Genomic DNA, 82,934 nt, shown 5'->3' with positions numbered 1-82,934 from the left:
GCGGCGGCAAAGAAAAGTAGGTGCCGCCCCGCACAGGGGCAACGCGTGAAGCACGAAGGCATAACGCGGATGCCAGCGCAAAGGCCAGAAAGCAAAACGCGGATGCCAGCGAACGAACCAGAATCACCCGCTTACGGGTCGAGAAAAGACCACTTCATACTCCGGCACCCAACTCACGCCAAGAATCTCAGCAACCTGATCGCTAATAGCAGACCTGGGATCATGCCGCGCATCGAGATAAACAGGCGCATCTGCCCGCATAGGCAGCACAGTCAACACCAACGATTGCTGCGGATCGATCGTCACATTGCGCACACCAATCTGCCACGGCAAGCCATTGTAAAAATGATCATCGATCAAATCGGCACCTGAGAACAACCGCCCGACATCGCCCGCATATTGGATCGACAGATAGGCGTTGCTCAAACCTGGCGCGTTCAACGCCTCTTCGGGAACATCGATACTCCACGCGGCTGCCTTGCCAAAACTCTCTGGGGCAGGTTCAACGGCAGCCCGCGCTGCACCGCCTGAAGCAATAGAAGGCACCATCTGCGCGAAACGCAAAGGCGTAACACCGACATCGAACGCGACTGGCGGCACAGATACCGCGAAGCGCTGAAAAATGCCGTCCAGCGGCGCCTCTACGAACGCTCGTGTCGAAATAGGGGCGTGCTGCAACGGCGGATAGACATATAAATCAAACGAAGCGGCACCCGTAGAACGCAATACGAGTTCGCCATCGCGTTCGAACGCCAACGCATCGGTAAGAACCAGTCGACGCTGTCCATCGAATGGCAACACACTGAGCCGTTCGATATCCTCGCTCGCGAGTGTGATGATCGTGATACGCGTGTCGTCGCTGCACGTCGCGATGAATACTGAGCCGGGCGTAGGACGTGCGACCAACACACCATTCACTTCATCTGTCGTCAATAAAGAACGAGAGTCCGCGGGCGCGATCCGCGTCACGTACCCTGGCTCGAACGCAAACTCAGCAGCGATCCCATCCGTTGTGGAGAACACGTACGTTTCGCCGTCAGGCGTCGAAAGCCGTGTAACGGGCTGCGCAGTCGCATAACGCAAGCGCGCACCGCCGAGCGCAAGTCCAATGGGCCACACGAACCACGTTCCCGGCGTAATATCGATCGGCGCCGCAGGCAACATGACCGTGCGAGTCGCCAGCTTGACCGCGAACTGCACGCCTTGCCGCTCAGGCATCCGATGCTGCCGCACATGATTGTTGAAAAACAGAAAGCCACGATCGCCGTCCGCACGCACGGAAAATCGCGGCGTTTCAAGATCGTCCGCACCGCGCGGCAGAAGCTCCGGCGCATACACATCGCATGTCGCCAGTTCGCTACCCCATTGCTGAAGAAACAGATGCAACGGCCGCAGCTTGCCAAGCACGGGATGCGCTTCGCCATTCGCGCCGAACGGCGCCTGAAAATCGTAATTGACGATAGGCAGATCGTTATAACCGCCCGTCGCCGTAGATTCTTGTCCGTCCACATCGCCAGGCGGATTACGGCCACCATGCAGCATGTAATAGCCGTACAGGTTCACACCTGAACCAAGCTGCACGGGCAGCATCGCTGCAATGTCGTCAGGATCGAGAACGGGACGGCGCCGATACATGGTCGGTACGCCCCCACCGAATTCCGCGCCTAGAAAAGGCGTTTCGCTCGCTACAGCATCCGCATCGCCAGGCTCACTGTTATGCGTCTGCGCACCAAGATCGCCGCCGACACGGCTCGTAAAGCGAAACCCATACACCTCGCTCGGCGCCGACATCGCCGTCGACGTCCCCCACGGCAAGTCGGCATATCCGCCAAAAACAGGCGCAACTTCGCGGCGCGGAAACACGGCGTTATCCCAGCCCGTTACCGTGTACAACGGCGTGTCCAGTCCCACTTCGCGCGCGAGGCGCTTTAGTGTCGCGATATGCGCGGGTCCTTGCTGCGGCCCCGTCAGGTTGTATTCGTTTTCGAGCTGGATGCCGATCACCGGGCCGCCATCCTTCCACAACAAGCCCTCTAGCTGCGCGGCGATCTCAGCAAAGAAGCGCTGCACGTACTGCAGATACAGCGGATCGTCGCTGCGCGTCGGCACCTGATCGACGACCCACGCGGGAATGCCGCCATAACGGACTTCCGCATGCACCCACGGGCCAATGCGAACGAACGCGTACAGCCCGCGTTTCGCACAGGCTTCGACGAACCGGCGCAGATCGAGCCGCGCATTCCAGTCGAACTGGCCGGAACGCGGTTCGTGATAACGCCAGATCACATACGACGACACGATATCGACGCCTGCCGCCTTGACCTTCGCAAGCGCGTCGTCCCAATGCGCTTCGGGCACGCGCGCGTAATGCAGCTCGCCCATCACGGGCAGCCACGGTTCGCCGTCGCGTGTCAGATAGCGGCTGTTGATGCCGATCGTCCTTCCATCGCGCGATGTATTCGCGCCCATCCGCAACGTATCCGCGAGCGGCGTAGTGGCGGGGCGGCTTGCATCGACGGTCAGCGTCGTCGTCGGCATATCGCGCGGGCGATTCATCACGCCGAGATCCACGCGCAGACATCGGCGGTGCCGAGCGTGCGCTGACCCAGCACGAAATGCGCGTTGTCAGGTGCAGGCGCTTCGGTAGCAGTCGCACCGAAGTTGAAGGCGAACGTGATCTCGCCGCGACGGCGCACACGCAACCCTTGCGCAAGATGTGTCACAGCGAGACCCGCATCGCGCGCCGCACCTTCGAGCAACGCGCGATGCAATGCCGCATCGAACCACGCGCTCGCATAGCGCACATGTCCGCGCGCGACGATAGCGGGCCAGTTGTCATCGAAACGCGCGAGCACGTCGAGACCGTCGCGCGTTTCGATATGCTCGCGCCAGTGCAAGGCGATGCCCGTCACACCATCGAATGTCGTCGTCGGCTGCAGCGTCGGACGCAACGAATCGACTTCGAGCACCTTGAACGGCAGGACCGTTTGCAGCGCGCCCGGCGGCAACTGCGCGGGGATCGCGAAGTCCGCGGTCTTCGAGCCTGTGCGCGGGCCGATCACCCATTGAGCCGAAGACTGTTCGACGCTCTTCGCAAAGCCCGCCGGCAGCGCCGCGAGACCCGGCACGACGATCAGCTTGTAACCCGAGAGATCGGCATGCGCCGACACGATATCGACGTCGAGCGCCATTTCGCGCAGCGTCCGGTAATACTCGAACGCGAGCGTCTGATAATCGAAACCCTTTGCATGCCGCTGGATTTCAAACATCCATTGCGTTTCGTAGTCGAACACGAGCGCGACTTCGGCGCGCGGAGCGGGGCCGCTTTGCGCGAGCTTCGTCAGTGCGTCGGACTGCGCAATCTCTTGCGCGGCGCGCGCCACTTCGCGTCCGCCTGGCGAGAGTGTGTTGTCGGGCAGATTCAAACCCGAATGCATCTGCTCCTGCGCGAACGGCGCCTGACGCCAGCGGAAGTACGACACCAGTTCCGCGCCATGCGCGAAGGCCTCATAGGCCCACAGACGCACCATGCCGGGCGCGGGCACGGGGTTCCACGGAGCCCAGTTCACAGGGCCCGCTTCCTGTTCCATCACCCAGAAACGGCCTTGGCCGATCGCGCGATAACGGTCGTGATCGAACGCCGACACGTCCGGGTGCCCCGTGCGTGCATAGCGTGCCTTGTCCTCTTCGCTCAACGCGATCACTTCCGTGCGCGCGATCGGATAGCTGTCCCACGTCGCGACGTCGATGCTCTTGTTCGCGGCGAAGCGATAGTGATCGAAGGTCGTGAAGAAGCCCATGAAGTTGTGCAGCATGTCCGCGTTCGGCGCATGGCGTCGCAACACATCGACCTGTTCGCGGTGGAAGCTCGTCACTTCGTCGGACATGAAGCGGCGGAAGTCGAGCAGGTGAATCGGGTTCGCGTCGGTCGGCGTAAGGTTCGGCAACTCGATTGCATCGAACGAAGCGTATTCCATGCTCCAGAACACCGTGCCCCAGCGCTGGTTCAGGTTGTCGACGGTTTCGTAACGGCGCGCGAGCCATGTCTGAAAACGCGTGCGGGCCGCCTTCGAGTAGCTCGGCACGGTTTCGTGACAGCCGAGTTCGTTATCCGTTTGCCATGCGATGACCGCGGGATGCGAACCATACCGTTGCGCCATCGCCTCGACGATCCGCAGACATTCGCGTCGATACGGCTCACTGCAAATATCGTAATGACGGCGCGAACCGGAATTCCACGTCGTGCCGTCGGCACGCACGGGCAGCATGTCCGGCATCGAATCGACGAGCCACTTCGGCGGCGATGCGGTGGGCGTGCCGAGCACGATTTTCAGGCCGGCATCGGCGAGCGTGGCCACGGCGCGGTCCAGCCACGTCCATTCGTAGACGCCCGCACGCGGCTCCATGCGGCTCCACGCGAATTCGGCGATCCGTACATGCGTGATGCCGAGTTCGACCATCCGGCGCGCGTCGTCGGCCCACAGCGTTTCTGGCCATTGTTCGGGGTAGTAGCAAACACCCAGTTGCATTGTCGATTTCTCCAGAGATCAGTAGTGTGCGGTCGGCCTTGCGCGTCAGCCTTTGCTTGCGCCGAATGTCAGTCCCGCCACGAAGTGCTTTTGCATCAGGAAGAACATCAGCACGGAAGGCAGCGCGGCCAGCACCGAACCGGCCGCGACGAGATTCCACGCGGTCGTCCATTGCCCCTTGAGCGCGGCGACGCCGACCGTGATAGGCGCGGCGTCGTCGCCTTGCGTGAGGCACAGCGCCCAGAAATAGTCGTTCCAGACGAACGTGAAGACGAGAATGCCGAGCGCCGCGAGTGCAGGGCGGATCAGCGGCAGAACGATGCGTGCGTAGATCGTCCATTCGCTCGCGCCTTCGACGCGCGCCGCCTCGATCAGCTCGAACGGCAACTGCTTGATGAAGTTGCGCAGAAAGAGCGTGCAGAAGCCCGTCTGAAACGCGATATGAAAAATGATCAACGCCCACACGGTATTGAACAGTCCGACCTTCAACGCCATGTCGCGCACGGGGATCATCAGGATCTGCACGGGCACGAAATTGCCGGCAACGAACGTAAACAGCACGACGATGTTGCCGCGAAAGCGATACGTCGCGAGCGCGAAGCCCGCCATCGACGCCAGCAGGATCGCACCAAGCACGGACGGCACCGTAATCAGCACGCTATTGGCGAAGTAATGCAGCATCGGCGTTTGCGTGAGCGCGGCGCCGTAGTTGTCGAGCAACGCAAAGTGCTTCGGGAACGTCCAGTAATCGCCTTGCGAAAGCTCGTCGGACGAGCGGATGGACGTGACGAGCACGGCGAGCATCGGCAGCAGCCACACGAGCAGCGCGAGCGGCAGCGACGCCTTGTAGATCGCGCGATTCCAGGGTTTCCAGCGTTCGACGGGAAGCGGATACATGAGAGTTCTCCTTGCGCGATACGTGAATCAGCGTTCTTCGCGCAGCATCCGGCGCAGATGGAACACGATGTAGACGAGCATGATCGCGAACAGCACGACGGCAATCGCCGCCGAATAGCCTTCGCGGTAATACTTGATGGCCTGGTCGTACATGTAATAGGCGAGCACGGTCGAGCTGTCGAACGGACCGCCGCCGCTCATCACCGCGATCAGGTCGAAGCTGCGCAATGCGCCGATCACCGTCAGCACGACGGCCATGAAGGTGGCCGGGCGCAGTTGCGGCAGGATCACGTGCCACAACAGACGCCAGCCCTTCGCGCCTTCCATGCGCGCGGCTTCCACCACTTCGGGGTTGATCGCCGTGAGGCCCGTCAGATACAGCACCATGCAGTAAGGCGTTTGCGGCCAGAGCGCGGCGAACACGATGCCGAACGTCACGGTGTGCGCATCGCCGAGCACGGGAATACCGTGACCGACAATCACCTTGAGCAGGCCGAAGGTCGGGTCATAGAACCAGCTGAACACGAGACCAACGACCACGCCCGACAACACGAACGGCGCAAAGAACAGCGACTTCACGACGCGCATGCCCTTCACCTGCTGGTTCAGGTACAGCGCAAACAGCAGGCCCAACGGCGGCGCAAGCAGGAAGAACACCAGCCAGATCAGGTTGTTCTTCAGCGCGACGTAGAACGTGTCCGCCTGAAACAGCTCGACGTAGTTCGCAAGGCCGATGAAGGTTTTTTCCGTCATGCCGTCCCAGTTGTAGAAACTGAGCGAGATGCTGCTGAAGATCGGATAGATCACGCACAACGCGAATAATGCGCAGCCCGGCAGCAGAAAGAAGAACGCCGCGCGATTGCGCGCGCGCCCGGACCTGGACGTGCGGCGGCTGCGCGCCGAAGGCAGGCGAGCGATAGACGTGGACATGACGAAAACCTCGTTCGATGCGGTTCGCCCGTTGCGGCGAGCGGCAGGTGATTCGTGGGCGCATCGATTGCGATGCGCCCGGCAGGCGGCCGCGTTTGACACGGCCGCCTTCAGGACATCACTTGTGATAGATGCGCTTGCGCGTCGCTTCGAGACGGGCGAGCAGCGAGTCGATCTGCGACGGATCGTTGTAGAACTGCTGCATGGCCTTCATGCCTTCGTCGGCCATTTCCTTCGTCATATCGCGGTCGTAGAACTGCGCAATGCCGCCCGTCGTGCTGGCGAGCGTCTGGAAGCCGACCTTCGAGATGGGATCTTCCGGTTCCGCAGCCTTGCTGTTGGACGGCAACTGGCCCCAGCCGTGCGCGAGATCCGCGTTGATTTCAGGCGTTTCCATGAACGCGAGCAGACGCCGTGCGTCGGTCTTGTTCTTCGCCTTGGCGGGAATCAGCAGCACGTTGACGGGACCGTCCTCCGCCATCGGCACCTTCGGATCGATCACCGGGAAACGCATGAAGCCGATCTGATCCTTGACGCTCGACGGAATGCCCGCCGAGAAGAACGTACCCATCAGCATCATCGCGGCCTTGCCGTTCGCGAGGAACGGGCCGATCGAATCGAGGTCGTAGGACAACGCGTTGTCGATGTAGTAGTGGTCGTCCATCAAGGTCTTCCACGTCGTGTAGACCTTCTTCACACGCGGATCGGTGTACGGCACTTCGCCTGCCATCAGCTTCTGGTGAAACGCGTTGCCGTTGATGCGCAGGTCGAGATAATCGAACCATGCGGCAAGCGTCCAGCTGTCACGCGCGGCGACGGCGATGGGGGCGACACCGCTTGCCTTGAGCTTCTTGCAGGCGTCGAGGAATTCTTCCCACGTCTTCGGCTCGCTCTTGATCCCTGCCTTCTCGAACAGATCCTTGCGATAGAAGAAACCGTATGCGTCATAGCCGAGGGGCGCCGCATACTGCTTGCCGTTATACGTCGAAGCTTCCTTCACCGATGCGTACTGCTGGCTCCAGCCGTTCTTCGACCAGTCGCCGGACAGGTCTTCGAGCAGGCCGCGCTTCGCGTAGTAGGCCATGCGCTCGCCGTCGTGCCACGACACGACATCGGGCGGATCGGTCGCGAGCCAGCCGCCCATCTGCACCTTGTACGCTTCTTCGGTGATGTAGGTGATCTTCAGATCGACATCGGGATTGGCCTTCTTGAACTTGTCGAACGCGTCCTGCCATGTCGAGCGCTGGTTGCCGCGCGCCGACACGTTCACGTTCAGCTGACCGGCGTCGGCATCCGCGACGAAGCCCGACAGCAGCGCCGCCGAGACGGCGAGTGCAGCCGTCACGGAGCGCGTGTTGAAAGAAGCGAGCCCGGCAATGCGGCTCAGGTGCTTGTTGATCATCGTGGTGTCTCCTGGAACTGCGTTGTTGGCCGGCCGCTCGACGCGGACAGCGGTCTTCTTGCCTACCGCGCCGGCTCTATGGCCGGCTGTTGAGATCGGCGAACCCGGCAGGCGCGGTTCGCGTCGTTGCCTGGCTGCTTTTACGACAGGTGCAGCGCGACGGCTTGCGCTTCTGTCTCGACCGTGCGCGCCAGTGCCATGCCTTCTTCATCGAACAAATGGCATGCGTCGGCGGGCACACGCAACGCCAGAGGCTCGCCGTTGCGAATCGACACATCGCCGGGCGCCTTCGCGATCAGCGTGCCGTCCGAGCATTCCACATGCACGTAGCTGTGCTCGCCAAGCTGTTCCGTGATCAGCGATTTGACCGCGAGCGTTTGCGCGTCGCCGTCGAGACGGATGTGCTCGGGACGAATGCCGACCGTGACAGGCTGGCCACGCGTGAGACGCGCGCCGTCGACCTGCACGCGCAGCGTCGTATCGCTCCGTTTGAGCCTGACGTGCACGCCGTTTTGCGCAATCGCATCCACTTCGCCGTCGAGGAAATTCATGCGCGGCGAGCCGATGAAACCCGCAACGAACCGCGAGCGCGGCCGATGATAAAGCTCGAGCGGCGCGCCGATCTGCGCGATGCTGCCGAAGCGCTGCGTATCCGCGCCCGCGTGCAGCAGCACGATCTTGTCGGCGAGTGTCATCGCTTCGATCTGATCGTGTGTCACGTAGACGACGCTCGCCTGCGCGAAGCGCTGATGCAGCCGCGCGATTTCGATGCGCGTCTGGCCGCGCAGCGCGGCGTCGAGATTGGACAGCGGCTCGTCGAACAGAAACACGCCAGGCTCGCGCACGATCGCGCGGCCAATCGCGACGCGCTGGCGCTGGCCGCCCGACAGTTCGCGCGGCTTGCGTTCGAGCAGCGTATCCAGTTGCAGCACGCGCGCCGCTTCGCGCACCTTCCGGTCGACTTCGGCCTTCGGCGTTTTTGCGAGCTTCAGGCCGAACGCCATGTTTTCGTAGACCGACATGTGCGGGAAGAGGGCGTAGCTCTGGAACACCATCGCCACGCCGCGCTCGGCGGCGGGGACGCCGTTCATCGACCGGCCGCCGATCGTCACGTCGCCGTCGGTCTGATCTTCCAGGCCGGCGACGATGCGCAGCAACGTCGACTTGCCGCAACCGGACGGTCCGAGGAACACACAGAACTCGTGCGCACCAATGTCGAGGTTGAGATCGCGGATGACGGGCGCATTCGCGCCAAACGTCTTCTGGATGTTGGTCAGGGAGATTGCTGACATGGTGTTTTCCCTGGATTTAAACGCTTAAATTTGCGTGGAAAAAAATCGCGCAGAGGCTTGCGCGGCGTGGATTTAAGCGTTTAAATTTGGGTGTGCTCGAAAGCGCGATCATGTTTGTTTGTCTCCTGTCGACCAGAGTTAGCGCTTTAGCGCTTACTCGGGTCCCATGCAACTGGTTGCAATATCCTTTCGAGCAAAGTTATCAAAGCCTGCGGTAGATGCGCAACATCTGATTCGCAGTCTCTAAATATGGGATCTTTCCTAATCTTTCTGGCATGGCGACATTAACCGACGTCGCGCGACGCGCGCAGGTCACGGCGGCGACCGTTTCGAACGTGTTGCGCAATCCGGACAAGGTACGACCCGAAACCGCTGAGCGCGTGAAGCGTGCTATCCGCGAACTGGGCTACCGGCCGAACCTGAACGCGCGCGCGTTGGCGGAAGGGCGCTCGCCGACGCTGGCGCTGATGCTGTCGAGCATCGCAAATCCGTTTTATCCCGAGTTCGTGCTGGCGGCCGAACGCGCGGCGCGGCGCGGCGGTTACTTCCTGATGGTCTGCAACACCGACGACGACGCGGAAATCGGCCGTGCGTATCTGACGCAGATTGCGGGCACGCTGGCGGAAGGCGTGCTGGTGCTCAACACGGATATCGCGATCAACGAACTGTGCGAGTCCGCAGCCGTTGGCGCGCCGATCGTGTTGAGCCTGTGGGAGCATCCCGAGCAGTTGCCCGCGCTGCCGTGCGTGGCCGTCGATTTCGCGCATGCGGGCGCGCTCGCGGCGCGGCATCTGCTGGAACTGGGGCATCGCGATATCGGCATGCTGGTCGGCGACGGTTGCGGCGGCCTGCAGGATGCGCGCGCGACGGGCTTTCGCGAGGTAATGCGCGAAGCCGGTCTCGAACCGGACGATGCCGCCGTGCTGCAGATTCCGGATACGATCGACGCGGGCTTTGCCGCGTGTGTGGAATTGATGGAGCGCGAGCCGCATCTCAGCGCGCTGTTTGCGACGAATGATCTGCTTGCGATCGGTGCATTGCAGGCGCTGGCGACGCTAGGCCGTAAAGTACCCGACGATGTGTCCGTGATCGGCATCACGGACATTCAGCTGGCGCATCAGGTGCGGCCGTCGCTGACGACGGTCGCGATCAATACGGAAGCGATTGCGCAGGCGTCGATTGAATTGCTGATACGGTTGATTCATGAGCCGCGTGGTGAGGGGCAGCCGCCTGCTGTGATTGCGCCTTTGCCGACGTTGGTGAGAAGGCAGTCAACGTAGAATGGCCGCATGGACCTCAAACAAATCCAGTACTTCATCGCACTCTTCGAAGACGGCTCGGTGACTCGCGCGGCCAAGCGCCTGAACATCGTCCAGCCGGCGCTCAGCATGCAGATTTCGAAGGTCGAGGCGGAACTGGGGCAGGCGCTCTTCGAACGCGGACCGCACGGCATGACGCCCACCGACGCCGCGCGGCAGATGTATCGCCTCTACACGCCGATCATGCGCGACATCGAGCACGCGCGCGTGCAGTTGAGCCGTCAGGATGTGATCGTCACGGGCCGCGTGTCGCTCGGCATGGTCGCCTCGGAAACGGAAAGCGTGCTCGCCGAATCGCTGGCGAAGTTCAATGCGCTGTTTCCTCAGGTCGAGGTGTCGGTGGCCGATGGGTTCAGCGCCCAGTTGATCGACGGCGTCGAAGCAGGGCGCCTCGATGCTGCGATCATCAACAAGCCGCGCGGCCGCCTCACGCTCGACATGCAGCCACTTCTCGTCGAAGAGATGGTGTACGTGACGGGCGTGAAGTGCGTTGCCACATTGCCGGAAACGATCGACCTGTCACAACCGCCCGCCGTCGAACTGGTGCTGCCGACACGCCGCAACGGCTTGCGCGGCGCGCTCGACGCCGCATTGATGGCCGCCAATATCGTCATCAAGCCCACCTTCGAAATCGATCTGCTGAGCACCATCGTGCAATTCGTCGAGCAGAGCAGCGTCGCCACGATCTTGCCGCGTGTGGTCGTGCAGCGCAAAGTGGACGAAGGCACGCTGCGCGCGCACCGCATTACGACGCCGTCAATCCTGCGGCACATCGTTCAGGTCTCGCATCCGAAGCGTCCGATCGGGCCCGCTGCGCAAGCACTCATCGACATCATCGCGGAAGAAATCCGCCGCGTCACGAAGAGCGCGGCGGACGAGTGAGACCGCTCAGTTCACGTTGCGCGAAGCTGGCTGATCGAGCCGGCCACGCGTCTCCGGCACGATGAACGCGCCAATCAGGAAGATCACGCTGATCGCGCCGACGAAGATCGCGAGCGTGACGGGCAACTGGCTCGTTTCCTTCGCGACCAGCGAGACGAAGGTCGGCATCATGCCGCCAATCGCAAAGCCGATGTTCCATGACAGACCCGTGCCCGTCGCGCGGATCGCCGTCGGGAAGCGCTCGTTGAGGAAGATCAGGATCGGCGCGTAACCGGCGCTGCCCAGCGCGCTGAGTACGACTGCGTATAGGCCGAGTGTCACGATGTCCGTGGCCGTTGGCAGCAGCAGAAAGATGCCCGGCAGCGCGACGAGGCGAATCAGCCCGATCCATATGAACGCCGTCTTGCGGCCGATGAATGTGCTCAGATGTCCCGCCGCCACCGATGCGATCACGACAGCGATGCTACAAATCATCAGGATCGCAGCGGCCGCACCGTTGGGCGCGTGGCTTACGATCTTGAGGAACGTCGGCAGATAACCCGAGGTCAGGTAGTAGCCGCTGCCGCCGCCGATGGTCAGCAGCAGGTTGACGAACAGGATCGACCGATAGTCGCGCGAGAACAGCGTTTTCAGCGGCGAACGCACGATCTCGACGGCTGCATCGCGCTTCTGCGCCGCGGCTTTCGCCGCTTTTTCCGCGGCCAGTTTGCGCCATAGCGGCGACTCTTCGAGGCTGTTGAACACGAAGAGGCCGAGCACCGAGCTGATGATCCCCGTGAAGAACATGCAGCGCCAGCCCCACACGTCGAACAGTTCGCCCGGAAACAGCGACGACATCAGCAGGAACGTCAGCGAAGCGAGCAGCGCGCCCATGCCCGCGCCGCCGCCGCCGATCAGCCCCGACACGGCGCCGCGATATTTCGGCGCGACGGATTCGGTGCCGATGGTATGCGTCGACGCGACCACGCCGCCGACGAACACGCCTTGCACGAGCCGAAGAATCAGAAACAGCACGGGCGCGACCAGTCCGACTGTATGCACGGTTGGCAGCAGGCCGAAAGCCGCCGTCGATATGCCGACGCCGACCACGGCAACGATCATCGCACCCTTGCGTCCGTGACGGTCGGCGTACGAGCCGAACAGCGCGGAGCCGAGCGGGCGCATCAGCAGCGTGACCGCGAACGACGCATAGACGCCTGCGAGCGACAGCATCGCATGATCGGAAGGGAAGAACAGACGCCCGACGACGGGCGCCACGTACAACAGCACGAACAGGTCGAACAGATCGAGAGCCCAGCCCAGACATGATGCGAACACTGCGCCCATGACCTGCCGCTGGTCGATAGCCGGCACGGCGGCGCCGTTTTGCGCTGCTACGGACATCATTCATCTCCTTGAATGGTCACCGTCCTGTCTCTGTATCAGTCCGGTGAAAGTGGCACCTGTCGATTGCGTGCTCTGATTGGCGTTAATGAAACCGTCGGTTGAATTCGCTAAGGCGTTGAAACGAGTGGCGCTGCGTGCGTCGCGCCCATTGCGTGTCGATGCTTGACCATGGCATCCGCGATCTTCTCGGCGATCATGATGGTCGGGATATTCGTGTTGGCCGACGGCAGTCGCGGCATCAGCGATGCGTCGACCACGCGCAGCCCTTGTGCGCCATGCACGCGGCCTTGCGTATCGGTCACGCTGTCGGGCTGGTTCGCGTCCCCCATTCGACATGTGCCGCTCGCATGCCACACACCGAACACATTCGCGCGAATGAAGTCCGCAAGCGCGTGTTCGTCGGCGAGTAAAGCGGACATGCGCTTGCCGCGCGTGAAGAAACGCTCGATCAACGCGCGCCGTAAAGGCGCAGGCGTATCGAGCAGCGTGCCGAGTATCGAAGTCAGCAGCGCATTGCCTTTCCCGACACGGCTCAACGCTTTCACGCGCGGCGAAAACGCGGCAGGAAAGAAGTCGCGTGCATCGTGACCGAGGCCCGAAGCATCGACCACGCGCGCAAGCATTCGCACGCCGGCAGCGAGCCGTTCGAGATCGCGTGCGTCTTCAAGCAGATTGAGTTCGACGCGAGGCGCAATGGACGCATCGGGAGAGACCAGTTGCACGCGGCCCCGCGAATAGGGCCGGTTGCACCACAGAAAGAACAGGCCGAGCCGGTTGCCGAGCGCGTGCCACGCGGCACGAGTAGCGCTCGACAGATAGAGGTCGGATGCTTCGCTGCCGTCCACGCCCGAAGTCACGCGCGCCGCCACCATGCTGGCGCGCCGCCGCGACAAAGGCATGCGAAAACCCGGCGCAAGAAAATGACAGAACGTGAGCGACGGATGATCCTGCAGATTGCGTCCCACGCCAGGCAGATCGACATGACACTTGATGTCGAGCGCGTCAAGGTCCTCCCGCGATCCAATGCCCGCACGCAACAGCATCGCGGGCGACTGCAACGCGCCCGCGCACAGAATGACTTCGTTTGCGTCGAACTGCACGCGTTCGCCGTTGTGTGCCATTGCGATGACGCCGCGCGCAACCGTGCCGTCCATCACGATGCGCTCGACGTGCAGTTCCGCGAAGATGCGCAGATTGCTACGCTTGCGCGTCGCGTCGTCGAGATAAGCAACTGCCGTCGACACGCGTTTGTCGTCGATGTTCGAAAACGCGCCGGGGAAAAACCCATCGCCGAACTCGGCATTCTGATCGCGCAGCATCACGAGGCCTTGAGCGCGCAGTCCGTTCGCAAACGCATGGCAGAACGGCGGCCAGTCCTCGGGCATGATGCGGCGAATCGGCACGGGGCCGTCGTGCCCGTGCATGTCGCCGCCGGGAAAATTCACATCGCGTTCGAGCTTGCGAAAGTAGGGCAACACGTCGCGCCAGGCCCAGCCCGTTGCGCCGTTCGCGGCCCAGTCGTCGTAATCGCGCGGCAGGCCGCGATTGGCCGACTGCACGTTGATGCTCGACCCGCCGCCCATCACCTTGCCCTGCTCGTAGACACGCGTCGCCGCGCCGCGCGTCGCCTGCGCCTTCAGATCGGGCCAGATGTACCGGTCGCCGCAGAAGACGGGCATCGGATAGCTGTCGAGAATCTCGCCGGGCACGGCGCCCGGCGGCGTGTCCACGCCCGCTTCGATCAACGCGACGCGCAGCGACGGCACGGCCGACAGCCGGTGCGCAAGCACGCACCCCGCCGACCCGCCACCGACGATCACGTAATCGAAGCGTTCCATGAACGTTCTCCCAAACCTTTGTCGTGCGCTTTGTTATCGCGCGCTTACTGTTTATTGCCCGCGAAACACGGGCTTGCGCTTCGCGTGAAATGCTTCGACGCCTTCGCGGAAATCGTCGGACGAACGCAGGCGGCTATAGCAGTGGCCTTCCAGTTCGATCGCAATCGACAGCGGCGCATCTTCCGTATCGTTGAGCAGCTTCTTCGCGGTGCGTTGCGCGAGCGGCGAGAACGCGCGCAACTCGTCGACGAGCGCATCCGTGGCAGCTTCGAGTTCGGCGTCGGCGACACATTCGACGGCGATGCCCCAGTCATACGCCTGCTTGCCGGGGATACGGCGCGAGCGCATCACGATGTCTTTCGTCCGGCCGATGCCGACCATCTGCTGCAAGCGCGCGGAACCGCCCGAGCCGGGAATCTGACCGAGCTTCTGTTCGGGCAGCGCGTAAAAGGTCGTGTCGGTGGCGATGCGGAAGTCGCATGCGAGCGACAGCTCGAAGCCCACGCCGAAGCAGAAGCCGCGATTCGCCGCGATCACCGGCTTCGAGCAGCGCGTGGGCGCCGCGACATTCCATGCGAGTTTCGACACACGTTCCGGCGATGCTTCGAGAAAGCCCTTGATGTCGCCGCCGCTGGAAAAATGCTCGCCCTTCGCGCGCACGACGATCACACGCACGCGGTCGTCTTCGTCGAGTGCTTCGAAGGTGGCGCGCAACTGGTCGCGCGCATGCATCGAAATCACGTTGAACGGCGGACGGTCCAGGATGATGTCGGCGCGCTCGCGTTGCGCGTCGATTTCGACGTCGAAGCCGTCGAGGTCCTGAAGCAGCGTCTGGCCGCGGTGGGTCAGGTCGGTCATGGGTGTCACTCCTTCGTGATTTCAATGTGTTGATGCAAAGCGCAGACTGATGCGGCCGGGCCGCGCTCGTCGCGCAGGTATTCGCCCGCCTGGAGCTTGCGGCGCAGTATCTTGCCGACCGGCGACTTCGGTATGTCGTCGACAAACACGTAGTCGCGCGGACGCTTGAAGTTGACGAGATCGGACGCGCGGCACCATGCGTCGAGCGTGTCGCCGTCCACGTAATCGCTTCGCTTGACGAACGCGACGACGCGCTGTCCCCAGCGTTCATCCTTCACGCCCGCCACGGCCACTTCGTCGACGCACGGATGCAGCGACAGCACCGATTCGATATCGACAGGCGAGATGTTCTCGCCGCCGCTGATGATCATGTCGTCGACGCGGCCGGAGACATAGAGATCGCCGTCTTCGTCGAAGAAGCCGGTGTCGCCCGTGAAGTACCAGCCGTTGCGCAGCGACTTCGCGTTCGCATCGGGCCGGTTCCAGTAGCCTTCGAAGGCTTCGTCGCCGAGCAGGTCCGCGATGATCTGGCCTTCTTCGCGCACGGCGGCGACATCGTCCGGCGACTGCGCGTCGAGCTTCACGACGCGCAGGCGGGTGTTGATGCCCGAGCGTCCGGCGCTGCCGGGCTTGAGCGTCGCGTGCTGGTCGATGCTGACCGTGTAGACCTCGGACGATCCGTAGTGGTTGACGAACAGTTCAGGCTCGAATGCAGCGGACAGACGCTTGAGCAAGCCATCGCTCATTGGCGCGCCTGCAAAACCGAGCTTCGTGACGGATGACGTATCGATATCGCCAAACGCGCGATCCGCGAGCAGATCGTGATAAAGCGTCGGTACGAGATAGAGGCACGAGAGCTTGTATTGCGCAATCGAATCGAGCGCGAGGCGCGCATTCCAGCGGCGCACGCAGACGAACAAGCCATCGACGAGCGCCATCGAAAGCAGCGAGCGCACGCCCATCGTGTGATAGAGCGGCATCACGCCGAGCGTGCGCTCGCCATGCCGATAGAGGTTCTGCGCCACATGCGCGAGCGCTGCAGCGCGCTCGTGCCGGTGTCGGCGCGGCACGCCTTTGGCCTTGCCCGTCGTGCCGGATGTGTAAAGGATCAGCGAGTAGTCGTCGGCAGAGGCGTGCGTCGGCGTCGTTTCGATGCTTTCGGGTGCGTGACCCGTTTGAACTGCGAGCAGCACGTCGATCGATGCGGTGCGTCCAGGCGCATCATCGAGGCCGATGCGCGGCACGTTCTGCGCGGCGGGGCTTTGCATCACGGCTTCAGCGCTGACGGGTTCGTAGACGATCGCCTTCACGCCCGCGTCGCTCACGCAATAGTCGAGTTCGTCGGGCTTCGCGCGCCAGTTGAGCGGCACGATGACGATGCCCGCAAACTGGCAGGCCCAGTGCAGCGTCGCCATTTCCCAGCGGTTTTGCAGCACGACGAGCAGACGGTCGCCATGCGCGAGACCCAGTTCGCGCAGACCGTGCGCCGCTTGCAGAATCAGCCCGTGCCATTGCGCGTAAGTGACGCGAAACTCGCCGTCGACGAGCGCAAGCGCATTCGGGCTGCGCTCCACGCTTTGCAGAAACGTGCGGCCGAGATCAAGCATGTTCGGCCTCCGTGTCCGCGCACTGCGCCCTGCGCCGCGCCGCGCAGTCGAGCACGGCGGCGACGATCGGCGTATAGCCCGTACAGCGGCAGATGTGGCCCGACAGCATCTCGCGCACCTGTTCTTCCGTCGGATCAGGCACGCGCTGCAAAAAGTCCGCGCACGACATCAGGATGCCCGCCGTGCAGAAGCCGCACTGCAACGCGTGATGCCGCGAGAACGCCTGTTGCAGATCGCCGAGCGTCTGCGCGGGGGCGAGCCCTTCGACGGTATCGACGTGCCGTCCGTCGGCTTGTACCGCGAGCATCAGGCACGAACGGGCCGCGACGCCATCGACATGCACGGTGCACGCACCGCACACGCCATGTTCGCAGCCGACGTGCGTGCCCGTCGCGCCGAGCTCATGACGCAGAAAATCGGACAACAACTCGCGGGTTTCGCAATGGCCGCTGCGCTCGCGGCCATTGAGCGTCAACGTGACGGCGTGCTGCTCGCCGTGCCGCATGACGTACGGTGTGGATTTGCTCACTTGGCCTCCTCGATCACGCGCCATCCGAGTTCGCGAACCAGATGACGGCGGTACTTCGCGCTGATATGTGCATCGTCCTGCGCGCCCAGTTTCCAGCTCAAATCGTTCAATGCGCCGCGCAGGTCATCGCCTTGCAGACGCGGCCAGCGCTCGACCTTCGGCCGGTCCGCGACGCCGCCCACGGCGATCCGTATCGCGTCGTCCGTGACGACGGCGGCGCACGCGACCATTGCGAAGTCGCCGTGACGTGCCGAGCACTCGGCGAACCCAAAGCGCTCGCCCGGTTCCTTCAGCGGGAAGCGCACCGCTTCGACAAGTTCGTCCGGCTCGCGGGCCGTCATCAACATGCCCTGAAAGAAGTCGTTTGCCGACACGGTGCGTTGCTTCTTTTTCGAGCGCAGCAGCACATCGCCGCCAAGGGCCGTCAGTACGAGCGGCAATTCCGCGCTCGGGTCCGCATGCGCGATCGAGCCGCACACAGTGCCGCGATTGCGGATCTGAAAGTGCGAGATGTGCGGGAAGGCCATCGCCAGCAACGGCACTTCGTCGCGCAGCGTCGCGCGCCATTCGACGCTGCCTTGCGTCGCAGCTGCGCTCACGACCAGACGGCGCGCATCGCGATCCACGCGCACGGCGTTCAGATCGTCAGTGCGCGAGATGTCGACGAGCACGCGCGGTTGCGCGAGCCGCATGTTCAGCACGGCCATCAGCGATTGACCGCCCGCCAGCACGCGCGCGTCTTCGCCGCTTTGGGCGAGCACATCGAGCGCTTCGTGCGTTGTCATGGCGCGTACGTAGTCGAATGCGGCGGGCTTCATGCGTGCCTCCTGAAGCGTGAGAAGAGACGCCGGAACAACCGCGCAATCGACGAACCGTCCGTCGCGAGCGGTTGGCCCGCAGCCTGCCGTCCGAGCGCTTCGAACAGTTGCCGCAGCACGACCTTCGCCGCGCCTTCGAGCATGCGTCCGCCGACGGCCGCGACCTTGCCCGACACCTGGGCTTCGTAGTCGTACGTGAGGCGCGTGCCGGTGCCCGTCGGCGTGAGTTCGACCAGGCCGTTGCCACGCGCGCTGCCGAGCGGCGAGATACCCGCGCCTGCAAGGCGCAGCCGATGCGGCGCATCGATCTCCGACAAGCCGATACGCGCCTCGAAACGCGCCTTGATCATGCCGACGCCGATCGTCACATCCGCGCGATACTGGTTCGGCCCTGTCGCTTCGAGCGCGTGGCAACCGGGAATGACCTTCGCGAGCGCAGCGGGATCGAGCAGCACGGCGAAGATCGCTTCGGGTGTGGCGGGCAGATCGACAGTGCCTTGCGCCGTGAGCGCGCGCCCGCCGCCGGGCGTTGCAGGCTTCGACGTGGGCGCTTCGCGATACTCGGGCCGCGAAGGCTCCGGATCGTCGATACCGATCAGCGCCATCACCTTCGAAGGCGTGAGCGGCAAGCGGATATCGTCGATGCCGAGTGCGTCCGCCACCGCGTTGGCGATGCATACGGGCGTGCTCATGTTGTTGCCTTCGCCCAAGCCTTTTGCGCCGAGCGGCGTGAACGGCGAGGGCGTTTCCAGATGCACGATCAGCGGGTCGGGGACTTCGCAGGTGGTCGGCATCAGATAGTCGGCGAGCGTGCCCGACTGGAAGCTGCCGTCCGCGCCATAGCGGAACTCTTCGAGCAATGCCGCGCCGAGACCCTGCGCGAACGCGCCACGAATCTGGCCATCGGCGAGCGCGGGGTTCAATAGCGTGCCTGCGTCGTGTGCCGTGACATACCGGTCGATGCGTACGTGGCCTGTCGCGCGGTCCAGTTCGATACCGCACATGTCGAATGCAAAGCCGTAGGCCGCCGACGTGTTGATGCGGTCGTTCTCATCCGGTGCGTCCATATGCGGCGGCGACCAGAACACGGTCTCGCGCAAGCCCGGCTCTTCGCGTTCGGGCAGCAGCGCGGGCGCCCAATGCGGTGCATTGCTCGCGGCCCGGCCGAACGGCAGTGCGCGCTCTTCAGCATCCTTCGGATAGATGCGCGCGCCTTCGAAGCGCACGTCGTCGGGCACGCAGCCGAATTGCTTCGCGAGGATGCGCGCAAGCTTGTCGCGCACGCGCATCGCTGCGAGATGCACGGTACCCGCTACCGCACCCGCAAAGCGGCTGGAGTAATTGCCCGATGCGACGGACCACGCGTCCTTGTGCGTATCGAACTCGACATTGACGACGATGTCCTTCGGATCGAGGCCGAGCACGTCGGCCACGACCTGCGCGCACACGGTCATATGTCCTTGCCCCGCGGGCGTCGATGCGATCGTCACGTTCACACCGCCCAGCAGATCGACGCTCACGGTCGCGCTCGCGATTGCGCCGTTTTTCGGTCCGGCTTTTTTGCGCGCTTCGGCAGGCATCACCGTCGTGATGTAGCCCATATTCGACACCGACGGCTCGACGATCGCCGCGAAGCCGATGCCATAAAGCCGGCCCTGCTTGCGTGCGGCATCGCGGCGCGCGACCAGTTCCGCATGGCCGCCATCCGACAGCGCGCGCCGCAGCGCTTCCTGATAGTTGCCTGAATCGAGCAATGCACCCGCTGCCGCGCGATACGGAAACGCATCGGAAGGCACGAAATTTCGGCGATAGACGTCGAGCACGTCGAGCTTCAACTCGATGGCAATGCGCTGAATCAGCCGTTCGAGCGCGAAATACACCTGCGGCCCGCCGAAGCCGCGCACGAGTCCCGTCGGCGTCTTGTTGGTCAGCACGACGCGGTTGCGTACCAGCAGATTCGGGATCGCGTAGGCGCCCGTCAGGCAGCCGTGCATCCGGTAGAAGGTGGCAGGCTCGGGCGCGCGCACGTAACCACCGCAATCTTCGAGCTGATCATAGGAGAGGGCGGTGATGCGCCCATCGCTTTCGACAGCGGCCTCGATGGTCGACAGCCGCGCAGTCGCAGACGTGGCCGCGCTCAGATGTTCGAGCCGGTCCTCGACCCATTTCACGGGTGCGCCCGCCTTGCGCGACGCGAGGCACATCAGCACGACATACGGAAATACCGCCTGCTTCACGCCGAAGCTGCCGCCCGAGTCGCGCGGGGCCTTGTGACGCAACCGGTTAGCGGGCACGTTCAACGCCATTGCCATCACGGCATGCAGCGAGAACGGACCCATGAAATTCGACGTGACGTCGTAGCCTTCATCGCCCGACAGATACTCGGCGATCACCACGCCACATTCGATCGGCGCGCACGAGTTGCGCGGATAGTGCGCGACCAGCTTCACACGATTCGGAGCCTGCTTGAATGCGGCCTCCGGCTCGCCGTAGCGAAAATGCCGGTCGCTGATCACGTTGGTGCCGACCCGCTCATGAAGAACGGGCGCGTCGTCGCGCATGGATTGCTCGATCGACGTGACGGGATCGAGCGGCGTGTATTCGACCTTGATGAGGTCGAGTGCGTCCTCGGCGAGCGCGCGCGATTCCGCCATCACGACGGCCACCGGCTCGCCGACGTAGCGCACGCGATCCATCGCGAGCGCCCATTGCTCCATCGGCGACTTCACGCCGACCACGAACGGACGTGACCATGGGCGCAGATCGTCGCGCGTCAGCACGGCGCGCACGCCGGGCAGGGTTTCTGCGCCGCTTGCATCGATCGAAACGAGTTCTGCGTGCGCATGCGGCGAGCGCAGAACGGCGGCGTGCAGCGTGCCCGGCTTCACGCCGATGTCGTCGCCATAGCGGCCGCGGCCCGTCAGGATCGCCGGGTCTTCGAGCCGCTGCATCGGGCGGCCGAGATGTTTCGCTGCGCGTGCCTGGGAGGCCTCTTGCGCGGGCGCTTCGGCAACGTTCATATCGCGCTGGTTCATCGGTCGGCTCCATCGTCGTCGCGGCGGCTCGCGAATTCATCTGCAAGACCGCTCCAGCGCTTTGCGATCTCACGATGCTCGATGGCGAACAGATCCAGAATGCGGCCGACCGTGTGATCGACCACGTCTTCGATTGTCTTCGGATGCGCGTAGAAAGCGGGCACGGGCGGCATCACGATGGCGCCCATTTCGGTTGCCAGCGTCATGTTGCGCAAGTGCGCGAGGTTGAGCGGCGTTTCGCGCGCAACCAGCACGAGGCGCCGGCGCTCCTTGAGCATCACGTCGGCAGCGCGCGTCAACAGGTTGTCCGCGAAGCCATTCGCGACGCCCGCGAGCGTTTTCATCGAGCAGGGCGCAATCACCATGCCTTCCGTGACGAACGAGCCGCTCGCGATGGTTGCGCCGATGTCGCGCACGTTGTGGGCGATATCCGCCAGTCCATCGAGATCGCTGCGTGTGAGGCCCAGTTCCTGCGCTACCGTGATGGCGCCTGACGCCGACACGATTAGATGCGTTTCGTGCGTGCCGAGCCGGCGCAGCGCGGCAAGCAGGCGCAGGCCGATCATCGCGCCGCTTGCGCCCGATATGCCGACGACGATGCGTGGCTTGCGGTTCGCGCGCTCAGTCATGATGGCGGGCCAGCCAGGCGTCGAACGCGGTGTTATCCGCGGCGACGAGGGTCTCGAGATCGACCGCGTCTTCGCCCGGAATCCGCACGCGCGTGAACACATACGCGGGATAGACGACGGGCCGCGTTGCGTCGAGCCCCATCTTCGCGCTAACGCCTTGCAGATGCGGCGGCGCATCGTCGGGCTGGCCGACGGTCGTCGACGGATCGAGGGGCGAGCCTTGCGCGCCTTCGATCACGACGAGATCGCGATCGGCCTGGAAGCGAGTCGCGACCGCCCATTCGATTTCGGCGGGATCATGCACGTCCACATCCGTATCGACGACGACCACCTGCTTGATGTCGTAGTGCGCGCCGAACGCGCAGAGAATCACGTTCTTCGCTTCGCCTTCGCGCTTCTTGTCGAACTGGATCCACAGGTGATAGCGGCACACGCCACCCACCGACAGATGCACGTCCTTCACGCCCGGATGGCTGCGTTGCAGATGCGCGAGCAGCGTCGCTTCACGCGGAATGCCGCCGAGCAGCAGGTGCTCCATTTCAGCGGGCACGATGGTATGAAAGATCGGGTCGCGCCGATGCGTGACGGCCGTGACCTCGATCACTTCACGTGCTTCCTTCGCGCTGTAGTATTTCGGAAACTCGCCGAACGGGCCTTCGGGTTCCCGCACGTCCGGCAGAATGCGTCCTTCGATCACGATCTCCGCGAACGCGGGGACGTGCACGCCGTTCGTTACGCACTGCGCGACTGGCAGCGGCGCGCCTTGCAATGCGCCGGCGATTTCCAGTTCATCGTGATCGATGGGCGTGATGGCTTGCGATGCGAGCATCGTCAGCGGATCGACGCCGATGGCGATGGCGACGTCGAGCGCATCGCCGTTTGCTTCGGCTGCTTTCTGGAAGGCATAAAGATGGCGCGGCAATAGCAGGATCGCCATGCGGTCGCGGCCATGCACCTGAATGCGATTGATCGACACGTTCTGCACACCGGTGCGCGGATTGCGCGCGATCACGAGTCCCGCCGTGATGTAGGGACCGTTATCGTGCTCGCTGTGTGTCGGGATCGGCAACAGCGCGTGCAGGTCGATTGCATCTGTATGAACCATCTGCTGGCAGGCCGCCTCGCCGCGCGCGACCAGTTGGGACGCGATCGGCGCGTCGGCGGCATCGCGAAAGCGCGTGAGCAAGGCGTGTTCCTCGACGCCCATCGCTTCCGCGATCCACGCGCGCTTCGACATGAAGCCGCTCACCACGGGCACGTCCAGTCCGCCTGGTTGCGTGAAGAACGCAGCCTGTGTGCCGTCGAGCCGCTTGGCGACAGCGGCCAGTTCGTGTTCGAGCGCGACGGGCCGGTCGATCGTCGCGAGACGTCCGGTGCGGGCAAGATGCGCGAGCCAGCCGCGCAGCGTGAGCGCGCCCGAAGGCTCGGCCCACGTGCGGGCTTGCGAAAACGGCGTAGCGGAAAAGGCGCCCTGGGTCGCGGCGTCACGAGTGTTCATCTGCGTCTCCATCATTGCCGCCTCTTCGATGCTTTCGATGCGAATCGGATCGAGAGGACATGGAGCCAAGCGTAGCGACAAGGCGGTATAAGTTCTAATACTGATTTTTGATGCTTTGGATCATCGTTGCTGATATCCGTGTTAGCCCCGATGACGTTCGCCTTACAGCACGATATCAATACACACGCCCGTGCGGCCTTGTGCGCCGGGGATCTGCCACGGCATGCCCAGCGGGGCTTTCGGCTGTGGCCTGATGAAACGGATGGCCGCCATTAGTCGTCGTGATAACCCGCTTCCGGGATCATCCCAGTCATGGACCTCAAGCAAATCCAGTATTTCATCGCGTTGTTCGAAGACGGCTCGGTCACGCGCGCGGCCAAGCGGCTGAACATCGTGCAGCCCGCGCTCAGCATGCAGATCGCGAAGCTGGAGGAGGAGTTGCACCAGCAACTTTTCGATCGGGGCGCGCACGGCATGGCGCCGACCGCCGCGGGGCGGCTGATGTACCGGCTCTTTCTGCCCATCATGCGCGACCTCGCGCACGCGCGACAGCAACTCGTGCAACGCGATGAAGTGGTGACGGGGCATGTGGGGATTGGGCTGATCGCGTCGGTCACGGAGAGCGTGCTCGCGGATTCTCTGTCGCGGTTTCATGCGCGTTATCCGCATGTTGAAGTGACGGTGGCCGACGGCTACAGCGCAACCTTCATCGATTGGGTCGCGGGTGGTCAGCTCGACGCCGCGCTGATCAACAAGCCGCGTGCGCGTCTGTCGCTCGATTCGCAGCCGCTGCTCGACGAGGAGATGGTGCTCGCGACCAGTGTCGCGCATGGGCCCGAGCTGCCGCATTCGATCGAACTCGCGCAACTGCACGACCTGGAACTCGTGTTGCCCACCAAACGCAACGGTCTGCGTGGCGTGCTCGATACGGCAGCGCAACATGAAGATGTGATGCTCGCGCCGCGCTTCGAAATCGATGTGCTGTCAACCATCGTCGCGCTCGTCGAGAAGACGCGCTTTGCGACGATTTTGCCGCGCATCGTGGTTGGACGCGCGGTGCGTGAGGGGACGCTGCGCGCTTACCCGATCCTCGCGCCGCGCATCGTGCGGCATATCGTTCGCGTGAGCCATCCGCGCCGGCCGCTCAGCGCGGCGGCGGAAGCGCTGATTGCAATCATCGCTGACGAGTTGCGGCAGGTGTCCAGCGCGATGGATGTGGGCGTGCCTGTGGAGTCGAAGGAAGCGGCTGGCTGAGCACGAACGTGGGATGGTGTGGATCGTCGCGACCTGCGAAGCATGTCATCATGTCGACGCCCAACGATCCAACGCAACGACTCGACCGATGAACCTCAGAGCGCTTCAATGTTTCGTGACGCTCGCTGAAGAGCTGAACTTCAGCCGCGCCGCAGAGCGTCTGCATATTGCGCAACCCGCGCTCAGCCAGCAGATCCGCGCGTTGGAAGAGCGCCTCGGCACGCAACTGATCGACCGCACGCGCAGGCCGCTGCGTCTTACGGAAGCAGGACAGTACCTGTGCACCGAGGCGAAACAGATACTCGGCTCGCTCGAACAGGCGACGCTCGGCGCGGCTGAAATCGGCATGGGCCGGCGCGGCTGGCTGAGTGTCGGCTTTACGCGCTCGGCGATGTACAGCATTCTGCCGCCTGCGCTGAAGGCCTTTCACCGCGAGTTTCCGCAGGTCGAGCTGAAGCTCTACGAAATGCTCACCGACGAACAGAGCGACGCACTGCGCGACATGCGCATTCACGTCGGCATCGGACGACAGCCGCTTTCGATGTCGGGCTACACGTCGCGCGTGCTCTTGCGCGAGCAGCTCGTCGTCGTGATGGCACTCGATCATCCGCTTGCAAAACGAAAGAAAGTGAAAGTCGCCGAACTGGCCGACACGCCGTTGATCCTCTATCCGAAGCATCAGAATGCCCAGTACAAGCGGTCGGTGCTGTCGCTGTATCGCGATGCGGGCGTGACGCCGTTCATCGCGCATCAGGCTTACGAAATACAGACTGCGATTGCGCTCGTCGCGGCGGGGCTGGGCGTGACGGTGGTCGGGGAATCGGTGGCGCGGCATGGGCGTACCGATGTCGTGTACCGCCACCTGGAAGGCCCGGGTTCCGCACAGCGTTCGACGCTCGCCGCCACCTATCGCGACGACGACACGTCGCCGCATCTGCTCGCATTCTTACGCTGCCTTCCGCCGCCGCTGGCCGACAGCGGCACACTATAAGACGATCGTTATACAAGAATAAGCATCTCGTCTTGGACTTCCTGGCTGCGCATTCCTACCATCGAACAGGTAACTGACGTTGTGATTTGAACCACATCGCTCAGTCCACTGGAATGAAGCGACCGCAGTGTCGCGCGCTCAGGAAGGAGACGGCATGACTCGTATCGACGAAGCAGCAACCATGCGAAAAGTGTACGGGCGCTTGATGCCCTTGCTCTTCGCAATGATGTTCTTCAACTATCTCGACCGCATCAACATCGGCTTCGCAGCCCTCGATATGAACAACGACATGGGCTTCAGTCCTGCCGTGTTCGGCTTCGCGGGGAGTATTTTCTTCGTCGGATACATGCTGCTCGAAGTGCCGAGCAATCTGCTGTTGCATCGTGTCGGCGCGCGCCGGTGGATTGCGCGCATTCTGCTCACGTGGGGCGCAGTGGCAGCCGCCACGGCGTTCGTGTTCAACGACACCAGCTTCTACGTGCTGCGCTTTCTGCTGGGCGTGATGGAAGCGGGCTTCCTGCCCGGCGTCGCCGTCTATCTGACCAAGTGGTTTCCCGAACGTTACCGGGCGCGCGCTGTTGGCGGGTACATCATTGCGGGCTCGTTTTCCGCTGTGCTCGGTGGCCCGATCTCGACGACGCTGATGACCTACGCGAACGGCGTGCTCGGACTGCATGGCTGGCAATGGATGTTCATCCTCGAAGGCGTCCCGGCGATGCTGCTCGGCCTCCTGACGCTGCGCATCATGACCGAGCGTCCCGCCGACGCTGCATGGCTCAGCGACGACGAGAAGCGCTGGCTCGAATCGACGCTCGCTGCGGAACGCGAAGCACTCGGCGGCCATACGCATGTTTCGTTTCTGCGCGTGGCGGGCGATATCCGTGTATGGAGTCTCGCGTGTCTTTTCGGCTGTGCGCTCGTGGGCATTTATGGGCTCTTTCTGTGGCTGCCGCAGATCGTCAAGAGCCTCGGCCATCTGAGCAATATCGAAGTCGGCTTTCTTTCTGCGGCGCCGCCGCTGCTAGGCGTGCTGGGCACGTTCCTGATCAGCCGCAGTTCCGACCGTTCCGGCGACCGCAAGAAGCACCTCGCATTCGTGTATGGCGCGAGCGCGATTGCCATCGCGGGCAGTGCTTATGCGCCGAATCCCGTGATCGCTTATGCGTTGCTGTGCGTAACGGGACTCTTTATTTACGCGGGCAATCCGCTGTTCTGGAGCCTCGCGTCGTCGTTCAGGACAGGCGCGGCGGGCGCCGCAACGATTGCGCTGATCAACACGATCGCGCAGTTCGGCGGACTCGTGGGGCCGTGGAGCATCGGACTGGTGCGCCGAGCGACGGGCAACTTCTCGCTCGCGTTGCTGACTATCGCGGCGTTCCTCGTGATCGCGACGATCATCGCGCTCGTCATGCGTGTCACGCCGCCGGAGGAGGGTGCGCCTTCGGCGCTGGCGGGTGGCGATGCCGCCACGGGCAGCTAATAGCGTTTATCGCAGGTTCATTGGAAAGACTCAAAGGGTTCGCTACATGATCATCGATTGCCACGGTCATTACACGACGTCGCCACGACCGCACGAGGCGTGGCGCGCGAAGCAGATTGCGGCGCTGAAGGACGGCACGCCCGTGCCGCCGCGTCCCGTCATCACGGATGACGAGATCCGCGAAAGCATCGAAACGGGGCAGCGCCGCATTCAACGCGAGCGTGGAACCGACCTCACGATTTTCTCGCCACGCGCTGCGGGCATGGGCCATCATCTCGCAGGCGCGGAGGCGAATGCCGTCTGGTCGAGCGAGTGCAATGACCTCGTGCATCGCGTTTGCTCGCTGTTTCCAAGGCATTTCGTCGGTGTGTGCCAGTTGCCGCAAGCGCCCGGTGTGTCGCCTGCGAACAGCATTGCCGAACTGCGGCGCTGCGTGCAGGAGCTTGGCTTTATCGGCTGCAATCTGAATCCCGATCCGTCGGGCGGGCACTGGTCCGGGCCGCCGCTTACCGATCGCTTCTGGTATCCGTTATACGAAGCAATGGTGGAACTCGATGTGCCCGCGATGATTCATGTGTCGTCATCGTGCAATCCGAATTTTCATGCGACGGGCGCGCATTACATCAACGGCGATACGTCCGTGTTCATGCAGTTGCTCACCGCTGATCTGTTCGCGGACTTTCCAGATTTGCGCTTCATCATTCCTCATGGCGGCGGTGCCGTGCCTTATCACTGGGGACGTTATCGCGGGCTCGCGCAGGACATGAAGCGGCCGTTGCTGCGCGACTATCTGCTGAACAACGTGTTCTTCGATACGTGCGTCTATCACCAGCCCGGTGCCGAGTTGCTTGCGAAAGTGATTCCTGTTGAGAACATTCTTTTCGCGTCGGAAACCATCGGCGCAGTGCAGGGCATCGATCCCGAGACGGGTCACTACTATGACGACACGCGGCGCTATATCGATGCAATCGAATGGCTTAGCGACGCGGACCGGCAGCGCATCTACGAAGACAACGCGCGGACAGTGTATTCACGCCTCACCGCGCAACTCGACAAACAACTGGCAACGGAAGGGGCGACGATATGAATCCGATCGGCTGGCGCGAATATGAATCGGCTCCGCAAGCGAGCCCTGCAACGCTGGCTGCGTTGCGCGAGCTTGCTGTGTCGCTGCTCAGCGACAACATGGCGCGCGCAAGTGGAATAGTGGGCTTGCAGGCGTATCACAGGCCGCATGCGATGGCGGGTACGGCTGTCACGGTGCGCACGCGTGGCGGCGACAATCTCGCGATCCATCGTGCGTTCGATTTTTGCAGGCCCGGCGATGTGCTCGTGATCGACGGCGGCGGCGAACTGACCCAGGCGCTGATGGGCGACATCATGGCGAGTTATGCGGAAAGCCTCGGCGTGCAGGGGCTCGTGATCGACGGTGCGATACGCGATGTCGGCGCGCTGCGTCAACGGGAGTTTCCTGTGTATGCGCGGGGCGTCACGCATCGCGGGCCTTACAAGAACGGGCCCGGGGAAATCAATGTGCCCGTGACGGTTGGACGGATGGTGGTCAATCCGGGCGACATCATCGTAGGCGATGAAGATGGACTGCTGGCGATCGCGCCTTCGGATGTGGAAAGTGTGATCGAAGGCGCACGCAAGCAGGGCGCGAAGGAAGCGGCTGCGTTGCGATCGATTGCGGAAGGCCGTTTCGACCGGACATGGGTGATGCCGCATCGCGATCGGATGATGAACGGGTGAGGTTTCGGTGAGCGGCGCGGCGTGGTTACGTGAGTTGAGGTATAAGGGACGCTCGCGCCGTCGGCATCGAATCAATCTGGAAACAGGCAATATTTCATGACACCCTATGTGGACGCAGCGGCGCTTGTCGCACTTGCTCAGCGCGCTGAGGAAAATGGTTGGGCGCCTTGCTCCTGCACGAAGACGCCGCTGGATGGATGGCAATCGCAACCGCTTTCGCTCGATGAAACGCGGCTTGTCGAGGTGGCTACGCTCATGCGCGAGGATGATCCCGAGCCGACGTTTGCTGAGTATCGGCCGGATAACGTTCAGTACTGGTCGCCGGATGCGCCGATCGCGCCGCGGTACTTTCCGTATAACCGGTGTGGTGTGTGGGAGTGTTCGGAGTGCGGGCGGTTGTACTTGCGTTATACGGAAGGTGGCGGGTATTTCGTTGATCGGCGCATTCGGGCGCTGAAGGCGGGGTTGGTGGAGGATGTGGGGGTTTGAGGTGGGTTTGTTGAGGCTTGGCTGGTGGTGGGTGCCAGTCAAGGTCGGGGTTGTTGGAGACGCCTGATTGGTGAGCTTCTTAATTTGACATAACATAAATTATCAACGGGCTGGTGTCAGAGCTTTTTAGTAATGTCCGGTTCTGGCTATTTACAGATGTCGTGTTTCTGAACGCTGGCAAGCTGGCACCGTGCTGCAACCTTGCAGGAGCCAGCCATGAAACCGGACACCACGCTGGTGAGTCTGAGCATGCGCGAACTGGACAGGCTGAAGGTCATTCAGGCCATCGTTGAGATGGGTCTCAAGCCGGGCCGTGCCGCCGAACGGCTGGGACTGAGCGTGCGGCAGGTCGAGCGACTGGTGAACCGGTATCGGCAGTCCGGGCCGTCTGGCGTGGCGTCCTGCAGGCGTGGCAGACCGGGCAACCGCAAGCTCGACGAAGGTCTGGCGTTGCGGGCCCTGACGCTCATTCGCGAGCGCTATGCCGATTTTGGGCCGACGCTGGCGCGCGAGAAGCTGTGGGAATGCCACGGCATCGGGCTGTGCAAGGAAACCGTCCGTCACCTGATGACGGATGCGGGTCTGTGGGTGCCGCGTGCACAGCGCCCGCCAAAGATCTACCAGCCGCGCGCGCGGCGCGCGTGCCTGGGCGAGCTGGTGCAGATCGACGGTAGCGATCACCACTGGTTCGAGGAACGGGCGCTCGCGTGCACGCTGCTGGTGTACGTGGACGATGCAACCAGCCGGCTGATGACGCTGCACTTCACGGCCACCGATCTAACTGCAAGGACAACGACACCATGAGCGAACACGAAGCACTCGCGACGAGGCCGTTTTGCGGCGCTTTTCCGAAGCCGGTTCACAGAGACCAAATCATCGGCGTATCTGAGCCGTTTCGAGGAATCCGTACGGGTGCCCTATCCGGAGCTGTTGTCGCACCACTGAATCGCCCAACGCTGCGCCGCTTCGATAGCATCCGCGTCAGAGGGATAGTCGCCAAGGTCGCCCGAATATTTCACTTCCACGGCATCTCCGGTCGCCGGGTCGCGCCGGTAGATCTTTGCTCGAGCATAGTAACGGCCGCCTTCATCAAGAGGCGACGCGTTGATGTGAAACTCCTTATAGTCGAAATGCATGACCGCCTCCGAAAAGGTGCCCTACTCGTCGTCGCGCTGGATAAGCTGCGGGCGCCCCGCCGCGTCTGGACCGACGTTCACCAGGTTGTTTCGGTAGTCACAGTCGCGACGGATGAAAGAAAATCCGCTTTCGTCGGTTTGAGCTTCGACCTGATCGAATGAGAAACGTGGATTGCAGTTTCGGCAAGTCCACATGGCTATCTTCGCCGCCGTTTGTGCCGCTTGGGCGGTTGCCTGCTCCGAGGGTCGGCGCGGCAATTCAGGACTCTTGTTCTTTAAGCAGCTTGTTAGCAAGGGCGCGCGCTCCAGCTCAATGTTGCCCTGCGTTCAGCAGCATCCAGACTTGTTTTCGCGGCTCGCCCTTGAGGATACGCGTGAATGCGGCGCTGCATCGCGTGCAGGTGTAGTGCTGCTCAACTTGAGCGTCTTTCACTGCGCCGGCTCCGACCAAGGTCAACGTATCGTGTGGATGTACCGTGGACGGCTGTCCGTAAAGGTCAGCGCATGGCGCGCAGGGTTGAATCCAAAGTTCCACGTCGGGACTCCTGCTCCTTCGACTGTTGTGAAAGCTCGCGGAGCTCGGTATTTGTCATTTACTCAACAGAGTAAACTAGGACTCTCGCGAGATATGCGGATTTACATCGAACTCGAAAAGAACCTGCGAGACGGCTGTTCCAGCGACGGCCCTTGCCTCGATGGTATCGGGTTCCAAACCATGTCCGCTCGCTGTCGCGCCGTTGCTTCCCTCCGGATAGAGAGACACACGCACACCCTTTTCATATCCACCGATGTTCGGCAATCGCTCATTCACTTCGGCAATAAACTCTTCCGGCGAAATCACGGGTTTCGACATGGCAGCGGTCTCCGGGATGTTCTGCGAGGAATCCTAGCATGAGTGCCGTCATCAGCCCTTGCGGCACATATCGCTATCTGGTCAAGAGACAAGCCGAATCAATGTCGCCGATGAAGTCGACCGCGCTGTTCGTCATGCTGAAGTTAACGGCTTAGTGGCAGTAAATGAATCAATTACTTTCAAATCGTCGGTCGCTGTTTTGACTCTCGGCTCCGGAGGAACGGTCACGCTGTCTTGCAAGGCATGCGCGGCTGCTCCGCTGCCCTTGACGGAATTCAACGGGCTTACGATTGACGTAACGACCACTTTCGCTGGCGCCATGCAGCGAATAGACTGAAAGGGAGCATGCAAACAAGGGGGTCTCATGCACACGTTCAGCAAGCGTCAAATTTCTGCAATTGCTGTGCTGCTCTTCTGGCAGGCTGCAGCAGTGGCGCAGCCCGTAGCCTATCCGGCCAAAGGTCAAAGTTCGCAGAAACAGCAGCAGGATCAGTCAGCATGCGCATCGTGGGCCAAATCGCAAACTGGCGTTGATCCTGCAGCGGTGGCTGCCACACCTCCGCCACCATCCGGGCCCGCCGTAGGCGGCGGGGAGCGAGTCGGCGGCGCTGCTCGCGGGGCCGCCGGGGGTGCAGTCATTGGGGCGATTGCTGGCGACGCCGGAAAGGGCGCTGCAGTTGGCGCGGTTGCCGGAACAATGGGTGGAGGAATGCGCGCGCGTCAGAACCAGCGAAATGCCCAAGCATCGGCCCAGGCGCAAAATCAGAATGCAATGGCGGCATTCAATCAGGCATATTCCGCCTGCATGAGTGGCCGTGGGTATACGATGCACTAGGCCCTAAATCTCTAGACCGAAAAGCCTCTTGTGGCAGTGATCCGCGATGCGATTCAGGCGGAATGTATTCGCGGACCACTGTTTCTGCTCATGAGCACATCGGCGAAAGTCAATTTACTTCTGCTCACGCCTTCGACGACGACGACATCGTGAAGACCGAATACCGGAACCGATGTCGTCGCGTCTGATGAACGCCGACTATTCTGGTCACAGGGCGATACAAATGACCGGGCGATCAAAAGTAACGGCCAATCTCCTCTACGCGAGTGTGAGCGGTTTCTTTCGCCTCGAAGATTTTGACACCCACCATGACTGAGTGCTGGGCGGCTCACGATGCTTTCTTCAAAACGATTGTGGCGTTCGCTCGGATACCCACTATGTTTGGTGTGGCTGGTGTTCGCATTAGCCACTTGTGCGCCGTGGCATGACCCAACGACGGATAACGACGCGCCGCTGCGCGCTCGCGCCGTGACGGAGGAGAGTCACAGCGTACGCGTGAGTGCCGCAGTACTCAGCGCAGAGGATAGCAAGCGCATGTTCGGCGCCGATCTATACGCTGTCAACGTGCAGCCTGTATGGCTTGAGGTAACGAATAGAACCGCTCAATCGTTATGGTTGTTTCGGACAGGCGCTGACGGCGGCCACTTTTTACCTTTCGACGTTGTTTGGGCCCTGCATCCGTTACGCGGTGGACCAACTAACGTGCAAGTCGATGACCCGTTCTACAAACTCGCCTTCAAGAATCCAATTCCACCGGGCACGGCCCGCGCGGGCATCCTTTTCACCAATCCGGATCGTGGCACGAAACTCTGCAATATCGAACTGTCCGCAAAAAGCGCGCTGATTCACTTCTCACTCTTCTTGCCGGTGCCGGACGACGGTGGCTTGGATGTCCCCCTCAACAACGCGCGGACGTCGGAAGAACGCGGTGAACTTGCAGTGCGATCTCTTTTGGCTGATTAATCTGGACGCTTGACCTATTCTGATAGAAAACAGGATGAGGGTCGGGCCATCCCTATCACACAATGTGTGACGAGCCTGCTTTTGCTGGTAGCGATGCTGGTTGCGGGCGCCACGGCGGAGGCAACAACAGCACGGCATCCATTGCGTCGGCCGGACTGACCGAATGCGACGCGTCGGTTGTCTTCGCGGAAGGTACCGAAATCATTCCGGAAACCGTCAGCAACAGCGGCGGGGCAATCACGCAATGCAGCGTTTCGCCATCGCTACCCGCGGGCCTTGTCCTGGATCCGCAGACCTGCGCGATCACTGGCACGCCCAAGGTCGTCTCCCCCGCCACCATTTACACGATCCCCAGCAGCAACGCAGCAGTTCCACATGAATCGAGATCGAAGTCAAGGCCGACGCCATTGCACCGACGACGCGACGCACATGATTGACGGCCAGTGGTCCACTATGTGAGCCGAACCGACCTTCGAACTTCGGCTTGAGACCACAGGCGAACGGCTGGAGCTGGCCGAACCCGGAAAATTAGTTCGGATGGTTGACCGCGATCCGTGGTTCAAAGCCAACTTCCGCACCCTTCTCGGACGCTCGACAACCGGTGGGCGTATTTCTCTTTTCGGAAGTGCAATGGTCATTCGAGGCGCTGGCGCCTGACTTTCGTCTCTTTGTACAGTGCGCCAGTTCCGGTGACTGGACTAAGGCAATATAAACGCGGAAGTCACGCGCGACTGGCGGCATCGCACCGCTTGCGTTGCGCCAATCGGACGCGTGGAGATGCGCTATGGAAAACCTCCCGAAAAACTGCTCGACGCTTGCAGTGTTGGCGCTCCTGCTGACTGGATGTGCCGCCGCCGGCGTGCCACAAAGTGGGCCACATCTGAGTCCAACAGAGTGCCGTGACCTTGCCGAGCTTAGACGCAACGCGCCTCCGACGAGGGCGCAACAACAAAGCGAGCTCTCGGCCCTGAGGAAAGCGGGCTACAACCCGTCACCATGGAACGACGACCCAAAGTTCCCAGAGGATCTACACGCCGCGCAGCGCCTGGTCGACCATTGGTTCGAAACAGAGTGCCGGCAGTTTCATCCCGGGTGAGAAGCTCCGGAGCCACCACGGACCTCCTCAGACTTAGCGCGCAGCAACCGTGCGTCGCATTGCAGCGCAGCGCAGCGGTGTGCCGCCAACGACCCGGGGCCACCTTCGCTTCGCTCATCATCGGGATGATCCGGTCTAACAGGGACCGCTGCGTTATATCAATGCGCGGTTTATAACGCTGCACCGGACTCAGGCAGCGCGGATGCTCACGTGCACAGAGCATGGCGAAGGTTCTGACCTGTAAAAAATCCCCGACGGTCGGAACTCGTGCTGGATAGGCCGAGATATCTATCGGTATTCCTGATTGCTTTTCAACCGCCGTCGGCTTGGCCGGAAAACCAACGTCTTTTTCGCGGAGCACCAGGTTCTGCAGGACGCAATCGAACGGAGCCTCGCATCGGACAACCTTTTTCGTCTTTCAGCGGCGGTTTACCGACGTGCCTCATTCGTCGGTTGATCAGATTGGAAGCAGCCAGCTTCTGGCTATGCCCATGAGGCTCAAAATAACTTCAAAGCAAATTAACCCTATTACGTACCATTCCAGTTTGTGGATATTCTTGTTCTCCACAATATCGGCCAAGGTTTGCACGGTGTCCGAGATCAGAGTGAGTTTGCGCTCTAGCGCCGCGTGACGTTCATGAAGTTCAAATTCGTCTTCGAGAGCTGCATACAGACCGCCAAGCGACGGAAATTCCCACAGGATTTCAGGTTTGTCACCGATCTCGGCACGCCCAACCATGCGATGCTCAATCAGTATTAGATTGCCAATTTTCGAAAGAAGTGATCTCGAGTTTGCCATCACCTTTCCGGAGTTAGCCAGTTCCAGCGCAACAGGGGCAATCCCGTCAAATTTACCCGCAACCTCTTTCTCATATAGTGATAAGACGAGGCTCTTCCCGAGTACGTCTGCGATTATCTGTATCTTCTCCAATGTGACCTTGTCCAACGACACGGCGTCGCTCTGTACACCCGGGTTGGATTTTCCGCTGTAAATGTCGAGTTCATCGACCTCGGGGTTGTCGTAAACGTTGGTTATTATGCTTTTGAGAGAACCAATGAAAGCTACTTCATCGTCGGCACGGACGCCGAAAAATACCACGACGCCATAACGAAATAGAACCGCTACGCCATCGTCAGAGCCGACCGTCAGTGTGAGCGGAGTGGTCCCCAAGGGATTGGCGATCTTATAGTTTTTCAGATCAAGCCGGTCTCCAATCAGGCGCGCGCGGGCTTTCACGTGTTGTCGCAAATCGAGAGCGAGCTGGTTCATGTTCTACCCGTCAATCTAACGATCTCCTGCACGACGCATTTTTCCGCACCTGCGCGCCAGCTGTCGTCGATAGCTTGCCTGTCGAACAGGTTATCTCCGGACCGATGGGTCTCTCTCCCTTCTACATGCTGGACCGCCACAATCTCGTTTCCCCACGCACGTTTCGGCTTCGGAGTCGGACCACGCGACATGAACGACTCAAAGCAATTCCTGAGCTAGATTGCGCTTCCGACGCGGCAACGTAGCATGTGAAACTGGCGATTCAATCTCGATGTGTACGCTCTCGACTGTCGTCGTCGCGCATCAGTAAGACAGCGCAATTCGAACACCGCAGGAAACGTTCTGCGACACTGCCGAGCATCAGACGTCTCACGCCCCTGCGCCCATGCGTGCCTAACACGACGAGATCGGCATGAACCTGTTCCGCGTACCGCTGGACAATAGAAGCGACATCGTCCGATAAGGTGGCAGGTTCAACCAGTTCAACGTGACACGTCACATCGGCCGCGGCACACGCCTGCTCTGCGTCAGCGAGCAATACTCTTCCGCTTTTCCGCATGGCGTCCACAAGTTCAACCGGATCAAGATCCGTATATGCAAACACGGGCGCGTGGTCCACGACGTGAATTGCATGCACGATGCCTTGTGTCGACGCAGCAAGCCGCACGGCTTCCCTGAGCGCCAGTCTTGATGAACTGCTTCCGTCAATGGCGACGAGGATCGTCCGGTACATGGCGTACCCTCCAGTGTTCGCTTCGTCTGCGATACGTCTTGCAACGTATCGGAAGTCTTGAGCCTGGCGAATCTCGGGGTTGGCGACTTTTATCCAGGCACGATTCGTGTCGAACGACTTCATCGCTCACTTCGCGCACACGCTTCCGGCATTAAGGACGAGCATGATCCGCCAATCACCTGAATGGCATATTCCAGTGTATGCACAGGGTCGCCCGAGCGTTATTGGACCTTGGTCCAATAACGCAGACGGCAGTGCCTCGTCGATGATCTGCACCACTTCACCCCATCGGATTTTCATACACGCGCTTAATCCACACGGCCTGCAAATTGATATCGGCGAAACGACATACTGTGGGAACTGGGTGTGAAGCCGGAGCGCCGCCCTCAAGGCGGAAGCGTGGGACCAGAGGGAGCGCAACACTGAGTGTGGCAAAACTGCGTTGCCGGATCCCAACGTGTTGCGTTCCCAGAAGAGCATCAACGCAACAAATGGCAATGCTGTGACCACGCAACAGTAAGTACATGAAACGTGGGTATCCTGTGGATAAGTCGGCCGCCTTTCTCGTTGAAATATAAGAAAATCTGAGAAACCAAAGCATCGCAACGTCAGACCATACCTGCCAAGAATCTAACGATTGTCTGTAGCGGCTTGGGATCACGAATCTGGTGTGCCGCGAATTCGCCGCATCATCCCGCTCGTATATGCCGCGGCCTACCGAACCCGGCCGGGAACTGCCGCGAAACGCCTGGTCTCGTTGATGACTCGGCTTGATCACAGCTCCGCGCTGACATAGCCGTAGTAGCGCGGCAGGAAGTCCTTCATCGCGAAATCGCCGAGGCCGCTCCACTTCCATGTATAGAGCTTCATCTTCACACGTCCGGTCGGCAAGTTGGTCGCGTCGGCTTCGATCCGCCGCACGAGAATCCAATGGAGATCGGAAAGCTTGGGCACATGCGCATCGCCTTGGATCACCGCGCTGCGTTTCGCATTCGTGGCCAGGGTCCCGTGCACCAGCATGATGACCACGCAGTCCGGCGCGCGCCTGAACAGACTCGAGCAGCTCGTCAGGTTGGTGCCGGCGGTGCTGAGCCGCGTGCCGTCGCGCGGCGACGTGTAATCGGTGAGCGCCTGGTTCTGTACGGTCCGGTAGCCTGCCTGCGTGAGCAGCGTCGCGATCTGCCCCGGCGTCGTCGCGTGGCTTTCTTTGCTCAGGAAGTCGAAAGCCTGACCGCCGCCCAACGGAGCGGCGACGAACGCTTCGATGTTGCAGCGCAGGCTCCCCAACGCGATAAAGTCGGCCGCCGGACCGCAGGCGGCCGTCCAGCCGTGCCGGAACGGGTTGGCCTGCTGGACATCGACGTCCGTTTCACCGAAGCGTGCAATCCCCTTGTCGAAGAGGTCCCCGACGAAGCCGACGTAGTCCAGAGGACAACCACGCACCACCGGCACCAGGATCGAAGCCGGACCGCAGAAGCCCTGGGGCCCCTGGTTCATCGAACTCGGGCGTCTCACTCGAAGCGCCACCTGCACGGCCACATGGAAGCGATTGACGTTGCTGAAGACGGGGCTCGTTGTCGAACCGCCGGCGACCCAGCTCTGAACCTGCTTCAACGCGGTGAGCCGCTCGGCGCGCAGTTCGGGCCGCGCCCCATAGGAAGCCTTCGTTTCGTTCGTCGTGAGCGTGATCAGTTTCGCAAGAATCGTTTGCGTCTGAGGCAGGTCGAGGACGACATCCGGGTCGAGTTCCGTGTCTTCGCCATAGGTCATCGGCTGGAAAATATCGGCGAGGAACGCCTTTTTCGACTTGCTATCGCCGGCCACCGAGATGGACTTGTCCAGGAGCTCGATCAGTTCATCAAAAGTGAGTGGCATCTGAGGCGGCTCCTTTTCCCGTTTCCGATTCCCGTTTACCTTTCCCGCCAGGCAACGAATCCGCGGGCTTACCGCGGCCCTCCCCTAGCTTAGGAAACGGGCAGGCGCATTCCAAAGTACTTTCGAATATCTTGTCGTGTCGGGTGGTGAACTTCTGGTTCTATCGCATTAAGGAATTTGCAACACGCCCAACTACCCTACGCTGGACGTTTTCGCCCCCGTCACGTCGTAGTGGCTTACAACAGCCGCAGCACGATTCTTTGGAGAAGGCCCAGCAGATCGCGTCGCGTGTCGACGACGAGATGAACGTAAATGGTGTCGTCCCGCACCTGATCGATGATCCGGTTCTTGCCAAAAAGGGCTTGTAGAAAACTGTCATCGACGAAGCCCTCAAGTTCAGCGGGGACGTGGCCGCTTTCGGGAAACTGGCCGATGGACAGGCCCGCCTTGCCCTCGTGGATGCCATAGCAGGAAAGGCGGAACAACACGCGCTACTGAATACAAAGTCACTACATACGTTCGTTAGCGCCCTTAATTTCGCATGGGTGGGCGCTATGGTTACCTGCGATCCGGTGGCACGCTCGCCATGAATTAACCCCGAGTCCTTGCCATCCGCCCAAAACCTGTATAAATTTACAGTACTGTGTTTGCATACAGTATCTCGGGAGGCGTAATGGAGCACCTGGTCAGGGTCTACAACGAGAAGGACCGGCAAACCCTCGAATGGCTTCGCAAGCACGTTGGCGATGCCGCGATCGCCAGCGCTGTCGCGCAGTGCGCCGGATCGGGCAAACCTTATCTCTCGACAGTTTGCAGATGCCTTGGCGTGAGAACTCCGGCGTTTTCCGCGCCGCTTCGACAAACCTCGAGTCTGGTCGCCGACCATTCCCTTGCGACCATCCGGAGCATTCTCGCAGCCAGAACGGCGACAGCAAAACTGGGCGCTGCCAGGCAGGGCACGCACTCCCCTTTGTGACTTCACAATCGGAGACGAATCTGGCGACTTTGTGTGCTGATCTGACTGGGCACTACGCCACTCGGGCATCTGGTGACGCGTGGCCTCCGCCCATTTCCGGAGGGCAACGGATAGGTTCCACGCGCGTCAAAACAGAGATAGTCCACAAATGGGACATTTACTCTGCAGAACTGCGTATCGAAGCCGGTTACAGCGGTTAAACCTCTGCCGCCCGCTTGCCTTGGCGCGGGAGAAACCTCTGCCCGGTACACAGGAAACCCCGTGGCCATGCCGATTGGCAGGTATCAATCCGGCGTGAGACAAAGTTGTCCGTCGCAGGCGGTCGCGCCATGCGGTACCGCATTCGCGAATACGAGTCTCGACGTCAACAGGCTCAAAAAATGGCAACTGGCACAGTGAAATGGCCGATCGTCACGCCGAAAGAGTTTGTCGATGAGATCAATCGCTGAACCACTAATGGCTTGTTATCAGGCTACCGAAAGGCGTGTCCCCTGCTCTTGGAGAGTAGATGGAACCGCACCGCTCTAGCCGTGATTTACAGTGAAGCGTCGGCGAAACTCACCGGGCGTGAGGCCCGTGACTCTGCTAAAAATCTTGCGAAACGCGCCCACGTCCCGGTAGCCCACGTCCCATGCAACCGTCTCGATCGAGGATGTCGTGAACTGCAGCATTTCGCGCGCTTTGCCAACACGCAACTGCTGACAGTAATCGATGGCGGTCATCCCCGTCGCCTGGAGCCAATGCTGGGTTTTCAGCACGGCGGCGTCGCCGTGGATCAGGTTCGGGGAGAAAGCGCTGTAATAGCGTTGCTCGCGCCCGGGCGGATCCACCAGCAGAAATCGGGCCGTCTCGGCCATGATGGTCGGCCCCAGAAAACGGTCGACCAGTTTCAGGCCCAAGTCGATCCACGCCATCAAACCGCCCGCGCAGATGATATCGCCGTCATCAATGATGAGCCTGTCGACATCGAGGCGCACATCAGGAAACCGCGTCCGGAAGATGTCGGCGTGAGCCCAGTGCGTGGTCGCCGTCCGTCCGTTGAGAAGCCCTGTTTCAGCCAGCAGGAAAGCGCCTCCGCACATGGAGCCGAGTGTCGTCCCCGCCCGATGATGCTCGACTAACCAGTCGACGAATGGCGCGGCGTCGTCGTGACTGATCTGTCCACCAAGGCTTGGCGGTAACAGAATGACTGCGGGTGACCTGTCTGCACTTTCGCCCTTGTCATGGTCTCTGACAGGTGCCTTGCCACGTGTACGGGCGTGCCACTGACTGACAAGCAGAAAGGCCGATCCCTCGCTCTGATGTTGTGCGACGAAGCGATTTGCGACTTCGAACAGGTCGCTCAAACCATGTATCGCTGCGAGTTGCGCGCCCGGATAGTGGACGATGCCAATTTCGATTGTCGGGTGAGAAGTCATGTGTCGGTATTGCCACGATGAATGTCGATTTCGACACTGGTGATGATCCTGCGTCAGCCTCATCATGTCCAGACTTTTCGTCAGGACCAGAGAGAGACGCGTAATGGCAGGTCTGATAGCTGAATCCGCTACGACGACTCCGCAGTGGCGGATCGCCGGTGAGTGGCTAGACGTGTGCTCGTGTAACACACCGTGTCCCTGCACCTTCGCGCAAGCGCCGACGGGCAATCACTGTGAAGTGTTATGGGCGTACAGGATCAATGAAGGCTACTACGGCGAGACGCCGATGGCGGGCCTGAAGGTGGTCCTCCTTTCCAGCTTTACCGGGAATCTCTGGGATGGCGCCAGGCTCGAGACAGGTGTCTTCTTCGATGGAGCCGCGAACGAGGATCAGCGGCGGGCGCTCGTGGCGATCTTCACGGGCCAGGCGGGAGGTTGGATGGCGCAGTTCGTGCCTGCCAAAGTAAGCGCGGTGCGGGGCATCGAGTTCGCCGACATTGCGGTGGAGATCGACGGCTCGCTCGAACGCTGGAGCGTGACAGTTGGCGACAAGGTGGATGCGAGCGGCGTCGCGCTGAGCGGGCCAACCTCGGACCCGACGAAGCGGCTGCAAAGCTTCAATCCGCCGGGCAGCGAAGTCGGTCCGACCGACGGAGCCGTGACGTGGGGTAAGAGCGCCAATGGCCGGTGGAGCGGATTCGGCTTTGACCAGAACATTCCGGCTGGTCAGGCGAGCAAGCATATACCGTTCGACTGGCATGGCCCGGACGCGCGATGAGAGCCATTCCTTCCTCATCGCGATCAGCGGTGCACGCGTTAGGCCGGGGGCAGCCCGTACTCGGCTGGACGGTGGTCGTGATGCTGGCAAGTCTCGCTGCCTGGCTCGGCGCGCTAGTGCTGATGAGTGGCATGGACGAGGGGCCGGGGACTCCGCTGCACAACTTGCCGGCCTTTCTCGTCGGCTGGGTCGTCATGCTGACCGCGATGATGCTGCCATCGGAACTCAATTACATCACGGCGTTCGCCGCCGTACTCAGGTCCCGTCATAGCGTATCGGTGGCGTCTGTGAGTCGCGTCTCCAGCTTCATTGCAGGCTACGGCGTCGCGTGGATCACCTACGGCCTGGCCGCCTATCTGCTCGATCTGGTGGTTCGAAGTATCGGCCCGGAATTGATCACGTGGAATCGCGGCGGTCCGTACGTGGCCGGATCGGTGCTGATCATCGCGGGTGTCTATCAGGTCTCGTCGCTGAAGCATGTGTGCCTGACGGGATGCCGCACGCCTCTGTCGTTTTTCGGACGTTACTGGCGGGAAGGTAACGCGGGCGCCGTTGCGATGGGTGTCCGGCACGGACTGGTTTGCGTGGGCTGCTGCTGGGCGTTGATGGCAGTGATGTTCGCCGTCGGCGTCATGAGCCTGACCTGGATGGCCTTGCTCACTCTCTTCATGTTCGCTGAGAAGGTTTTGCCTAAGGGCGAGAAGCTGGCCATTCCGATTGCCGGCTTTCTCTGGGCGATGGGAATCTGGATTGCGATGTCGCCCGCGACGGCACCGCTGCTCAAGGATCCCATGCTGTTCGCCAGTATGTGCCGCGCAAACTGATCGCATGCAAGTCCGGCGGCTAAACGAGTTCTAAAAGCGGCGGCGTTCCAGGTCACAGTGCTGGCGCCCTGCAGTGATACACATCATCGAGGAGCAGGAAAATGACGACGAAGTACAGCGAATTTGAGTTCCGGACGCAACCCTGGTTCGACCAGGATAATTTTCAAGGCTTCAACGCAGCCATACCGATGAAGACGATGGTCATCTGCTGTTTCGACCCACGCGCGTCGGAGGCTCCCCAGGTGGTCGCTGATCATTTCGGCGATGAAATTTATCCGGGCGAGAACGTTCTTGACGAACATGGCAACAAGATCGGGCACACGCGGACGCTGTTTGCTGTCTACTGCGCGGCAGGTCGAGCGGCGTCAGCTTTGCAGTCGGCCGCAACGATGGACTATCTGTTCAGCGTGGAGAACATCGTCGTCGTCCACCACTCATTCTGTGGCGCCACGGCCTTCAGGCCGGACCAGCTGATCGGGAAGTACCACGACTGCCATCACACCGACATCTCGACGATGTTCGATCACGGTAGTCTCGCGATCATGAACTTTGAGGAATCACTCAAGCACGACGTGAAGCTGCTGCGCGACAGCCCTGCAGTGCCAAAACATATCAAGCTCTACGGCTTTTTCTACGAGATGAACAGCGGCGAATTGATCGAGGTCGCGCGCGACATTCCGTCTTGAGCTTCACCCAGACTGCGTCAGTACTACGACAATCTCTTCAAGAACGGCAGACCGTGTGCGCGTGTTCCCGGCAACATGGCGGCTGCCGGCTGGCATGCTGCACGGCTTTGCGAAGCATTCCCCTGGCAACGATGCGCCACCCTGCTCGCCGGTCTACAATCAATGCCATGACCTGCCTGTGCGCGAGGTAGGAGGCATGTGCGGATAGGCCGTTCCGCCACGGGACCGGCAGTCGACCTTAAACAACGGTCGAATCGAAGCGGATCGCGAGTGACGTGCCGGCAAGGGAGGGACGATGCCGCCGCAAGTGATATCCCGCGTGCGCATCAGACGCACCGCGATCACCGTTGCAACTGGCATCGTCAGCCTGGTTGTTATCGGGCGCGTCACGCGTGTCCTGGTCGACTGGCTGTGGTTCTCTTCGGTTGGACATGTCGGCGTTTTCTGGACAATTCTTGACGCCAGGGTCCTCCTGTTCGTCGCCGTGTTCGCCGCCTCGGCAGTCACCATCGCGGTATCCGGGTTTCTTGCGCATCGTTATGCGAGACGCTTCGGTCCCATCCATGCGGGACCGGTTTCTTCGACGGCTGCACTTGAAGTTATCGACGAACTGGCCAGCGAGGTCGCGCCTCGTATTCCATGGCGCTACGCCATCACCGGCGCCGCCGTCCTGCTCGCGCTGTTGATCGCAGCCGGCGAAGTCTCGAACTGGGACATCGTGCTTCGCTTCCTTTATCAAGTGCCGTTTGGGGAACGCGATCCTATCTTTGGCAACGACATCGGCTTCTATCTTTTCTCACTGCCCGTCTACGTGGCGCTAAAGAATTGGCTGCTGCAGGTACTTTTTGGCAGCACAGTCGTCGCGGGAGCCGTCTACGGGCTGCGTGGCGACTTAGCGACCGGGAAGCCGCCGCACGTTCTCTCACGAGCCGCCGCCACGCACGGTTCAGCACTGCTCGGGCTGCTCTTCCTGGTTAAGGCCGGGTCCTACTGGCTCGACCGTTTTATGCTGCTCTACGGCGACAACGGTGTCGTGGTCGGTGCCAGCTATACCGACGTCCACGTCGAGTTGCCAGTATTGTGGCTGCTCATCGGCCTTGCCGCCGGCGCATCCGTCGTTTCGTTGGCCAACATGCGCTGGCGGAGCTATCGTATTCCCGCTGCCGCAGTGCTACTGGTGTTCGGCAGCTCGGTTGTGTTCGCCGTTATCTATCCGGCGATGTTCCAGCGGTTCTATGTCAAGCCGAGCGAACTGAGGCTGGAGACGCCTTACATCGAACACAATATCGCGCTGACCCGAAAGGCCTATGGCCTCGCGCAAATCGCGGTCAGGCCATTCGCTGCCCAGCAGGGACTGAATCTGGCCTCACTGCAGTCCAATCGCGCGACCATCGAAAACATCCGCCTATGGGATCTACAGCCGTTGATGGATACCTATGCGCAGCTGCAGGAAATCAGGACCTACTACCGATTTCTCTCCGTGGACATCGACCGCTACTGGCTCGACGCGGGTTACAGGCAGGTGATGCTCTCTGCGCGCGAACTCGACACGGCGATGCTTCCGGCCAATGCGCAGACCTGGGTGAACCTGCACCTCCTGTTCACGCACGGCAATGGTGTCGTCATGTCGCCAGTCACGGAGAAATCCGCGGAGGGTTTGCCGTCGCTCTACCTGCAGGACATTCCACCTGTCTCCAATGGCGGCCCGGCCATTCGCGAACCGCGCCTCTATTTTGGTCAAGGCGTTCAGGGATACGTCATCGTAAAGGGTAGCGTACCGGAATTCGACTACCCTCAGGGAAAGGAAAACGTCTACGCAGCTTATAGCGGGCACGACGGAGTCGGCATCGGCAGTACCGCACGACGCATTCTCTTCGCCTGGCAGCTCGGCGACCCCAACATTCTGCTAACCAGCTATATCACGGACGCAAGCCGGATCTTGCTTCACCGTAATATCGAGGAACGGGTCCGAACGGTCGCGCCGTTCCTCGATTTCGATCACGATCCGTATCTTGTCGTGAGTAGCGGCCGCCTGTTCTGGATACTGGATGCATACACCACGAGCCGCTGGTTCCCGTACTCCCAGCCTGCCACTGGCGACGGCACGAACTACATCCGGAATGCGGTAAAAGTAGTAGTGGATGCGTATAACGGCACGGTCGAGTTCTTTGTCAGCGATCCTGCCGATCCAATCTTACGGACTTACCAGCGCATCTTCCCAGGCCTGTTCAGGCCTCTCGATGCAATGCCACAAGACCTGCGTCAGCATATCCGCTATCCCGAAGATCTCTTTCTGATCCAGGCGCAACTCTATCGCACCTACCATATGGATGCGCCGGAAGTCTTCTACAACCGCGAGGACCTCTGGCAGTTCCCACGGGAACTCGCCGGCATCGATGCCGGGAACACTCCCGGCGCGCAAATGACGCCGTACTACATGATCATGCGATTGCCCGGCGAGCAGCGCGCCGAGTTCGTACTCCTGCTGCCGATGGTGCCCAGTCAGCGTGACAACATGATTGCGTGGCTCGCGGCACGTTGCGATCCGTCCGAGTACGGCAAGCTCATCGTCTACACGTTCCCGAAGGACAAGCTGGTCTATGGACCGTTCCAGATCGAGGCACGCATCCAGCAAAATACCGAGATTTCACAACAGATTTCACTATGGAACCAGATGGGCTCACGCGTCATCCGTGGTCATCTTGTGGTGGTGCCGATCGAGAATTCGATTCTCTACGTTTCGCCGCTCTACCTGCGCGCAGCGTCCGGGCAGTTGCCGGAATTGAAGCGGGTTATCGCCGCGTATGGTGAGCGTGTCGTGATGCAGGATACCTTGGCGCAAGCCCTTGCAGCCCTCTTCGAGGAAACCTCCCCGGCCATATCGAAGTCGTCAGGCACAGCGGACGCGCGTGCCCACGAGGCGCTCGCACGCTATAACCGCGCGCTCGAACGGCTAAAAGCAGGAGATTGGAGCGGCTTCGGCCTGGAACTCGATGCTCTTCGGCCACTTCTTGAATCGCTGGACGACGGGCGTCCGCAGAATAAAAAGTGACCAGAGAGAATTTCCGGGCGTGCGCAAGCGACGAGGATGAATCGCGAAGCGGCGCAATCGCAGCGCCCTGTCCTGCTTCAGATACCTCAATCGGCGTCAGAACCGATGCACGATACCCACACCCGCGCCGACCACGCTGCGCGATGAAGAAGGCGTCGAGTTGAAGCCATCACCCGTCGTCGCCATCGGGTTGATTACATTGCACGCGCCATTGTTGGCGAGCATCTGGCCGTTCCCGCATCGATACACTAACAACGCATACAGATCCCGCGCGACTGGACAACGAGTAGTACTCGGACAGATTGAACGGCTGGCCCTGCGCACTGCTCCACTTGCTGATTACATAAGGAATCCATATTTTAAGGTGAAAGCCCGGCCCCCTTATCGCGGCACAGTCTTGCATGCTGCTATGAACGGTGGCGGGCGCCACAGACTCGTTCAAGTGGGGTATCAGCAAGAGGCGTGTAAACTCGCGAATACGATTCGAATACAGACTGGAAAACTGCCGATTGCAACTCCCCACGCTACTGCGGTACTTTTCCGACAAGGTTGTTGGTGAGTATTTTGTCTGTCCAGCCCCGCTCAGGAGGGGAGGATGCAACTGCGAATGACGATGAGCTGCCCGATTCGCGCGGGCGTGCTATCAGGGCTGCTCGCACTGCTTTGCACCGACTCGACAGTCGTTGCGAAACGGGATCGCGTGCAGTGGTCGCCTCCCTTGCAACAGTCACCAAGGTACGTCCACGTTACGCCACCCGATGTCCCCGTCCTGGTCCAGCGTGTGGATTTTGTTCTCGACCAGGCGGCCCAGGCTGAAGCAGATGCGAAAAAGAAGCGCAAAGCTGATCAACGCCATGCCGTAGCGCCCGCGACGAAGCCGAATGCAAAGGCGGCTTCCGTACCTGCCGCGTCGGTTGAACCGGCAACAGGCAACCGGCCGCCGTCGAGTGCCAGTTCGGCCAGCGCATCGAGGACGGCGCCCGGCGTGCAATCTGCCGCGTCCGAACCATGGCCGTCGGGGGCCGTCGCGTCAGCGGCGTCTGCTGTCCCGCTTGCGCCTGCGTCTTCCGCTGTTGGGACCGCACGAGCACCCGCAGGGCAGCAGCAGGGAAAACCGGGTGAATCCGCGAACGCAAGCGCGGCAGCAATGGCCAACCCCATCGCCCAGGGCAACGCGCCGCACTCGGGCAGCGGCCGCCCTCTGCCACTGACCAGAGACCAACTGATTGCGTTGATGCCGGGCGCCACCATGCTGAGAACGAATACGGCAGGCGCCCTGCGAGAATGGGTCAACGTCCCCAACGGGACACTGACTGTCTACTGGGCGGGCGGTGGTTTTGCCCAGTCGCACAGCGCAAGCGGCAAGTGGAGCGTAACCGATGATGGCCGCTTTTGCCTCCAGATCGATTGGGAAGACAAGCCTGAAAACTGGTGCCGCTTTCTGGAGCCAACGCCCAAAAAAGGCACGTATCAACCGATCCCGGACGTCGCCGACGAAAAATGGACTCCGCCGACGGATCAGACCGATTGGCGTCCTCTAACCATTCGCCACTAGTCCATTAAGCCGGATGAATCGCACCGGATGCGGCGTTTGGGGCCGGCGTACTTCCTTTCAATGGAGCGGCTTGCTTGTTGTACTGGCGGATATAGCACATGAGCTTTTTGTCGAGGTCTCGGGTGCTGGTGAACACGCCGCGCTCCGAAGCCGGGATTTCAGAGTCGGTGTCGCGTATGCTTACGCCACGCTTCGCGCGGTCGCGTATCCGTTCAACAACACGAGCCGCTTGCGACCGCAACAGACGATGGCGCGCCAGGGAAGCTCGCCAAAGCGAAGGCGCACACGGGGCGCGCGCGTGCGGGCGACCTGCGCGATTCGGAAAGCCCCTCACCTGTTTCGGCGGATGCCGCAGGAGAGCAAGCGACGATCATCGTCAGCCCGCAAGATCATGTGAATGATTTCCCCGACGACCTTGCCGGCCGCTCACTTGAAGAAAGTAATGGCGAGGCACCGGCAGCCAAACCGGCGACCCGTGAGTCGCTCCCCGCCGTCGCAGCCAGCTTCGCGGTAACCAGCGTACAAGCGCCCCGTCAACCACCACGCCACCGACGGTCAGGCGCTGAGGTATGAGACGCGTTCTCGACTACCGTCATCTCTACTGGCAGCAAATCTGCTACGAGCGTCGCAGAGCGTTCAGACGTGCGAACTCCGTCGGCCTCACAAAGGAGCGATAAAGCTCGCCAACGGTACCGAACGCGAATGCTGGTTTCAAGGTCGCACCAGGGAGCGCACCCGAAAGCCAGTCGTACGCGTTCATGTCGCGCTGCTGGCAATGAATCGCGTCTGTGAGTAGAAGAAGCGCTTTGTGTGCCGAATGTTCGCCCAGGTCGATAAACAATCTTTCGAACGAGTCACCGGGATATCCAGTAACGCGAGGTTCAGACGAGCGCTCGGTCAAATCATTCTCCTGTACAGGGTGGCCAGCGTATCAAGTCGACATGATGCTGCAACGAGCTCGTTGCAACTCTGCTAGTGGAGCAGACAACGCTAGCCTTTTAACAATCCTTCGACAGACTCTCATGCGTGTTTTGCACGCCCATGACATCCTTCCATTGAAACGTACGGCATTCGCAACATCACTGACGGATCAGTTTATCTGCCGCACCCGATCCCAATCGGCGATCGGGTGATATGGTCCCGAACATTTCAGTGCACGGTCTGGACGCTGCTGATGGCTGCATCATCGTCTTCGTCGGATGATGCTTGATCAAGGATCGCGCACCGGAAGTCCAATTTGACGCGAAGGATGGCGGATTCGATGCGTGCGTCGCCGCGATGCCCGCTCAGGCGAGCATTGATCGCCTCCTCGACGGCGAGAATCGCCTGCTCGACGCTCTCCGGATCATCGCTATCGAACCCGATCTCAACTTCAATGCTCTCCAGCAGGTTCAATGCAGTTGCAATGTCCTCGGATGCAACGAATAACGTCTCGGCATTTTCTGTCATCTACCCTCCCCGTTGGGTTGACCGGCGTCTTCAGACCGGTGCGAGTTGCACGACCATCGTTGCATATCCAGAGCAAACCTGCCGGGCGACGAAGGCGAGTGTTGGGTTCAAAACAACGGATGGCTTGCTGGTCACAGCAAAGCGGGTAGAATTGAAGGTTCCAGCGTGGTCGGTCCTTGGTCATTGCGTTTAGCGCCCCCGGTTCCGAAGCTTCCTCTCTTTGCGTATCGTCGGCCACGTCAGTACGGCAAACGAGTCATTCCGTTCACCTCTCTCCGCACGCGGGCGATACGGTGCAGCAAGGCAAGAACATCCATCGGTCACGGAAGAGCTCTGATTTGCACTTCAAATAGCTGTTGCCGACCCGTTGAGCCGGTCGGAAACCCCGGAAGCAGCCGTTCAAAGCCGGCCTGCAATCAAATCGGCAGCATGCCCATCCCGGACGCTCAGCTTAAAAATCCCAGAAGACTGTCCGAACGAGTGTGGCCACCTGTCTCCACCCTCCGCGCCGCATTGAGACAGTTGGGCAACGAACCCTCCACCGTGGCGATCGAACTGCACCGTCAACAGATCGACCTGATCAACTCGTTGGCGTCGGAAATGCGGCAAAGAACCTTTGAACCCCAGTTGGCGAAGCGTGGGAACAAAACGCGCTTTCAACACGGTTCATTTCGTCACGGCTCATCGGGATGTCCCGTCAAAATGCGGCGGCCAGGTTGCCGCCTTCTTTCACAACCTCGATTGTCAAGCGATTCACGAGATGATGTCGAATGGATGAAATTGTGCCGAACTTGCTCAAACGTCGCGATCGAGAGCGGGCTTACATCGCTTTTGTAAGCCGTGGACAACCAAATACCGTACGGCCAAAGCGAAGAATATTTTCACCTACCAGGCCACCGACGTGTAACCGGCACCACCTGGCCGACGAACTAACTTAACCACCCAATACCCGTTCGCCGATCCTGCTAATGTCGATTCACTTTTCATGCACCATGTGCGGCCGTTGCTGCCATGGTCTGCGCCTGCCACTCGCCATTGATGAAGCGCTCGATTGGATCGCGCACGGTGGTGAGGTGCAACTGCTTTGCGATGCGATCGTCTGGCCCCAGGAGCCACGACGAACCGACGCGCTCGCCCAACACCGAAGGCGCCGCTCATTCTCTGCGCATAGTGGGACGTTGCCAGTACGTGTAACCGTGACGCTGGTGGCCGCGTTCGCGGGACCGTGCCCCAACCTTCGCCCGGACATGTCCTGCGGCGCCTACCATCGGCGTCCGCGTGTGTGCCGCATCTATCCCGCTGAGGTCAATCCGTTCTTACCGCTCGATCCTGCGGCGAAGGCTTGTCCTTCCGATGCGTGGTCCGACGCCGGTCCGGTACTCATGCGAGCGGGCCGGATCGCGAATGCCGACACGGTAGCACTCATCGCGCAGTCGCATGAAGCCGACGAGCGCGACCGTGTCGCCAAGACGTATCTGTGTGCGCTTCTCGGGTACGACACCGCTGCCCTCGCCAACGAAGGTTTCGCGGTCTATGCGCCGGCACGCCTTCACCTCGAAGCTGCACTGCGGGCGGCGCAACAATCCGGTGTGCCGCGTGACGATCCGCAGCCGCGCTCATCGCACCCTTGGCACTTCATCACAAATCGCTTGACGACACTCGCGACGCTGCAGTCGATCGGCGCAAGCGCTGGGCGGGCTGAGGGCCCATCCGGTTCGGCACACACCCCGGCATACCTGGGCTTCTTTGACGAGGACATCAGCGATAGCGATCGACTGAATTCACCGCACGCGCCGGGTCCGCTTCAACTGTAACCCGCTCGTGCTGGCGGGCGAATTACCATGACTGTCGTTATCTGGAGTCAGGACATGCTGCCCCGTTCTCTCACTGCCACCATTGCGAGCGCTACGGCGCTGCTCACCTCGCATGCGTTCGCTGCCGCGCCGCGCCCGGTTGTCGTTGAACTGTTCACATCGCAGGGCTGTTCGTCGTGCCCGCCGGCGGATCGCTTTCTGTCCGAACTGAGCAACTCACGCACCGACGTTCTGCCCCTGGCGTTTCATGTCACATACTGGAACCAGCTCGGCTGGAAAGATCCGTTTTCGTTCGACGGCGCCGATGCGCGTCAGGCCCGGTACGCGCAACGGTTTCGCGACTTCGAGTACACGCCGGAAATGGTGATCGACGGCAAGGCCGAGGTGGTGGGCTCTAATCGCACTGCGGCCAGCGCAGCCATCGACCACGCCAGGTCCGCTGGTGTGACGGCCGCTACGGTTAGCGCTACACGTGTAGACGGCGGTGTTTCGGTATCCATTGGCCCGGGCACCGGACGCGCGCATGTGCTGCTGGTCGGCTACGACGCACGTCACGTCACGGCGATCGGGCAAGGCGAGAACGCAGGCCATACGCTCACTGAATCGAACATCGTGCGCAGCATTGTGGCAATCGGTCAGTGGTCCGGCACGGCGCTCATGTTGCGTGCCGACGCCGTCGCCGGCGAACATCAAGTGGTTCTTCTCGAGGACAATGATGGTGCAATTGTCGGCGCCGCACGCGTTGTCGATACAAGTGAAGCGCCTGCTCGATGAGTGATGGCTTGTTGCCCGCCAGTGAGTGGACCCGCTGGTTGGCAGGTTTCATTCCAGCGTGGTAAAAGTCTTCCTTCGCGGGTGAGCGCTTCGTGCCATACCGCGTTCGCGAATGCGATTTTCAACATCTACAGGTTCAAAAATGGCAATTGGTACAGTGAAATGGTTTAACGATGCAAAGGGCTTTGGTTTCATCACGCCGGACGAAGGCGGCGAAGACCTGTTCGCCCACTTCTCCGAAATCAAGACGGAAGGCTTCAAGTCATTGCAGGAAAACCAGAAAGTAAGCTTCGAAGTGAAGATGGGGCCGAAGGGCAAACAGGCCGCCAATATCAAGCCTGTCTAACTCGCGCGCGCATCGTCCTGACAGGTGCCCCGCCTTGCGCGGGTTGAATTTTTTGGTTCAGCGTGTCGGGGGTCAGTGCATTGGGTGGCACTACGGTGCACCGGTTCGAGCAGGACGAACAAGTCCTGCTCATGGCCAGTCACCCCACCGACAATCCGGCCGCGTCAATCAGCCGGCGACGGGCGCCGAGGCGCTATCGCTGGTTGGTGCAGCTGCTGCCTGGTTCTGCGGCGTCCGCTTCGCAGGTGCCTTCCTCGCCACCGCTTCTTTCGCCGCAGTTTTCCTGACTGCAGCCTTCTTCGCCGGTTCCGGCTTCGTTACTGCCTTGACTTTCTTCGCGGCGACCGCTTTTCCCGTCACCTTTTTCGTCGCGGATTTCTTTGCGGTTGCCTTCCTTGGCGAAACGGCTTTCGAGCCCGAGGCGCCCTCTTCCGCGGCGACAATCAGAAACTTCGAACGATCTTTGGCGCCAGCCAACCATGCCGGTGCCGGGCCGCGGCCACTCCATGTCGCCCCACTCTTTAGGTCGCGGTATTTCGGCGCCTGGGGGCCCTTCACATAGTTGCCCGCCTTTGCTGGTTTCTTTGCAGCAATGGCCAGTTTTGGGACGCGGCCGTCGATCAGGAACTTCGTCCGGTCACGTGCGCTCGCGATCCACGCCGGCGCGCGGCCGTGCCCGGTCCAGGTGGCACCCGTCTTCGGATCACGGTACTTCGCCGACGCTGCTGGCTTGGCAACCGTCGCGGCGCGTGGCTTGCGGCCACGCTTTTTACCACCGGTATGTGCTTCGATGTCGGCAACGGTCAAGCCATGCTTTTCCATGAGGTCACGAATCTTCGCGATGACGCCGGACGACTGCTTCGCGGCAAGCGCTTCGGCCTGGGCCTGCAACCTGGCGATTTTCGCCTGCACGTTTTCGAGCGTAGCCATTCTTTCCTCTTTCTGTATGTAGTAGTGGCCGAACTATGCCAGCAAGAAAGACGCACGTCGATAGTGACACGCTACAATTGAAAGAGGCTCAGACTCCGAACGAATAATCCGGGTGCTTCGTCGGCTTTCGTTAAGGCAGCACCAAGGAATGAGCGACGACGATCGCTACGCCGCGAAAGCGGCTATAGCCGGACCGCTTGCCCCCTGCTTCACTCAGCCCCGGTTCCCAAACTGCGACTTCAAATGCGCGGGCTGACGAGATAACTGCGGCTTTAATCTTCTGCTGGAAAGCGGCGACAGCCGCTCCCCCCGACCAACTCGATTGAGCAGATCAAATCCGCTTCAGACAGGTTGTCCGCAGATCATGTGGAAGAACAGTCGGACGGTACTCACGGATGAAAACGAATGGATGAACGTAAGCGGGACAGCATGATCGCTTATCTCCGCCACCGGATGGAAGAATATGGCATCGAGCTGGACGACCTGGCTTCAGCAATAGCGGGCGATCAGGTAAGACAGAAAGCAGCCCGGTATCAAAATGCGACGGGGGATACGTGGACAGGCGACGGGGAAATGCCCCAGTGGCTGAAGCAGGCGATTAGCGCAGGACAAAGGCTCGAGCATTTTGAGATGGTATCGGCGTCACCGATGCGGGATAGCCAGCGAAAGACGATCGACTGGCGCGACGACCCTTTCGCAGGGAGTCCACTCGCGCGGCAGCACGCTGACTGACAAGTTCACCTTCTTGTGCTGGGCGAACGCCGGCTGCGACAGATGGATTCGATAGCGCGGTCCCTGTTGCCTTCCAGGCTGCGGGAAAAAGCGATGATGGAAAGGCTGTTCGATACATCGCATCGCGAGCATCCCGACTCGCCCGGATATCGAGGTTGGAGCCGGCGCGACTCCTGGAAATCCTCACCTTTTATTGACCTGAGCACACGGAAGAATGCCTCCCTGCGCAGCGGCTCAGAAAAGAGCAATACGGCTCGACGTCGCTCCCGCTGAACAGCCTTCCCTCTTCTGACCGTCGCTGCGGGCTTCGGAGAATCGCGTCCGACGGCCCTAAAAATTCTGTTCACCTTCCCACACCCGATCCTGATTCAAGCGACTACATTTATATTGTAGGAAGACGATCTTGCGCATGGAGTGCCCTCTGCCTCCGAATTGCGGTTCGCAGTTCCGAAGTGAGAATGACATGAAGAAATTGATCTGCGCATTGCTGCTTGCGGCCACGTCTCTATGCGCGCGTGCTGACACCCCGTCGCTCTACTCCCCTAGCGTGATCGTGTACGACGTCACGCGTGGCGAAGTTTTGCTGGAAAAGAATGCTGACGATCTCCGACCCATCGCGTCGCTGACCAAACTGATGACTGCGATGGTCGTACTCGACAAGGCACAGGAGATGGGAGATACCCTGACCGTTGACGAGGCTGACATCGACCGGATCAAGCACTCGGGTTCCCGGATACCCGTCGGTACGTCGCTCGAACGCGAGGCGATGCTTCGCCTTGCACTGATGTCATCCGAAAACCGTGCGGCGTCCGCCCTGTCACGCTCGTTCCCCGGGGGCCAATCGGCGTTCATCGAGCAGATGAATCTGACGGCGCGAGGGCTAAACATGTCCGGCACGCATTTCGAGGATCCGACGGGACTTTCGCCGAACAATGTCTCGACGGCTCGCGATGTTGTCAAACTGGCGATCGAAGCGTCGCACTATCCGATGATCAGTTCGTTTACCACCCTGACAGCGTACGAACAAACAGTCGGCAGCCGGACCCGTTTCTATCGCAACACGGACCCGGTCGTCCGCTGGACGGATTGGGACGTTCAGCTCGCAAAAACCGGATACACGCGCGAGGCGGGTCGCTGCATCGTGGTCGACGTCGCGATGCCGAGAGGCCCGGTGATCATTGCGCTGCTTGGCGCACGTTCATCCAGAGCCCGCTCCGCTGATCTGGCCACGATCCGCAACTGGGTGAACGGCGATGAAACGCCCGTAGCCGTACCTCGGCTGTACTACGCCTCGACGCATTCGCATCACAGCCACTCCGTCGTCGCCAGCCAACCGCACCGCGTGAAGGTGCGATTCGCGTCGACCGGCCCGTCACATCGCCACGCGGCGCGACGCGTGATCGCCAGTCGAGCCGGTGCGTAAGCGCGCCTGATCCGGCAAGACAAGACACGCATCGCCGTCGACATCAGAGCGACCCTCATCCCGTTCCACCGCCGCTTTTCCACGGCCATGATTACTGTTAACGAACTTGTAAGCGCTTCGTGGGCGATACGCGTTTAACCTTGGAATCAAGGGGCTGATCCGCTCGATCAAGGGCTTTCCCGTGGACACATGTAAAGCCGCGCTACCGTCGCTATCGATCCGCCGCAAAGGCGGGACAGGCGTGCCTCGCTGCAGCGCGCAACGTGTTCACTTCGAACGTGACACGCCCGGCATTCGCTATGCCGGGATCGAACTGAATCATCTTGTCCGTGAGCTTGACATGGATCGTCTCGTCCGCATTACCGCTCAGCGGCGCAACGCCAGGCGCAACCGCCGCCAGCACGTACACAGTGTGATTTCTGTCGATCATGATGCTTCTCCTCGAAAGGGCCGCATTGCCGCAAGACTGGTCGAACCACAGATCGCGTGCCTGGAGCCGCTATTCGTCGGATGCCACCGCGCCTGGCTGCGGCGGGTTCTTGAAAGATCTATCATGGTGAACCGTGAGGTCGCCATGACTTGCCGGAACGCGAGCATCGAATGAAGCCACCACGCAATACCGACTCCGTCCCAGGGGAGTGGTACATCGACACAGCGTGCATCAATTGCGGTGCATCGCGTCATGTCGCGCCGGAGCTGATCGTCGAAAGAAACGACAAGAGCGTCTTCGTTCGGCAGCCCATCACGCCGGAAGAGCAACTCGCTGTCTGGCGTGCGGTGTTCGTATGTCCTACGGCATCGGTACGCAGCGAAACGAAGCAGCCTCGCCCGAACGCCGCGATCTTTCCGCAGCAGATCACATCGGGTGTGTGGCGATGCGGATTCAACGCACGGTCGTCGTTTGGCGCACATTCGTATTTTGCGGCGCGTCCGGACGGCAATCTGCTGATCGACTCACCGCGCTATGCGGCGGAGCTGGTGAAATGGTTTGACGACGCCGGTGGTATTGCGCACATCCTTCTGTCGCATCGTGACGACGTCGCAGACGCAGACAAATACGCGCGCCAGTTCGGCGCCCGCGTCTGGATCCACCGGGAGGACAGGTCGGCTGCCCCATATGCTACGGATCTGATCGACGACGGGTCAGTACCGAGCATTGCGGCCGGCGTGCGCGCAATCCCTCTGCCCGGGCACACTCGGGGTAGCGTCGCATACCTGCTCGATGATCGCGTGCTCTTCTCAGGTGATTCGCTTGCCTGGAGCCCACGCGAGCGGGACCTCATCGCGTTCAGGGACGCGTGCTGGTATTCATGGACGGAACTCGCCGAATCGCTTGGCAAGCTGGCCGCGTATCGTTTCGAATGGCTGCTTCCTGGTCACGGTTGGCTCGCGCACTTGCCGGCCGGGGAAATGAGTGCTCGCTTGCTTGCGTTGGTTGCACGCATGCGAAATGATTGAAGTCGCCGGAATACCTCCTTCCGGCATGACGCGTTTCCGATCCGTCGGCATTTAGCCCTGCAATGCAGCGGAGCGAGGTGAGATTGCATTCGCTCTAGCCGAGGAGGTCTGCCATGTCTCCTGGCCCCGCGGCGCAACTTACTGATCGTCAACTGAATTTGCCAGATTCCAACGTAGGAAGAGTGGAGTTCTTCGAACGCAGGGCGACAGGTCAGAAGGTGCCGGAACGTAGCGTACGCTGTGGAATAGGGTGTTACGAGCAAACCTTCGGGTAAGGATCGCGCGCAAAGACGAGTATCTCAACCTGCGAACGTATCGGCTCCATGCGAGCTTCAAGCCGCACCTTCAGCAGGTGCTCGAACCGGTCGCTCAGCTTGACTTTTCTTTGCCTGTCGTCCGGTTGCGCAAGCGCGAGGAACAACGATGGCACAAACGTGGAACGATAAAACGCAGCATAACGGCTCACCATCCGCCCGCCGTCCCCGTCTCGCAGAAAATCGTCCCACACGGCGTCGGGCAAGGGAAGCCGCTCGCAATGCTCGACTGATAGCGCGCAAAACCGGCCGTCCGTCTCGAATGCAGTGAGCAGCTCGCGCTCGGGGCGAGCGTAAGTCGCCAGCACCATGTGCGCCCGTTCATCCTCTGTGAGGGCCCCCTCGTCTGCCATCTGTGTCAACACATCGTTCGCGTCGTTCATGAGCGGTTCAAACCCCGTTCGCCCATCGTCGTCCGCTCCTGGGAGCACAACGACGAGACGCCCATCTGGCCGCAACTCGGTGGCGCGCAACGACAGGAACTTCTGCCAGTCTTTTTTTCCCTGTTCGCGGAACGCAGCGCTCGCGGCCCCCTTCATGCAGGGCACGTAAATATGGTCGGCGACCTGCGTGGGGACGCTGCTTAACCACATCGCGGCGTACGCGCTCCATCCGAGATGCACGTAGGCCGGCGGAAGCACGCTCTCGTAAAACGACCGGCCAATCGCACAAGGGTACACTTGCGGGTCGTCGCGGACATATCGGTCCGGGGCTGACTCCAGCACCTCGAAAAGCGAGCCGAAATCGTTAATGGGCAGATCTTCGTGATAGACGAGAACGGGGCGATCGGGGCCAACCCGAGCACGCAACTCGCTAATCGCAACGCGCATCGGACGTTGCGAATTTCTGCCCTGCGACGCTCCATATTCTGCAATGACGATTGGCTGGTCCATCGCGTCCAGCACAATGCTTGCAGCCGCCTGCTTTAAGGCGTTCAACGCGAGCGCCCCGCCTGCAGCCTGTAACCCTGCGTGCCGGTTATACGCGCCGCGGCCCTCCATGGCGCCTGACCATGTCTTTGCCTCGTTCATGATTGCATCCTCTGGTCGGACTGTGGCAACGCACTGAAGACCGCCTGCGTTGTTTCGTTGTGGGTACGGCGCCGGACCATGGCGCCGGGCACTCGCGCCGTCCCAGAAGCCACGCCCGTGCCGCTATCGCAAGGAGTTCACGCCTCGGTCCGGTTTCTCATTCGCTTAAGCCAGGCTCACAGTCCTTCGTGCTCAACTGCTGTGTCTGGCGCAGCTTCTCGCGCTTTTCGCCGAATCTGTACGCACATAGCAGCCCCCGACGGTTGTCGCCCATTGCTGTAGTTAAGACGATCTACCGACGCGAGAAAAGAAAAATGGCTCTGGGCGGGGAGCAATTAGAGTATTCGCCCGGCGTGCACGTCACGACAGATCAGCGTCTGCGTCTTCCCGAAACTGCGGAAGAGGCAAGCTGCCCATTGCCAAACGGACCTCTCTGAACTATGTTCCAGCGGATGCGGCCAACTATTCCGGGAAGGATCGCAGAATGCTCACGAGACTAAAAGCGGCGTTCCGCTACTTCAACAGCGTTGTCCCGTTCCGACTTGGTCCCGCGCTGATCACAACGGCCGTGCTGGTAACCCTGCTGCTGCTACCTGTGCCCGAGGGGTTGAAGCCCAAGGCTTGGGGCCTCGTTGCCATATTTCTGACAACAATCGTTGCGATTATTTTGAAGGTCATGCCCATCGGGGTCATGGCGGTGATGGCAATCGTAGTCCTCTCGCTGTCACAGGTGACCTCGACCTCGTCCAAGGGGGCGATCGCCGATGCGCTGACCGCCTTCGACAGTCCGCTGATCTGGTTGATCGTGGTGGCCATCCTGATCTCCCGCGGGCTGAAGAAGACCGGCCTGGGCAGCCGCATCGGCCTGATATTCATCTCACTGATCGGCAAGCGCACGGTAGGCATAGGCTATGGTCTGGCCGTCTGTGAACTGGTGCTGGCGCCGTTCACACCGAGCAATACCGCGCGCGGTGGCGGCATCGTGCATCCGATCATGAAGTCGATCGCCAACGCTTTCGACTCGGATCCCGCCAAGGGCACCGAGGGCAAGGTCGGCACCTACCTCGCGATGGTCAACTATCACTCGAATCCGATCACCTCGGCGATGTTTTTGACCGCCACCGCGCCCAATCCGCTGGTGGTGGACTACATCGCCAAGGCGACCAATCAGAGCCTGCATCTGACCTGGACGAGCTGGGCGCTCTGCATGATGCTGCCCGGCCTGCTATGCATGCTGGTCATGCCACTTGTGATCTACGTGCTGGCGCCGCCGCAGCTCCATGCCACACCCAATGCGGTAGCGTATGCCCGCGCCGAACTGGCGAAGATGGGCCCCATGTCACCGAGGGAAATGGTCATGTTGGGGACCTTCGCGCTGCTACTGCTGCTGTGGGCCGACGTGCCGGCGATGGTGTTCGGTCCGTCGTTCATCCTCGATCCGACAGTGGTCGCCTTCGTCGGCCTGTTCTTGCTGATCATCACCGGCACCATTGACTGGGACGATGTGCTGTCGGAGAAGAGCGCCTGGGACACGCTGGTGTGGTTTGGTGCGCTGATCATGCTGGCCGAGCAACTGAACAAGCAAGGCGTGATCACCTGGTTCTCGGAAGCCATGAAGGGCGCGATCGTTGCCAGCGGCATCGGCTGGGGCGCCACTGCCACGATCCTGGTACTGGCCTTCGTTTTTTCACACTACCTGTTCGCCAGCACGACGGCGCACATCAGTGCGATGATGCTCGCCTTCCTGACGGTCGGGGTTCATCTGATACCACCCGAATATGTGGCGCCGTTCATGCTGATGATGGCGGCCGGCTCGGCGATCATGATGACCCTGACCCACTATGCGACGGGCACCTCGCCGATCATCTTCGGTAGCGGCTATGTCACGATGGGAACCTGGTGGCGCGTTGGTTTTGTGATGTGTGCGGTGGAGTTGCTGATCTTCGCGGTGGTCGGCAGCCTCTGGTGGAAGATGCTTGGCTTCTGGTGAAGCAGTAGTCCGTTCTGCTTCTGCCTGCTGACCGCGACGACGCAATGCGTCTGGAACAATTAGAAGGTGATGCAAGGCTCGCCAGCTCGTGGCGCTGGCTAATGCTGACACGAGCGGCATCATTTGGGCACGCGCTGCCAGGGGCCGCCTCTGGCCGACCACGGTCTGATGATGAGTCGATGAAGGGTTTGCGTCATTCACGCTTCCATATTGGTCAGTAGTCGACCCTTTTCAGTCATAGGCGCCCACCCCGCCTGAGCGGCAGCCTTGTCGCTACAACGGGCATCTGCGTGGCAATCTTGGCGAGCGAGTGATCGAGCTGATCAGAGGTCAGCGCTTTAGCCATCGCGGCGCAGTAACCGCGAGACAGGTCCAGACGGTCGGTGCACCTTGTTCTGATCATGGTTCTGTCCGTGCCGGTTACGGCTCAGTTGGCGAGCGATGGACGCTCCGATTTGCTAAAGGCACGCGACTCCTCGTCGTTTATTTCGTTGCTCTCACTTTTTTTGTCGCACTAACGCGATCTAAAAACGGAACCTCGAAGGGGCGGGAGTTCAGCCTCGCTGCGCCCAATCCGGACAGCGCGCAGACACCAATCACCAATGCCTGATGGTGGTTCCGGCAGATCGAGAGTCACTTGGTCAGAGGCGACGGATAGAGACCGGCAAGCCGCGCGATCAGGACACCAACGTAAAACACGCCTGCAAACTCTTCGATCATCACAAAAGAGCGGGCTTGGTTGGTCAATGGGATAACGTCACCGTAACCGGTGGTCGTGAGCGTCGTGAGGCTAAAATAGATCAGTCTGAAGAAAGTGCCAGCGTGTGTGAAATCGAGTCGGTCAGGACCGAATGAGCCAGCGGTGGATCTCTCGATCAGGGCGTAGATGAAGGCCCAAAGGAAGGCCAGCATGATGTAGCCTGCAAGCGCACCGTGCAGCTTGTCGGCCGTAATTGGCCCGCGCTTGAGAATGTAGCGGAGCACTCCACCAATCGCGACTGCAAGAGAGGCGGCATAAGATATCCCGGCAAGGCCCAGAATCGCGATACTCTCAGTCCACAACGCAGTCCATTGAAGGCCAACCCCAAGCAACGCCAAGCCCAGTTTGAGGATGAACCCCCGCCGAGTCTGCCTGGTGGCGAAAGCGCCCACGAGCAGCACGATTGAAAACAGAACGCCGAGCAGTGTGCGAGCGAATATGCCTTCCTCAAGGTAGGGAAACAGGAGGATCAAGCCAAGTAAAAGCAGTAATAGATAGGTGCAGGGCCCTTGCCCTATCATCATCTGAGCCAAATCCTCGTCGGATTCGGCCCTATCTTGCGGATTTTTCATACCAATTTTCCCAGAGACCGAACTAACGCTCGCGACCTGACGTTGCACGGTTGAAATTTGACGTGGCTTGAGAGTGGTTAAACTGGAAATTCCAGTCGCGGATGCGTGTGAGAGGATTCTGCCATAGCGAGCGTCTGCCAATGGCTGGATGTTTCCCGCCAGTTTCAATTCGAGATCGTGCAAACAATCGTTGCGATTGTTGGCACCTAAACGACCGGACTCGAAGAGACATGACGAGCCCATCAGTATCGACGTCTTACTTCTCGCCCATCTGCGCCAAAGGGGAATCTGCTAGAAGCAGCCCGCTTACGTCATTGCCACCGAAAACTCAATGAGCTGCGTGCAAAACGCTGGCGAAGATAGTTGTATACGGCGAAGAACAAGTTTGGCGGGCAATTAACTTCTTCTATGACCGCTTTCGAGAAGACTGAGGGGTGGCTAAGGGTCGCAAGTACTCATCCGACTGCAGCGAGAATTGACATTCGAAGTCGCGCCGGTGCGAATGGCAAAAGAGCAACCCTAAGCGGCCTTACCAACGGCGACCCGTGAACGTCAGCAAAGGCCGAACTTGAGACGCTGAATCCAGGATTCGCTATGAACGGGGAATCGCAAAAGAGGCGGTAGCCGTTCGGATTTTTCAATTGTCCTTCGAGATAGCCGTGAGCGTACCGTGGCCCGTTCGAATACACCTGAACGAGAGCACGTGCACGCATCGTTCATGTCGGTCGCTATATCGTGACTTGATGAACTAGAGCCGCTCGCCGTTTTGAATTACCAGGTGATGAAGCGCATTCTCCCTGGTCTCCCATGCCACCACGACGGTCAGTCCTGGATGGAACTGGCCCAGTTGCCCAAGAACGCCGGGGTCAACATGCCGCGACGCAACGAGCCCGCCTGATGATCCTGCACTTCACGGGGCACTCTCGCGCTGCCTGCTTTTGGCGACCTGGGACGACAGGCCTTCGCCAACGGCATTCTCTGGAGCGTCGGCATGCGACAGGCGTGTTACGCGACGGCGTCCATCAAGCGATACCACGCCACACCAGCCGTGATGTAAAAGCGCTGCAGGCCATGGAACGGGATCGATCTGACGGGTGTCACTGCAAACGGGAATGATGCAGGCGATTCCCCACACATGCGTTCGGCCAGGTGCTTGCCGACCGTTGTGGCCATCGCGATGCCGCGTCCGTTATAGCCCAGCGCGATGCTCAGCCCAGGTGCGGGTTCATGAATGTGCGGCAGGAAATCCGAGGTGATTGCGACACGCCCCGCCCATCGATACTCATAGCTTATCCCCTTCAGTTGCGGGTACATCAGTTCCACGGCACGTTCCAGATGCGCCCAGTCGCCGTTCGCCCGCGGCTCGGAGAACGGTCCTCGGCCACCCATCAAGAGACGGCCCGCCGCATCGCGCCGGAAGTACAGTAGCAGGCGGCGTGAATCCGACGCGACCTCTCCGCCAGGCAGAATGTCGTCGCCGATCTCCGGCGCCAATGGCCGGGTCGCGACAATGAAGCTGTTCGCCGCGATCACCGATTGCCGCAAGCCAGGCCAAAGCGCACCCGTATAGCCGTTGGTGGCGATCACCACACGCTGCGCTTCGACGCTCGCCCCGCCCTGCGTCTCAAGGCGCCAGCCGCGCGCGTTACGCGAGAGCCGCGTCACCGACGTGCGTCCATGAATGACCACGCCCAGCCCTTGTGCCGCACGCGCAAGGCCGCGCACATAACTGAGCGGCTGGATGCTGCCCGCGCGATGATCGACCCATCCGCCGATATAGCTCTTCGTGCCGAGCCGTTGCGACACCTGTGCGGCATCGAGCAGACTGACCTCGACGCCGCGCGCTGCCCATTGCCGCGCGCGGCGCGTCACGGTTTCGAGCATCGCCGCCGATGGCGCGGGTTGAATCCACCCGCGGCGCACGGCTTCGCATTCGATGCCGTATTTGCCGATCAGATCGAAGACGTTATCGGCTGCCGCGCCGACTGTTTCGACGAGCCGGTTGCCCGCCGTTTCACCGAAGCGATGCACGAGTTCGTCGGGATCGTACTTGAGGCCCGGAATCACCTGCCCGCCGTTGCGGCCCGACGCACCCCAGCCGGGTTCGGCCGCGTCGAGCACGCACACTTTAACGCCGCGTTCGGCCAGATGCAGGGCTGTCGACAGACCGGTAAAACCCGCACCGATAATCGCTACGTCGAATGACGCCGATTCACGAAGCGGCGGTGTGTCAGGCGCAGGCTGCGCCGTCGCGGCCCACAGCGAATCGGGCAGCGCGGCCCCCTCTTTCACTTCGATCATGTTCAGCTCTGGTTGGCAGTAGCGTGAGGGTCGCTGGACGAAAGCAGACGCCGCAGAAATTCCTGTGTGCGCGGATGCCGGGGGGCGGTCAGTACATCGCGTGCGGGACCCGTCTCGCAGATCGTGCCGCCGTGCAGGAAACACACGCGATCGGCTACCTCGCGTGCAAATGCCATCTCGTGCGTAACGACGACCATGGTCATGCCGTCGCGCGCAAGCGAGCGCATCACGTTGAGCACTTCGCCGACGAGTTCGGGATCGAGCGCGGACGTCGGTTCGTCGAAGAGCAATGCTTCCGGCTCCATCGCGAGCGCACGCGCGATGGCAACACGTTGCTGCTGGCCGCCCGACAGTTCCGCGGGAAAGGCATTCATCCGGTGCGACAGGCCGACCTTGTCGAGCAGTTGCCGCGCCTGCTCGCGAGCCTGCGCGATGGGCGTGCGGCGCACGTACACCGGGCCTTCCATGACGTTTTCGAGCGCGGTCCGATGCGCAAACAGATTGAAGCGCTGAAACACCATGCCTACGCGCATGCGCAGTTCATGAATATTCTTCGCGTGCGCATCGACACGCACACCGTCGAACGTAATCGAGCCCGCGTCGTAGGTCTCGAAGCCGTTGATACAGCGCAGCACCGTCGATTTGCCTGAGCCCGACGGTCCGATCAGGCACACTACTTCACCCGCCTTCACGCTCAAACTCACGCCCTTTAGCACTTCCTGATTGTGAAAGCGCTTGTATATTCCATTGATCTCGATCATCGGCTTCTCCTCACGGCGAGCCGCTTGCCGATCTGGTTGACGCCGAACATCAGCGGCAGGCTCAGCACCAGATAGAGCAGCGCGACGAGCGTGTAGACCGTCATGTTCTGGAACGTCGACGATGCAATCAGTTGCCCGGCGCGCGTGATTTCGGCGACGGTGATAGTCGATGCCACCGACGAATCTTTCAGCAACATCACCAGCGTATTGCCATAGGGCGGCAACGCGATCCTGAACGCCTGCGGCAGCACCACGCGCCGCATGATCAGTGGCCCACGCATGCCGATCGCGTGCGCGGCTTCGATCTGCCCATGATCGATCGCCTCGATGCCCGCGCGGAAGTTCTCCGCCTGATACGCCGAATACGCGATGCCCAGACCAATCACGCCCGCCTGAAACGCGGACAGTTGTACCCCCATGTCGGGCAGCACGAAGTAGATATAAAACAGCTGCACAATGATCGGCAGCCCGCGGATCAGATTGATCACGGTGCTGCCGAACGTCGATGCCGCGCGGTTGCGCGACACTTTCAGCAAGGCAAGCACCAGACCGAGGATTGAACTGAGCACGAATGCGCAGGCCGTGATCTCGATGGTGATGACTGCGCCCTTCAGCAGGATCGGCAGAAAATCGATTGCGTTCTGCAAAAACATCGCGCCTCCCGACACGCCTGGCAGATCGTCCGCGCGCATTCACACGCGGACAGGTTCGAATGCAGCGATACGGCGTGCCGTTCAGCTCATGTGCCATTTCTGCAGGATCTGCTGCAGCGTGCCGTCGGCCTTCATCTTCCTGATCGCGCTATTCAGCTGTTCCAGTGTCGCCGTGTCGCCCTTGCGCACGATGAAGCACACCTGTCCTTTCACAGCCGACTGATACTCGGGCACGAGCCGCACCTGCGTGTTGGCACCCTGCTGCAACTGATACGCGACGATAGGCTGATCCGCGAAGCCTGCCTTGATGCGACCGAGCGCGACGTCGCGCATAATGTCCGCGACGGAATCGTAGGTGCGGACTTCCTTGAAGATGCCCTTCTTGTTCAGCGCATCGACGAACGCGGTGCCGACCTGCGCGCCGACCACTTCGCCCTTGAAGTCGTCCATCGACGTGTAATGGCCTTTGTCATCGGCCTTCACGACGAGACCTTCGCCGTACGAATAGACGGTGTCGGAGAAATCGACGATCTGCTGGCGCGCCGGCGTCTTGAGCATCGCCGCGGAAATGATGTCGATCTTCTGCGTGGTCAACGACGGAATCAGCGCCGAGAACACGTTCTGCTGCACTTCGACCTTGAAGCCGGCCGCGCGGCCGGCGGCAGTGACGGCATCGACCATCATCCCCTGGATCGAATTCGACTTGATGTCGAGAAACGTGAACGGCACGCCCGTGGCCGTTGCACCGACCTTGTAGGTCGGTTCGGCGGCATGCACGGCACCCGACGCAATCGCGAAAGAGGCGGTAAGACCAACTGCAAACAGGGTGAAGCGTTTGACGAACGTAACCATGCATATCTCCTGGCAGGAGCCAGCGAGGACGCGCTGGCTGATTTCGTTTTGTGACCGCCAGACAATCATAATCGAATCAAAAAAATCGAAAAGAGATTTTTGTGTATCGATATGCGATACGCTATGATGGAATATCACGTTCAAGATTGAGACGACAATGAACCTTCCGCCTGCCGAAGACGGCGCCCAAAGCGGCCCGGACCTGCTTTTCAATCAGTCGCTGGAAAAGGGTTTGAGCGTGCTGCGCGCGTTCAGCGCGAAGCGCCGCACGATGACGCTGGCTGAAGTCGCGGACGCGACGTCGATGTCGAAGAGTTCGGCGCAGCGGATGGTCTACACGCTCGAAAAGCTCGGCTATGTCCGCAAGCATCCGTTGACGCGCCGCTATCAGCTCACGCCGCGCGTCATGCAGATCGGCTTCAACTATCTCGCTGCCGACACGCTGATCGACGTCGCGAATCCGTTCCTGTCGGAGCTCACGAACATCACGGGCGAAACCACGAATCTGACCGAGCCGGACGACGATGAGATGGTCTACGTGTCACGTTTTGTGTCGACGAAGTTCGTGCCGATACACATGCCCATCGGCAGCCGCATCCCGATGTATTGCACAGGCAGCGGGCGGGCATTTTTGTGTGCATTGCCCGTCGACGAGGCGCTCACGCGCCTGGAACAGATGAACCGCGTGGCGTTTACGGCGAACACCGTGACGGATCTCGCGACGCTCGGCGAAAGGCTGGTGGAAGCTCGTCAGCAAGGCTATGCAACAAACCGCGAGGAACTGTTCATCGGCGATATGTCGATCGCAGCGCCCGTGGTCGGCAGCCAGGGGCGCCCCGTTGCTGCCGTGCATGTGGTTGCGCCCACAAGCAGATGGACTTTCGAAGACGCTCGGCAGAAGCTCGCTCCTGCCGTTATCGACTGCGCGAGAGGTATCAGCAACTCGATACGGACGTTGGAGTAGCGATCAACGACCTACGATCGATCATCGATCACCTCGTCGTGTCATCGACTAGCCGTGGTCACGGTTTTCTGCAGCTTGTTGCGTATCTTCGCGATATCGACTCCGGCTGGCCCTGGCACGTCCGCAAACGGCATATAACGCGCCGGCGTATGCAGCAAATACGCCTGCATCTCATCGATGACGATCCTGTCGCTCGGATCGTAGCCCATGCCCTCGAGCTGGCGGGTCAGTTCCGCGCGTTCCGCGTAGCTGAGTTCGTGCCACCAGAACGAGCGGCATGCGTGCGCGTACGCATCGTTCGAGAAATATTGCCAGTGACCCAGTTCATGGCTGAGGATCGCCGCCCGCACGGGCGCATCGATCATCTCGCCGCCGGGCGCCGGACCCAGCCCCGGAATCGTGATCAGAAAATCATGCGTGCTGCGTGCCTGCCAGTTGCCATCGCGCTCGACGATCAGCCCCATTTGCACGACCACGCGTTGCAGCGTACGTTCGCCCGGCGTCAATTCCAGACGCTGTTGATGCGCCAGGTCGAAGAAGTGCGCGAGTTCGACCGCGCTGAAATTATTGCCCGCCGTCAGTCCCGCCGGGTCCGTGCCGAAGCGCCGCGCGTGAGTCGCGATCGCTGCCATCGTCACGATACGATCGTGCGGCATGTCGCGGCGCTCGAATAACGCGACCACTCGTGAAAACATCGCGCCCTGCTCGGTCAGGCTCGGCGCGTGCATCACATACAATCCCGGACGGTCGGCAATCGCAAAGAGCGCGAGCCTGGCGTCGCCCGGCAACGACGCATTGAGCTGAGCGATCGGAATGCGCCGGATGTCGACGTGCTCGCTCTGCATTTCGAGCCGCGCGCTGCCCGCCTGCGCGCATGCGTTGTCTGCGGACCACCCCGCCGACAACGAGAGCGCGCAGGCCGCCGTCAACCTGATGCCGTGTTTGCAGGAAATTGTCATCGCCGCCACTACGGCCGCTCGCGCCTAGTTCGTCACAGTAACGATCGTCACGCGACGGTTTTCCGGCGCGGTCGGATTGCGTTTGTTCAGCGGCTCTGACGATCCCTTGCCGACGGACGTCAAACGCTCGGCCGCGATACCGTCCTTCTGCGTCAAATACTCGACGACGGCGGCAGCGCGGTCTTGCGACAGCTTCATGTTTGCATCGGCCGCACCGCGCGGGTCCGCGTGCCCCTCGACACGGAAGCGATACGCCGCCAGCCGGTCCGATTGCAGCGCGTGAGCCACCTTGTCGAGCGCGGCTTGTGCGGTGTCGGTGAGCGTCGACGAGTTGGTCGTGAACGTGATCAGCATCTGCAGCGATGCCGCCTTCGCCGGGGCCGCCGGCTTCGCCGCCGCACCGGGCTTGTTCGACAGCACGAAGCCACGCGTGACGATGTTGTCGTTATCCTCCGGCGTCAGCGCTTTGGTCACCGAATTTTCATCGATGTCCTGCTCCTTGACCACCGGGTCTTCCGCATGAGCGACACTCGCGCACGCGACCACACACAGCGCGACGACCCACGCCCCGCGCGCTGGACGTCCCCTCAGAAACGAAACGATTGAGCCAGACATACCCCGACCTCCCATCAATGCGTACACTGTCTACCGCTTTGGACCTTCGAGCGGTTCTCACAACCGTAATTCGACAACCGACGGCCAGCCGTTGCGCGCCTTGTCGAGCAGCCCGACGAAGCGCTCGCCATCCGGCAAGCCCGTCCCTGCCAGCAACGACGCGGGCACCGCGCTCGACCCTTCCGTCCACCACGCGCCCGATCCCGCCGTCGCGTAGAGCGCGAGCAACGCGGAGAAGCGGTCGGGGGCGCCGCCAGCCTGTTCCGTTTCGTTCGCTTCGTGTCCCTCCTCTTCCACCGGATACAGCCGCCACGCTGGCGCAGCGGTTTGCGCTGGCGCCGCAGTCAAAGGCCCCCACGCATCGAGCTGCGCATCGAAACGCTCCAGCACGAAGTCCGCGTCGAGCGTCGATAGCGCGCGCCGCATGGCCTCGTCGTACCAGGCCTGCGCCCCGCCCAGCCAGTTCGCGGTATCGTCGCGCGCGAGCGGCGCGGCGAGCGTGAACGGAAAGTAGCGCCCTACCCGGTCGACACCCGGCATCAGCACACCCGCCCATGCCGACTCGCCGCACACGTCCGCGCCGAGCGCAAAACACCAGATCGGCGCATTCAGATAAACGGGCAACCACTGCGCGTCGAACCATCGCTGCGCGAACAACATGCCCTGCTGCAAACACGCATCCCACGGCGTGATGAACGCCGCCGGCAAGCGCCGCGTGACAAAGTCCCCATGCGTGCGCACCTTGCCGAAAAAACCAGGCCCCTCTGCGACGAACCCACTCATAACCGGTCAGGACAACGGAACTGTTCGAACACCCCACGACGGAACGGATTCGTCACGCTGCTCGCGTCAAGCTGAAGCACGAGCGGGTGTCCGTCCGTTTCGAAGGTCATCTTGAAGCGGTCCGCTTGCGCGGTCGGCTGCAAGCGCGCGTTGTCCATCAGATGCAACAGCGCCCACGGCCCATCCGCCCGCGCGGAATCCCCCGATGGGTCGAAATCGACATGCGCCTGTCCGGTGCCTTTGCCGCTCGGCCACTGGAACACCATCGATTGATCCACATGGGCGGCAACCAGTTGCTGCCCGTCGATATCGATGGTGGCGTGGTCGATGGCAGGATCGATATCGAGCACCTTGAGCGTGAAGCGAACCGACACGTCGCGCCCGCCCGCGCGGAAAAATGCGTCCCTGATCTGCGCAGCCCACTGGAACTGCGCGAGCACGTCCACCGGGATGCCGAGCGAATCGGCGCCCGTGCGCCAGCGCCATTGCGGCCCCGACATGTCGACCAGGGTGGCCAGGTTCTTCTGGAAAAAGTCGTCGATCAAACCGCCAGGCCCGAGTATCCGCCCGAAGTCGTCGGGCGCTGCATCCCGGTTGGAGCCGCGTACCAGCGGATAGCGGCCATCGAGCGCCTGCCGGCAAAGCTGCGCGACATTGGCCTGCCACAACGCATTCAACCGCGCGCGTTCGCCGCCTACCATCAGCGTCGAGCCGCCGTTCGCGACGTCGTTGGCGATACCCGCGAGCGGCGCGGGCGCGCCCTGCGCGACCTGTTTCAGCTTGTTCAGCGCGTCGCCCGGCGGCGCGGGCAGTCCTTGCTTGCGCGCCGCGTCGGACGCTTCGAGATACGACGCCGCGTCCTTCAGCGCCGCGAGTTGCGTATCGAGCGGCACGGGACCCGCCGCACCTGGCTTGCCCGCGAGTTCGTGCAGCGCCTGAAAGTGCGCATCGACGGGATTGACCTGGGCGGGCGGCGGCGCCGCATCGTCCGGCTGGTTGCCAAGCGCGTTTTCGAGCCGCTTCTTCACCGCATCGAGCTTGTTGCCCAACGCGCCAACGCCCTGTTCGACCAGCGAGCCACCCGTCTTCACCGTGCCGAGCGTGGTCTCCTGGGAGGCAGCGAGCATGAACGCCTTCAACGGCGAATCGGGCGCGGCGAGCACGTTCGCCACGCGCGCACCCTTCTCCACGCCATCGAACGGCACCACTGCGACATCCGCCAGCAGCGCGTCCCATTGCTTGATGTACTCGTCGTAGTACAGCTGCGTCATCGCCGACTTCAGATCGTCGATGCCGTTTGGCGTGAGTACGGATTCCTCGCGACCGAGCACCCAGTTGTCCTTGGCGACATCGACTACGGCCTCGTCGCGCAACTGGCCAAACTTCTGATACCCCGCCCGCGTATAGGCGCCGGAGACGCCGCGCGTCAGCGGCGCACCACTCTTTCTGACAAGCACCAGCGCCGCGTTGCGACCGGCGGCGGCCGCGACGCTGAATGGCGGCAGCTTCGCCTGTTCGAGATCGCGCGCGACGCGATTGAACATGCGTTGCGCGAGCGGCATCTTGGCGAGCGTCGTGCGCGCCTGCGCGATCAGGTCCTTGTCGAGCGGCAGCGACGCGTCGAACTGCGCGGGCTGGAACAGCGCCGCTAGATGACTGTCGATGTCATTGCGCTGATCGTCGCTCGCATTGCTCAACGGCCCGCGCCGCCAGTCGATGTCAGCCCACAGCCGCACGGAATCGGCGTCGAAGTGGGCCGAATCGCCGAGCATCAGATACGCGCGCAGCACCTCGTACTGAAAGTCGGGATTGTTCGCGTCGCCGCGCCGCAGTTCGTCTTCCATCCTGTGCACGACGAGCGGCAGCAAGGTCTGCTTGAGCAGACGCCGGTAGCTCGCCTGCGCTTCAAGGCCTAGTTTGTCGCCCTGGTACAGCCCGAGCCGCGACAGCCACGGCACGCTCTTGTTGCGATCCGCGTAGCCGCCAGGCAGATCTCGCGCCGCATTGAGCAACGGCAGCAGCGCGAGCGGATCGTCGCCCGCGCGGGTGTTCTGCGCGAGCTTCTGCAGTTCGGTCACATGCTGCTCGACATTGGCGATATAAGCGCGGTTGCGCTGATAGCTGACGAAGAACAGCACCAGCGCGAGCACCACCGCAATGCCAATCAAACCGAGCGCGATGCGCTGCAGCCACGTGCGGCGACGCTCCAGTTTCGGGTTGGTGCCTGCCAGCCCGGCTTCCTGGAAAATCACGTCACGCATCAACCGCGTGATGAAGTACGCCCGTCCGCTTGCCGGGTCCGGCAACACGACCTGACGCTGCAAACCGAGCGCCGACGCGACCGCGCTCATCACGCGGTCGATCGGCCGGCCTTCCTGGGTGCCGCTCGTGAAGTAGACGCCGCGCAGCAGCGCCGCCTCATCGAAGCGCGACGTGCTGAACGTTTCCTGCAGGAAGCCCGTCAGCATGTTTTCGAGGCCGGCGAACTGCTGCGGAAAACCGTACACGAGCGCACGCCGGCGCGTGTCGGTCTCCTGCTGCATACGGTGCAACACACGGGCCTGCAGCTGCTTCTCGAGCGCGGCGAACTCGCCGGGGAATGACGCCAGCGCTTCGTCCGGGCCGCCCTGCGCGACGTAAGGGAACGTCACGCCCCACACCTGTTCACGCTCGTCGCGGCCGAGGTCATCGAAGAATTCCGCGAACCCCGCCAGCAGGTCGCACTTCGTCACGACAACGTAGACGGGAAAGCGCATCCCAAGGCGGGTGTACAACTCCTTGAGCCGTTCGCGCACCGCACCTGCCTGCACCGTGCGCTGCGTGTCGGATAGCTGCAGCAGATCCTGCACCGACAGCGCGACGATCACACCGTTCAGCGGCCGTCGCGGCCGGTATTTGCGCAACAGTTGCAGAAAGCCGCCCCATGCGGCCTGGTCAGCTTCGGCGAAGCTGTCCTGAGTGGTAAAGCGGCCGGCAGTGTCGAGCAGCACCGCATCGTCGGTGAACCACCAGTCGCAATTGCGCGTGCCGCCAACACCGCCCACTGCCTGCTTGCCAAGCCGCTCGGCGAGCGGAAACTTGAGGCCCGAATGCAGCAGTGCCGTCGTCTTGCCGGTGCCGGGCGCGCCGACGAACATGTACCACGGCAACTGGTAGACGTACTGGCTACCGAAGCGCCCCTTGACGCGCGCCTTGCGCAGGATCGTCATCGCCTCGTCGAAGCGCTGCTTCAGCGCGGCGACATCGGCTTCCGATTCCTTCCTGCCGGGTTGCGGCGCCTCCTCGGCGACCACTCGCGTGAACTTCACGTTTGCGAGCCGCACGAGCAGCCAGCGCACGCCCCAGTAGAGCACCCATAGCGCGAACAGCACGGCGATCACGATCCAGCGGCTCGCGGCCGATTCGAGCGGCGCCTTGCCCGCAAACGCCAGCAACGGCCCTTCGATCCAGACGATCAGTGCAAGCGCCAGCACGCCGAGAAACGACAGCACGATCGGCCGCATGAACCAGCCAAGCAGTTTCATGAGCAACCACCTTCAAGGTGCGGCGCACGGAGGGCGAGCGGACTCACGATGCTGCCCCCGGCGCAAGTATGGTGATATCGACGCGGCGGTTCTTCGCGCGGTTCGCAGGTGAATCGTTCGGCGCGATCGGCTCGGTGTCGCCGCGGCCTTCGGCTACGAAACGCCCCGGCGAGCCGGTGCGCGCGGCGAGCATGTCCTTGACGACATCTGCGCGTGCCTGCGACAAATGCCAGTTCGACGGGAAACGCGCCGACAGCAGCCGCTGGTTGTCCGTATGCCCGGCGACGACGACGTTGCCCGGCACGTCCTTGAGCGCATCGCCGATGCGCTGGATCAACGGCATATATGCCGATTCGAGCTCCGCGCTGCCCGACGCGAACAGCCCATCGCCTTTGATCTCGACGACGGTCCGGTCCGGCAGTTCGGAGACGCGCACGAGCCCCTGCGCGATTTCCGGCGCGAGAAACTGCGACAGCTTCGGCGCGAGCGCGGGCGGCGGCGGCGCGGCTTTCGCGGCGAGCGGCTGCGGCGCGACGCGTACGCCATGCAGCGCCGCGAACACGCGATCGGACTCGTCGTTCAGGCGCAGGCTCAGCACCAGATGCACGGCGACGAGCACCACGCAGGCGATCGCGGCGGCGACCCACAGTGGCACCAGTTGCAACAGCGGCTTGCGCTCCGCCTTCTCGGGCAGCCAGTGCACCGACAGATCGCGTTCGGCGGCGCCCCGCTGCGAACGGATCATCGTTTCGAGCCGCTCGCGGATCGTGTCTAACTGCGTGCGGCCGCCGTCGATCAGCCGGTAGCGGCCCTCGAAGCCCAGCCCGAGAATCACGTAGATCAGCTCGAGCACATCGGCATTCCCGGTGGGGTTCTGCGCGAGTCGCTGCAGGATCAGGAAAAAGCGCTCGCCACCCGACGCCTCGTTATGAAACGTCACGAGCAGGCTGCGGCTCGCCCACATCCCCGCGCCCCACGGCGTGCTCGAGATCGCCTCGTCGAGGAACGTACACAGGCAGTAGCGCGATGCGCCGAGCTTCTCGTCGTCGATGCCGTTCGCGCGCCCTTGCGTTTCGAACGTGCGCATCATCTGGATCAGTTGCGTGCGCAACTCTTCGACGTTCGGATGGGTCGGCAGCTGACGCAGCGGAACCGCCAGCTCGAGCAGCGGATTGGCCGCGCGCAGCAACGGATTGAGGCCGCCCGTCAGCGTCGAGATCGGCGCTGCGGTCGCCGCGGCGGCGACAAAAGCGGCACGCGCGCCCCCGGGTGTCGGAATCAGAATCGTCGCGCCAGGATCCTCGAGTGGACCACGTGGTTCGTCTGGAGTCACGATGAGTGTCCTCGATCAATGCGTCAGCGGCGAATGGCCCAAAACTCCATCGCCAGCCCCGGAAAGTCGCCCGCGACGTGCAACGCCATGCCGGCGGAGGTCGCGAACTGCTTCCACAATTCGTTGCCGCGATCAAGCTCGAAGTACGTGAATCCCGCATGAAACGGCAACTGGCGTGGCGCGACAGGTAGCGCACGCAGCCCGACGCCGGGCAACTGCAGATTCACGAGATCGCGAATGCGCTCGATCGGCCCAATCTTCACCTGCGGCGCGAAGCCGGTCAGGATGTGCTCGGCTGGCATCTGCGCACGAACGGCCAGCACGAAGGTCGCCGAAGTGAACAGGTTCTTGTCCGGCACGAGGGCGACACGCAGGCCGAACTTGCGCTCTTCGAGCGGAATCGGCACCGCGTGCGGGTCCATCACCATGCTGAGCGACGCGCGCAGATCGTCGATCACCGGCGCGAAGGTTTCCCGCAGCCGGTCATGCCGGTAGACCGGGTACGCTGGCGGGCGCTTGGTCGGCTGGCTGAACGTGGCGAGTTCTCCCGCCAGTTGCACCGAGATCTGGTACAGCGCTTCCGGATGCAGCCCTGTCATCGTCGACAGGTGGGCGGCGAGCGGCTCGTGGCGGTTGATCAGTTGCAGCAGCAGGAAGTCCGACACTTCCGCGACGCCCGTCACACCCGGCTGCGCAAGACGCGAAGCGAGCGCCTCGCCGCGCTGGTGCAGCAGGCCGACGAGGTCGTCGACAAACGCGGCGAGACGCCGCCCGACCCGGTAGTCGAGACACGGCGCGCTATAGTCGTTCTCTAGCACGACGCGGTTGTCGGGCAGCCGCTCGACAACGCGCGCGATGCCGAGCACCGCATACGCATTCGCGACGTCCGGTTCGAGTGCGAGCCGCACGCGCAGCCTGCCGATCTGCATCAGCGCCGGGGCGGCATTCGGATCATTACTGTCGCCGACTTCGAGTTCGGCCACGCGATGCCGCGCGAAGTTTTCCTCGCTGGCTTCGTTGCCCGTCTCGGCAATGCCCGGACGGCGCACCGGCAGCGCCAGCGCGACCAGCGTGTTACGCGTGCCTTCCGGAATCTCGAGCGGTTCGGGCAGATCGTCGTCGGCGGGCAGATTGAATGGCGTGCCGTCGGGCATCACACCGGCGCACGACAGGAGCGCGACCTTGCCGAGCTTGAGCAGTTGCTCGTCGATCTCGAGCACGGTCAGCCCCCAGCTGTACGGACGCAGACCGGCAGCCCGCGTTTCCAGCTGGGTCTGCAGATAACGGTCGTGCTGCTGCAGATGCTGCGGCTGCAGGAACATCCCCTCCGACCAGATGACTTTGCTGTTCCAGGACATTTTTTCTCGTGTCTTTCTCGTGGCCTTCTCGTGATGAGAAGGGGTCAGTGGTGGCTAGTGGGGTCCGTCTTGCTGCTTTTGCGCGCGGCGTGCAGCGCGTCGATCTGCGCTTCGTACGCATCGTTGAACGCCTTGCCGAACAGTCTCTGAAAATCGTCTTCTGCTTCACGCGAAACGTCTGCTTGCCTTTCGACGAACAGGTCCCACAGTTTCGCCTTGCGGTTCGACAACACCTTGTCGATCACCCCGCCCGCTTTCAATTGCGCTTCGATGCTGGCGGGATCGAAACGGCTGAGCACTTCGGCCAACCCCGCGCGCATGCCGACGATCACCGCCAGTTCGTGCGACTCGATGTCGTCGAACGCGCGCTCGAGCGCTTCGGCGGGAGGCAGGTAACCGGCGCCGCGGCCCGTGAGCATCTGCGCGAGCGCGCTGTCGACATCGGGGAAAAATTTCAGCGGATTGTTGTCGCGCGCAACGATCAGCGTGACGTCGAGGCGTGCCTCGCGCCGCGTCATCGAACGGGCGCGCAGCACGGCCATCGTGCCGCGCAGCGCCTCGCGCAGCATCATGCCGACCAGTCGCGCGAGTTCGGCGGGCGGCAGGTTCGGCGCGCGTGACGGGTCGAGGCCAAGCCCTTCGAGCAGCGCCGCGAACGTGTCGCCATCCGGAACCGCGGCGCGCGGCGGCGCGGGTTCAGGCTGGACGGCCGGCGCGGGGGCGCTTGCCTTGGGGGCGGGCGCGGCCATCGCAGCGGGGGCTGGCTCGGGTTCGCGTTGTGTGGGCGATGGTTGCTGCACCGCTGGCTGCGCAGGAGCAGGCGCAGGCGCAGGCGCGACGCGAGCAGACCGTGCAGCATCAGGCAACGAAGAAGCAGGCGCGATCTCGGTGAGATCTTCCGGAATGAGTGGGTTTGCGGATGGCGCAAGCAGATCATCGAACGGCGTTGCAGCGCCACCGACGGGACCATCGAGCAGGCTTTGGGGCAAGCCAGTGGGCCCGTTTTGCGACGCGGGAACCTGCGGCGCGGGCGCCTGCGCTGGCGCAAAGTTCGACGCAAACGCGGACGCATTGGACGTCGCAGACGGCGACGGAGCAAAAAGCGGCGACGTGTGCGCTGCGCCCGCTGGCACGCCGCCGGGCTGCGCCGGCTTTTCCCATTGCGCGAGCACGTCCGCGAGCGGATCGTAATCAGCGGGAATGCCGGAGGACGAAGGTGTCGCTGCACCCGGTGCGATGGGCGGCGCAGAGGCAGGCGCAGGCGCACGCGGCGCCGCGACGGGCGCGGAGAACGCCTGAAACTCCGGCGCGACATGATCGCTTTCCGAGCCCGCGTAGCGCGGCCCCGACGCAATCCCGGCGCGCTCGCCAAACGCGGGCTGTCCGAGAGGATCGAGCGAGCCAAGACCAAACGGGTCGCCTTGCCCATCGGCCGGCAACGGTCCGCCTAGCACTTTCACCGCTGCCAGCGGATCGGACAGGCCTGTCACGCTGCGCACGCCCGCCACGCGTTCCGCAATCGTCACTTCGAGCAGATACGTGCCGATCATCAGACGGTCGCCGTTCGCGAGCCGCGCCTCGCGTGTGCCGCCCAGCGCGCGCTGGTTCAGCACGCTCGGGTTGCTGCCGAGATCGCACAACAAATACTCGCCGCCGCGGAACTCGATCCGCGCATGCACGCGCGAAATCGCGCGCTGCTGGTCGGGCAACACCAGCGTGCAATCGGTCGCGCGGCCAATCGTCCCGCCCGCCGGTCCGAACTCGACCGCGATCGGCTCGGCGACCGGCTCGTCATTGAAGCGCGCGACGCGCAACGAAAGAATCGGATCGTTCACTTGTCTCCCCGGCCCCAATGGCCAAGCATCGCGTCATGATTTGAGCTTCTTCGTGCCATCGTCGGCGTCCTTCGGCGCAGTCGGCGCGGTCGGCGACGAGCCGCTGCCGGAGCCGGCCGAACCGCCGGAATTCAACAGGATCGGCGTGCCCGATACCGCGACGCTCGCTGGCCCCACCACCACGAACGCGCCGCCTGCCTTGAGCGTAATACTTACGCCCGCTTCAATCACGACATTCATGCCGGCTTTGATATGCACATTCATGCCCGCGTCGAGCGCGTAGTCCATGCCGACTTTTTCCTGCAGTTTCTGGCTGACGTTCAGCGAATCGTTGCCGTCCACTTTTGCGTTCCGGTCACCCGTTACCGCGTCGTGCCGTGCACCCGTCACCGCGATGAATTCGTTGCCGGTAACCTTCAGATGCCGGTCGTTGCCGACATTCGCCAGCGTATCGTTCTTGATCCACGTTTCGTGGTCTTTCTCCGCATGAAAGAACAGTTGCTCACTGCCCTTCGTGTCGTCGAAGCGCATTTCGTTGAACCCGCCGCCACCTTTGGTCGAGTTGCTTTTCAGTGTCGAGAGCGCGGAGTTCGCCGGCAGGTCGTATGGCGGCATCGTGTTCGCGTTGTACACACAGCCCGTGACGAGCGGCCGGTCCGGATCGCCTTCGATGAAATCGACCAGCACCTCCTGGCCGATGCGCGGAATGAAGAACGTGCCCCAGCGCTTGCCCGCCCAACTGTGCGATACGCGCACCCAGCAGCGCTTCATCCGTTCGCTGGCATCGGAGGGCGGCGCGAACTGCTCCCAGTGAAACTGCACCTTGATGCGGCCATATTTGTCGGTCAGGATCTCGTCGCCGTCGGGGCCGACCACCATCGCGGTTTGCGGGCCCGCGACAACGGGGCGCGGCGTGATGCGTTCGGCGCGGAACTGGTTCTCCTTGCGCAGCGCGGTGAAGCTGCAATCGAAGAACGGCAGCGCGCTCTGATCGCGATCATTCGAGAGGTAGCTGTCCGAGTTGATTTCGTACTCGGCGCTGACCACCAAATAATCGTGATTCTGCGCATCGCACGCATGTTCCTGCAGCTTGAAGAGCCCCCCTGGCCAGACACCGCGCGCGCTCGTGCGCCCGCTGATGCTGTCGTTGCGCGCCTGGCGGATTTCCACGCCGACTTTCGCGTAACGATCGCCGTCGCTCGACTCGATGTGGCCGCTCAGATGCTCCTGCATCGTGTACACCGGCGGATCGTAGACTTTCGGCCTCGTCGCGCGCGACAGCAGGCCCTGCTGGTTGCTCGACGACGGTTTCTCGAAGTCGTACTCGTTAACTTCGTACTTGCCCGTCTGCAACTCCGCGCCCGACGACCATTGATACACGCACTCCTTCTCCTGCACGGGTTCGTACCAACCGTCGTACGAAATCGTCGCGTAGTGATCGATCGACGTATGGACGTCCGCGGAATCGGTCATCACGAGCGTGTGCTTGCCGCCTTTGTGCTCGAAGTAGTAGTAGATGCCCTCGTGCTCCATCAGCCGGCTGACGAACGCGAAATCGGTCTCGCGATATTGCGCACAATGCTCCAGCGACGGATAGGTCGCCGAGCATTTGTTGCTCAGGTCGACGTCATAGTCCTGCAACACCTTCGCGATGATGTCGGGCACCGTCATCTCGTGAAAGAAGCGGCAGTGCGACGCGCGCGTGAGCAGCCACAGCCGGGGGCGCACCATCGCTTCGTAGCGGGCCATCCGGTTGCGGGTCTTGTCGCCGGGCGCGAGGAGGCGAAATGAGGTAACGATGCCGTTGATCTGCCGCTCGCCTTCGGACGGCAAGTCGATCGCCACCGAGATGTCCTGGCCGAGCAGGTCGCCCGGCTTCAGGTCGTTGCTCGTGCTGAGCAGGTCCAGATGAAACTCGCTCAACCGGCCCAGCTCCTCATGGCCGGTCAGGCGCAGAAACAGCAGGTCGCTGCCGGCAGGCGCGCAACTGACGGTGACGTGTCGGTCGGTGGCTTGGCTGGTCATGTCACGGAATCATTGTCTTGACGGTGGCCGGGTTGACGATCGTGACCACGCCGCCCCAGTTGCACATGCACTTCGATACGTTGTCGAGCGACGGCTGATTGCCGAGCAGCACGGTAGGCGCGCCCGTCACCCATGGCGACATCGTCGCGGGCACGCACGGCATCGGTGTCAGCACGCCGAGCGCCGCTGTCGTCGCGGCGGCCACCGTCGGGTTGGCTATCGAACTGCAGACGCCGAACGGCATGATATTGACGAGCGGCACGTGGTCCATGATGTTGGCCGCGGGCGGCCCCTCGCCCATCACGCGATTCACCGGCAGGACGACGAGCGTCGACGGCGCTGCGCCGAACGAGCACTGCAGCGTCGCGCCCATGCTGACTTGTTGCGGCATACGAATACTCCGTCAAACGAAACGGGCCGATCCGGCCGCCTCATCAATCGAACGTGTAGACGAACTCGCCATCGCGCGCGCCGATCTGCACCTTCGACACTGTCGCACCGTTCATCATCCGCTTGAGGAACTCGTTGCTGATATGCGGCAGCAGTGTGTTCGTCAGGATCGCGTCGATCATCCGGCCGCCGCTTTCCAGTTCCGTGCAGCGGCTCGCGATCAGCTTCACGACGTCGTCGTCATACGAAAACGGAATCTTGTGCGTCGCACGCACGCGCTTTTCGATTCGCCCGAGCTGCAAACGGATGATCGCGCCGAGCATCTCATCGGACAATGGGTAGTAGGGAATCACGACCACCCGCCCGAGCAGCGCGGGCGGAAACACCTTCAGCAGCGGCTCGCGCAGCGCCTTCGCGATGCCCTCTGGCTCGGGCATCAGTTCGGGGTCCTTGCACAGGTTCGTGATCAGGTCGGTGCCGGCGTTGGTCGTGAGCAGAATCAGCGTGTTCTTGAAGTCGATCACACGCCCTTCGCCGTCCTCCATCCAGCCCTTGTCGAACACCTGGAAGAAGATCTCGTGCACATCAGGATGCGCCTTTTCCACTTCGTCGAGCAGCACGACGCTATAGGGCCGGCGCCGCACCGCTTCGGTCAGCACGCCGCCTTCGCCATAGCCGACGTAGCCCGGCGGCGCGCCCTTGAGCGACGACACCGTATGCGCTTCCTGATACTCGCTCATGTTGATCGTGATGACGTTCTGTTCGCCGCCGTACAGCACTTCGGCGAGCGCCAGCGCGGTTTCCGTCTTGCCGACACCGGACGTGCCGGCGAGCATGAACACGCCGATCGGCTTGTTCGGATTGTCGAGGCCGGCGCGCGAAGTCTGGATGCGCCGCGCGATCATCTCGGTCGCGTGGCCCTGGCCGATGATCCGCTTGTTCAGGTTCTCGGCGAGCTTCAGCACGTTCTCGATCTCATTGCGGACCATTCGGCCCACGGGAATCCCCGTCCAGTCCTGCACCACCGAGGCGACCGCCTGCTGGTCGACGGTTGGCAGGATCAGCGGATCGTCGCCCTGGTCCTCTGCGAGCTTCGCCTGTAATTCCCGCAGTTCGGCAAGGCGCGCTTCGCGTGCGGCGTCATCCGCAGGCGCCGAGGGGGCTGCTTCAACTGCGCCTTCGACCTTGCCGGTCTCGTTGCGCAATTGCGCGCGCAGCTCGAGGATGCGCGTAACCAGTTCCTTTTCCGCCTCCCAGCGCGCTTCGAGTTCAGTCAGACGCGCGCGTTCGGCCGTCACGCGTTCGGTCGCCGCCGCAAGCCGTTCGCCCGTATCGATGCCGACCGCGGTCTCACGTCCGATGATTTCCAGCTCCGTTTCAAGCGCGGCAATGCGCTTTCTGGAATCGTCGACGGAAGGCGGTGTCGCATGCTGGCTTACCGCGACGCGCGCGCAAGCGGTGTCGAGCAGGCTCACCGCCTTGTCCGGTAACTGGCGCGCGGGAATGTAGCGGTGCGACAGCCGCACGGCCGCTTCCAGCGCCTCATCCAGCACCTGCACCTTGTGATGCTTTTCCATCGTCGACGTGATGCCGCGCATCATGAGGATCGCCTTCGTCTCGTCCGGTTCCGGCACCTGCACGACCTGGAAGCGGCGCGTGAGCGCCGGGTCTTTTTCGATGTGCTTCTTGTACTCCGCCCATGTCGTCGCCGCGACGGTGCGCAGCGTGCCGCGCGCGAGCGCCGGCTTCAGCAGGTTCGCCGCGTCGCCCGTGCCCGCCGCGCCGCCCGCGCCGACCAGCGTATGCGCTTCGTCGATGAACAGGATGATCGGCTTTTCGGAAGCCTGCACTTCCTCGATCACCTGGCGCAACCGGTTCTCGAACTCGCCCTTCATGCTCGCGCCCGCCTGCAGCAGGCCCACGTCGAGCGTGCGCAACTGCACGTCGTGCAGCGTAGGCGGCACGTCGCCCGCGACGATGCGCTGCGCGAACCCCTCGACCACGGCCGTCTTGCCGACCCCGGCTTCGCCCGTGAGGATCGGGTTGTTCTGGCGGCGGCGCATCAGAATGTCGACCACCTGGCGAATCTCTTCGTCGCGGCCGACAATCGGGTCGAGCTTGCCGTTGCGCGCCTGCTCGGTCAGATCGGTGGTGAAGCGCCTGAGCGCTTCCTGCTTGCCCATCGCGGCGGGCGGCACGCCTCCGACGGAATCGCCCGGCTGGGCGGCACCCGCGGCCTGGGAGCCGTCGGTCGCCGTCATCCCCGTTTCGGGCGAGCCGCCGAGCAGGCTGTCGAACTCTTCGACGAGGGGATCGAGCTTGATCCGCTCGAACTGGCGCGAGATGCCGTACAACCCGTTGCGCAGCGACGGCGTCTTCAGCAACCCGACCACGAGGTGACCCGTGCGCACCTGGTACTCGCCAAACAGCAGCGAGCCGAACACCCAGCCGCGCTCGACGGCTTCTTCGACCTGCGACGAAATATCGACCACCGACCCTGCCCCGCGCGGCAGCCGGTCGAGCGCGTCCGTCAGATCGCGCGCGAGCGCCGATGGCTCGATGCCGAAGTGCTTGACGATGCGATGCAGATCCGAGTCCTGCAACTGCAGGACCTGGTGGAACCAGTGCACGATCTCGATATACGGATTGCCGCGTAACTTGCAGAACACGTTTGCGCTTTCGATTGCGCGATAGGCCAGCTTGTTCAGCTTGCCGAACAACGCTGCACGTTTGATTTCGGCCATTTTTCTAGTCCTTCGATGAGTGTTGGGATGCCGGCTCGCTCGCCCGTGCGTCGCTACGCGCGGGCTCGGCGGGCCGTCCGGACAATGAAGCGGGATGCAACCGTAACTGACGCTGGTCCTGCGCGGCCGGGCTGCTCAGCAGCCAGCTCGTGTAGCCAAGCCGGGCGCGGCGTCCCAGTGCGAGGCGTGGCACGTCCTCCTGTTTGAGCCAGAGGTTCACGTCCCAATCGAGGCCGTCGCGCACGTAGTTGCGCACCCAGTCGGTGAGGCGCCGCAGGCTGTCACCGCCGGGCAGGAAACGTTCGTAGTCGGCGAGTGTCAACGGCCCGACGACGATGCGGAACTTGTGCTGGCAATCCCACACGCGCGCGCCGAGCAGCATCGAGACGCCGAGCGACGCCGAGCCATCCCGCGCGCCCAGGCGCGATAGCGTGTCGCGCGGCAGCTCCATCCAGTGGCCGACCCATTGCTCGATACGCACGGGCAGGTTGAAGAAGCGCGCAAGGATCAGTTGCAAACCCTCGGCGGGGCGAGTCGGACCGGACAGCAGGCCGGCGAAATGCAGTTTCGCGAAGTCGGGCACCGCATCGCGCTCGCGCAGCGCCGCTTCACCCAGGCCAAACGTGCTGCCCACATAAACGGAAAAGCGGTCGCGCTCCGGCCGGTCGAGGCTCACGGTCGGCTGCGCATTGGCCCAGGCGCGATAGAACAGCGACACCATCCGGTGATGAAAGATGTCGAGAAAGCGCGCAAAGGTTGGATCGTTGGCATTGCGTGCG

At 61.8% G+C, this 82,934-nt stretch carries 70 protein-coding genes and 2 pseudogenes (1 of these 72 running past the window's edge); 27 read left to right on the top strand and 45 right to left on the bottom strand.

Going from position 1 to position 82,934, the window contains the following annotated elements:
* Window positions 1–123: 123 nt before the first annotated feature.
* The 6 genes from SB822_RS16375 to SB822_RS16350 form a co-directional block, all read right to left on the bottom strand.
* Window positions 124–2,556, bottom strand: coding sequence for a beta-galactosidase (locus SB822_RS16375; RefSeq protein WP_410855202.1), 2,433 nt, complete (start codon window positions 2,554–2,556; stop codon window positions 124–126).
* Entirely contained in the window at window positions 2,556–4,529 is a 1,974-nt protein-coding gene (locus SB822_RS16370; RefSeq protein WP_410855201.1) for a beta-galactosidase, read from the bottom strand. Before SB822_RS16370 ends, SB822_RS16375 begins: the two co-directional genes overlap by 1 nt.
* 45 nt (window positions 4,530–4,574) lie before the next feature.
* Window positions 4,575–5,426 carry a carbohydrate ABC transporter permease gene (locus SB822_RS16365; RefSeq protein ID WP_007583881.1) on the bottom strand — a complete coding sequence of 284 codons (852 nt, stop codon included), beginning with the start codon at window positions 5,424–5,426 and terminating at the stop codon, window positions 4,575–4,577.
* Between the two features lie 27 nt (window positions 5,427–5,453).
* Complete coding sequence (locus SB822_RS16360) at window positions 5,454–6,356, bottom strand: carbohydrate ABC transporter permease (protein ID WP_410855200.1); 903 nt, start codon at window positions 6,354–6,356, stop codon at window positions 5,454–5,456.
* A 118-nt stretch (window positions 6,357–6,474) separates the two neighbouring features.
* Window positions 6,475–7,758: an ABC transporter substrate-binding protein gene (locus SB822_RS16355; RefSeq protein WP_007743768.1), complete on the bottom strand. Its 1,284-nt coding sequence runs from the start codon at window positions 7,756–7,758 to the stop codon at window positions 6,475–6,477.
* 140 nt (window positions 7,759–7,898) lie between these two features.
* Window positions 7,899–9,050: an ABC transporter ATP-binding protein gene (locus tag SB822_RS16350; RefSeq protein WP_007743767.1), complete on the bottom strand. Its 1,152-nt coding sequence runs from the start codon at window positions 9,048–9,050 to the stop codon at window positions 7,899–7,901.
* Window positions 9,051–9,325: 275 nt separating this feature from the next.
* Here SB822_RS16350 and SB822_RS16345 point away from each other — a divergent pair, with 275 nt between their 5' ends.
* Both SB822_RS16345 and SB822_RS16340 read left to right on the top strand, forming a co-directional pair.
* Entirely contained in the window at window positions 9,326–10,330 is a 1,005-nt protein-coding gene (locus SB822_RS16345; protein WP_007583885.1) for a LacI family DNA-binding transcriptional regulator, read from the top strand.
* Window positions 10,331–10,339: 9 nt separating this feature from the next.
* Window positions 10,340–11,251: a LysR family transcriptional regulator gene (locus SB822_RS16340; protein WP_410855199.1), complete on the top strand. Its 912-nt coding sequence runs from the start codon at window positions 10,340–10,342 to the stop codon at window positions 11,249–11,251.
* 6 nt (window positions 11,252–11,257) lie between these two features.
* Here the strand turns inward: SB822_RS16340 and SB822_RS16335 are convergent, their stop codons facing one another.
* From SB822_RS16335 to SB822_RS16295, 9 genes are all read right to left on the bottom strand, one after another.
* On the bottom strand, window positions 11,258–12,634 hold the full coding sequence (locus SB822_RS16335) for an MFS transporter (protein ID WP_007583887.1): 1,377 nt from the start codon (window positions 12,632–12,634) through the stop codon (window positions 11,258–11,260).
* 110 nt (window positions 12,635–12,744) lie between these two features.
* The gene (locus SB822_RS16330; protein WP_410855198.1) at window positions 12,745–14,475 is read right to left on the bottom strand and encodes a GMC family oxidoreductase; all 1,731 of its coding nucleotides are present in this window, start codon (window positions 14,473–14,475) and stop codon (window positions 12,745–12,747) included.
* Window positions 14,476–14,526: 51 nt separating this feature from the next.
* Window positions 14,527–15,333 (bottom strand): enoyl-CoA hydratase/isomerase family protein, encoded by an 807-nt coding sequence (locus tag SB822_RS16325; protein ID WP_007743765.1) that lies wholly within the window; start codon window positions 15,331–15,333, stop codon window positions 14,527–14,529.
* A gap of 5 nt (window positions 15,334–15,338) precedes the next feature.
* Complete coding sequence (locus SB822_RS16320; protein ID WP_410855197.1) at window positions 15,339–16,940, bottom strand: AMP-binding protein; 1,602 nt, start codon at window positions 16,938–16,940, stop codon at window positions 15,339–15,341.
* Window positions 16,933–17,469 carry a (2Fe-2S)-binding protein gene (locus SB822_RS16315; RefSeq protein WP_079493289.1) on the bottom strand — a complete coding sequence of 179 codons (537 nt, stop codon included), beginning with the start codon at window positions 17,467–17,469 and terminating at the stop codon, window positions 16,933–16,935. Before SB822_RS16315 ends, SB822_RS16320 begins: the two co-directional genes overlap by 8 nt.
* Complete coding sequence (locus tag SB822_RS16310; RefSeq protein WP_410855196.1) at window positions 17,466–18,287, bottom strand: FAD binding domain-containing protein; 822 nt, start codon at window positions 18,285–18,287, stop codon at window positions 17,466–17,468. The genes SB822_RS16315 and SB822_RS16310 overlap by 4 nt, the downstream gene beginning before the upstream one ends.
* On the bottom strand, window positions 18,284–21,322 hold the full coding sequence (locus SB822_RS16305) for a xanthine dehydrogenase family protein molybdopterin-binding subunit (RefSeq protein ID WP_410855195.1): 3,039 nt from the start codon (window positions 21,320–21,322) through the stop codon (window positions 18,284–18,286). Before SB822_RS16305 ends, SB822_RS16310 begins: the two co-directional genes overlap by 4 nt.
* Window positions 21,319–21,951: a UbiX family flavin prenyltransferase gene (locus SB822_RS16300; RefSeq protein WP_410855194.1), complete on the bottom strand. Its 633-nt coding sequence runs from the start codon at window positions 21,949–21,951 to the stop codon at window positions 21,319–21,321. Before SB822_RS16300 ends, SB822_RS16305 begins: the two co-directional genes overlap by 4 nt.
* Window positions 21,944–23,449: a UbiD family decarboxylase gene (locus SB822_RS16295; RefSeq protein ID WP_410855193.1), complete on the bottom strand. Its 1,506-nt coding sequence runs from the start codon at window positions 23,447–23,449 to the stop codon at window positions 21,944–21,946. Before SB822_RS16295 ends, SB822_RS16300 begins: the two co-directional genes overlap by 8 nt.
* Window positions 23,450–23,761: 312 nt before the next feature.
* On the opposite strand from SB822_RS16295, the gene SB822_RS16290 reads away from it, so the two are divergent.
* From SB822_RS16290 to SB822_RS16260, 7 genes and pseudogenes are all read left to right on the top strand, one after another.
* Window positions 23,762–24,703 (top strand): LysR family transcriptional regulator, encoded by a 942-nt coding sequence (locus tag SB822_RS16290; protein WP_114223321.1) that lies wholly within the window; start codon window positions 23,762–23,764, stop codon window positions 24,701–24,703.
* 88 nt (window positions 24,704–24,791) lie between these two features.
* Complete coding sequence (locus tag SB822_RS16285) at window positions 24,792–25,694, top strand: LysR family transcriptional regulator (protein WP_079494578.1); 903 nt, start codon at window positions 24,792–24,794, stop codon at window positions 25,692–25,694.
* A 154-nt stretch (window positions 25,695–25,848) separates the two neighbouring features.
* Entirely contained in the window at window positions 25,849–27,174 is a 1,326-nt protein-coding gene (locus SB822_RS16280) for an MFS transporter (protein ID WP_410855192.1), read from the top strand.
* A 46-nt stretch (window positions 27,175–27,220) separates the two neighbouring features.
* A complete protein-coding gene (locus tag SB822_RS16275) occupies window positions 27,221–28,261 on the top strand; it encodes an amidohydrolase family protein (RefSeq protein WP_007583920.1) in 1,041 nt (346 codons plus the stop codon).
* Window positions 28,258–28,926 carry an RraA family protein gene (locus SB822_RS16270; protein ID WP_007743737.1) on the top strand — a complete coding sequence of 223 codons (669 nt, stop codon included), beginning with the start codon at window positions 28,258–28,260 and terminating at the stop codon, window positions 28,924–28,926. The genes SB822_RS16275 and SB822_RS16270 overlap by 4 nt, the downstream gene beginning before the upstream one ends.
* Window positions 28,927–29,022: 96 nt before the next feature.
* On the top strand, window positions 29,023–29,415 hold the full coding sequence (locus tag SB822_RS16265; protein WP_079502870.1) for a hypothetical protein: 393 nt from the start codon (window positions 29,023–29,025) through the stop codon (window positions 29,413–29,415).
* A 216-nt stretch (window positions 29,416–29,631) separates the two neighbouring features.
* Window positions 29,632–30,198, top strand: a pseudogene (locus SB822_RS16260) (helix-turn-helix domain-containing protein); the annotation flags it as partial.
* 134 nt (window positions 30,199–30,332) lie between these two features.
* On the opposite strand, the gene SB822_RS16255 reads toward SB822_RS16260, so the two are convergent.
* Window positions 30,333–30,551 carry a hypothetical protein gene (locus tag SB822_RS16255; RefSeq protein WP_410855191.1) on the bottom strand — a complete coding sequence of 73 codons (219 nt, stop codon included), beginning with the start codon at window positions 30,549–30,551 and terminating at the stop codon, window positions 30,333–30,335.
* Between the two features lie 610 nt (window positions 30,552–31,161).
* Window positions 31,162–31,404 carry a hypothetical protein gene (locus SB822_RS16250; RefSeq protein ID WP_410855190.1) on the bottom strand — a complete coding sequence of 81 codons (243 nt, stop codon included), beginning with the start codon at window positions 31,402–31,404 and terminating at the stop codon, window positions 31,162–31,164.
* A 364-nt stretch (window positions 31,405–31,768) separates the two neighbouring features.
* On the opposite strand from SB822_RS16250, the gene SB822_RS16245 reads away from it, so the two are divergent.
* The 4 genes from SB822_RS16245 (at window position 31,769) to SB822_RS16230 (ending at window position 34,298) form a co-directional block, all read left to right on the top strand.
* The gene (locus SB822_RS16245) at window positions 31,769–32,239 is read left to right on the top strand and encodes a glycine zipper domain-containing protein (protein WP_079482402.1); all 471 of its coding nucleotides are present in this window, start codon (window positions 31,769–31,771) and stop codon (window positions 32,237–32,239) included.
* Window positions 32,240–32,773: 534 nt separating this feature from the next.
* Entirely contained in the window at window positions 32,774–33,202 is a 429-nt protein-coding gene (locus tag SB822_RS16240) for a hypothetical protein (protein ID WP_007737722.1), read from the top strand.
* 62 nt (window positions 33,203–33,264) lie between these two features.
* Window positions 33,265–33,639, top strand: coding sequence for an Ig domain-containing protein (locus tag SB822_RS16235; protein ID WP_410855189.1), 375 nt, complete (start codon window positions 33,265–33,267; stop codon window positions 33,637–33,639).
* Window positions 33,640–33,986: 347 nt separating this feature from the next.
* Window positions 33,987–34,298: a DUF4148 domain-containing protein gene (locus tag SB822_RS16230; protein WP_086915780.1), complete on the top strand. Its 312-nt coding sequence runs from the start codon at window positions 33,987–33,989 to the stop codon at window positions 34,296–34,298.
* Between the two features lie 457 nt (window positions 34,299–34,755).
* Here the strand turns inward: SB822_RS16230 and SB822_RS16225 are convergent, their stop codons facing one another.
* From SB822_RS16225 to SB822_RS16210, 4 genes are all read right to left on the bottom strand, one after another.
* Window positions 34,756–35,568, bottom strand: a complete 813-nt coding sequence (locus SB822_RS16225; protein ID WP_007580148.1) for an RMD1 family protein — start codon at window positions 35,566–35,568, stop codon at window positions 34,756–34,758.
* 262 nt (window positions 35,569–35,830) lie between these two features.
* Window positions 35,831–36,424, bottom strand: coding sequence for a universal stress protein (locus tag SB822_RS16220; protein WP_101541289.1), 594 nt, complete (start codon window positions 36,422–36,424; stop codon window positions 35,831–35,833).
* 651 nt (window positions 36,425–37,075) lie between these two features.
* Entirely contained in the window at window positions 37,076–38,176 is a 1,101-nt protein-coding gene (locus SB822_RS16215) for a hypothetical protein (RefSeq protein WP_007580146.1), read from the bottom strand.
* Between the two features lie 236 nt (window positions 38,177–38,412).
* Window positions 38,413–38,664, bottom strand: coding sequence for a hypothetical protein (locus SB822_RS16210; RefSeq protein ID WP_007580145.1), 252 nt, complete (start codon window positions 38,662–38,664; stop codon window positions 38,413–38,415).
* A gap of 185 nt (window positions 38,665–38,849) precedes the next feature.
* Between SB822_RS16210 and SB822_RS16205 the strand changes: the two genes are divergently transcribed.
* Window positions 38,850–39,152 (top strand): hypothetical protein, encoded by a 303-nt coding sequence (locus SB822_RS16205; RefSeq protein ID WP_007737716.1) that lies wholly within the window; start codon window positions 38,850–38,852, stop codon window positions 39,150–39,152.
* 524 nt (window positions 39,153–39,676) lie between these two features.
* Here the strand turns inward: SB822_RS16205 and SB822_RS16200 are convergent.
* Entirely contained in the window at window positions 39,677–40,570 is an 894-nt protein-coding gene (locus SB822_RS16200) for a GlxA family transcriptional regulator (RefSeq protein WP_410855188.1), read from the bottom strand.
* A gap of 103 nt (window positions 40,571–40,673) precedes the next feature.
* On the opposite strand from SB822_RS16200, the gene SB822_RS16195 reads away from it, so the two are divergent.
* The 4 genes from SB822_RS16195 (at window position 40,674) to SB822_RS16180 (ending at window position 45,910) form a co-directional block, all read left to right on the top strand.
* Window positions 40,674–41,348: a DUF1326 domain-containing protein gene (locus SB822_RS16195; protein ID WP_201762758.1), complete on the top strand. Its 675-nt coding sequence runs from the start codon at window positions 40,674–40,676 to the stop codon at window positions 41,346–41,348.
* Entirely contained in the window at window positions 41,345–42,172 is an 828-nt protein-coding gene (locus tag SB822_RS16190; protein WP_410855187.1) for a DUF2182 domain-containing protein, read from the top strand. The genes SB822_RS16195 and SB822_RS16190 overlap by 4 nt, the downstream gene beginning before the upstream one ends.
* Window positions 42,173–42,273: 101 nt before the next feature.
* The gene (locus SB822_RS16185; protein WP_410855186.1) at window positions 42,274–42,858 is read left to right on the top strand and encodes a carbonic anhydrase; all 585 of its coding nucleotides are present in this window, start codon (window positions 42,274–42,276) and stop codon (window positions 42,856–42,858) included.
* A 295-nt stretch (window positions 42,859–43,153) separates the two neighbouring features.
* Window positions 43,154–45,910, top strand: a complete 2,757-nt coding sequence (locus SB822_RS16180; RefSeq protein ID WP_410855185.1) for a UPF0182 family protein — start codon at window positions 43,154–43,156, stop codon at window positions 45,908–45,910.
* A 96-nt stretch (window positions 45,911–46,006) separates the two neighbouring features.
* Here SB822_RS16180 and SB822_RS16175 read toward each other — a convergent pair.
* Together SB822_RS16175 and SB822_RS16170 are read right to left on the bottom strand one after the other, a co-directional pair.
* Window positions 46,007–46,238 (bottom strand): annotated as a pseudogene (locus SB822_RS16175) (porin); the annotation flags it as partial.
* Between the two features lie 518 nt (window positions 46,239–46,756).
* Complete coding sequence (locus SB822_RS16170; protein WP_167306752.1) at window positions 46,757–47,065, bottom strand: hypothetical protein; 309 nt, start codon at window positions 47,063–47,065, stop codon at window positions 46,757–46,759.
* Here SB822_RS16170 and SB822_RS16165 point away from each other — a divergent pair.
* Entirely contained in the window at window positions 47,058–47,465 is a 408-nt protein-coding gene (locus SB822_RS16165) for a DUF995 domain-containing protein (protein WP_007580138.1), read from the top strand. The two genes, SB822_RS16170 and SB822_RS16165, sit on opposite strands and share 8 nt — an antisense overlap.
* Before the next feature lie 1,149 nt (window positions 47,466–48,614).
* Here the strand turns inward: SB822_RS16165 and SB822_RS16160 are convergent.
* Window positions 48,615–48,914, bottom strand: a complete 300-nt coding sequence (locus tag SB822_RS16160) for a hypothetical protein (protein WP_086915774.1) — start codon at window positions 48,912–48,914, stop codon at window positions 48,615–48,617.
* Window positions 48,915–49,313: 399 nt separating this feature from the next.
* Complete coding sequence (locus SB822_RS16155; protein WP_242684102.1) at window positions 49,314–49,577, bottom strand: DUF4304 domain-containing protein; 264 nt, start codon at window positions 49,575–49,577, stop codon at window positions 49,314–49,316.
* 305 nt (window positions 49,578–49,882) lie between these two features.
* Here SB822_RS16155 and SB822_RS16150 point away from each other — a divergent pair, with 305 nt between their 5' ends.
* From SB822_RS16150 to SB822_RS16140, 3 genes are all read left to right on the top strand, one after another.
* Window positions 49,883–50,728, top strand: coding sequence for a YkgJ family cysteine cluster protein (locus SB822_RS16150; RefSeq protein ID WP_410855184.1), 846 nt, complete (start codon window positions 49,883–49,885; stop codon window positions 50,726–50,728).
* Between the two features lie 54 nt (window positions 50,729–50,782).
* A complete protein-coding gene (locus tag SB822_RS16145; protein ID WP_410855183.1) occupies window positions 50,783–51,502 on the top strand; it encodes a DUF1223 domain-containing protein in 720 nt (239 codons plus the stop codon).
* A 142-nt stretch (window positions 51,503–51,644) separates the two neighbouring features.
* The gene (locus SB822_RS16140) at window positions 51,645–51,848 is read left to right on the top strand and encodes a cold-shock protein (RefSeq protein WP_007580133.1); all 204 of its coding nucleotides are present in this window, start codon (window positions 51,645–51,647) and stop codon (window positions 51,846–51,848) included.
* Window positions 51,849–52,016: 168 nt separating this feature from the next.
* On the opposite strand, the gene SB822_RS16135 is transcribed toward SB822_RS16140, so the two are convergent.
* Window positions 52,017–52,778 (bottom strand): H-NS family nucleoid-associated regulatory protein, encoded by a 762-nt coding sequence (locus SB822_RS16135; RefSeq protein ID WP_410855182.1) that lies wholly within the window; start codon window positions 52,776–52,778, stop codon window positions 52,017–52,019.
* Window positions 52,779–53,183: 405 nt separating this feature from the next.
* Between SB822_RS16135 and SB822_RS16130 the strand changes: the two genes are divergently transcribed.
* Both SB822_RS16130 and SB822_RS16125 read left to right on the top strand, forming a co-directional pair.
* The gene (locus SB822_RS16130; RefSeq protein WP_410855181.1) at window positions 53,184–53,510 is read left to right on the top strand and encodes an H-NS family nucleoid-associated regulatory protein; all 327 of its coding nucleotides are present in this window, start codon (window positions 53,184–53,186) and stop codon (window positions 53,508–53,510) included.
* Between the two features lie 463 nt (window positions 53,511–53,973).
* Complete coding sequence (locus tag SB822_RS16125) at window positions 53,974–54,933, top strand: D-alanyl-D-alanine carboxypeptidase family protein (protein WP_410855180.1); 960 nt, start codon at window positions 53,974–53,976, stop codon at window positions 54,931–54,933.
* A 211-nt stretch (window positions 54,934–55,144) separates the two neighbouring features.
* On the opposite strand, the gene SB822_RS16120 is transcribed toward SB822_RS16125, so the two are convergent.
* On the bottom strand, window positions 55,145–55,363 hold the full coding sequence (locus tag SB822_RS16120) for a hypothetical protein (RefSeq protein ID WP_007740194.1): 219 nt from the start codon (window positions 55,361–55,363) through the stop codon (window positions 55,145–55,147).
* A 170-nt stretch (window positions 55,364–55,533) separates the two neighbouring features.
* Here SB822_RS16120 and SB822_RS16115 point away from each other — a divergent pair, with 170 nt between their 5' ends.
* Window positions 55,534–56,391, top strand: a complete 858-nt coding sequence (locus SB822_RS16115; RefSeq protein ID WP_007580107.1) for an MBL fold metallo-hydrolase — start codon at window positions 55,534–55,536, stop codon at window positions 56,389–56,391.
* Window positions 56,392–56,644: 253 nt separating this feature from the next.
* Here the strand turns inward: SB822_RS16115 and SB822_RS16110 are convergent, their stop codons facing one another.
* Complete coding sequence (locus SB822_RS16110) at window positions 56,645–57,610, bottom strand: SAM-dependent methyltransferase (RefSeq protein WP_410855179.1); 966 nt, start codon at window positions 57,608–57,610, stop codon at window positions 56,645–56,647.
* Window positions 57,611–58,220: 610 nt separating this feature from the next.
* On the opposite strand from SB822_RS16110, the gene SB822_RS16105 reads away from it, so the two are divergent.
* The gene (locus SB822_RS16105) at window positions 58,221–59,726 is read left to right on the top strand and encodes a DASS family sodium-coupled anion symporter (RefSeq protein ID WP_079502889.1); all 1,506 of its coding nucleotides are present in this window, start codon (window positions 58,221–58,223) and stop codon (window positions 59,724–59,726) included.
* A 633-nt stretch (window positions 59,727–60,359) separates the two neighbouring features.
* Here the strand turns inward: SB822_RS16105 and SB822_RS16100 are convergent.
* The 5 genes from SB822_RS16100 to SB822_RS16080 form a co-directional block, all read right to left on the bottom strand.
* Window positions 60,360–61,241, bottom strand: a complete 882-nt coding sequence (locus SB822_RS16100; protein WP_208545681.1) for a potassium channel family protein — start codon at window positions 61,239–61,241, stop codon at window positions 60,360–60,362.
* Window positions 61,242–62,063: 822 nt separating this feature from the next.
* Complete coding sequence (locus SB822_RS16095) at window positions 62,064–63,359, bottom strand: NAD(P)/FAD-dependent oxidoreductase (protein ID WP_410855178.1); 1,296 nt, start codon at window positions 63,357–63,359, stop codon at window positions 62,064–62,066.
* 2 nt (window positions 63,360–63,361) lie between these two features.
* Complete coding sequence (locus SB822_RS16090) at window positions 63,362–64,120, bottom strand: amino acid ABC transporter ATP-binding protein (protein WP_410855177.1); 759 nt, start codon at window positions 64,118–64,120, stop codon at window positions 63,362–63,364.
* Window positions 64,117–64,773, bottom strand: a complete 657-nt coding sequence (locus SB822_RS16085; RefSeq protein WP_007740186.1) for an amino acid ABC transporter permease — start codon at window positions 64,771–64,773, stop codon at window positions 64,117–64,119. Before SB822_RS16085 ends, SB822_RS16090 begins: the two co-directional genes overlap by 4 nt.
* A gap of 81 nt (window positions 64,774–64,854) precedes the next feature.
* A complete protein-coding gene (locus SB822_RS16080; protein WP_007740184.1) occupies window positions 64,855–65,625 on the bottom strand; it encodes an ABC transporter substrate-binding protein in 771 nt (256 codons plus the stop codon).
* 157 nt (window positions 65,626–65,782) lie between these two features.
* Between SB822_RS16080 and SB822_RS16075 the strand changes: the two genes are divergently transcribed.
* Window positions 65,783–66,589: an IclR family transcriptional regulator gene (locus SB822_RS16075; protein WP_007580093.1), complete on the top strand. Its 807-nt coding sequence runs from the start codon at window positions 65,783–65,785 to the stop codon at window positions 66,587–66,589.
* Window positions 66,590–66,630: 41 nt separating this feature from the next.
* Here the strand turns inward: SB822_RS16075 and SB822_RS16070 are convergent, their stop codons facing one another.
* The 11 genes in view from SB822_RS16070 to tssG are tightly spaced (at most 57 nt apart) and all read right to left on the bottom strand, a layout consistent with a single transcriptional unit that may run on beyond the window.
* Window positions 66,631–67,548, bottom strand: coding sequence for a hypothetical protein (locus tag SB822_RS16070; protein ID WP_410855176.1), 918 nt, complete (start codon window positions 67,546–67,548; stop codon window positions 66,631–66,633).
* Between the two features lie 24 nt (window positions 67,549–67,572).
* The gene (locus tag SB822_RS16065; RefSeq protein ID WP_007580090.1) at window positions 67,573–68,163 is read right to left on the bottom strand and encodes an OmpA family protein; all 591 of its coding nucleotides are present in this window, start codon (window positions 68,161–68,163) and stop codon (window positions 67,573–67,575) included.
* 57 nt (window positions 68,164–68,220) lie between these two features.
* On the bottom strand, window positions 68,221–68,946 hold the full coding sequence (tagF, locus tag SB822_RS16060) for a type VI secretion system-associated protein TagF (protein WP_007580088.1): 726 nt from the start codon (window positions 68,944–68,946) through the stop codon (window positions 68,221–68,223).
* Window positions 68,943–72,470, bottom strand: a complete 3,528-nt coding sequence (gene tssM / locus SB822_RS16055) for a type VI secretion system membrane subunit TssM (RefSeq protein ID WP_410855175.1) — start codon at window positions 72,468–72,470, stop codon at window positions 68,943–68,945. Before tssM ends, tagF begins: the two co-directional genes overlap by 4 nt.
* A gap of 43 nt (window positions 72,471–72,513) precedes the next feature.
* On the bottom strand, window positions 72,514–73,803 hold the full coding sequence (locus SB822_RS16050; protein WP_410855174.1) for a DotU family type VI secretion system protein: 1,290 nt from the start codon (window positions 73,801–73,803) through the stop codon (window positions 72,514–72,516).
* Window positions 73,804–73,826: 23 nt separating this feature from the next.
* Entirely contained in the window at window positions 73,827–75,161 is a 1,335-nt protein-coding gene (gene tssK / locus SB822_RS16045; RefSeq protein ID WP_079502896.1) for a type VI secretion system baseplate subunit TssK, read from the bottom strand.
* Between the two features lie 44 nt (window positions 75,162–75,205).
* Window positions 75,206–76,996, bottom strand: coding sequence for a type VI secretion system-associated FHA domain protein TagH (gene tagH, locus SB822_RS16040; RefSeq protein ID WP_410855173.1), 1,791 nt, complete (start codon window positions 76,994–76,996; stop codon window positions 75,206–75,208).
* 33 nt (window positions 76,997–77,029) lie between these two features.
* Window positions 77,030–79,021, bottom strand: a complete 1,992-nt coding sequence (locus SB822_RS16035) for a type VI secretion system Vgr family protein (RefSeq protein ID WP_079502897.1) — start codon at window positions 79,019–79,021, stop codon at window positions 77,030–77,032.
* 1 nt (window position 79,022) lies between these two features.
* Window positions 79,023–79,412 (bottom strand): DUF4280 domain-containing protein, encoded by a 390-nt coding sequence (locus SB822_RS16030; protein ID WP_007580077.1) that lies wholly within the window; start codon window positions 79,410–79,412, stop codon window positions 79,023–79,025.
* Between the two features lie 43 nt (window positions 79,413–79,455).
* A complete protein-coding gene (gene tssH / locus SB822_RS16025) occupies window positions 79,456–82,155 on the bottom strand; it encodes a type VI secretion system ATPase TssH (RefSeq protein ID WP_410855172.1) in 2,700 nt (899 codons plus the stop codon).
* A 4-nt stretch (window positions 82,156–82,159) separates the two neighbouring features.
* A protein-coding gene (gene tssG, locus SB822_RS16020; RefSeq protein WP_410855171.1) for a type VI secretion system baseplate subunit TssG crosses the window boundary here: on the bottom strand, window positions 82,160–82,934 show its 3' portion. Its footprint extends 305 nt past the window's final position; 775 of the gene's 1,080 nt are visible here — the last part of the coding sequence; the start codon falls outside the window, past its right edge — the gene reads right to left on this strand; it ends in the stop codon at window positions 82,160–82,162.

Origin of the sequence: Paraburkholderia sp. SIMBA_054 (assembly GCF_046534875.1) — a bacterium.
Classification (GTDB): Bacteria; Pseudomonadota; Gammaproteobacteria; order Burkholderiales; family Burkholderiaceae; genus Paraburkholderia; species Paraburkholderia hospita.
Note: the sequence above shows the minus strand (reverse complement) of the source record. Positions and strands in the feature narration are given on the sequence as shown.

Coding starts and splice junctions, on each gene's coding strand:
- SB822_RS16375 (WP_410855202.1), bottom strand. CDS start 2,556: ATGAATCGCCCGCGCGATATGCCGACGACGACGCTGACCGTCGATGCA.
- SB822_RS16370 (WP_410855201.1), bottom strand. CDS start 4,529: ATGCAACTGGGTGTTTGCTACTACCCCGAACAATGGCCAGAAACGCTG.
- SB822_RS16365 (WP_007583881.1), bottom strand. CDS start 5,426: ATGTATCCGCTTCCCGTCGAACGCTGGAAACCCTGGAATCGCGCGATC.
- SB822_RS16360 (WP_410855200.1), bottom strand. CDS start 6,356: ATGTCCACGTCTATCGCTCGCCTGCCTTCGGCGCGCAGCCGCCGCACG.
- SB822_RS16355 (WP_007743768.1), bottom strand. CDS start 7,758: ATGATCAACAAGCACCTGAGCCGCATTGCCGGGCTCGCTTCTTTCAAC.
- SB822_RS16350 (WP_007743767.1), bottom strand. CDS start 9,050: ATGTCAGCAATCTCCCTGACCAACATCCAGAAGACGTTTGGCGCGAAT.
- SB822_RS16345 (WP_007583885.1), top strand. CDS start 9,326: ATGGCGACATTAACCGACGTCGCGCGACGCGCGCAGGTCACGGCGGCG.
- SB822_RS16340 (WP_410855199.1), top strand. CDS start 10,340: ATGGACCTCAAACAAATCCAGTACTTCATCGCACTCTTCGAAGACGGC.
- SB822_RS16335 (WP_007583887.1), bottom strand. CDS start 12,634: ATGTCCGTAGCAGCGCAAAACGGCGCCGCCGTGCCGGCTATCGACCAG.
- SB822_RS16330 (WP_410855198.1), bottom strand. CDS start 14,475: ATGGAACGCTTCGATTACGTGATCGTCGGTGGCGGGTCGGCGGGGTGC.
- SB822_RS16325 (WP_007743765.1), bottom strand. CDS start 15,333: ATGACCGACCTGACCCACCGCGGCCAGACGCTGCTTCAGGACCTCGAC.
- SB822_RS16320 (WP_410855197.1), bottom strand. CDS start 16,940: ATGCTTGATCTCGGCCGCACGTTTCTGCAAAGCGTGGAGCGCAGCCCG.
- SB822_RS16310 (WP_410855196.1), bottom strand. CDS start 18,287: ATGAAGCCCGCCGCATTCGACTACGTACGCGCCATGACAACGCACGAA.
- SB822_RS16305 (WP_410855195.1), bottom strand. CDS start 21,322: ATGAACCAGCGCGATATGAACGTTGCCGAAGCGCCCGCGCAAGAGGCC.
- SB822_RS16300 (WP_410855194.1), bottom strand. CDS start 21,951: ATGACTGAGCGCGCGAACCGCAAGCCACGCATCGTCGTCGGCATATCG.
- SB822_RS16295 (WP_410855193.1), bottom strand. CDS start 23,449: ATGAACACTCGTGACGCCGCGACCCAGGGCGCCTTTTCCGCTACGCCG.
- SB822_RS16290 (WP_114223321.1), top strand. CDS start 23,762: ATGGACCTCAAGCAAATCCAGTATTTCATCGCGTTGTTCGAAGACGGC.
- SB822_RS16285 (WP_079494578.1), top strand. CDS start 24,792: ATGAACCTCAGAGCGCTTCAATGTTTCGTGACGCTCGCTGAAGAGCTG.
- SB822_RS16280 (WP_410855192.1), top strand. CDS start 25,849: ATGACTCGTATCGACGAAGCAGCAACCATGCGAAAAGTGTACGGGCGC.
- SB822_RS16275 (WP_007583920.1), top strand. CDS start 27,221: ATGATCATCGATTGCCACGGTCATTACACGACGTCGCCACGACCGCAC.
- SB822_RS16270 (WP_007743737.1), top strand. CDS start 28,258: ATGAATCCGATCGGCTGGCGCGAATATGAATCGGCTCCGCAAGCGAGC.
- SB822_RS16265 (WP_079502870.1), top strand. CDS start 29,023: ATGACACCCTATGTGGACGCAGCGGCGCTTGTCGCACTTGCTCAGCGC.
- SB822_RS16255 (WP_410855191.1), bottom strand. CDS start 30,551: ATGCATTTCGACTATAAGGAGTTTCACATCAACGCGTCGCCTCTTGAT.
- SB822_RS16250 (WP_410855190.1), bottom strand. CDS start 31,404: ATGTCGAAACCCGTGATTTCGCCGGAAGAGTTTATTGCCGAAGTGAAT.
- SB822_RS16245 (WP_079482402.1), top strand. CDS start 31,769: ATGCACACGTTCAGCAAGCGTCAAATTTCTGCAATTGCTGTGCTGCTC.
- SB822_RS16240 (WP_007737722.1), top strand. CDS start 32,774: ATGTTCGGCGCCGATCTATACGCTGTCAACGTGCAGCCTGTATGGCTT.
- SB822_RS16235 (WP_410855189.1), top strand. CDS start 33,265: ATGTGTGACGAGCCTGCTTTTGCTGGTAGCGATGCTGGTTGCGGGCGC.
- SB822_RS16230 (WP_086915780.1), top strand. CDS start 33,987: ATGGAAAACCTCCCGAAAAACTGCTCGACGCTTGCAGTGTTGGCGCTC.
- SB822_RS16225 (WP_007580148.1), bottom strand. CDS start 35,568: ATGAACCAGCTCGCTCTCGATTTGCGACAACACGTGAAAGCCCGCGCG.
- SB822_RS16220 (WP_101541289.1), bottom strand. CDS start 36,424: ATGAAGTCGTTCGACACGAATCGTGCCTGGATAAAAGTCGCCAACCCC.
- SB822_RS16215 (WP_007580146.1), bottom strand. CDS start 38,176: ATGCCACTCACTTTTGATGAACTGATCGAGCTCCTGGACAAGTCCATC.
- SB822_RS16205 (WP_007737716.1), top strand. CDS start 38,850: ATGGAGCACCTGGTCAGGGTCTACAACGAGAAGGACCGGCAAACCCTC.
- SB822_RS16200 (WP_410855188.1), bottom strand. CDS start 40,570: ATGACTTCTCACCCGACAATCGAAATTGGCATCGTCCACTATCCGGGC.
- SB822_RS16195 (WP_201762758.1), top strand. CDS start 40,674: ATGGCAGGTCTGATAGCTGAATCCGCTACGACGACTCCGCAGTGGCGG.
- SB822_RS16190 (WP_410855187.1), top strand. CDS start 41,345: ATGAGAGCCATTCCTTCCTCATCGCGATCAGCGGTGCACGCGTTAGGC.
- SB822_RS16185 (WP_410855186.1), top strand. CDS start 42,274: ATGACGACGAAGTACAGCGAATTTGAGTTCCGGACGCAACCCTGGTTC.
- SB822_RS16180 (WP_410855185.1), top strand. CDS start 43,154: ATGCCGCCGCAAGTGATATCCCGCGTGCGCATCAGACGCACCGCGATC.
- SB822_RS16165 (WP_007580138.1), top strand. CDS start 47,058: ATGGCCAACCCCATCGCCCAGGGCAACGCGCCGCACTCGGGCAGCGGC.
- SB822_RS16160 (WP_086915774.1), bottom strand. CDS start 48,914: ATGACAGAAAATGCCGAGACGTTATTCGTTGCATCCGAGGACATTGCA.
- SB822_RS16150 (WP_410855184.1), top strand. CDS start 49,883: ATGTCGATTCACTTTTCATGCACCATGTGCGGCCGTTGCTGCCATGGT.
- SB822_RS16145 (WP_410855183.1), top strand. CDS start 50,783: ATGCTGCCCCGTTCTCTCACTGCCACCATTGCGAGCGCTACGGCGCTG.
- SB822_RS16140 (WP_007580133.1), top strand. CDS start 51,645: ATGGCAATTGGTACAGTGAAATGGTTTAACGATGCAAAGGGCTTTGGT.
- SB822_RS16135 (WP_410855182.1), bottom strand. CDS start 52,778: ATGGCTACGCTCGAAAACGTGCAGGCGAAAATCGCCAGGTTGCAGGCC.
- SB822_RS16130 (WP_410855181.1), top strand. CDS start 53,184: ATGGATGAACGTAAGCGGGACAGCATGATCGCTTATCTCCGCCACCGG.
- SB822_RS16125 (WP_410855180.1), top strand. CDS start 53,974: ATGAAGAAATTGATCTGCGCATTGCTGCTTGCGGCCACGTCTCTATGC.
- SB822_RS16120 (WP_007740194.1), bottom strand. CDS start 55,363: ATGATCGACAGAAATCACACTGTGTACGTGCTGGCGGCGGTTGCGCCT.
- SB822_RS16115 (WP_007580107.1), top strand. CDS start 55,534: ATGAAGCCACCACGCAATACCGACTCCGTCCCAGGGGAGTGGTACATC.
- SB822_RS16105 (WP_079502889.1), top strand. CDS start 58,221: ATGCTCACGAGACTAAAAGCGGCGTTCCGCTACTTCAACAGCGTTGTC.
- SB822_RS16095 (WP_410855178.1), bottom strand. CDS start 63,359: ATGATCGAAGTGAAAGAGGGGGCCGCGCTGCCCGATTCGCTGTGGGCC.
- SB822_RS16090 (WP_410855177.1), bottom strand. CDS start 64,120: ATGATCGAGATCAATGGAATATACAAGCGCTTTCACAATCAGGAAGTG.
- SB822_RS16085 (WP_007740186.1), bottom strand. CDS start 64,773: ATGTTTTTGCAGAACGCAATCGATTTTCTGCCGATCCTGCTGAAGGGC.
- SB822_RS16080 (WP_007740184.1), bottom strand. CDS start 65,625: ATGGTTACGTTCGTCAAACGCTTCACCCTGTTTGCAGTTGGTCTTACC.
- SB822_RS16075 (WP_007580093.1), top strand. CDS start 65,783: ATGAACCTTCCGCCTGCCGAAGACGGCGCCCAAAGCGGCCCGGACCTG.
- SB822_RS16070 (WP_410855176.1), bottom strand. CDS start 67,548: ATGACAATTTCCTGCAAACACGGCATCAGGTTGACGGCGGCCTGCGCG.
- SB822_RS16065 (WP_007580090.1), bottom strand. CDS start 68,163: ATGTCTGGCTCAATCGTTTCGTTTCTGAGGGGACGTCCAGCGCGCGGG.
- tagF (WP_007580088.1), bottom strand. CDS start 68,946: ATGAGTGGGTTCGTCGCAGAGGGGCCTGGTTTTTTCGGCAAGGTGCGC.
- tssM (WP_410855175.1), bottom strand. CDS start 72,470: ATGAAACTGCTTGGCTGGTTCATGCGGCCGATCGTGCTGTCGTTTCTC.
- tssK (WP_079502896.1), bottom strand. CDS start 75,161: ATGTCCTGGAACAGCAAAGTCATCTGGTCGGAGGGGATGTTCCTGCAG.
- SB822_RS16035 (WP_079502897.1), bottom strand. CDS start 79,021: ATGACCAGCCAAGCCACCGACCGACACGTCACCGTCAGTTGCGCGCCT.
- SB822_RS16030 (WP_007580077.1), bottom strand. CDS start 79,412: ATGCCGCAACAAGTCAGCATGGGCGCGACGCTGCAGTGCTCGTTCGGC.
- tssH (WP_410855172.1), bottom strand. CDS start 82,155: ATGGCCGAAATCAAACGTGCAGCGTTGTTCGGCAAGCTGAACAAGCTG.